This window comes from Streptomyces sp. NPDC001985 (genome assembly GCF_040296845.1).
Classification (GTDB): domain Bacteria; phylum Actinomycetota; class Actinomycetes; order Streptomycetales; family Streptomycetaceae; genus Streptomyces.
In genome coordinates, this window is record NZ_JBEOYB010000011.1 from 1 (window position 1) to 114,734 (window position 114,734).

Genomic DNA, 114,734 nt, shown 5'->3' on the forward strand with positions numbered 1-114,734 from the left:
TCTTTCGGATCGGGCCGGATCGGTGAGCGGGGTCCGGTGCCGTGGATCGCGAGGCGGAGGAGGGAGCCCACGCGGAGCGTCGGCGACCGACGGCAACGCGGCGCGGCGCGGTGCCGGGGCTCGCGAGCCCGGCACGATCCGAAAGAGACGACCTAGCCTCGGGGCCATGAGCGCTCAGCACACCGATGCCCACCCCCTGTTCGCCGAGGCCCTGCGCGAGCGGGGCCTCGATGTCCCGGTCCGCCGCTTCCCGGATGCCACCCGCACCGCCGCCGAGGCAGCCGCCGCCGTCGGCTGCGATGTCAGCGAGATCGTGAAATCGCTGATCTTCGAGGCCGACGGCGACCCGGTCCTGGTCCTGCTGGACGGCTCCTCACGGGTCGATCCGGAGCGGGTGCGGAAGGAGCTGGGCGCCGCGTCCGTCACCCGGGCCGACGCGGCGCTCGTGCGGCGGACGACCGGGTACGCGATCGGTGGCGTACCGCCCTTCGGGCATCTCACCCCGACCCGGGTGCTGGCCGACCGGGCGCTGCTGGAGCACCCGGTGGTGTGGGCGGCGGCCGGAACCCCGCACACGGTCTTCCCGCTCGACCCCGGGACCCTGATCGCGCAGGCCGGGGGCACGCTGGCCGATGTGCGGGAGCGCCCGGCGGGGTGACGGCCGGCCGGGAACCCGGGATCACCGGGTGATCGGACAGGCGTACAACCATTCGCGCGACTCCCTTGTCTCCAGGGGTGGGCCCTTCGGGCTCACCGACCACACGGCCCTCCGGGGACACACGCGCCCCGGAGGGCCGCCTCTCTCTCATTTCGGGGAATTACATGCGCTTTCGTGTTTCCGCCGCCGTGGTGACCGGTGCCGTCGCCCTCACCGGACTGGCCGCCCCGGCCGTGCACGCCGACGAGAAGCCCGGCTCGGGTCCGGCCGCCTTCGCGGTGCCGGCCTCGGGCGACGAGTCCTACGGCAACACGAAGATCTCGAACATCGTGCTCAACGGCGGCAAGTCGATGGTGCTGGGCACCTCCGCCAAGAAGAAGTTCACGGTCACGTTCACCGCCGGCGACAACTCCGGCATCGTGGAGGCGCACACGGCCATCTGGCGCGGCAGCGACTTCGCGGAGCCCACCGACTTCGTCGACTCCGACCAGCAGGGCGTCTCCTGCGGCACGGGCACCACGGTCACCTGCGAGCTGAGCATCACCCTCGACCCGAGGAAGCAGTCCAACGCCAAGGCCGGGGCCTGGAAGTTCGCGGTGGGCGCGGTCGCCAAGGACGGCAACTACCTCATCAAGCCCAAGGTCAAGTCGGTCAACCTCCAGCGCGCGGCCAAGCTCACGGTCAACGCCGCGCCGGAGCCGGTGAAGAAGGGCAAGACCCTGACCGTCACCGGCGCCCTGACCCGCGCCAACTGGGACACCGACCGGTACGCCGGCTACACCGGCCAGGCCGTGAAGCTCCAGTTCAAGAAGAAGGGCGCCGCGTCCTACACCACCGTCAAGACGGTGAAGACGGACAAGAAGGGCCATCTCAAGACCACGGTGAAGGCCGGTTCCGACGGGACCTACCGCTACAGCTTCGCCGGCAACTCCACCACCCAGGGCATCAGCTCCACCGGCGACTTCGTCGACGTCCGCTGATCCCGGTCCGGCGTCCTCGGGCGCCGGACCCCCGTGATCCCCCGGCGCCCCCGGACCGTCCCCGGACGGTCCGGGGGCGCCGCGCCGAGGCGGCCCCCGGCCCCGGGGCCGTTACTCCGACTCGCCCAGGATGGCGCGGAACGCCGTGTTCACCGCGAGCACCCCGCCGTCCACCCGCAGCGTCGTCCCGGTGATCCAGGCGGCGTCGCGCGAGGCCAGGAAGGCGACCGCGGCGGCGATGTCCTCCGGCTCGCCGACCCGGCCGAGCGGATAGACCCTCCGGCCGACCTCCTCCAGGGCCTCTTCCTGACCGGCCCAGGCCCGGGTGCGGATGGTGCCGGGGTTGATCTGGTTGACCCGTACGCCACGCGGTCCCACATCGCCCGCGAGGGTGCGGGTGAAGGAGGCCAGGCCCGCCTTGGCGGCGCTGTAGGAGTGGCCGTCGAAGTCCATCTCGGCGTTCACGGAGCCGATGTTGACGATCGCGCCCCGGCCCGAGGACTCCAGATGCGGCATCGCGGCCCGGACACAGCGGAAGGCGCCGGTCAGCACGATGTCCAGATCCCGCTGCCAGGTGTCGTCCGGCTGGTCCTCGATGCGGGGGGTGTCCGTGGCACAGTGGAAGGCGTTGTTGACCAGGACGTCCAGGGAGCCGAAGCGTTCGACGGCGGCGGCGACCGCCGCCTCCACCTGGGCGCGGTCGGCCACATCGCAGCCGATGGCCCCGGCGCCGGGGATGCCGGCCGCGGTCTTCGCCGCCGCCTCCGCGTCCAGATCGCTGACCAGGACCCGCGCCCCCTCGGCGGCGAGCCGGCGCGCGGTGGCCGCGCCGATCCCCCGGGCCGCTCCCGTGATCAGTACCCCGTATCCCTCGAAACGTTTCAGCGAATCTGTCATAGGGCCGAACGTACCGCGCGGATCAGCGCCTGGGCACGCGGATCTGCGGTAACTCCTTTCCGCAGGCCATTGGTTACATAGCCGAGGGCGACACCCGACTCGGGGTCGGCGAAACCGAGGGAGCCGCCCCGGCCGGGGTGGCCGAAGGAGCCGGGGCCCAGCAGCGGGGCGGCGGCGCCGTGCAGCATGAAGCCGAGGCCGAGGCGGGTGGGCACGACCAGGACGCGGTCCGGGCCCGCCGACTCCTCGGTGCGGGCGAGGGTGAGGGTGGCGGGCGCGAAGAGCCGCCGGCCGCCGTCGACCTCGCCGATGGTGGCCGCGTAGAAGCGGGCGAGGGCGCGGGCGGTGGAGATCCCGCCGGACGCGGGGAGTTCGGCGGCGCGGTGGGCGGGGTCGTTCTCGTCGGGCAGCGGGTCGATCGCGCCGAAGGCGCGCCGGGTGAGGGAGCCGGGGTCGCGGTAGGCGTCGGAGACCGACCGCTTGGGGCGCAGGGTGAGCCCCGGGGCCGAGGGCGGCTCCTCCACCGGGCCGAGCCGGCCGACGCGGTGGGCCTCGTCGGCCGGCAGCCCGATCCAGAAGTCGAGGCCGAGCGGGCGGGCGATCTCCTCCGCCACCCAGCGGCCGATGGTCCGCCCGGTGACCCTGCGGACCAGCTCGGAGAGCAGCCAGCTGTAGGTCTGCGCGTGGTAGCCGTGGTCGGTACCGGGCTCCCAGGCGGGCCGCTGGGCGGCGATCGCGGCCGGTCCGCTGACCGTGTCGATGGCCTCGGCGGGGGTGAGCGGGCGGTCCAGCACCGGCAGCCCCGCGCGGTGCGCGAGGACCTGGCGCACCAGGACGCGCTCCTTGCCGGCGGCCTTGAACTCCGGCCAGTACGTGCCCACCGGGGCGTCCAGATCGATCTGGCCGCGCTGGTGGAGCAGGAGGACGACCGCGGCGGCGACCCCCTTGGTGACCGAGCGCACGACCTGCGCGGTGTCCACGGCCCAGGGTTCCGCCCCGTCCACATCCCGTGTCCCGGCCCAGAGATCGGCCACCTTGGCGCCGTCCCGGTAGACGGCGACGGCCGCCCCGCGTTCGCCGCGCTCCTCGAAGTTGCGTACGAAGGCGTCCCGTACCGCCTCGAAGCCTTCCGCCACCGTGCCCCGGACGTCCACTGTGTCCACTCTCCCGCTCCCTCGGTCTCCCCCATGGTGCAACGGCTCCCGCCGGCGGTTGCTTCCGGGGCGGCGCGGGGGCCGTACGGGCCGGCGCGGCGCGGCCGGGCCCGTGCGCGGCGCGGTGCTGTCCCGTGCGCGGCGCGGCCGGGCCTGTGCCCCCCGCCGCGGTGCGGGCTATCACGGCACCCGGGCGCCCTTCTCGGGCGGACGGGCCATTAATGTGCCGCCATGACGCGTCGATCCCCGCACTCCTCCGTGACCGTGAGCGGCCGTTCCGGCGCTGTCTGGCTGGAGCGGGGGTCCCTGGTGCTGGACCAGGACGGGGTGCGAAGGCGCATACCCCTGGAGGCCGTCGAGGAGGTCCGCGCCCGGGAGGGACGGGGGCGGGGGGTGTCGGTGCGGCTGACCGCGCCCGAGGGGGTGCGGGGCACCGTCTACGAGGTGGCCGGGCGCACCGCGCGGGAGGTGACCGCGTTCCTCTCCACGGTGAACTCCGCGCTGCCGCAAAGGGACCGGTCCGCGCCCCGGACCGACGGGGCGGAGCTGGTGGAGACGGTGGCCCGGGCGGCGCCCCGGCGCGGATGGCGGCTGTCCCGCCACGAGCGGCTGGCCGGGGGCGGGTTGGTCCTGGCGGCCGTGCTGGTGGCCGGCGCCTATCTGGCGGGCCTGGTGGTCCTGATCAGGGAGGGGACGCTGCTCTCGGTGGTGCTGTACCTCGTGGGGGTCAAGCCGCTCATCGCGGGAGTCGTTCTCGTCGTGAGCACGGCCGTCACGCTCACGGTCCGCTCGGTTCTGCGGATGCGGGGCGTCCCGGTGGTGGCGACCAGCGACCGGGACCCCGGGAAACGGGGTGTCTTCCACTTCACCGACATCGAGGGCCGCCGCCGGTCCGCCGAGGTGGACCAGGCCGCGCGGCGGATCAGCACCTCCCCCGCGCAGGTGCGGCTGCTCTACGACCCCCGCAAGCCCGAGCGCACCGCGGCGGTGCTGCCGGCGCGCACCTGGGTGCTGCGGACGCTGGGGTTCGTGTTCCTGGTGGTGCCCCTGCTGGCCCTGGGGCTGTTCATGGTGCCGTTCCAGGTCGTCGCTGTGCTCTTCCCGTGACGAGTGCTCTTGCCGTGACGGGTGCCGTTCCGGTGGGGGGCGCTCTTCCCGTGGCCGGGCGCACGGCGCGGCATAGTGCGCGGACCCTCGGGCAGACGCAGAGGAATGGGGTCCTCACCCAGAGGCACCCCTTCGACGCATGGGGTCGATCCTCTGGGCAAAATATGCGACATTAGAGGGCAAATAAGACGAATGTGAGGAGCGTTCGATGTCCGCGGCCGTCGAAGATCTTGCATGGGGCCGGATAGTCAGCGACGCTCCCCAGCCCGAGCGTCCGGTGAGAGTCACCCTCAGCTACGAACCCGCCGACGATCCACGGGCCGTCCGCTTCTCCTTCCCCAGCGGGTTCACCTTTCCCGGCGAGTCCGGCGGGACCGTCCTCCCCCACGACTGGACCTTCCCCCGCGAGGTCCTGGAGACGGGTCTGCGCGCCCCCGCCCACAGCGGGAACGTGGAGGTCTGGCCGTGCGGCCGGGTACAGGCGGTGGTGGAGTTCCACACGGCGGACGGGGTGTCGGTGGTGCAGTTCGACACCAGTGCGCTCAACCGCTTTCTGCGGCACACCTACGCGGCGGCCGGGGCCGAGGCCCCCACGGCCTGAGCCCCCTCCCCTTCCCCTCCCCCTCCCCCTTCCGCTCGCGTCGCGTCGGCGAACGGCCGGTGGCCGCACCCCCTCGTGAGGGGGTGCGGCCACCGGGAACCGCTTCCGCGGCCCTTCCGCACGGACTCAGACGCGGGCCAGCTCGCGCTCGCCGTCCGGGTCCTCGGGCGCGTGGGCCAGCTGCTTCTGCAACTGCTCGCCCTCCACGTCCACATTGGGCAGCGCCCGGTCCAGCCAGCCCGGCAGCCACCAGGCCTTGTGGCCCAGCAGCGCCAGGACCGCCGGCACGATCGCCATCCGGACCACGAAGGCGTCGAAGATCACCGCGATGGCCAGACCGAAGCCGATCATCATGACCATCTGCTCACCGGAGCCGATGAAGCCGGCGAAGACACCGACCATGATCACCGCGGCGGCGGTGACCACACGGGCCCCGTGCTTGAAGCCGGTCACGATCGCCTCGGCGGGACGCTCGCCGTGGACATACGCCTCGCGCATCCGGGTGACGAGGAAGACCTCGTAGTCCATGGCGAGACCGAAGACCACACCGACCATGAAGATCGGCATCATCGACATGATCGGGCCGGGCTGGTCCACCCCGAAGAGGTCCGCGAGCCAGCCCCACTGGAAGACCGCGACGACCGCGCCCAGCGCCGCCAGGACGGAGAGCAGGAACCCGAGCGCCGCCTTCAGCGGCACCAGGATCGAGCGGAAGACCAGCACCAGCAGGAGGAAGGCGAGACCGACGACCAGGGCCAGATACGGCACGAGCGCGTCGTTCATCTTCTGCGAGAAGTCGATGTTCAGCGCGGTGGTGCCGGTGACCAGCACCTTGGCGCCGGTGTCGGACTCGATGTCCTTGCCGGAGTCCCGGATGTCATGGACCAGGTCCTCGGTGGCCACCGAGGAAGGACGGTCCTCGGGGATCACGGTGATGATGCTGGTGTCGCCCGCCTCGTTCAGCGGGGAGGGCACGACCGCGGCCACGCCGTCCAGCTTGGAGATCCGCTCGGTGACCTCGTCCACCGCGTTCTTCGGGTTCCCGCTCTCCATGACATCGGCCACCACGGTCAGCGGGCCGTTGAAGCCGGGACCGAAGCCCTCGGAGAGCAGGTCGTACGCCTTGCGCTGGCTGGACGCGGGCGACGAGGAGCCCTCGTCCGGCAGACCCAGCTGGAGCGAGCCGACCGGAACGGCCGCGACACCGAGGCCGACGACACCGATGAGCAGCACCGCGACCGGACGGCGCAGGATGAAGCGGGCCCAGCGGGTGCCCATGTTGGCCTTGGCCGGCTGCTGCGCCGTGTGCCCGCCCGCGCCCGCGTTCGCGGCCTTGCGTGCCTTGCGGTCCTTGCGGCCCAGCACCTTGTCACCCGCGAAGCCCAGCAGCGCCGGGATGAGGGTGAGGGCGATGATGACGGCGATCACGACCGTGCCCGCCGCCGCGTAGCCCATCTTGCTCAGGATCGGGATGTTCACCACGGCCAGGCCGACCAGGGCGATGACCACGGTCAGACCGGCGAAGACGACCGCGGAGCCCGCGGTGCCGGTCGCCCGGCCCGCCGCTTCCTCGCGGCTGTGCCCCTCGGCCAGCTCCGCGCGGTAGCGGGAGACGATGAAGAGCGCGTAGTCGATACCGACCGCCAGGCCGATCATCATCGCCAGCGTGCCGGTGGTGGTGCCCAGGTCGAAGACATTGGCGAGCGCGGTGATCGAGGAGATGCCGATGCCGACGCCGATGATGGCGGTGAGCAGGGGCAGCCCGGCCGCGATCAGCGAGCCGAAGGTGATGGCCAGGACCACGGCCGCGATGGCGATACCGATCATCTCGGTGGACGCCTGGTGCTCCGGGGCCATGGCGGCGTCACCGCCGATCTCCACGGTCAGCCCCGTGTCCCGCGCCTGCTCGCCGGTCTTCTCCAGCGCCTCGCGGGTCTCGTCGGTCAACTCCATCATGTTGACCTTGTAGCTGACCGAGATGTAGACGGTCTCGCGGTCCTTGGAGACGGCCTTGGCGCCGTACGGGTCGACGACCGAGGCGACCTGGTCGGAGCCGGCCTCCAGATCGGCGACGGCCTTGCCGACCTCGGCCTTGTTCTCGGCGTCGGTCATCTTCGCGCCGTCGGGGGCCTTGAAGACGATCCTGGCGGTGGCGCCGTCGGCGCTGCCGCCCGGGAACCGCTCTTCGAGGACGTCGAAGGCCTGCTGGGACTCGGTGCCCGGCAGGGCGAAGCCCGGGTCCTTGGCTTTGGCGGCGGTCGACGCGCCGACACCGGCGAGCACCAGCAGCGCCACCCATATCAGGGCGACGAGCCGGCGGCGCCGGAAGGCGGACCGGCCCATTTTGTAGAGGAACGTGGCCACGAGGGCGTACTCCCGTTAGTGAGACGAGTAAGGGCATGGGGAGTCGGCCCGACGGACGAGAGCGGCGCGCGTCAGGTGCGGGTGGTGCGGGTGGTGCGTGAGCGGGTGCGGGGAGGGGACTCGTGGCTCCTGGGGAGAGCCGGGGTGTGCGGGGGTCCGTGGGCCGGGCTCCGCGCGGGGGCGGGCTCCGGGAGGGGTCAGGCTCCGCGATCCGCTGGGGACGGGGCGGTGCCTTCGGGGCCCGAGGGCGGCCGGGCGCCGTCGCCGGAGGGGCGACAGAAGGGACAGCCGCCCGCCGGGCGGCCGGGCATCCAGGTCGGCATCACGCCTCCAGCGCCGGAAGCACGACGGAGTCGACATACCGGGTGAGGAACTCCCGGTCCGGGGGCAGATCGTCGATCACCCCGCGGGCGAAGAACACACCGAGCAGCATATGGGGCAGAAAGTCCATCGCGGGGTTGTCCTCGCGGATCTCGCCCCGCTCGACCGCCCGCTCCAGCACGGTCCCCAGCTCGCCCCTGTCGGGCTGGATCACCTGCTCGCGCAGGGCCCGGTGGAGATCGGGATGGGTGTGGATGGCCTGGTACAGACCGCGCATCAGCGCGGTGTCCTGCTTCATCTGCGCGTCGTCGGCCCGGTCCACCAGCGCGTGGAAATCACCGCGCAGCGTGCCGGTGTCGATGTCCTCCTCGCACTCCGGCGCCGTGTGCCGCAGGGCGATGGCCACCAGCTCGGGCTTGCTGTGCCACTGCCGGTAGAGGGTGGCCTTGCTGGACCGGGTACGGGTCGCGATGGCGTCCATCGTCAGGGCGTCGTACCCCACTTCGCGCAGCAGATCGAGGACGGCGCCGAACAACTCGCTCTCCCGCTCCGGCGTCAGCCGACTGCGTGTCATCACGGACCTCCCCTCACCGGCCGAACGAAACGGTTTCGTACACCTGTCCGTCAATTTACCCCAGAGGCCGAGCGAAACGAAAACGTTTCGCTTGTGGCCTCGGTCACGCGGCGGGGAGGAGAGGAGAGGGGACGGTCCCGGAGCGGGGGCTCTGCGGTTGCCGGGCCCGCCGAGCGCGGAAAGCATTGAGGAGTGAGCGACGACAGCGCGGCGTACCTCCGCTTCCCGCATCTCCACGGCGATCTGCTGTGCTTCGCCGCCGAGGACGACCTGTGGGTCGCGCCCCTGGTCCCGGAGGGCCACCGCCCCGGCCGGGCCTGGCGGATCACCGTGGACCGGACCCGGGTGGGGCACCCGCGCTTCTCCCCCGACGGCCGCCACATCGCGTACACGAACTGGCGCAGCCTCGACCCCGAGATCCATCTCGTCCCCGTGGCCGGGGGGCCCGCCGTCCGGCTCAGCCACTGGGGCTCGACCGACACCCGGGTCTGCGGCTGGGCCCCCGACGGCCATGTGCTCGCCGTCTCCTCGCACGGCCAGCCCTTCCCGTACTTCTCCTGGGCCTACAGCGTCCCCACCGACGGCTCCCCCGGCGGCCGGCTCCCCTGGGGGCCGGTGGCGGACATCGCCGTCGCCGACGACGCGTCCGGCGAGCGGCGCACCCTGCTGCTCACCGGGAAGCCGCCGCACGAGCCCGCCTCCTGGAAGCGGTACCGGGGCGGGGCGACGGGGCGGCTCTGGCTGCACGGGCGGCGGCTGCTCTCCGGCATCGGCGGGCATCTGGACTGTCCGATGTTCGTCGGCGGCCGGATCGCCTTCCTCTCCGACCACGAGGGCATCGGCAATCTCTACTCGTGCCTTCCGGACGGCACCGGTCTGCGGCGTCACACCGACCATGACGCCTTCTACGCCCGCCATGCCTCCACGGACGGGCAGCGCGTCGTGTACCAGTGCGCCGGCGAGCTGTGGATGGTCCGCGATCTCGGCGACGCGGACGCGGTGCCGCGCCGGCTGGAGGTCCGCCTCGGCGGGCCGCGCGCCGGACGGCGGCCCTACCAGGTCCCGGCCGCCAGCCATGTGGACGCGGTCTCCGTGGACACCACCGGCCGGGCCAGCGCCGTGTCCGTACGGGGCAGTCTGTACTGGCTCACCCACCGCGACGGCCCGGCGCGCACCATCGCCGACACCCCGGGGGTACGGGTACGGCTGCCGGTCATGCTCGGCGGCGGCGGGCAGGTGGCGTATGTGACGGACGCGGAGGGCGAGGACGCCGTCGAGATCGGCTACCTCCCCCGGGCCAGCGGGGACCGGGAGCCCCGGCGGCCGGCGCCCGCCGGGCGGCTGGGGCGGGTGCAGGAACTGGTCTCCGACCCGGCGGGGGAGCTGCTGGCGGTCGCCTCGCACGACGGGCGGCTGCTGCTGGTCGACGCGGGCGAGGACGGCACCGGCGGGGTCACGGAGCTGGTGCGCTCGCTCAACGGCCCGGTGCGCGATCTGGCCTTCTCCCCCGACGGCTCCTGGCTGGCCTGGTCGCACCCCGGCGTCGGCCGCTCCCTGCGGCAGATCAGGCTGGCCCGTATCCAGGACCGCACGGTCGTCGAGGTCACCAACGGCCGCTTCGAGGACGAGAACCCGGTCTTCACCGGCGACGGCCGCTATCTCGCCTTTCTCTCCTGGCGCGGCTTCGACCCGGTGTACGACGTGCACACCGGGGACCTGTCCTTCCCGCTGGGTTGCCGCCCCTACCTCGTACCGCTGTCGTCCGCGACCCCGTCCCCCTTCGCCTTCTCGCCGGACGGGAGGCCGGCGGCGGGCGGGCTCGATCCGCTGGACGAGGGCGGGGTCTCACCCGAGGAGGGGCCGGGGCCGGTACCGGTGACGGTGGAGACCGAGGGCCTGGAGAGCCGGGTGACGCCGTTCCCGGTGGCGGCGTCCAAGTACTCCTCGATGCACCCCGTCAGCGGCGGCGGTCTGGTCTGGCTGCGCTGGCCGATCTCGGGCGCGCTCGGCGAGACCTTCGCCAACCCGGCGGACACCTCGGGACGGCCCACCCTGGAGTACTTCGACATCTCCAAGGCGGCCCGCACCGAACTCGTCGCCCATCTGGACTGGTTCGCGGTGAGCGGTGACGGTACGCGGCTGGTGGTCGTCGACGAGGACGAGCTGAGCGCGGTCCCCGCGACCGAGCCGGCCGACGCCGACTCCACGGTCCTGCTGGATCTGCGGCGCATCCTGCACGAGGTCGACCCCGCGTCCGAGTGGCGGCAGGCGTTCGACGAGGCGGGGCGGCTGGTCCGGGCGTACTTCTGGGACCCGGGGCTCAGCGGGATCGACTGGGAGGCGGTGCTCGGCCAGTACCGGCCGCTGGTGGAGCGGGTCGCGTCGCCGGACGAGTTCGCGGATCTGCTCCGGGAGGTCCTCGGCGAACTGGGGACCTCGCACGCCTATGTGGTCCCGGCGCGCCGCAACGAGGGGCCGCCGCACTACCAGCGGCCGATGGGGCTGCTGGGCGCGAATCTGGTGTGCCGGGACGGGGAGTGGCTGGTCCAGCGGATTCTGCCGGGCGACTCCTCCGACTCCAAGGCCCGCTCCCCGCTCGCGGGCACGGGCATCCGCGAGGGCGCGGTGATCACTCATGTGGACGGCCGCCCGGTGGACCCGGTGGCCGGCCCCTTCCCCATGCTCTCGGCGGCCGGCGGGACGACGGTCGAGCTGACCTTCCGGCCCGCCGGGGGCGGCCCCGGGTCCCGGCGGGTGGCGGTGGTGCCGCTGGTGGACGAACGGCCCCTGCGCTACCAGGACTGGGTGGCCAAACGGCGGGCGGTGGTGCGGGAGCTGAGCGGCGGGAAGTGCGGATACCTCCATATCCCGGACATGGGCGGGTCGGGCTGGGCGCAGTTCAACCGCGATCTGCGGCTGGAGGTCGACCGCCCGGCGCTGATCGTGGACGTCCGGGGGAACGCGGGCGGTCACATCAGCGAGCTGGTGGTGGAGAAGCTGACCCGCAGAATCCTGGGGTGGGATCTGACCCGGGACGCCCAGCCGGTGTCGTACGCCTCGAACGCGCCGCGCGGGCCGGTGGTGGCGCTGGCGGACGAGGCGACCTCGTCGGACGGGGACATGATCACGGCGGCGTTCAAGCTGCTGGGGCTGGGGCCGGTGGTGGGGAGCAGGACATGGGGTGGGGTGGTGGGGATGACGGGGCGGCACCGGCTGGGGGACGGGACGGTGATCACGGTGCCGATGAACGCGGCGTGGTTCGACGCCTACGGCTGGTCGGTGGAGAACTACGGGGTCGAGCCGGATCTGACCGCGCTGCGGACTCCGCTGGACTGGGCGGAGGGGCGGCACGCGGGGCTGGACGACGCGGTCCGCCTGGCGCTGAACCTCCTGGCGGAATCCCCGGCGGCGGTCCCCCCCACGTACGCCCACACCCCCACCCGCCGCCGCCCCCCTCTCCCTCCTCGCTGCCCCCCGCCTCCGACACCCGCCGGCGATTGAGGCGCACCGCCTCAGCCCCGCTGGGGGCACCTCCCAGAGGCAGCTCTGGGAGAGATTGAGGAGCGGGGGTTCGGGGGCCGGCCCCCGACCGTGGCCCGCGGGATGCGGGGCCCTGTGGACCAGGGTCCGTCCTCAAACGCCGGACCGGCTGACCTACCCGGCCCCGCTGGGGGCACCCCCGATCAGCGGGGCCGGCGCGCAGCCGTATCCGCAGCACCCCCCAGCCCCACCAACCCCCTCCCCACTTCCCCCGCCCTCACCCCCACTCTCCTCATCTCCCGCTCCCCCACCACCCCGATCACTCCGGGCAGCCCCCCTCGCACCCACCGCACCCCTCTCACCCACCCCTGCGCGTACACATGCGCCGAGCGCCGCTCGATCCCCGCCACGATCCGGTCCACCGCCGGCCCCAGCGGATACGTCCGGTTCGCCGGCCAGGGCAGCCGGCGCCGCAGCTCCCGCATCACCGCGTCCTCGTCGGCGCCGCGCACCATGTCCGTGTCCGTCCAGGACAGATACGCGACCCCGACACCGACCCCCCGGTGCCGCACCTCCGTGCGCAGGCTGTGCGCGAAGGCCTCGGCCCCCGACTTGGAGGCGCAGTACGCGGTCATCATCGGCGCGGGCGCGAGCGCCGCCAGGGAGGCGATCTGGAGGAAGTACCCCCGGCTCTCGGTCAGCAGCGGCAGAAACACCCGCCCGGTGACCGCGCTGCCGATCAGATTGACCTCGATCACCCGCCGCCAGGCCGCCGGATCGGAGCCGGCGAACGGACCCCCCGCCGCCACCCCCGCGTTCGCCACCGCGATGTCCGCCTTGCCGAAGCGCTCCTTGACCTCCGCCGCGACCCGCTCCATCGCCTCGTGGTCGGTCACATCGGCGTACCACCAGTGGCTCTCGGTGTGCAGCCGGCCCGAGACCTCCCTCAGCTCGTCGGGTTCGAGACCGACCAGCGCCACCCGGGCGCCGCGCGCGGAGAGCTTGCGGGCGAGCAGCGCGCCCACTCCCCGGGCGGCCCCGGTGACCACGGCGACCTGTCCGTCCAGACTCACCCTGCTCATGCGATCCGCTCCTCGACCGGTGCCGCCTCCGCCCGTGTCCGTGGCGCCGCGCGGAGGATGTCGTACTCCGCGAGGTCCACCTCCCGGGTCAGCCGCCGGAACTCCCCGGTGGTTCCGGGCCAGACGGTGGTGTTGCGCCCACTGGCGTCCAGATACCAGCTGTCGCAGCCGCCGGTGTTCCACACCGTCCGGGTCATCCGCGCCTGTACGCGCCGGTTCCACGCTCCCACGGCGCCGGGGCGGGCCGCGAGCGCGGTGCGGCGGCCGAGGACGCTGAGCTGCCGCAGATAGTCGGCCATGTAGTTCAGCTGGGACTCGATCATCAGGATCATGGAGGAGTTCCCGAGCCCGGTATTGGGACCGATGATCGTCATCCAGTTGGGGAAGCCCTCGGCGGTCGCCCCGCGCAGCGACCGCATCCCGTCCTTCCACGCCTCGGCGAGGGTGGTCCCGCCGACGCCGACGACCCGGTCCGCGATGGGCATGTCGGTGACCCGGAACCCGGTGCCGAAGACGATGGCGTCGGCCTCGGCGGTGGTCCCGTCCGAGGCGATCAGGGTCGAGCCGCGCACCTGGGCGAGCCCGGAGGTCACCACGTCCACATTGGGCCGGACGATGGCCGGGTAGTAGTCGCTGGAGAGCAGTATCCGCTTGCAGCCGATGCGGTACGAGGGGGTGAGCGCGGCCCGCAGCACCGGGTCCTTGACCCACTTGGCGAGGTTCGCCCTGGCCAGCGCCTCCACCGGACCGAGCCGGCCCGGCTGCTTGGTGAAGGCGGAGACCTGGAGCTCCCGGATGCCCCAGAGCGCGCCCCGGCGCAGGGACTGGGTGAACGGCAGCTGCCGGTGCAGCCAGCGCTCCGCGCCGGTGATCGGCCGGTCCAGCTTGGGCAGCACCCAGGGCGGCGTCCGCTGGAAGAGGGTCAGCCGCCCCACCTCGGGCTGGATCGCGGGCACGATCTGGACCGCCGACGCCCCGGTCCCGATCATGGCGACGCGCTTGCCGCGCAGCTCGTAGCCGTGGTCCCAGCGGGCGGAGTGGAAGACCTTGCCGGGGAAGGTGTCGAGCCCGGGGACCTCGGGGACCCTGGGGTCGGAGAGCGGCCCGGTCGCGGAGACCACCACATCGGCGGTGAAGCCGCCCCGGCTGGTCTCGATGACCCAGCGCAGTTCCTCGCCGTCCCAGGTCATCATCTCCACCTCGTGGCCGAGGCGCAGATGGGGGCGGAGCCGGTGGACATCGGTGACATGTTCCAGATAGGCGCGTATGTGGCCCTGGCCCGAGAAGGTGCGGGGCCAGTCGGGATTGGGGGCGAAGGAGAAGGAGTAGAGGTGGGAGGGGACATCGCAGGCGCAGCCCGGATAGCTGTTGTCGCGCCAGGTGCCGCCGACCGAGTCGGCGCGCTCCAGGACCACGAAATCGGTGATCCCCTCGCGGCGCAGCCGCACGGCCGCGCCGATCCCGCCGAATCCCGAGCCGATGACCGCGACCCGCACGTGCTGTTGGTGCTCCTGATTCCGGCTCATGCCGCCTCCCAGTGAACGCCCTGACCTTGCCAGCAATCACTGGCACAATGGGGAGCGTAGGGCAGCGGCATACCGAGCGGTAGGGCTAGGACGCGCCAAGTTACCGGCCGTACAACTAGGCTTCCTCCCGTGGCAGACGTGGCGGACGGACGCGAGTACCGCAGGGAGGAACTGGCCCGCGAGGCCGGTATCACGGTGCGCACCCTGCGCTTCTACCGCGAGCGGGGGCTGCTGCCGCCGCCCCGCCGGGAGGGCAGGATCGCCTGGTACGACGGCCACCACCTCGCCCGGCTGCGGACCATCGCCGCGCTCCTGGAGCGCGGGCACACCCTCAACGGCATCGCCGATCTGGCGACCGCGTTCGAGAGCGGCCGGGACGTGGGCGAGGTGCTCGGCCTCGGCGAGCCCGGCGAGGAGCCGCCGGTGACGCTCACCCCCGAGGAGCTGGCCGACCGCTTCGCGGGCGAGACCACCCCGGAGAACCTGGCGACCGCGCTGGAGCTGGGATATCTCGCGACGGACGGCGACCGGATCGTGCACATCAGCCGCCGGCTGCTCGATGTCTCCTCGGCGCTGGTACGGGAGGGGGTGCCCCTCTCGGCGGTGCTGGACGCCGGCCGCGAGGTGCGCGCTCACGCGGACGCGCTCGCCGAGCTGTTCACGGACCTGGTGCGGAAGCACGCCCCGGAGACGGGGGAGGCCCGGCTGCGCCCGCTGGCGAGGAGCGTGATCGACGCGGAGCTGTCGATGGCGCTGGACCGGCGCCTGCGACAGGCGCCGGACGCCGCCGGATGACCCCGGCCGCCGGGGCTACTCGAACACCACCGTCACGGGCGCGTGGTCGCTCCACCGCTCCTCGTGGGCGGCGGCCCGCTCCACGAACGCCTTGACGGCCCGCTCGGCCAGCCCGCGCGTCACCATCTGGTAGTCGATGCGCCAGCCCGAGTCGTTGTCGAAGGCGCGCCCCCGGTAGGACCACCAGCTGTAGGGGCCCTCCTGCTCGGGGTGGAGCGCGCGCACCACGTCCACGTACTCCGCCTCGTCCAGGACGCGCGAGAGCCAGGCGCGCTCCTCGGGCAGGAAACCGGCGTTCCTGCGGTTGGCGCGCCAGTTCTTGAGGTCCGCCTCCCGGTGGGCGATGTTCCAGTCGCCGCAGACCACGACCTCACGCCCGGTCTCGGCGGACCGGGCGCGCAGCTCGCGCAGATACGGCAGGAAGGCGTCCATGAACCGGTACTTCTCGTCCTGCCGCTCGGTCCCCACCTCGCCGGAGGGCAGATAGAGGCTCGCGACGGTGATCCCCGGCAGATCGGCCTCGATGTACCGCCCGCTCCCGTCGAACTCGGCCGACCCGAATCCGGTGCGCACCTCGTCCGGCTCGCGCCGTGTGTAGAGCGAGACGCCCGCGCGCCCCTTCGCCTGCGCCGGGGCGTGCGCCGTGAACCACCCATCGGGCCGCCGCACCGCCTCCGGGAGCTGCCCGGGCTCGGCCCGCACCTCCTGGAGGCAGACCACATCGGCGTCGGTCCCGGCCAGCCACTCCACAAAGCCCTTCTTCGCGGCGGCGCGGAGACCATTCACATTCACGGAAGTCACGGTGAGCATCCCGGAACGATACCCAGGACCACCACGAACACCCACATCTCGCACCGTCGTACGATCGCCCATATGGATGTACGACCCACCCCGTTCGACCACCCCGACGCGGTCAAGCTCAGCGACCAGGTACAGCTCGAATACATCGAGCGGTACGGCGACGGAGAGGGCGACGAGACCCCTCTCGCCCCGGCGATGTTCGCCCCGCCGAGTGGCCTTTATCTCATCGCCTACGACGCCGACGACCGCCCGGTGGCGACCGGCGGCTGGCGGGCGATGGAGGAGGACGGCGAGGGCTATGAGAACGGCGACGCCGAGCTCAAGCGCATGTACGTGATCCCCGAGGCCCGCGGCCTCGGCCTCGCCCGCCGTCTCCTCACCACCCTGGAACAGAACGCCCGCACCGCCGGCCGCACCCGCATGGTCCTGGAGACGGGCGACCAGCAGCCGGAGGCGATAGCCCTCTACACCTCGACGGGCTATGTGCCCGCGCCCCGGAAGTTCGGCCACTACCGGGAGTACGACAGCAGCCGCTGCTTCTTCAAGCCGCTGGCATGAGACACGGGGTGACCCGCCGGCGCGGCGGGTCACCCCTCGACAGCCTCGTGGACCCGGGAACGCGAAAACAGGAAATCCCGCTCAACTCGGTGAGTTGAGCGGGATTTCCTGATCCGCCGACGAGATGAACCTTGCCAAGGACGTCGCCGCTTTCCGGGCTGCTGGGGGCCATCTGGTGATTGGCGCTGACGATCATGGTGTCCCAACAGGCAAAATGACCGTGCAGCTGGCGAAGCTCTTCGACGAGGCGACCCTGCGTCCGAAGATGCCGAAGTACCTGCCTGAACCGTGGCGGGTCACGACGGCGGTACACACGGTGAACGGCCACTTGTTGGTCCTGGTCTGCGTTCATCCGCATCCTGACGGCCTCGCAGTCGTCAAGCGAGACGCCTTCCACCTGGATGAACGCGGCAAGCAGCGCTGGGTCATGCGGAAGGGCGACGTCTTCATACGCCGCGGGACCTCCAGCGAGCGATGGCTCCATGCGGATGTGCAGGCGACGCTGAAGCGCCGGGATGACCGTATCCGTGAGGAGGCCCGCCAGGAGTTCGCCCGCTGCGCGGCGGCGATGGAGCAGGCTCGTGTCGGAGGGCAGTTGGCGAGTGGCCCGGCGCTAGCTTCCTCCTGGCGGGTGGACGCTGTCGCGTTCGAATCCACGGTGATCGAACTCATGCGGCGGGGGGATGGCCTTCCGCTGAAGTTGTTCTTCCGGCGGGTCGCGGGGGAGGCCCGCAGTCTCATCAGCCCGGCCGGGCCGACCGATGACCCGGAACTCCTTCTCGACCGTCTGGCTCAGATAGCCGGCATCGCTCTTGCCCTGGAAGACGATCAGGCTTTCGGCGACAGCGTGGCGGCCTTGCCGGCGATCGACCGCTTGACGCTCAACGCGCAGGGGGACCGGCGCTCGGAGCTGGGCGTCGGGGCTGTGCGTCTGCGGTGGAGCATCATTGCCCGCGTGGGAGTACTCCTGGGCCGATGCAGACTTGAGCTGATCGTCTCCCGGTTGGCGTGGCCTCAGTCCCACCAGAACTTCCAGGCGTGGTTGTCGACGATTTGTTCGGCGCATGAGGCGAGGGTGTGGGGTCGGGAGCTTTGCCAGATGTTGTCCGGGCAGAACGCGAAGTGTTCGACGGTGACGAGGAGGGCGTCCAGCGGCTGCTCGTCGGGATCGGATCCCGTCTGGGGGTCCAGCCAAGGTGAGCCCGCAAGGGGCAGTGAGACGATCTTGAAGGCGTGAGCCCGCGTTCCGGGCCTACCACCGAGGGCTTGGCCCTGTCCGTCGCCGACGTCGGCGAACGCAGCATCTGGCACGAGGCGCCCCCGTTCTTCTCGGCCGACTGCGGGCCGCCCGCCCGGCGGCCCTCCGCTTCGCCGGGCCCCGCCCGCACCCCGGGCGGCAGCGGCGCGAGGTCCTGGGACACCCTTCCGTCCCGGCTGTGATTCACGTCACGGCCGGCGGCTCGGTGCAGCACCCGTCCCCGTTCCGCCGTCATGGGGGCAGTGATCGGGACGGGACGAGGAGAGGAGGTCGGCGGGTGAGGTTTCGCAGGAGCGGTCCGGGCATCGGATTCACGGAGTTCGTCGCACAGCGGTCGGGAGCGTTGTTCCGCACCGCGTATGCGCTGACCGGTGACGTGCACGTGGCCGAGGATCTGGTGCAGGAGACGCTGGAGCGGGCGTGCCGACAGTGGCGGAAGGTCGCGGTGGCGGACTCGCCGGAGGCGTACGTGCGCAAAGTGCTGGTCAACCTGGCCAACGACCGCTGGCGGCGGCTGTCGCGCCGGGGCGAGCGCCCCGGGCTGTCGGGGGTGCCCGAGACGGCCGACCCCCGGGACCGGTTCGGGCAGGTGGATCTGCGCGCGGAACTGATCGAGGCACTGCTCGGGCTGCCGATGGGCATGCGCAGCGTGGTGGTCCTGTACTACCTGCACGATCTGGACGCCCGGCAGGTCGCCGACGTCCTGGACATCTCTTCGAGTGCGGTGAGGTCCCAGCTCGCCCGCGGCCTGGCCAAGCTGCGCGATTCCGTATCGGGCGCCCAGGCGCCGCACACGCCGTCGGCCGCTTTCGGAGGTACGAAGTGAGGAACACGTCGTCCGGACCGGCCCCGTTCGAGCCGGGCCTCGAAGCCGAGCTGCGTGCCGCGGTGGCCTCCTTCGCCGACGGGCCGACGGCGCCGGTCGTCGACGCGGCCGCGATCGAGCGAGCCGTCAGCCGCAGCCGCCCCCGCCGGGCGCTCCTCGGCCTCGCCGCGGCGTGCTGCGTGCTGGCGTGCGCCACGGTGGGGTTCTTCGCGCTGAAGCCCGTGCCGCCCGCGCCCGGCGCCTCCCCGTCCCTGTCCCCACCGGCGAACGGGGCGTGCACCCCGCTCGCCACCGGCACCCCCAAGAGCGGAAGCGCCGATGCGACTCCGGCACAGGAGCAGGAGCAGACCGCGGGAGCGGGCATCGCGCTGCCGGACCTGGCCGGCATGCCGGTCGAACAGGCCGGAAGCCTGCTGCGCGGACTCGGACTGAGCTGCACGATCATGCGGCACACGGACTGGAACGCTCCCGCCGGGCAGGTGATCAGCAGTCAGCCCCGGGGCGGCGCAGAACCGGTGGCACCGGGTTCGTCCGTCCTCCTGCTGGTCTCGACGGGCAAACCCGGCGGAACCTGAGCGACCGGGCCCTTCGGCCCGCGCACCGGCCGAGTGACCCAGGGGCCGGTGCCGGGCAGTCCGTCGACTCCCCGTCCCGGCCGCGCCCCCACAGCCCGCGCCTGGCCGGGCATCCCCGAGCAACCGCCGGCAACGGCCCGGGAAGGCATCGCGGCCGGCCGCCGCCTCTACCGAGGGCTGGACCGGATCACCACCGCCCTGGACCCGGCACGCTGCGACCGGCGCAGCCGCCTGCCTCAGGCGGACGCCGACGCTCACACCGCAGTCCGGAAGACCGAGGGCGGACGCGCGGCTGCGGACCGGCTCCAACGTCTGGCAAACGACCTCGTCCTGGTAACCGTGCGACTGGCGAGGGAGCGCGGCTACCTGCGGGCCTGGCGCGGTGACGTCGGCGTCGACGCGACGGCGGTCCCGGTCATGGCCGAACCGGACAGCGAGTACACCGGAACCGCCTCGGTGGAGATCACCGCGGGCTGGCACTTCAGCGGCGGATCCGACAAAGGCGTCTTCGGATACAGCGCCACCCTCCTGGCCGCCACCCTCCTGGCCGCCGCCCACACCCGACCGCCCAGGCCGGCGGGGAAAACCCAAGGGCTGGTGGAGTACCCGCGACTGTGTCTCGGACTCGTACTGGACACCCCCACCGTCCGCACCGGGCCCAACGCGATCACCCTGCTGCGGCACCTCGCCGAACTCGGGCTGCCAACCGGCACCTGCGCGGCCGACCGCGCCTGCACCGGATGCGCACCGCACAACTTCCAGATCCCCGCCCGCCGGCTCGGCTACCGCCTCGCCCTGGACTACAAGGCCGAGGACCGCGGAGTCCAGGGAAGCCGGCAGGGAGCCGTACTCGTCGATGGATCCCTCGCCTGCCCGCACATCCCCGCAGCCCTGGCCAGCGCGACCCACCGCGCGGACGACAAAACCGTACGCCTGCGCGGTGAAGAACTCGCCGAAGCCATCACCAAGCGCGAGCCGTACTTCCTCAAGCTCAAACAGAACGCCGACACTCGCGGCACGATTCGCCCGCAGTGCCCGGCGGCCGGCCCCTCCCCGTCGGTGAACTGCCCACGACGGGACCGCCTCCGCCCCCAGGGCCCGCGCACCTCCGGCCCGCCTCAGGCTGTGATCAAGCCGGCCGACACGCGCTCTCGCGCCAGCCACCCCGCCGCCCGGCCCACGGTCCAGTTGCCCGAGAACGAGTGGCTGGCCCCGAAGGCGAAGGAGGAGCTGCCTCCCGTTTGTGGCGCTTCGTCGATCAGCGTCCCGGCCGATGCCGGCGGCGATCTGAAGACCGCCAAGTTCCGGCAGGACAGCCGCTGCCTGAGCTCCGTATGGGACCGCACCTGCAAACCGAACCGCCCCCACGCCCAGCATGCCGCCGACCACCACCCCGAACAGCCATCGAACGAGCACCGGAAACGACAAAATCCCGCCCGATCTCAATGATCGGACGGGATTTTGTTACCGCTCCTGAGCTGACTCAAGAACGGCCTTGCGGTGGACCTGTGGGGATTTGAACCCCAGACCCCCTCGATGCGAACGAGGTGCGCTACCAGACTGCGCCACAGGCCCTTGCAACGAGTGAAACTCTAGCATCCCCACCGGGGTGCTCGGAAATCCGTTCCTTCGCTGGTCACAGGGACCACGGCGGAGGGGCGGGGAGCGCCGCCGGTGTCATTCGTTGGCGGCGCGGGGGCGGCGGTCGTCGCCCTCCGCGTACTGGTCGAAGAGCGGGGTGCGGCCCCGGTCGCGGGTGGTGCGCTTCGGGGGCGGGGTGCGGCGGGAGCGGTCGGGCTCGGCGGGCGGGGCCGCGTGAGCGGGCGGGGCGGGCTGGTCCCCGGCGGAGGCCGTCGAGGAGCGGGCGGAGCTCCAGGTCTCGGGGTCGCTCAGGTCCACACCGCTGGTCGCGCGGGGGGCGACGGGCGCGGTGACATAGGTCGGCAGCGGCACCGGGACCGGCTCCCAGCTCGCGCCCGAGACGGGACCCCGGTCGCGCTGCTGGTCCACCCACTCGGCGTGGTCGGTCTGCTCGACCAGCGCGCGGCGGTCGGCCGCCTGCGGGGAGAGCCGCACCGGCTCCGGCTCGGGGCCGGGCTCGGGCTCCCCGTCCGCCTCGGCGGGGCCGGCCGACGGGGGCTGGTGGCGCCGGGGGCGGTTCTCGCGCAGCCGCTGGGCCGCGACCTCCGCGCGGCGGCGGTCCATGACCACCACGAACCGGCGCCGTTCCTGGGCGCGCAGATGCACGATGTAGGCGCTGAGGAGCACGGCGGGGAGCGCCGGTGCCCAGAGGAAGCCGAGGCCGCCGACCGCGGCCACGATCGAGCCGAGGGTGAACGCCAGGAAGAGCAGCGTGGTGGTGCGCCGGCGGCGGGCCAGGACCTTGCCCCGGCGGGCGCGCTCGGTGGCCGCGCTGCTGGGGCGCGGACGCTGACGGCCCGCCCGGGACGGCCGGTCCGGCTGCTGCTGGGCGGGTCTCGGCTGCGCCGCCCGCTCCGGCGCCGCCGCCTGGCCGTCGAGCCGGACATCGGTCCGGGGCGCGGCGAAGGCCCGGACGTCCACGGTACTCAGGCGGTCCGTGACGGCGTCCGGGTCCACGTCGGGACCGGGCTGCTCCGCGGTGCGTTCCCGCAGCTCCTTGGCGTACCGGCGCTCCATCGCCCCGCGTCCGGACAGCAGCCGGATGGCGGTGGAGAAGCGTTCCGTCGGACGAGCCTCGTTCAACTCGTCCTGCCTGCGGAGCCACATCGGCACCAGGTAGGCGGCCCAGGCCCCGACGATGACTGCGTAGATGAGGCCGCTGCTGCTCACGGTCACACCGTAGAGGGATTCCCACAACGGGATACGCCAATTGGCCCGGTGTGTCGCGTGATCCCGCTAATATCACTGACTTTTTTTATGGCTGTTCCGATCAAACGACGGTCCATATCGATCACCTTCGAATATCTATTCGATTTTCCGGCGGCGGGGTGAGGTTCCCTGGACCCGCCCCGCCCGCTGCCAGCGGCGGAGCAGCCCCTCGGGGACTTCCTCGGCGGTGAGGGCGAAGACCAGATGGTCCCGCCACGCTCCGTCGATGTGCAGATAGCGGGGGCGCATGCCCTCCTCGCGGAAGCCGAGCTTCTCCACCACCCGGCGGCTCGGGCCGTTCTCCGGGCGGATGCAGACCTCCATGCGGTGGAGCCCGACCGACTCGAAGCAGTGGTCCACCGCGAGGGCGACGGCCGTGGGCATCACACCCCGGCCCGCGACCTCGCGATCCACCCAGTAGCCCACATGGCCCGAGCACATCGAGCCCCAGGTGATGCCCGCCACGGTCAACTGACCCACCAGCCGGCCCCGGTACTCGATGACGAAGGGCAGCATCCGGCCCGCGTTGGCCTCGGCCCGAAGATGGCGGACCATCTGGCGGTAGGTGGGGCGCTGGGCGAGGGGGGTGCCGGGCGCGGGCGGCGGGATCGTCGCCTCCCAGGGGCGGAGCCAGTCGCGGTTGCGCTGGTTCACCTCGCGCCAGGCCCGCTGGTCGCGCGGCTTTATCGGGCGCAGGACGATGTCCCCGTCCCTCAGCACCACCGGCCAGGGCGCGTTCAGCTCGGGCTCCCGGGAGTGCCCGGACCCGGCGTGCCCGGAACCGGGGGCGCCGGCGCCGGGTGGTCGCCGCCGTGGATCTGGTCCACCGCGTGCGACAGCAGCGGCTCCAGGACGGCGAGACCGTCCCGGACCCCGCCCGTCGAGCCGGGGAGGTTGACGATCAGGGTGCGGCCGGCGATTCCGGCCAGCCCCCGGGAGAGCGCCGCCGCCGGCACCTTGGCCAGGCCGTGCGCGCGGATCGCCTCGGGGATGCCGGGGATCTCCCGGTCGAGGACGGCCGCCGTCGCCTCCGGGGTGCGGTCGGTGGGCGAGAGACCGGTGCCGCCGGTGGTGAGGATCACGTCGTGCCCGGCGTCCACCCCGGCGCGCAGGGCCTGTTCGACGGGTGCGCCGTCGGGAACGACCCAGGGCCCCTCGACGGCGAAGCCGAGCGCGGCCAGCCCCCGGGCCAGGATCGGTCCGCCCCGGTCCTCGTAGACCCCGGCCGCCGCCCGGTTGGAGGCGGTGATCACCAGCGCGCGTCGGCCGGCGGCGGGCACGGCGCCGGGCTCCGGGGGGATACCGGGCGCGGGGGTGGCGCCGGAGGCCGGAGGGGAGCCGGGCGCGGGGGTGGCGCCGAAGGCCGGATCGGAGCCGGGCCCGGGGGTGGCGCCGGGGGACGGGGTGGTCATGAGCGGCTCCAGGCGCCCGACGTGCCGCCGGTCTTCTCCTCGACCCGGACCTCGGTGATCACCGCTGCCCTGTCGACCGCCTTCACCATGTCGACGACCGTGAGCGCCGCCACCGACACCGCGGTGAGCGCCTCCATCTCCACTCCCGTGCGGTCGGTGGTCCGCACCGTCGCCGCGATCTCCACCGCGTCGTCGGCGACGGAGAGATCGACCGTGACCCCGGAGACCGCCAGCGGATGGCAGAGCGGGATCAGTTCGGGTGTCCGTTTGGCGCCCATGATGCCGGCGATCCTGGCGGTGGCGAGCGCGTCCCCCTTGGGGACTCCCTCGCCCCGCAGCAGCTCCACCACCCGGGGGGAGACCAGCACCCGGCCGGTGGCGCGGGCCGTGCGCGCGGTGATGTCCTTCGCCGAGACATCGACCATGCGGGCGGCCCCCGCATCGTCGATATGCGTCAGCCTGCCGTCGCTGTTCATGTCGCTCTCGCCGCTCCCGGTCCAGGCCCTCGGGGCCGTAGGGGCCCGTGTGGGCAGACACGGTACCTCCCCGGCGACCGGGTCATCCGATGAGGACCACTTCGACCTCCGCGCCCGGCTCGACCGAGGTGTCCGGCTCCGCCACCACGATCAGGCAGTCCGCGTGGGCGAGGGCGGCGACCAGGTGGGAGCCCGCACCGCCCACGGGGGTGACGGTGCCCGAGCCGGGGTCGTACGTACCGCGCAGGAACTGCCGCCGTCCGAGGAGGGAGGCGAGCGGCTGATCCGCCTTCAGAACCGCCCGGACGGAGGGGCGGTGGATGTCCTCCAGACCCATGAGGGTGCGGATCGCGGGCCGTACGAACAGCTCGAAGGAGACATACGACGAGACCGGGTTGCCCGGGAGGGCGAGCAGCGGGGTGTGGTCGGGGCCGATGGTGCCGAAGCCCTGGGGTTTGCCGGGCTGCATGGCCACGGTGCGGAAGTCGATCCCGCTGCCGGGGTTCTCCTCGTCGCCGACGGGCGAGAGCGCCTCCTTGACGACGTCATAGGCGCCGACGCTCACCCCGCCCGTGGTGACCAGCAGATCGGCGCGGATCAGCTGGTCCTCGATGGTGGCGCGCAGGGTGTCGGCGTCGTCGGTGACGGCGCCGACCCGGTAGGCGAGGGCGCCGGCGTCCCGGGCGGCGGCGGCGAGGGCATAGCTGTTGGAGTCGTAGATCTGGCCCTCGGTGAGGCCCTCGCCGGGCTGGACCAGTTCGCTGCCGGTGGAGAGGACCACCACCCGGGGCCGGGGCCTGACCCGGACACTGCCGCGGCCGATCGCGGCGAGCAGCCCGATCTGCGGCGGGCCGAGCACCGTCCCCCGGGCCAGCGCCAGATCACCGGCCTTCACATCGCTGCCGCGCGAGCGGATGTGCGCGCCCTCGGCGGCGGGCCGGTGGACCCGGACCTCCCCGCGCGCGCCCTCGGGGTCCCGGCCCGCGGGGCGCATCGCGGTGGCCGCTCCGCCACCCGTGCCGCCGTCGGTCCACTCGACCGGGACGACGGCCTCCGCGCCGGGCGGCAGCGGGGCGCCGGTCATGATCCGGGCGGCCGTGCCGGGGCCGACGGTGAGTGACCCGCCGCCGCCGGCCGCCACATCGCCGATCACGGTGAGGACGGCGGGAAACTCCTCGCTCGCCCCCTGGACATCGGCGGCGCGGACCGCGTATCCGTCCATGGAGCTGTTGTCGAACGGCGGGAGGGCGACCGGGACGGTGACGTCCTCCACCAGGACACAGCCCTGGGCGTCCATGAGCTGGAGCTCGATCGGGTCGAGCGGGCGGATCGCCGCGAGGATGTCCTCCAGGTGGTCGTCCACCGACCAGCTCGTGCTGCTCACCGCGTCACATCTCCCGGGTCACATAGGTGTGGAGCCAGCTCCGGAACTCGGGGCCGAGATCCTCACGTTCGCACGCGAGCCGGACAATGGCCCGCAGATAGTCGCCGCGGTCGCCGGTGTCGTAACGGCGGCCGGTGAAGACGACGCCGTGGACCGGGCCGCCGATCGACTCGTCCCCGGCGAGCTTCTCCAGGGCGTCGGTGAGCTGGATCTCATTGCCCCGGCCGGGCTCGGTCTCCCGCAGTATCGCGAAGACGGCCGGGTCCAGGACATAGCGGCCGATGATGGCGAGGTTGCTCGGCGCGTCCGCCGCGTCGGGCTTCTCCACCAGCCGGGTCACGCGCACCACATCGGACTCGCCGGTGGGCGCGACGGCGGCGCAGCCGTAGAGATGGATCTGCGCGGGGTCGACCTCCATCAGGGCGATGACGCTGCCGCCCTCCCGCTCCTGGATCTCGACCATCCGCGCGAGCAGCGGATCGCGCGGGTCGATCAGGTCGTCGCCGAGGAGGACGGCGAAGGGCTGGTCCCCGACGTGCGGAGCGGCGCACAGCACGGCGTGGCCGAGGCCGCGCGGGTCGCCCTGGCGCACATAGTGCATGGTGGCGAGGTCGCTGGACTCCTGGACCTTCTTGAGGCGCTCCTCGTCGCCCTTGCGGGTCAGCGCCTCCTCCAGTTCGTAGTTGCGGTCGAAGTGGTCCTCGAGAGGGCGCTTGTTGCGGCCGGTGACCATGAGCACATCGGAGAGGCCGGCCGCCACGGCCTCCTCCACCACGTACTGAATCGCGGGCTTGTCGACGACCGGCAGCATCTCCTTGGGAGTGGCTTTGGTGGCAGGCAGGAAGCGCGTGCCGAGGCCGGCGGCGGGGATGACCGCCTTGCTGATCCTGGTGTTCGACTGATTCATGTTCAGCACAATATCCGGTGGACCGGCACCCGGAACGAGCCTGTGGAAAACCCTCCGGCGAACCCCGGTGACCCGGATATCCACAGACCGCAGGCCCTCGACCCGACAGTGAGCCAGGACATGACCGAGAAAAGGGCAATTCGCCGCGAATTGCTGGACGCCCGCCGACTGCTCCCGCCCGAGGAGGTCCGCGCGTCCGGGGCGGCCCTGGCGCGCCGCGCGCTGCTCCTTCCGGAGCTGTCCGGCGCGGCCACCGTCGCCGCGTATGTCTCCGTGGGGCGCGAGCCGGGCACCCGTGAGCTGCTCGACGCGCTGCGCGAGCGGGGCGTGCGCGTCCTGCTGCCGGTGCTGATGGACGACGACGACCTGGACTGGGGCGAGTACCGGGGCGCGGACCGGCTGGTGGCCGCCGGGCGCGGGCTGCTGGAGCCGGACGGTCCGCGCCTCGGCCCCGAGGGGGTGCTGACCGCCGGCACCGTTCTGCTGCCCGGGCTGGCCGTGGACGGCCGGGGCATGCGGCTCGGCCGGGGCGGCGGTTCCTACGACCGGGTGCTCGCCCGGCTCGCGGCGGCGGGCGCGCACCCGGCGCTGGTGGTGCTGCTGTACGCGAACGAGGTGGTCGCGCGGGTCCCGGAGGAGCCGCACGACCACCCCGTACAGGCTGTGGTCACCCCCGAGGGGGTGCGGAGGTTTACGGCTTCAGCGTGAGGGTGTCGACGGTGTTCGTCTCCACCGCCTTCTCGCTGAAGGACCAGTCCAGCAGCTCACCGCCGGCCCACTTGTCCGTCTGGTCGGTGTAGTGCGCGCTGTAGGCGTGGCCGGAGGCGCCGGAGAGGTTGATCCAGTCCGACTTGTCCCAGTCGCCGACATTGACGACCATCCGCATCGAGGGCACCCAGACGACGTCGTAGCCGGCCGCCGCGTTCCAGCCGGTGGCGTTGACGGTGGCCTCGCCGCCGCCCAGGTTCCACGGGCCGCGGTTGAGCAGGTGCTGGAGGAGGCCGGGGCCCTCCGTGCCGAGCGTCTGGTTCTTCAGCGTGAGCTGGTGCAGCCTGCCCCAGCTCCAGCTGTCGATGTCCTTGCCGAGTTCGGCGGTCAGCTCCCAGCGGGCGTCCTTCATGGCCCGGGCGAACAGCTCGTCCCGGGTGTCGGTCGCCTTGCCCGAACGGTTCTCGGGCGAGCGCCACCAGGGGTTCTTCTCGTCCTTGACCATGTTGCGGACCACCTCGAACCAGCGGTCTCCGCCGTCCGGCTGCGCGGAGTCGGCGTCGCGCTCACCGCACTCGATCACCCGCTCGTTGAGCTGGTCGTCGGGGACGGTGCTCTCGGCCGGGCGGACGCTCAGGCACTCGCCCTCCACCCGCAGCTCCTTGGGCAGCTTGTTGCCGAAGGAGAGCTTGAGGACATTGCGCCAGACCGCGTTGAAGTAGGCGGCGGCGGCCGAGTCCGGCTCCTGGGTGTAGTCCCAGGTCTCCAGCAGCTTCTGCGCCTCACGGACATGCGGGTCGTCGATGTCGATCTTCAGCAGATAGGGGGTGAGGAGCTTGGCGATCTCGCTCGCGTTGTCCATCTGCATGGTCCGCATGTCCTCGGTGGAGATCTTCCCCCCGCCCTTGATCTTCGACTCGATGAGGTTGTTGATGCGCTGGCTGCGCGCGCCGTAGCCGTAGTCCTCGGTGAGCAGGTACGGGTACGTGTCGGCGTCGACGACGGCCTGGTTGGCGGTGACGATGTAGCCGCGCTCCGGGTTCAGCTCGTACGGCATCTCGTCGAAGGGGACGTACCCCTTCCACCGGTACTTCGGGTCCCAGCCCGGCGCGGGCGCCGAGCCGTCGCCCGCGGCGCGCCGGGGGATCTTGCCGGGTGCCTGGTAGCCGATGTTGTTCTCGCTGTCCGCGTAGATCAGGTTCTGCGAGGGGACCTCGAAGTTCCTGGCCGCCGCGCGGAAGGAGTCGAAGTCGTTCGCCCGGTTCAGCTGGAAGATGGCGTCCATGGACTTGCCGGGCTGGAGCGCGGTCCACTGGAGGGCGACGGCGTATCCGGTGGCGCGGTCGGGCGCCGCGTTGGAGACCGGGGCCTTCTGGCCGACCTGCTCCAGTTCGGAGTCGCGGTCGGAGACCAGCGGGCCGTGCTCGGTGGCGCGGACCGTGATCGTCTTGGGCTTGCCGCCCGCGACCTCGATGACCTCCTTGCGGGTGGTCAGCTCCTTCTGCTCGTCGCCCACCTGGTAGGTGCTGCCGGTGAGCTTCTCCAGGTAGAGATCGGTCACATCGGCACCCAGGTTGGTGAGGCCCCAGGCGATGTCCTGGTTGTGGCCGATGACCACGCCGGGCATTCCGGAGAAGGTGAAGCCGGCCGTCTGGTACTGGCAGGAGGCGGAGACCTTCCGGCAGTGCAGACCCATCTGGTACCAGAGGGACGGAAGCTGCGGGGCCAGGTGCGGGTCGTTGGCCAGCAGCGGCTTGCCCGTGGTGGTGTACTCGCCGGAGACGACCCAGGAGTTCGAGCCGATGCCGTTGCCGTTCGGCCCGAGCAGCGCGGGGATGGTGTCGAGGGTCTCGGAGAGCGCGGAGAGCTGGGTGGTCAGGCCCTGGGTGGCGTCGGCGGGAGTGCCGCCGGGGTCGGTGGTGCCGGTGGAGGCGCCGGTGTTTCCGCCCGTGCCCTGGGTGCTCTGGGTGCCCTGACTGCCCGGGGTCCCCTGGGCGCTCTGGGTGCCCGGGGTCCCCTGCGTACCCACGGAGCCCGAAGGCTCGGCCTCGGGGTCGAACTTCCCGGTGACCGGGTCGATCCCGCCCCGATCCATAATCGGCTTGTTCCGGTCGTACGGATAGGCCGGATACAGCTCCTTGATCTGCTTCTCGTTCAGCCTGCTCGTCAGCAGCGAGCGGTCGATCTCGTCCTGCATATTGCCGCGCAGGTCCCACGCCATGGCCTTGAGCCAGGCGACCGAGTCGACCGGGGTCCACGGCTCGGGCCGGTAGTCGTTGGTGAAGGCGAGCGCCGCGTACTCGACGGACAGCTCTTCGGCGCCCTTGCCCTCCATATAGGCGTTGACCCCGGCCGCGTACGCCTTGAGGTAGTTCTTCGTCTCCGGCGTGAGCTTCTCGTCGTATTCCTTCTGCGCGACTCCGCGCCAGTCCAGCGTGCGCAGGAAGGCGTCGGTCTCGACCTGGTCCTCACCGAACATCTCGGAGAGCCGGCCGGACGTCATGTGCCGGCGTACGTCCATTTCCCAGAAGCGGTCCTGGGCATGGACGAAGCCCTGGGCGCGGAAAAGGTCCTCATCGGTGTCGGCGTAGATCTGCGGAATGCCGAAGTCGTCGCGCTTGACCTCGACCTCGCCGCGGAGGCCAGGGATCTCTATCGTGCCGGTGGTCTGCGGGAAGGAGGCGCGCACGGTACTGACACCCCAGTACCCGCCGTATCCGATGCCGCCGAGCAGCGCCAGCACCAACAGAATCACGAGCAGGCGGGCGCGTCGCCCCTTCTTCTTCTTGGGGGAAGAGGCGGTTGTGTTGGAGGGCATCGCTGTCCTTCGAGGCGCAGGCTGATCCAGGAGTGCTGGGAGCAACCATAGGCGCAGCACCCCGCCGCCCCTGACGCGGTATCCGAAAGCCGTCCCCCCGGCCGTGGCGGAGCCGCGCTGTTCACGGGGACGGCGGCGGGGCGTCCGCGAGGAGGATGATCCCCGTATCCGGCGTCAAGAAAACGTTAAAGATTAGGTAAGGTAACGAAGTGTCGCCGCCCGGATCAGCGATCCGGCACGTAGAGGCGCCAGGGGAAGGATCGGCCACTGACTGTCCAGCAGCTCAACGAACTCCTGCTCATCTGCTCGCTCGTGCTGCTCATCGCCGTGGCGGCGGTACGCATCTCCTCGCGCAGCGGACTCCCCAGCCTCCTGCTCTATCTCGGCATCGGAGTCGCCATAGGGCAGGACGGCATCTTCGACGTCCGGTTCAACGACGCCGAACTGACGCAGGTGATCGGCTATGCCGCGCTCGTGGTGATCCTCGCCGAGGGCGGGCTGGGAACCAAGTGGCAGGAGGTGAAACCCGCGCTGCCCGCTGCCGTCGCGCTCTCGACCGCCGGTGTGGCCGTGAGCGTGGGGATCACCGCCACGGCGGCGCACTATCTGGTCGGCCTGGAGTGGCGGCAGGCGCTGATCATCGGCGCGGTGGTGTCCTCGACGGACGCCGCGGCCGTCTTCTCCGTCCTGCGCAAGGTGCCGCTGCCGTCCCGGGTGACGGGTGTGCTGGAGGCGGAGTCGGGCTTCAACGACGCCCCTGTGGTGATCCTGGTGGTGGCCTTCTCGGCCGCCGGTCCGGTGGACCAGTGGTACCTCCTGGTCGGCGAGATCGCGCTGGAGCTGGCGATCGGCGCGGCGATCGGGCTGGCCGCGGGGTTCGTCGGGGCCTTCGGGCTGCGGCATGTGGCGCTGCCGGCGTCGGGTCTGTACCCGATCGCCGTGATGGCCATCGCGGTGGTGGCGTACGCCGCCGGGGCCATGGCCCACGGCAGCGGATTCCTCGCGGTCTACCTCGCCTCGATGGTCCTCGGGAACTCGAAACTGCCGCACGCCCCCGCCAACCAGGGGTTCGCCGAGGGGCTCGGCTGGCTGGCGCAGATCGGGATGTTCGTCCTGCTGGGGCTGCTGGTGACCCCGCACGAGCTGGTGGACGACTTCTGGCCCGCGGTGATCGTGGGTCTGGTGCTGACGGTGGTGGCCCGGCCGGTGTCGGTCTTCCTCAGCCTGCTGCCGTTCCGGATTCCGCGGCGGGAGCAGATCCTGATGTCGTGGGCGGGGCTGCGCGGGGCCGTGCCCATCATTCTGGCCACCATCCCCATGGTGGGCGGGGTGGAGGGCAGCGCCCGGATCTTCAACATCGTCTTCGTGCTGGTCGTGGTCTACACGCTGATCCAGGGGCCGACGCTGCCCTGGCTGGCCAGAGCCCTGAAGATCGGGCCGGCCGCGCCGTCGGACCTCGGGGTGGAGTCGGCTCCGCTGGAGCGGCTGCGGGGGCATCTGCTGTCCGTGGCGATCCCGGCGGAGTCCAGGATGCACGGGGTGGAGGTGGCGGAGCTGCGGCTTCCGCCCGGGGCGGCGGTGACGCTGGTCGTACGGGACGAGCGGAGCTTCGTCCCGATGCCGTCCACCGTGCTCCACCGCGGCGACGAACTCCTCGTGGTGGCCACCGACCCGGTCCGCGACGCCGCGGAGAGACGGCTGCGCGCGGTGGGCCAGGGCGGGAAACTGGCGGGCTGGCTGGGCACGGGGTAGAGCCCGCGCACCCTGGCGGGCGCCTCCCGGGAGGCGCCCGCCAAGGACCGCCCTGCCCGGCTTCAGCGAAAGCCCGGACAAACCCAGCGCCTCCGGCGCTTGAGCAACGGCGGCCCGGGGGCAGGCCCCCGACCAGGACCGGCGCCGTGCGGGCACCCTGCGGCACAGGGACCGCGACGGACGGGCCGCGAAGCGCGAGGCCCGGGAGCTGTACCATGGAGCCGCACTTGATCGAACCACCTCTGCCTGACGCAGAGCTGGCGCGACCGTATGGCGGCCGACGCGTCCCCCCGGACCCGGTACCCGGTATCTACCGCAGTCCCGCGCGCAAGAGGACAGCTCTCGGTCGCCCCCGCCCCGGGGGACACCACCAGGCGGCAGAAAGGCCGGACCGTGGAGTCCACGGTCACCAAAGACCCCCGCCCGGGGTACGGGCAACTGCTCCGCACCCCCGGCGCCTGGACCTTCCTGCTCCCGGGCTTCGCCGCCCGGCAGCCCTTCGCGATGCTCACCATCGGCATCGTCCTGCTGGTCCAGCACACCACCGGCTCGTACGGCAGCGCCGGCGCCGTCGCCGCCGCCACCGGCGTGTCGATGGCCCTCTTCGCCCCGCAGAGCGGCAAACTCGCCGACCGCTTCGGCCAGCGCGCCGTCCTCCTCCCGGGCGTCCTGATCCACACCGCCTCCGTGTCGGCCCTCACCGTGCTGGCCCTCGCGGACGCCCCGCTGTGGGCACTGTTCGTCGCGGCCGTGCCCACGGGAGCGTCCGTACCGCAGGTCGGCCCCATGGTCCGGGCCCGCTGGGCCGCCAAGCTCGACGGCTCCCCGCTGATGCAGACGGCGGCGGCCTTCGAGTCGGTCACCGACGAGTTCACCTTCGTGGTCGGCCCGGTCCTCGCCACCGCGCTCTGCACCGGCGTCCACCCGGCGGCCGGCCTCATCGCCGAGGCCGCGCTCACCCTCACCGGCGGTCTGCTGTTCGCCGCGCAGAAGCGCACCCAGCCGCCGGTGCGCCGGGACTCGGCCCACGGCTCCGCCCCGCGCGTCTCGGCCCTCTCCATCCCGGGCGTACGGGTCCTGGTGGTGACCTTCCTCGGCATCGGCTCGGTCTTCGGGGGCATGCAGGTCTCGCTGACCGCCTTCAGCGAGGAGATCGGCAATCCGGGTGTCAACGGACTGCTGTACGGGATCTTCGCGGCGGGCAACATGCTCGCCGGTATCGCCTGCGGCGCGATCGTCTGGAAGCGCGGCCCCCTCCGGCGGGTGATCATCGGCTACGCGGGTCTGACCCTGGCCGCCTCCGCGCTCTGGGCGGTGGACTCGGTCGCCCTGCTCGCCGCGCTCGGCCTGCTGGTCGGCCTCTGCATCGCCCCCGCCCTGATCGGCGGGTACACCCTGGTGGAGTCGCTGGTACCGGCATCGGCCCGGACCGAGGCCTTCACCTGGCTGACGGGCGCGGTCGCCCTGGGCCAGGCGACGGCCGTGACGATCTCCGGTCAGCTCGCCGACGCGAACGGCGCGAGCGCCGGTTTCGTGGTGCCGCTGGCGGGAACCGCGCTCGCACTGGTCACTCTGGTCACACTCCGGGCACGGCTGACGCCCCAGGGCGACACCACGGGCGCCGCGGGGCTCATCGCGGCCCGTGGGGCGAGTGGGATGGATCACCGCGCGCGGGTGACGGTGGACTGACGCAGCGGAATACGTCACTATGGACCGTCGTTAGCACTCATTGAGTGAGAGTGCCAGGAGGAAGACACAGTGCCGACCTACCAGTATCAGTGCACCGAATGCGGCGAGGGCCTCGAGGCGGTGCAGAAGTTCACCGATGACGCTCTGACCGTGTGCCCGAATTGCGAGGGACGCCTGAAGAAGGTGTTCTCCGCTGTCGGCATTGTCTTCAAGGGCTCCGGCTTCTACCGCAACGACAGCAGGGGCTCGTCGTCGAGCAGCACGCCTGCCGCGTCGTCGTCCACGTCGAAGACGTCCGACGCGAAGCCCGCTTCGTCCTCGGCCTCTTCCTCGTCGTCCTCCTCGTCGACGTCTTCTTCGTCGTCGTCGGGTTCCACGAGCTCCAGCGGCAGCTCGGCGGCCTGACGCCCCACCGTTCTCACCCGGGACCCCGCCGTTTCCACGGCGGGGTCCTCGGCGTTCCGGCCCGTCGATAGTGTGCTCGGCATGGCTAACGCGAACGCAGAAATCGGTGTGATCGGCGGCTCGGGCTTCTACTCCTTCGTGGAGGATGTGACCGAGGTCGAGGTCGACACCCCCTACGGCAGGCCCAGTGACTCGCTCTTCCTGGGCGAGGTGGCCGGCCGGAAGGTCGCCTTCCTCCCCCGGCACGGCCGGGACCACCGGATTCCGCCGCACCGCATCAACTACCGCGCCAACCTGTGGGCCCTTCGCTCCGTGGGCGTGCGGCAGGTGCTAGGACCGTGCGCGGTGGGCGGTCTGCGGGCGGAGTACGGACCCGGGACGCTGCTCGTGCCCGATCAGCTGGTGGACCGTACGAAGTCACGGGCCCAGAGCTACTTCGACGGCGAGGCGCGGGCGGACGGGGTGGTCCCGAATGTCGTGCACACCGCCTTCGCCGACCCGTACTGCCCGGCCGGCCGCGCCGTGGCGCTGAAGGCCGCCCGGGGCCGCGCCTGGGAGGCGGTGGACGGCGGGACGCTGGTGGTCATAGAGGGGCCGAGGTTCTCCACCCGGGCGGAGTCGCGCTGGCACGCGGCGGCGGGCTGGTCGGTGGTGGGGATGACGGGCCACCCGGAGGCGGTGCTCGCCCGTGAGCTGGCCCTCTGCTACACCTCCCTCACGCTGGTGACGGATCTGGACGCGGGGACCGAGACGGGCGACGGGGTCTCGCACTCCGAGGTGATGCGGGTCTTCGGGGAGAACGTGGGGCGGCTGCGGGAGGTGCTCTTCGACGCGGTGGGGGCGCTGCCCGCGACCGGTGAGCGGGACTGCCTGTGCCTGAACGCCCACGACGGCTGGGACCTGGGGCTGGAACTCCCCTGATCCGAACCCGGGCCGAACCCGGGCCGAACCCGGGCTGAACCCGAGTCGGGACCGAGGCCGTGGCGGGCCCTCCCTCACCTCTCCGGGTGAGGGAGTTGTCCACAGACCGGGGGCCGTCCACAGGCCCCGGCGGGATCGGAGCGGGGAGCGGATCGTGAGGGGTGCGAGGCCGGTGCGGACACCGGCCGGGCCGACTCCTCGACGACAGGCGGTGGCGCTGATGACCCCTCCCCCTCCCTCTTCACCTTTTCCTTCTCACTCTCCCTCCCCTTCTTCCGCTTCTTCCGCTTCTTCCGCGCACGGGGCGGGCACGGAGCCGTGGGTGCCGCAGTTCCCCCCGGTCCGGGTGCGCGGTGGCGCGCACCGGCTGCGGCGGGCGGTGCGCCGCAGGCGGCGGGCCGTGGCTGCCGGGGTGGCGCTGACGGCGGCGGCGCTGGCCGCATCGGCCCCCCGGGGCGCGGACAGCGGCCCAGGCGGATCGGACGACGGGGCGGGGGCGCGCGGCAGGGGCGGCGGGGCGTCCGCCACGACCGGGGAGCGCGCCGCCCGGCCCGCTCCCGCCCTGGTGTCGGCCCCGGTGCGGATCGCCGACGCGGCGACGGTCCGGCTGCTGCGTCCGGGAGACCGGGTGGATGTGATCGCCGTGCCGGCCCCGGCCGCGGGCCGCCACGAGGTGCCCGGCGCCCGGGTGGTGGCCAGGGGTGTCCGGGTGGCGGAGGTGCCGGGGGCCGCCGGTCCCCCCGAGGGCGGCGCGCTGGTGGTTCTCTCCGTCCCGCGCGCGCTCGCCGCCGAACTGCTCGCGGCGAGCGCGGTGGCCGGCCTCGCGGTGGCGCTGTGCTGAGCGCGCCGGGCGGACCGGGCAGGGGGCCGCTCGGCGCGGCCCCCGCTCGTACTGACGTGCCGACCCGTCACCTGCGCGCACGCGTGAAGTGGACAGTGCGACCCGGCCTTGCCGTAGGTTGCGGAGGGTTTCACTCCGTCCCCTGTTCATGCGAAGAAAGGCTCAGTGGTGAGCGAGAAGAAGGTCAGCGTTCTGGAGGGCTTCAAGGCCTTCCTGATGCGCGGCAATGTGATCGACCTGGCGGTGGCCGTCGTCATCGGCGCGGCCTTCACCCAAGTGGTGAACTCCGTGGTGAAGGGCGTCATCAACCCGCTGGTCGGGGCCTTCGGCACCAAGGATCTCGACGCCTACAGCTCCTGCCTCAAGGGCACCTGCAAGGTGGTGAACGGCGAGGTCGACGGGATCAAGATCCTGTGGGGTTCGGTCCTGGGCGCCATTCTGACCTTCCTGATCACCGCCGCGGTCGTCTACTTCCTGATGGTCCTGCCCATGTCGAAGTACCTGGCGCGGAAGGCGGCCAGGGAGGCGGCGAAGGAGGGGACCAAGGAGATCGTGGAGCTGTCCGAGCTGGAGGTCCTCAAGGAGATCCGCGACGCGCTGGTGGCGCAGTCGCGCGGTGGCTCCGGCACGGGCTCCGCGCCCGGCTCGGGTCCCGGCTCCGGTCCGGGGACGGGCTTCGGCTCCGGCCCCGGCGCGGGGCCCGACCGGCTGTAGCGGCACCGCCGGGCGGACCGTCCGCCCGCGCACGGCGGACGGAGGGGGCGCGGCCGGTCCCGGCTCAGATGTGGTGGGGCGGCTTCTCGTCGAGGAAGCGCGCCAGGTCGGCGGCGCCACCGCCGCTCGGGGAGGGCCGCTCACCCCACCCCCGGTCCGTGTCGTCCGAGGACTGCTGGTCCAGCGGATCGTCGAAGACGATCCTCGGCTCGGGGGCGTCCGGCCGGGGGCGCTTCGCGTCTCGCGGTCCGGGGGCGGGGGCGGGGCTCATGTCTCCAGGGTACGGCGGAGGCGGCGCCCGGGGGCCCGTCCGGACGGGGGGTCACCTGGTGGGCCCGCGTCCCGTCGCCCGGGGGCGGGACCTCTGCTGTCCTGGACGCATGACGCCCTCAGGCACCTCCGGGAACAACGGCACCGGCGGGACCGGCGGCTCGCGCTCCGTGCCCGACCCGGAGACCCCCGACCCGGAGACCCCCGGCCCGGGGACCCCCGGCCCGGAGGGCGACGCGTACGAGCCGCTGCGGCACATGACCCCCCGGCGCCGGGACGAGCCGCACCGCGCGGCCACCCCGCTGGAGCTGTTCTTCGATCTCTGCTTCGTCGTCGCCGTCGCCCAGTCGGGCGCCCAGCTGGTCCACGCGCTGGCCGAGGGTCACCCGGGCACCGGGTTCATCGGCTACTGCTTCGTCTTCTTCGGCGTGTGGTGGGCCTGGATGAACTTCACCTGGTTCGCCTCGGCCTACGACTGCGACGACGTCCCCTACCGGATCGCCACCCTGGTGCAGATCGCGGGAGTCCTCGTCTACGCCGCCGGGGTGCCGCGCGCCTTCGGCGCCAACGACTGGACGATCGCGGTCATCGGCTATCTGATCATGCGGCTGGCGCTGACCACCCAGTGGCTGCGGGCGGCGGCGGCGGAGCGCGGCCCGGCCCGGAGGGCGGCCCTGACGTATGCGACCGGCATCGCGCTCTGCCAGGCGGCCTGGGTGGTGCTGCTCCTCGCCCCGCAGGGTTCCCGGCACTGGCTGTTCCCGATCGTGGTCGTGGGCGAGCTGCTGGTGCCCCCGCTGGCCGAGCGGCACCGGGAGACGCCGTGGCACGCGCGGCACATCGCGGAGCGGTACGGGCTCTTCACCCTGATCGTGCTGGGCGAGACGATGGCCGGCAGCACGGTGGCCGTGCAGTCGGCGCTGGACGAGCACGAGGCGGTCGGCGAGCTGCTGCCCATCGCCGCCGGAGGGCTTCTGATCATCTTCTCCGCGTGGTGGATCTACTTCGCGGTGCCGGCGCACGAGCGGCTGATCTCCAACCGGCAGGCACTCCCCTGGGGGTACGGCCATGTGCTGATCTTCGGTTCGGCCGCCGCGATCGGCGCGGGCATCGAGGTGGCGGTCGAGCACGGGGTGGGTGTGGCGCCGGTCTCCTCCTTCGCGGCGGCCTCCGCCGTCACCGTGCCCACGGCGGTGTTTCTGCTGATGGTCTGGCTGCTGCACGCGCGGCACTTCAAGCACGGCGTGGTGCGGCAGCTGCCCCTGCCGGTGGCGTCCGCGGCGATCCTGGGCTGCTCCTTCGCGGGTGGTCTCGCGGTGCTCGCGGCCGGGCTGGTCGCGGCGGCGACGGTCGCGGTCGGTGTCGCGCTGAGCCACCGCTCGCGTCCGGCCGTACCCGTCCGGCGGGTCCCGTGATACGCAGTGCGCATGAGCGACACAGGGACGGGTGGCGGAGCGGACACGGCGCGCGCCCCCGGCAGCGGGCGGGCGGGGCCGGCGGACGGCCCGAGGGACGGGCTGACGGATGTGGCCGGGCTGCGGGTCGGCCACGCGCGGGTGCCGGGCGCGGGAGCGCTGAGCGGGACCACCGTCGTCCTGACGCCGGAGGGCGGGGCGATCGCCGCCGTGGATGTGCGGGGCGGGGGCCCGGGGACGCGGGAGACCGATGCGCTCGATCCGCGCAATCTGGTCCAGCGGATCGATGCCGTCGTGCTGACCGGCGGCAGCGCGTACGGCCTGGACGCGGCGGGCGGGGTGATGGCCTGGCTGGAGGAGCGGGGCCGGGGTGTCCCGGTCGGCGGGCCGGGGCGGGTGGTGCCCGTGGTTCCGGCCGCCTGCGTCTTCGACCTGGGGCGCGGCGGGGACTGGCGGGCCCGGCCCGACGCCTCCACCGGACGGGCCGCGATCGAGGACGCGGCCCGCCGGCCGTCCGGCGCACCGGTGGAGACCGGTTCCGTCGGAGCGGGCACGGGCGCGGTCGCCGGCGGGCTCAAGGGCGGGGTGGGCACGGCGAGCACGGTCCTGGCGGACTCGGGCGCCACGGTGGCGGCCCTGGTCGTGGTCAACGCGGTGGGCTCGGTGATGAATCCGCGCACGGGCGGCCTGTACGGGACGGACGCCGGGGAAGGGGTGCCCCCGCCCGCGCCCGGGGTGCACCGGGAGGCGCTGCGGCGGCTGGAGCGGGCGCGGTCGGCGAGCGGGCCGCCGCCCCTGAACACCACCCTCGCCGTGGTCGCGACCGACGCCCGTCTCACCCGTGCGCAGGCGCAGAAGCTCGCGGGGACGGCGCACGACGGCATCGCGCGCGCCGTGCGGCCGGTGCACCTTCTCAACGACGGTGACACGGTCTTCGCGCTCGCCACCGACGGAGTGGAACTGGCCGCCGGGAATCCTCTCGCGCTCAACGAAGTGCTGGCCGCGGGCGCGGATGTGGTCAGCCGGGCGATTGTGCGGGCGGTGCTGACGGCCACCGGTACGAGCGGACCCGGCGGGGTCTTTCCCTCGTATCGGGAGCTGTACGACATCAACTGATGCACGCGCTATGCCCGTTGAGGCGATCCGGGGAACTTCACAAAGACTTGCTTCGTTTTTCGCAACGACTGGACGAGGTGTCAGACCGAGGGGCTACTTTTAGCAATCAACGAGTTACTTGTGGCGACGGCCTGGAGACCCACCTTGAACGATCCGTATGAGACAACCGAGACACACCTCGAACGACTCCTGGGTCGGGCGCTGAACTCCTTCGATCTGCCCGATGCCACGGTCGAGCGGCTGGAGTCGGCGCTGGCTCACGCGAGTTCGCTGCACTCCTCGCACCACAGCGGCTCGCTGGACCGCGCGACCTACCGGCACGCGTATCTGCTGAGCGACGGCAGCTCGCTCGTGCTCTGGGAGCTGGTTCACAGCAGTGGCGCCGACCATCCCGAGCAGCACGAGCTGTACACGGAGGAGTCGGAGGTGCGGCTGGCGGCGTCCCGGCTGCCCGCGGGCTTCCCCGGGTTCGCCGACTCGGGCGAGCCGGGGAGCGGTGCGCTGTCGGCGTTCCGCACCGCCGGGTTCACCGACGGGCCGGAGCTCTCCGATCCCGCCGACCGCGACCCGGCCGACCGCGACCCGGCGGATCGCGGGCGCACCGGCCCGATCGGGCTGGAGGCGGATCTCGACGCCGACTTCGCGCTGCTCGCCGGGCTGATGTCCGCACCCCCGGCGGCGCTCCCCCGGATGTATGTCCCGGACAATTCGGCGGACCACGCCCGGCGCGTCCTCCGCCGCGCGGAGAACGCGGACCGGCCGGGCGAGAAGACGGCGAGGATGCTGCGCTCCGCGTTCGCGCACCACATCACCCAGGTCTCCGCCCGGCAGTGCCGGGTGGCGGGCAAGGACGCGGGCTTCACCCTCTACGAGCACGCGTTCCTCCTGCTCGACGGAGTCGAGACCAGTCTGTGGGAGGTGGAGCACACCGCCACCCCGGACGGCCGCCACATGTGCGAGGTCTACGGCGCCGAGCACACCGCGCGCGAAGCGATGGAGCTGCGCGCACGGGTGCGATGACATCGATGCCGGAGCCGTCCCTTCCGGGGTGAGCCCGTTTCCGCGACCGGTCAGTGCGCCAGCACCGGCTCCCGTTCGCGGCCCTCTCCCGGTCCGTCGGGCTCGGTGCCCTCAGGGCGGTGCTCCGGGTGCGCCGGCAGCGCGAACATCAGCAGGAAGATCCCCAGCAGTATCCCCGAGACCCACCACATGGAGTTCTGGAACGCGCCTCCGAACGCCTCGGCGAGCGCTTCCCGCGCGGCCCCGTCCCCGGCCGCCGTACCGGCCCCGGCCTCGCCGCCCGCTCCCGAGTGCTCGGAGAAGCCGTCGCCCACCGAGCCGTTCATGGCGCCGAAGAAGACCACGGACACCAGCCCGAGACCGAGCGCGTTGCCCGTCTGTCCCACCGTGTTGATCAGCCCGGACGCCGAACCGGCGTGCCGGCGCGGCACCTCGGCGAGCACCGCGTTGGTCAGCGGCGCCACGATCAGCCCCATGCCGAGCCCCATCAGCACCAGCGGCCCCATCATCTGCCAGGGCTCGATCCCGCTGCCGTAGTGCTCGGCCTGCCAGCTGTAGAGCAGTATTCCCGCGGCCATCGTGGCCACGCCCGCCTGGAGCACCTTCCGGCCGAAGCGCGGCACCAGCTTCTGCACCGACACCCCGGCCGCCAGGGACACGGCGATCGAGAACGGCACACCCGTCAGCCCGGCCCGCAGGGCGCTCCAGCCCAGGCCGATCTGCATATAAAGCGTCCAGACCAGGAAGAACACCCCGAGGACCACACCGAAGGTGAGCTGGACGGCGATACCGGCGGCGAAGCTCTTGATCCGGAACAGCGACAGTTCGACCAGCGGGGAGCCGTCCTTGCGTGTCTTGTACCGCTCGTAGACCACGAAGAGGGCGAACACCAGCGGGCTGGCCGCCATGCACAGATGCCCCCAGAGCGGCCAGCCCAGCTCACGGCCCCGGGTCAGCGGGTAGATCAGCATCAGCAGTGCCGTGACGACCAGGGCGACCCCGGGCAGATCGAGCTTGAGCGCCTTCGGGGCACGGGACTCCACGATGTAGATCCGGCCGAGGATCAGCGCGGCCACCCCCACCGGAAGGTTGATCAGGAAGATCGGCCGCCAGGCGAGACCGAAGAGGTCCCACTCCGTCAGCAGCGCCCCGAGCAGCGGACCGGAGACCGCGCCCAGGCCGACGACCGCGCCGAAGAGCCCGAAGACCTTGCCGCGCTCGTGCGGCGGGAACGTGGTGTGGACGATCGCCAGCACCTGCGGCACCATCAGCGCGGCCATCGCGCCCTGGAGGAGCCTGGCGGCGACGAGCACCTCGGCGCTCATGGCGAGTCCGCAGAGCGCGGAGGCCGCGGTGAAGCCGGCGACGCCGATGAGGAAGATCCGCCGGCGGCCGTGGATGTCGCCGAGCCGGCCGCCCGTGATCAGCCCGGCGGCGAAGGCCAGCGCATACCCCGCGGTGATCCACTGGATGGAGCTGAAGGAGGCACCGAGGTCCTGCTCGATGCTGGGGATCGCGATGTTCACGATGGTGACGTCGACCAGGTCCATGAAGGCGGCGGTCATGATGATCGCGAGGGCGATCCATCGTCGCCGGTCCGATGGCGTGTCCGGCACAGCTGTTCCGGGCACGGCCGGCTGTTGGCTCTGTGGGCTCATGAGAGCGACCCTAGGACTCGTTTAGGCCGGAAGCGGTCCTCATTCGCGGGCATCCTGGTGGTTATGACGGACACTCCGGCACGGCTGCTGAATCTGCTCTCCCTTCTCCAGACCCCGCGTGAGTGGCCCGGCAGTGAACTGGCCCAGCGCCTGGAGGTGAGCAAACGGACCATCCGCCGCGATATCGACCGGCTGCGCGATCTGGGCTATCCGGTCGAGGCGACCCGGGGCGCGGTCGGCGGGTACCGGCTCGTCGCGGGGGCGGCGATGCCCCCGCTGCTGCTGGACGACGAGGAGGCCGTCGCGATAGCCGTCGGGCTCCGGGCGGGGGCGGGCCATGCGATCGAGGGCGTCGAGGAGGCGTCGGTGCGGGCGCTGGCCAAGCTCGAACAGGTGTTGCCGTCCCGGCTGCGGTACCGGGTGAACGCCCTCCAGGCCGCCACGATCCCGCTGACCCAGGGCGACGGCGCGACGATCGACCCCCGCACCCTGACGGCCATCGCGGGCGCGGCGAGCGGGGAGGAGCAACTGCGCTTCGACTACCGGTCGGCCGACGGCACCCCGACCAAGCGGCTGGTGGAGCCGTACCGGCTGATCTCCACGGGCTACCGGTGGTATCTGGTGGCGTACGACACGGTACGGGAGGACTGGCGGACCTTCCGGGTGGACCGGGTCTCGGAACCGCTGGCGACGGGTGCCCGGTTCACCCCCAGGGAACTGCCGGCGGCGGGTGCGGAGGCGCTGCTGAGCCATGGCGTCGCACCGCCCGAGAAGTACGAGGCCGAGGTGGGGTTCGACGCCCCGGCGGCGCTCGTGAGGGCTCGGCTGCCGGAGTCGTTCGGGATGCCGGAGGCGACGGGTGAGGCGTCCTGTCTGCTGCGGCTGCGCTCGTCGTACTCGACGGAGTGGCTGGTGTTCCGGCTGGCCCTGGTGGGCTGCGACTTCACCGTGCACGGCCCGCCCGAGCTGGCGGCCCGGGCCCGGGCCCTGGGCGCCCGGCTGACCCGTGCCGCGACGACGCCGGCCGGCGCGGCGCGGGAGCCGGCCCGCACCGCGGGGAACGGCCAGGCGGCGGGGGACGGGACCACCGCGGCCGGGTGAGGTGAGCACCCGCCCCCGGACAGGAAAGGACCCCGAGGCCGGGGGGAAGGCCTCGGGGTCCGGCTCTGGGTGGGACGGTCGTCGGGGAGCCCGCGCGCGGCCGGGCCCGGATCGGGCACGACGGCTCAGGCCGCCGCGTCGAAGCCCGTGTCCCTGGCCATCCGCTTCAGCTCCAGCAGAGCGTGCTTCTCTATCTGCCGGATGCGCTCCCGCGTCAGCCCGTGCTCCTTGCCGACCTCGGTCAGCGTCCGCTCGCGGCCGTCCACGATGCCGTACCGCATGCGGATGATCGAGGCGGTGCGCTGGTCGAGCTGGCCGATCAGATCCTCCAGACCCTCGCTGCGCAGCAGGGTGAGCACCGACTGCTCGGGCGAGACCGCGGAGGTGTCCTCCAGCAGATCGCCGAACTGTGTCTCGCCGGCGTCGTCCACCGGCATGTTGAGGCTGACCGGGTCGCGCGCCCAGTCCAGCACGTCGGTGACCCGCGCGGGCGTGGAGGCCAGCTCCTCCGCGATCTCGGCCGGCTCGGGCTCCCGGCCCTTCTCGCGGTTGAACTCGCGCTGCACCCGGCGGATTCGGCCCAGCTCCTCCACCAGGTGGACGGGGAGCCGGATGGTGCGCGACTGGTCGGCTATGGAACGGGTGATGGCCTGGCGAATCCACCAGGTCGCGTAGGTGGAGAACTTGAAGCCCTTGGCGTAGTCGAACTTCTCGACCGCGCGGACCAGGCCCGCGTTCCCCTCCTGGATCAGGTCGAGCAGGGGGAGGCCGCTGCGCGGATAGCGCCGGGCCACCGCCACGACCAGCCGGAGGTTCGACCGGATGAAGACGTCCTTCGCCCGCTCGCCCTCGGCCACCAGGGCCTCCAGCTCCTCGCGCGAGGCGCCGCCCGCTTCACTCTCGATCTCCTTGCCGAGGATCTGCCGGGCATAGACACCCGCCTCGATGGTCTGGGACAGCTCGACCTCCTTGGCGGCGTCGAGCAGCGGCGTGCGCGCGATCTCGTCGAGGTACATGCCGACCAGGTCGCGGTCGGCGATCTCCCCGCCCACTGCGCGAACGCTGCTGGCCCGGCCGGTGGTCCTCGTGGTCTCGGACTGGCGACGGGCGACGGCACGGGTTGCCATGCGAGCTCCCTTGCTGAGTAGGTCGCGACACCCTTCCGGGTGCCCTGCATCCGATGGAAACAACGACTGGAATCCGGACAGAATTCCCAAGCCCCACTTCGATTTTTACGATCTTGCAGTACCCTGTCCGACCATCAGGGGAGGACGCATGCCTAAGGAACCGGTAGAGGTGCAGGTCAGAGCGGGCGCGGAGGCCGATCTGCCGGAGCTGACAGCGCTCTACAACCACTACATACGTGAGACGCCCATCACCTTCGACACCACTGTCTTCTCCCCGGAACAACGCCGCCCATGGCTCCGTTCCCACCCTGAAGACGGCCCGCACCGTCTTCTGGTTGCTCGGGATGTCCGATATGCCGAAAACCGGCCGGGAAGCGCCCCCGGGGACACCGAGGCGGACCGCCAAGGGCACCGCCCGGGGCGCGACCCGGCGGACGATCCGGCGGACGACCCGGCGGACGACCCGGCGGACCGCCAAGAGCAGCACGCCCCGGCGGACCGCCCGGAAAGCAGGCCCTGGGGCGGCCTCCTCGGCTACGCGACCAGCAGCCCCCTGCGCCCCAAGGCCGCCTACGACACCTCCGTCGAGGTCAGCGTCTACTGCGCCCCCGAGGCGGCGGGGCTGGGCGTCGGCACCCTGCTCTACAAGTCCCTCTTCGAGGCGCTGGAGGGCGAGGACCTGCACCGCGCGTACGCCGGGATCACCCAGCCCAACGAGGCGTCGACCCGGCTGCACACCCGGTTCGGCTTCCGCCCGGTCGGGACGTACCGCGAGGTGGGACGGAAGTTCGGCCGCTACTGGGACATCACCTGGTACGAGAAGGAGCTGGGACCTCAGGTGTAGGACTCCAGCCCGTTACGGAGCCTCACGGACCGCGCCTACGGTCGGGCCATGGAGACCACCGGCACCTTCCCCGCAGCGCCCGCCCCCACCGGCACCCCGGCACGGCACGCCCCCGGAGCCCCGGCCCAGGACACCACCGGAACCCCGGCCCAGGACACCACCGGAGCCCCGGCCCAGGACACCAGCGGAACCCTGGACGAGGCGCTGGAGCGCATCCACACCTCCGGTCCCGAGTTCTACGGCTTCCTGAGCAATCACGCCCCGATGGCCGTGGAGGCGCTCGTGCGCCACGGCCAGGCGGCGGGCGTGCACCGCTGGTTCGACCGCTACAGCGAGCGGCTGGAGGAGATGCCGCGCGGCGGCAACCCGGTGACCCCGGAGAACTGGCGCGAGGCGCTGGGCGACCCGGGCCGGGTGGCCGACTGGATCGTCCACTTCGAGCGGGAGACCACCGAGCGCCCCTGGCGGGAGGTGCTGACCGAGTGGTGGCCCCGGCTGCTGCCGGGCATCGCGGGCAGCGCGACCCATCCCGCGATCCGGGTGGGCCACGCCGTGCGCACCCTGCTGAGCGGCGAGGAGACCGCCCCCCGGGTCGGTGAGCTGGCGCAGGCCCTCGGGTACTGGACCGCCCGGCATCTGCCGCTGCCGGAGGTGCGGACGCTCGGCGCCCCGCCCGGCGCCGCGGCCGCGCTGGACGCGGTCCCCGCCGTCCCCGACCAGTCCGGCGGGATCGGGGACCGGTTCGCCCAGCTGACCGCCCTCCCCGGCTGGCCGCTGGGCGTCACCGGCCCGGAGGACGCCCGTGACCGGCTGCGGGAGCTGGTGGCCGCCTCCACCCGGCGCTACGCCGCCCATGGCCACGCCGACCCGGTGATGCTGGTGCACGCGGCGACCGCGCCCAACGCCGTACTGCGGACCCTGCCCGCGCTCCCCCGCGAGCTGTGGCTGCCCAGCCTCGGCGCCGCCTGGGCCGCGAGCGCGGGGGTCACCGCCGCGTACAGCACGGCCGATCCGCGTCCGTACACCCTGACCGACGCGACGGCGGAGGAGGTGTTCGAGCGGGCGGCGGCGCACGGCGACGACCACACCATCAAGTTCGCGGACACCGCGCTCGATGTCGGCGACAGCCTGGCGCTGACCGCGGCCGTGGGCGCCATCGAGTGGAATCCGCCGCTGCTGACCTGAGCCTCCCCGCCCCCGCGCGGACGGCGCTCAGCCGAACTGCACCGAGCGCTTCGCCAGCCCCATCCAGAAGCCGTCGATCACGCTCCGCCCGCTCTCCGGCTCACCCTCGGCGGCCCCCATCGTGACGAAGAGAGGTGCGAAGTGCTCGGTGCGCGGATGGGCCAGTCGTCCGGCGGGGGACTTGTGCTCGAAGTCCAGCAGCGCGTCCACGTCTCCCGCCGCCAGCGCCCGCTGCCCCCAGTCGTCGAACTCGGCCGACCAGCCGGGGACGCCGGAGTGCCGCAGCGCCGCCAGGTTGTGGGTGAAGAAGCCGCTGCCGACGATGAGGACGCCCTCGTCGCGCAGCGGGGCCAGCCGCCGCCCGATCTCCAGCAGTTTCCCCGGATCGAGGGTGGGCAGGGAGATCTGGAGTACCGGAATGTCAGCCTCCGGGAACATCTCCACCAGCGGTACGTACGCGCCGTGGTCGAGGCCTCGGTCGGGGATGTCCTGGACGGGCCGGCCGGGGCCGCGCAGCATCGCCCGCACGTCCTCGGCGAGCCTCGGGGCGCCCGGGGCCGCGTACCGCACGGTGTAGTAGTGCTCCGGGAAGCCCCAGAAGTCGTACACCAGCGGCACCGTCACGGTCGCGCCGAGCGCCAGCGGGGCCTCCTCCCAGTGGGCGGAGACCATCAGGATCGCCGTGGGGCGCGGCAGTCCGGCCGACCAGGCGGCGAGCTGACCCGGCCAGAGGGGGTCGTCGGCGAGGGGCGGAGCACCATGGGAGAGGTAGAGGGCGGGCATCCGCCCGGCGGGGGTGGCGGTCATGGCGATGGCTCCGATCTTTGCTTGAAACTTCAAGCTGTGCCCTCAGCCTACGACCATGTAGTTCAACTTTCAAGAAGTGGTCGTAGAGTGGAGGGCATGACCGTGGAAGAGATGACGACGGCAGCGACGGCGGCGTCCCCCGGCGCGGACGGGCTCCCGCAGCGCTGGCTCACCGACGACGAACAGCGCGTCTGGCGCGCGTATCTCCACGCCACCACCCTCTTCGACGACCATCTCGACCGCCAGTTGCAGCGTGACGCCGGCATGCCGCACGTCTACTACGGGCTGCTGGTGCAGCTCTCCCAGGCCCCGCAGCGCCGCAAGCGGATGACCGAGCTGGCCATCGACGCCAAGATCACCCGCTCCCGGCTCTCGCACGCCGTGGCCCGGCTGGAGCGGAGCGGCTGGGTGCGGCGCGAGGAGTGCTCGTCCGACAAGCGCGGTCAGAACGCCGTCCTGACGGACGAGGGCTTCGAGGTGCTGAGGCGGGCCGCTCCGGGCCATGTGGAGGCGGTGCGGCAGGCGATGTTCGACCGGCTGTCGCCGGAGCAGGTGGGGCAGCTCGGCGAGATCATGCGGATCGTGGCGGAGGGGCTCCAGCCGCAGGACTCCGGCGCCGACCTGCCCTGGCTGCGGTAGCGGCGGCGGCCCCGGCGCGCGGTGGGGCCGCGCCGGAACGCCGCGGTGCGCGGTGGGGCCGCGCCGGAGCGCCGCGGCGCGTGGTGAGGCGCTCCTCTCGGGCGACCACGGCGCCCGGTGGGGCCTGGTGGCACAAGCGGAAGGGCGCCGCCCGGATCGGTGAGCGATCCGGGCGGGGCCCTTCCGTGTCGGTGACGGGGTGTCCGTCCCGGCCCCGCGACGTCAGTGCGCGATGACCGGCACCCTGACCTCGTCCTCGGCGCCGTCACCCGAACCGGACGGCGCGCCCATGTTGGGGCGGCCACTGGTGATGAGGGCGAAAGCGATCGCCGCCGAGACCACCAGGATGCCGACCGCCCACCAGATGGCGGAGGTGAAGCCGTGCACCATCCCCTGCATCTCCAGCAGCCGGGGGTCGGTCGCGCCGGCGGCCCGCGCGCTGACGTACGAGGTGGTGGCCGAGGCCGCGATCGTGTTCAGCAGCGCCGTGCCGACCGCGCCGCCGACCTGCTGCGAGGTGTTGACCATCGCGGAGGCGACACCGGAGTCGGCCGGGTCCACCCCGTAGGTGGCCAGGGACATCGCCGGCATGAACGCCGTACCCATGCCGAGGCCGAGCAGCAGCTGCGCGGGCATGATCAGACCGGCGTACGAGCTGTTCAGGTCGAGCTGGGTCAGCAGCAGCATGCCGGTCGCCGCGAGCAGGAAGCCGGGCGCCATCAGCAGCCGGGGCGGGACGCGGGTCATCAGCCGGGTGCCGATCTGGGTGGAACCCACGATCATGCCCACGACCATCGGCATGAAGGCGAAGCCGGTCTTCACCGGCGAGTACCCGCGGACGACCTGGAGGTAGAACGTCAGGAAGAGGAAGAGCCCGAACATCGCGATGACGGCGAGGCCCAGCGAGAGATAGACACCGCCCCGGTTGCGCTCGGTGAGGACGCGCAGCGGCAGCAGCGGGGCCTTGACCTTCGCCTCGGTGACGACGAACGCGGCCAGCAGCACCACGGAGGCGACGAACATGCCCACCGTCAGACCGTCCGACCAGCCCGAGTGCTCGGCGCGGGTGAAGCCGTAGACCAGCGCCACCAGACCGAGGGTGGAGAGGACGACACCGGGGATGTCGAGCGGGGACCGGTTGCGCGCACCCGCCGGCTCGCGGATCACCACGTACGCGCCGACGGCGGCGGCGATCGCGAACGGGATGTTGACGTAGAAGGTCCAGCGCCAGTTCAGGTACTCGGTGAGGAAGCCGCCCAGGAGCAGTCCGACCGCGCCGCCGCCACCGGCGATGGCGCCGTAGATGCCGAACGCCTTGGCGCGCTCCTTGGCGTCGGTGAACATCACCGCGAGCAGGGAGAGCGCGGCGGGCGCGAGCAGTGCGCCGAAGGCGCCCTGGAGCCCTCGGGCGCCGAGCATCATGGCCTCGGTGGTGGCGGCGCCGCCGAGCGCGGAGGCCACGGCGAAGCCGATCAGACCGACGATGAAGGTGCGCCGGCGCCCCCAGATGTCGGCGATCCGGCCACCGAAGAGCAGCAGTCCGCCGAAGGCGAGGGCGTAGGCCGTGATGACCCACTGCCGGTTGCCGTCGGATATGCCCAGATCCTGCTGGGCGGTGGGCAGCGCGATGTTCACGATGGTCGCGTCGAGCACCACCATCAGCTGGGCCAGCGCGATGAAGATCAGGGCCTTCCAGCGCCGGGGGTCCATGGTGCCGGCGGTATCAGGAAGAGAGGTATTGGCTGTTTTTGGCATGGGTCAGGCCACCTAGGGGTGCGGAAACGGTCAAAAGATTGCTGAAGCTGTCGGGGTGCCACGGAGGCCGCGCGCCGGGAGGCGAGTGCCGGGGAGGCGGGTGTCAGGGGGCGGGGCCGGGAGGCTGCGCCGGGGGCGGGATGGCGCGGTGGTCCGAACTCCGCGCCGGGGGGCCGTGTCGCACCGCGCCCGGCGGTGCTCCGGTACCGACCCGCCGGTACGGAGCGCGTACGCCGTGGGTGCGCCGCCCGTGCGTCGTCAGTCGGTCATGGGAGCTCGCAGATCCTCGATGGTCGCCGCCCTGCCGGGGAGTTCGGAGCGCGCGGGGGCCTCCAGACCGTCCAGGAAGAGCTGGAGATGGCGGTGCACGAACCTGGCCATGTCCAGGCACTCGGTGCCCGGAAGCGGCCGGGAGAGCTGGGAGAGCGCGACCATCAGATCGCCGAGGGCGACATCGGTACGCATCCGGCCTGCGGCCTGCGCCCGCTCGATCAGCTCCACCATCGCCCGCTCCAGCCGCTCACGTCCGGCGTCGAGTTCGGGAGGGCCGCTGTCGAACGCGCCGGAGAGCAGAGGGCAGAGGGCCCCGATGCGCTCCTCGGCGGCGCCATGGACGAAGCGGCGCACCGCGTCGAAGGAGTCGGGCTCCTCGCCCATCGCCTCCTCGGCGAGCCGGGCGGTGCGGGACAGGACGGAGAGCACGACCTCGTGGATCAGCGCGGTGCGGTCGGCGAAGTGCCGGTAGAGGGTGGCGTTGCCGATGCCGGCGCGGCGGGCGATGTCGTCCAGGGGGACGCCGGGCCCGAACTCGACGAACATCTCACGGGCCGCGCCCACGATCCGCTCGCGGTTGCGGAGGGCGTCGGCGCGGGGGCGGGGGACGTGGCGGGCCACGGCGTCGCACGCCCGGTGCGGCCCGGTGGGGGGCGCGCCGGCGCGCTTGCGCGCCCCGCTGTCGTAGGTGCGCGCCCCGCTGTCGCGGGCGGGCGTTCCGCTGTCGTGGGCGTCCGCCGCGCCGTCGCGCGTGCCCGCACCGACCCTGCCCGCCCCGGCTGCGCCCGTACCGATCATGTCCGTACCGGCCGTGCCCGTGCCCGCTGTGTCCGTCCCGGCGGGGCCCATGGGCGCCACCCCCTCTCGCTCTGCGTCGGCGTCTGATGAACATCACCCAAACGGGGAACTGCTCCCCGTTTAGCGGCGACACGAGTGCAAACGGGGAAGGGCTCCCCGGTTATTTCTCACCCTGCTGTGACTCGTGTCACCCGCCCGTCCGTAAGGGAAGCCCTCGCGGAGGGAGGGCCTCCGGCCCCGGATCGCCGGTCCGGGGCCCCTCGAACGGCTCACCCCGCGCGCGCTCCACCCCCACCCGTCACAGGCTGATCTGACAGAGCGCAGCCAGGGACCGGCCTGCTGCCGGGGACCCGAAGGCGGCTGTATGCGGTACCCACGCCACCGGATACGCCGGCCGCACGGGATACGCCGGACGGACCGGACGGACCGGATAGACCAGACGGGCCGGACGGGCCGCATAGCCGGGACGGGCGACCGGGTCCGCCGGGGCCGCCGTATCGGCTGTGTCGCCGTCCTCACGGCGCTCTCCCTCGCCGGCCTGACCAAGGCCGGCGCGGAACTCTCCGCCCCCACCAAGGCATCGGCCGGACCGGTCGCCGCCGAGGCGACGGGGCTCGGCCCCTGCCGCATCCCCGCCGCCCTGGGCGTCCAGATGTCGGAGGGCATACCCACCCCGGCCGGCTACTCCCGCTCCACCGGCGAGGTCCGCGCCCTCAATCTGATGATCGACTTCTCGGACGCGGAGGGCGAGGGGAAGGCGCTGGACCGGCTGGCGGAGTTCTTCCCGCAGACCACGGAGTGGTTCAGAACCAGTTCGTACGGCCGGCTCAGCTATCGGCCGCACGCGCCGGTCACCGACTGGCTGAGGATGCCCCTGCCCTTCGAGGCGTACGGAATAGAGCGCGGCTCTCCCTATGAGCCCGGCTACCGCAAACTCGTCGAGGACCTGGTCACGGTCGCCGACCCGCAGGTGGACTTCGCCGCGTACGACCTGGTCAACGTGCTCGTCACCCCCAACGCCGGACCGTCGGCGCTGGACACCGTGCTCTCGGTGACCTTCTCCGGCAACCCCGAGGCGCCGACCGCCGACGGGGTGCCGCTCGCCAACACGTCCTTCGTCTACAGCCGCCAGGACGACGGTTCGGGGTCGTACGCCGAGACCGGCTTCCGGGTGCTGCCCCATGAGAACGGCCATGTCTTCGGGCTGCCCGACCTCTACACCGCCGAGGGCGGCGGCACGGTCGGCCACTGGGACATCATGTCCGAGGACTGGGGGGCCAACAACGACCTGCTGGGCTGGCACAAGTGGAAGCTGGGCTGGCTGGACCCGGGCCAGATCAGCTGCGCACCGGCCCCCGGCAGCGCCGAGTACACCCTGACCCCGCTCGCCACCGCCGGCGGGGCGAAGATGACGGTCGTTCCGGTGAGCGAGGACTCCGGTTACGCGATCGAGGTGCGGACCCGGGCGGGGAACGACGAGGCCATCTGCCGGCCGGGCGTGCTGATCTACCGCGTCCAGGGCGATGTGGACACCGGGCAGGGACCGGTCACTGTCGCCGACAGCAAGAAGGACAGCGGCGGCTGCACCCGGCGGCCGAATGTCCACGCGGAGCTGTCGGACGCGCCGTACCGGCCGGGGCAGACCTTCACGGACAGGAAGAGCGGAATCGCGATCACGGTGGTGCGGAAGGAGGGGGAGGGGTACCGGGTGCGGGTGACCCGCTCCTGAGGCGCGGGGAGGCCGCCGGCGACCCGTCGCCAGGTGCCCCCGCGCCAGGTACCCCGCGCCCGGGTCCGGGGTCCGGGGGCCGGGGTCCGGGGTCCGGGGGGGTCCGAGGCCCGGGGTCCGGGGTCCATGCACACGCTGCGGGGCGCACCCGCACCCGCGCCCGCGCCTCGCAGGGGGCACCGGGCCAGTACGCACGGCACGTGCGGCACCACCGGGGCTCAGCCCTCCCCGGCGATCCCCCTCCTCAGCTCCCGCTTGAGGATCTTCCCCGTCGGACTGCGGGGCACATCGCCCAGCACGACCAGCGAGGGCACCTTGAAGGCGGCGAGCCGCCCGGCCGCGTACGCCCGCAGCGCGTCGGCACCCACCCCGGCGCCCGGCCGCAGCCGCACCACGGCGGCGACCTCCTCACCGAGGAGGGGGTGGGGCACCCCGAGCACGGCGGCGTCCTCGACCTCCGGGTGGTCGTGGAGCACGGACTCGACCTCGGCGCAGTGGACGTTCTCACCCCCGCGGATGACCACGTCCTTGATCCGGTCCACGATGCCGACCCGCCCGTCCCGCAGGACCGCGAGGTCACCGGTGCGGAACCAGCCGTCCCGGAAGGCCTCGGCGGTGGCCCGCTCGTCGCGCCAGTACCCGCGTACGAGCGACTGGCCGCGCAGCCACAGCTCACCGGTCTCCCCCTCGGGCAGCTCCCGGCCGTCCGCCCCGGCGATCCGCACCTCCACGGCCGGCGCGGGCCGCCCCACACTGCCCGGGTCCGCCCGGTAGGCGTCCCCGGAACTGGCCAGGACCCCGCCACTGGTCTCGGTGAGGCCGTACCCGTTGCGGGGGTCGATCCGCCGGCCGTGGCGCGCGGTCAGCCGCCCGACGAGCGCGGCGGGCGCGGCGGCCCCGCCGGTGCTGAGGTGCCCGAGCGTCCCGAGGCCGTCGCCCCGGCGCTCGGCGGCGTCCAGCAGCTGGAGCGCGGTGGTGGGCACTCCGGAGTAATGGGTGACGCGGTGCTCCCCGATGAGCGCGAGGGCGTGATCGGCGTCCCACTTCCGCATCAGGACGAGGGTGCCGCCGGCGGCCATCGCCGAGTAGAGCGTGGTGAACGCGGCGACGTGGAAGAAGGGGAACGTCATCAGCACCACGGGCGCGGGCCCCTGCCCCGGCAGCTCCCCGCGCGCGAGGGCGGCGACGGCCGCGTGGAACCGGGGGTGCTGCGCGGCCCCCGCCTGCGCGAGCTGGGTGGCGACGGCGCCCTTGGGGCGCCCGGTGGTCCCGGACGTGTAGATGATCGTGGCGTCGTCCTCGGGCCGCACATCGACGGCGGGCGGCGCGCCGTGGGGGTCGGGTGCGCCGAAGTCGTCGTACCGCTCCACCCCGGCGCCGCCCGGGTGCCCCGCGCCGTGGAAGAGCACCACCCGCGCCCCGGTCCGCCCGCGCCACCGGTCGACCCGGGGCAGCCGTTCGCCGTCGACGAGGAGCACCCCGGGGGTGCAGTCGTCGAGGGCGTGCGTCAGCTCCTCCTCGGTCCACCAGGCGTTGAGCGGCACGGCGACCAGCCCGGCCAACTGGACTCCCCAGAAGGCGATCTGCCACTCGGGGTGGTTGCGCATCGCGATCGCGGCCCGGTCGCCGGGGCGCAGCCCGTACTCCTCGTCGAGGCGCCGCGCGAGGGCGCAGGCGGCGGCGAAGAACTCCCGGTAGGTGTAGCGGGCGCTCTCTCCGACGAGGAACATCCGGTCACCGAGCCCCCAGGCAGCCTCGACGAATTCCTTGAGCGTCCGGGGCCCCCGCACATACTCCAGCCCGCCGCTCTCCCCCCGCACGACCTCGAACGGCCCGCCGACCCCATCGAGCCCACTCCCCCCACGCCGTCCCTGCACCACCCGCACCCCTTCCCTCACACCCTGCCCATCCCGGCCCACCCAGGCTACGGACACCCCCGGGGCCCGGTCCCCCTTCCGCCGCCCCGGCCCATGATCAACCCCTTCGGCCGGGGAGCGGCGACCCGCTACACTGTCGGGCAGCGCCTTCGTAGCTCAGGGGATAGAGCACCGCTCTCCTAAAGCGGGTGTCGCAGGTTCGAATCCTGCCGGGGGCACCAGGCAAAAGGCCCCGGACCGATCATGGTCCGGGGCCTTTGACATCAAGGCCTCTGATCACTCCCGGACGGGACGCCGCCTGAACAGCCGGTCCATGTGGCTCATGGCTTCCCGCTGGGTGTCCTGCACGACGTGCGTGTATACGTGGCCCTGTTCCTGCCGCTTCTCCCCCCGCGCGATCCCGCGCGTCCGCCTGCCGCATCCGTGTCGGCGCAGCGGAGCCATGCACTTGGCGGGCATGGGGACGCGCGCCCTCCAAGTCCACGTCCGTCCAGGGCAGACCGGTGATCTCACCACGTCGGACCCCCAGGGTGATGGCGGGGACGAAGGCGGCGTAGAGCGGGTCCTTCCGGGCCGCGGCGAGGAAGTCGAGTGTCCAGAGGGTCAGCTCCCGCGCCCTGGGGCGAGGCGGCTCCACGAGACTGGGCCACGTTGCGGGTGACAAGTTCTTCCCGGCAGGCCGCGGTGAGCACCGTTCGAAGAACCCGGTGTAATTCCTTTGCCGTCGCCGCGGCCGTCTTGTTCTCCAGACGGACGAGGAAGCGCCGCACATCGGCGACGCTCAACGATTCCGGACGCTTGGTGCCGATCATCGGTATCAGGTAGAGACGGACATGAGCCTCGTACTTGTCGTACGTACTGAGCTTCCGCCGCGGCTTGATGACCTTGTCCAGCCAGTACGGCAGCCACAAGAAACCCAGGCACGACCAGGCGGGGGAAGTGCATCGAGTACTACGTCCGCATCGTGCGCAGCCTGCCGGTCTTCGAGGAACGGGCGGCCTGGGAACTGCTGTCCCGGGCCGCCACGCTCGGCGCCAAGGTGGCGTGCCCCGGAACGCCTGCCGGAGCACGCTGTTCGCTCCGGATGGTGCGGACCCCGACACGGCCCTCCGCCGCAGATATCTGGAGCTGGTCAGCAGAGACCTCGACGAAGTGGAGCTGTTCCGACGAACATCCGAGCAGCTGACCGCACCACGCGTACGGCTCTCGGTCACGTACATCGCCTGCGGGCCACAGGAGATGACGGTAAGCGCCGGCGCACTGCCCGGTCCCTGCCACTGCTCAGGCCGGATATGAGCTTTCGGGGAAGAAGCCGGACACGAGAACTCCGGTATCGGTGTCGAGGCCGCGCTGAGCGATTCCTCTCGAGTTCTGCTGCAGGGCGGGCGGAGTCCGGCCGCTGTGGCGGAAGACGATCATCATGGCGGTGGGTCATGCCAACACGCCAATGCGAGGAGCTGCTCGGCGGCGTTCTCGACCGCACCTAGGAGGAGCCCCGCCACGGGCGGGCCCTGCGACTGCTGGCGGCAGAGTGCCAGAAAACGCTTCCCTCTGTCTCGGACCGGCTCGCGAGCCGTCTGGACGGGGTCGTGGCCAAGCTGCTGCCGGCCAGACCGCAGACTGATCCGCCCGTGCTGGCGGGGTGGGGCCCGGACTGCTGCGTTGGCTACCGCGGACCCTGAACCGGCTTGCCGAACGGGCGGCAGCACAGACGGTACGAACCGTGGCACTGATCGGGGGCGAGGGGTCCTTGCGCGTGCTGGCGGGTTACGCAGGAGACGAGAAAGCTGTTGTCGCGGAACTCATCAGAGCATGGGATTACTTCGACGCAGACATCCACGTCAGTGACATTCTGTCCCGATTTCCATAGTCGGGACGCATAATCTCACTCAGCCATTCCGGGCAGCACGCGGCAGCCGGTTGCACACTCTGACAGACCTTCACATAGCTTTCAGAGTAAAGAATCTTGATTTTCTCGCGGAGCTACCTCCTCTGAAACAGCTGTGGGTGAGTAATCCGCTGGAGGTTGGCGATCCATCCGTCCTCCGAAATCATCCAGGGCTGCGCCGACTCACACTGTTCACCAACGACCCAACAAGGGAAGCGTCGACTATCGGTGAGCTCAAAGAGCTCGACTGGCTGAAACCATCCCACTTCGACGGCTTGGACCCGAACACCTTGCGCCTGCTTCCCAAGCTCAGGTTCACCCAGTTCACCGACCCCAGCCATGACGCCGACCTGAGTCCACTGACCCGAATTACCCATCTGATCTGATACGTGTCCAGCTTCCCGGGAATCACCAGGGCCCGCCTCCAGGATTTCAGAATCTGGCCAGACATGACCCGACTTGAGTACCCGATGCTCCATCGGCACGACGTGAACACCGGACTCACGAGCCTTCACAGCGCACCTCCGTCATTGACGCACCCAAGAATTTACACTCGCGCTATCCCTTCCGACGAGAACACCTTCGCGCGATTCAAGAACCTCAAATCTCTGCATCTTTCCAATGGCCACACCTCAGACGGTGCACAAATAACCTCCCCGAACATTCCGGGCGTAAGCACCTACTTGAATGACAAATAGGCCAAATCGTGCTGATCCTGGCAGCGGGCCGCTGTACGGTCAGGCCGCCAGGCCGCAGCCCCCCTCCCCCAACCGCTGAGCGCACCCCGGCGGTGCGCCCACCGTTGAGCCACCAGAGAGCATTGATCTTGAGGAAGATAACTCAGTAGAGTACCTATTTATGGACTTCACTGTTATAGCAAACGCGCTGGAAGTGAACGACGGCATCACGCGCGTATCGATGCGCTTCATCAAGGGGTACGCGGCGCCAAGTCGGGCACGACTCAGTCTGGAGCTCTGCGAGGAAATCGCGGCCGCCCTCGACCGGCAGGGGATGGTCACCCTCCCCAGACGGCTGCCAACCTCGGAGAACGAGTCGGTGTTCGTCATCAGGAAAGATTCCCCGCTTGGACAGGCGATCCGCATAGCCGCAATTGTCGCAGCATTGGACAAGCTGGACACAAGTCCAATCGCCGGGATGCGGGACAAATTTCCTGATGCCAGGAAATACCTCACATGAGAGGCGACAACATTCAGCCAACTCCGCCTCAGTAGACATATTCGTCAGACTGTCTACTTATCAATCGTCTAGCCTGAGTCGACGTGCCGCGAGAGTCTCGCGACATGCGGGCCCGAGGTTGCGCCAGAGGCTCTCCGGCGAGAGATGCGGCACACCAGAGGGCGGCACATGAGAATTAGTGACAGAGAAGGGAGTGCACCACCGTTCCCCAGCTCGGACGACAATCCCCAGGGTCTCCCATCCAGACGGATTGCATATGCAAATCAACCTGGTGGGGGCGCCGACCCCTCAGGTTCCACAACTCGCGAAGACTCCCCCGTCAGCCTCTACTACCTGGACGACTCGGGCGATTCCAGGATGGCGGTCGCCGGGTGGCTACGGGTCGACGTACGCGCGTGGCGCGACGCCGAGAGGATGTGGAAGGCACTCCGTGGCGAATTGCACGCGGACCCCGACCTGAACATCCAGGCCGACGACACGCTGCACGCGGTGAATCTCGCTGGCGGGCGGGGCCGGCCGCTGCACACGATCCCCGGGCGTGGGCCGACAGATGCGGAGAAGACCAGGTTCCGGAATGTAATCCAGCGCGGACTCAGGACTGTTGCGGCGATGCCGGGGGTCACCGCCGGTGCCGCCTACCGCGCCGGCGCGACCCGTGAGGAGCTGTACACGGCTCTCGTCATGGAACTGAACCGCCGCCACAGGACTGTCGACAGCTTCGCAATGCTCTGTGTCGACGGCAATGGCACAGAACACACCCTGCGGGAGGCACACCGCCGATTGCCGCACAGCGATCGGCACATCATCGAGGACCCCTTCTTCGCTCCGGCCCGCGGGAAACACCTGCTCCAGGCAGCGGACTTCGTCGCCTACACCGCTTTCCAGTCTGTGGTCGGACACACCAGAAGAGATTTCATGAAGGGCTGGTTCGCCGAGCTGCTCCCGGCGGCCGAAGGCCCGATCGCTCTGTGACGAGCGCCCAGAGAGGCCGGGCCCCGGCGACATGACCGAGGGCCCGGCGGCGGACCTGGCACCCCGGACACCCGGGCCAGGACCGCGCGCCCAGCTTCCCACACGAACCCGCCCTTGACGGAGGCACAATGCCCCAGCCCTTTCCCCAATCCATGACAGTGCCCTGGCGATCCGAGAAGATCCTGATCTCCAACGTCGAGCGCAGTCTGCCCGCCCCGTCCACCGAGGCCGACCGCTCCAAGGTCGTGACAGCGGGTCTGGCCAACCCGATCACCTCTCTGCCCGACGGTGCCTGGCAGGCCGTGGCACGTGCCACGACCACACCGGCCAGCCTGGCCCGACAGCTCAGCCCGACCGCGGAGGATCCGGTCGGGCTCCTCATGGAGGAGAACGTCGAGGGCGCGACCCTTCGGTCGGCCGTCACCCGAGTATGGCTGAGCGAGCTGTTCCCGGGCATCCAGCCCCGCACCGGGATGGAGGTGATGGAAGTCCCGGATCCACACGTGATGGGGACAGCCGAGAACGGACGACCTCGCGCGGTGGTCCAATATCGGTACAAGGACCTGGAACACCTTCGGAACCACGTCTGGCAGACGTTCAACAGCACCCTCGCGCTCAACAACTACACCACGTCCATCCTGGCCCGAAAGGTGACCCGCAACCTCATCGTCCACCCTGTCGAGTTCACCTTCGAGGACGACACAGAGCCGTTCCACGCCCTCACGGTGCGGGACGGGATCACTCGGCTGGCGAGCGCCTGGAGCGTCCTGGCCGGCCCGGACAGCGGGGCCGCAGAGACGGCCAGTCTCGCGATGGACGCCCTCTTCGGCAAGGGCAGGACGTCCCCCTCTGAAGGCCTGCCGCAGCGGCTCGCGGAGAGCCGTGAGAGCTGGCGCAAGTCTCTGGCTGAGGAATTCGCCAGAGAGACATCAGGCCCGGAACCGGGTATGCGGGCGATCCAGATTGCCCAGACCTATGTCGTGCCCGCCCAGATCGCCGTCGGGGCCGAAGCCCACCTCGGCCACCTGCTCGCGCCAGAGGACGTCTTCGACGATGCGATGCGCTCGATCCTTGCCTCGGTGCATGTGGAGTTCATGCAGTGGGAAACCGCAGCTCAGAATGTCGAGGTGATCACCCGCGCCCTCAAGCGGGTGATCCACCAAGGTGACGCCATGGTGGACCAGGAGAGTCTCCAGGCCATCTACGGCCTGGCCGTGGGCCGGATCAGTCCCGAAGACTTTCCCCAGGAGTTCGGCGATGACAAAATTCCCGGCAACGCCCTGTGGCGCGGTGTCTATCTGGTCCACGCGCTGACCCGGCCCGAACTGCTTGAGCAGCTCAAGGACCAGGCGAAGGCGATCAAGGGTGGCAAGCGCATGGGCCACAAAGGGTTCGCCGAACTGCTCGGTCCCATCATCGACCTCCCCTGGCGCAGTCACAAGAAGGCCGTTTCTGCCCAGGCGCGTAATGCCTGGCGCAATGGTGGTGTTCTCACCTCGGAGGTCACCAAGGAGTGGGAGCCGATCGCGACAGATGACTTCAGCACCCTGATCGCGCCCGCTCTGGCCGGCGACACCCACGCTCGTTGCACACTCGCCGTGGCGGGCGGGATCGCGCTCATCGCCGACAAGCAGCTGACGCGCAACGTCGGTTCCGCACTCATGGCCTCCAAGGACAAGGGCGGTGTCCCCTTCCGCGCCGACGTGAGCCAGATCATTGAGGATCTGGCTCAGCACGACAACGTCCCGGGGCTGTGGACCCTCGCGCTGGCAGCCAATCGATTCCGGGCTGATCAGCTTCCCCAGAACGCGGTGACCCTCCGCCAGTTCATCAAGAGGGAGCACGAGGAGGACGAGGCGATCGCCTACGTTCACTTCAAGGTCGATCTCAGCGAGCCGGACAAGATCGCCCGCAATGAGGCCGGCCTGCCGGTGCCCCTGGCCCAGTGGGACGTGGTCTGGACCTCCGACGAGAAACGTGCACAGGAGGCCTACAAGGCACACCATGCCCGGCGCGCTCCCTGGCCGGTCTCCGCCACTCCTTCTCAAGACCAGGACCAGGCGGAGAGCGGCAGCGAATCTCCTAACAGTGAGGTGTCCCCCCTCCCGTCACCCGGCGCCGAGCAGTCGCCCGCTGAGGATTTGCGGCCGGCGGCTCAGCGCGCGGTGGAGCATCGCCGCATTCTGCGCCAGGGACTGGCGACGGCCCGCGACTCGCTGGATCAACTGCTGGAACTCGACTCCCAGTCGGGTAGCTGGCCACCTCTGATCGAGGTCGGGGAACTGGACAGCCTGCGTGAGGCACTGCTGAATCTGCAGACCGATGTGCAGAACCTTCGCCGGGGCATCCATGGCGACGAGACTGATGCGGCCGGCTCAGAGGATTCCGGGCACGATCCAACCGACGGCCCCAACCTGCATGAAGAAGGCTAGAAATACCTCCGACGAGCCCGCACCTTGGCCCTGCTCCTGCTGGAGTGGGGCCTTTGTCGTTCCTGGCGCGGAGTGGCCCCGGAAGGTCCTGAGGGACGCCCGACGAGTGCCCTGGAGAGTATCTATACACACCATGTATACCCACTATGTATAGTCATCCCCATGTCCATAGGTCACACTCTGCTCGGACTCCTGGAGTCCGGCCCCCGCCACGGCTATGACCTCAAGCGGGCCTTCGATGAGAAGTTCGGCCACGACCGGCCCCTCCACTACGGGCAGATCTACTCGACCATGTCCCGGCTGCTGCGGGACGGCCTCGTCGAGGTCGACGGGGTGGAGGCGGGGAACGGGCCCGAGCGGAAGCGGTACGCGATCACTCAGGCCGGGATCACCGATGTCGGGCGGTGGCTCGCGCAGCCGGAGAAGCCCGAGCCGTATCTCCAGTCGACGCTCTACACCAAGGTCGTCCTCGCGCTGCTCACCGGGCGGAGTGCCGCCGGACTGCTGGACACCCAGCGGGCCGAGCATCTGCGGATGATGCGCATCCTCACCGACCGCAAGCGCGGCGGGGACCTCGCCGATCAGCTCATCTGTGACCACGCCCTGTTCCACATGGAAGCCGATCTGCGCTGGCTGGAGCTGACAGCCGCGCGTCTGGACCGGCTCGCTAAGGAGGTCGGCGCGTGAGCGCGTACCCCGGTTCCCTTCTCTCCGCGCACGATCTGCGCAAGGCCTTCGGGCCCACTCCCGCACTCGACGGCGCCTCCCTCGATGTGCGGGCCGGGGAGGTCGTCGCCATCATGGGGCCCTCCGGGTCCGGGAAGTCCACGCTGCTGCACTGTCTGGCCGGGATCATCCGGCCGGACTCGGGGTCGATCACCTACGGCGGGCGGGAGATGGCGTCGATGCCGGACGCCGAGCGCAGCGCCCTGCGGCGCACGGAGTTCGGGTTCGTCTTCCAGTTCGGGCAGCTCGTGCCCGAACTGAGCTGTACGGAGAATGTCGCGCTGCCGCTGCGGCTCGCCGGGACCAAGCGGAAGGCCGCGCACGCGGCGGCCCGGGAGTGGCTGGAGCGGCTGGAGGTCGCCGATGTCGGCGGCAAGCGGCCGGGAGAGGTCTCCGGCGGGCAGGGGCAGCGGGTCGCCGTCGCCCGGGCGCTGGTCACCTCGCCCCGGGTGCTCTTCGCCGACGAGCCGACCGGGGCGCTCGACTCCCTCAACGGGGAACGGGTGATGCGGCTGCTCACCGACGCCTCGCGGGAGAGCGGCACCGCGGTCGTCCTGGTGACGCACGAGGCCCGGGTGGCCGCCTACTCCGACCGCGAGGTCGTCGTGCGCGACGGCACGGTGCGGGACATGGCGGGGGCGGTATGAGCTCCCGGACAGCACCCCCGCGCGCCGAGGCCCGAAGCGGCGCCACCACCCCGGCCCGCACGCGCCCGCCCCGGCCCGGCCTCCGCGGCTGGGCACGGGACCTGGTCCTCGGACTCCGGTTCGCCGTCACCGGCGGCCGGCGCGGCTGGGTCCGCACCGCCTTCACCGGCCTCGGAGTCGGACTGGGGGTCGCCCTGCTGCTCGTCGCCGCGGCCGTTCCCCACGTCCTGGCGAGCCGCGACTCCCGCGAGGAGGCCCGCACGGTCGACACCCAGGGGGACACCCGGCGGTCCGATGAATCGTTCCGCTATGCCCTCACCCTGACCGAGTACCACGACGAGAGCGTCACCGGCATCGTCTTCCGGCCCGACGGCGACGGGCCGACCGCGGTGCCCCCCGGGGTGGACGAGCTGCCGGGGCCCGGCGAGATGGCCGCCTCCCCCGCCCTCGCCGAGCTGCTCGCCTCCCCCCGGGGCGAGCTGCTGAAGGAACGATTCCCCTATCGGATCACCGCCACCATCGAGGACTCGGGACTGCTGGGTCCGGGCGAGCTGAGGTACTACGCGGGCAGCGCACAGCTCACCGACGAGCAGGCCACCGGCCGCGCGAGCGACTTCGGCCGCCCCATGTTCAGCGAACCGCTCAACGGGGTGCTGCTGCTGATCGTCCTGATCGGCTGTGTGGCGCTGCTGCTGCCGGTGGGGGTCTTCATCGCCACCGCCGCCCGCTTCGGCGGCGAGCAGCGCGACCGCCGGCTCGCCGCGCTGCGGCTGGTCGGTGCCGACCGGGCGATGACCAACCGGGTCGCGGCCGGCGAGTCCCTCTGCGGCGCCCTGCTGGGGCTGCTCGTCGGGGTGGGGCTGTTCGCGCTCCTGCGGCAGTTCGCGAGCGGGGTGACGATCCTGGACGTCACCGCGTTCTCCTCCGACATCTCGCCGAACCCGCTGCTCGTGGCCGTGATCGCCACCGCCGTTCCCCTGTCGGCGGTGGTCGTGACCCTCTTCTCCATGCGCGGGGTCTCGGTCGAGCCGCTCGGGGTGGTACGGAACGCCGCGCCGCGCGTCCGCAAGCTCTGGTGGCGGCTGCTCGCCCCGGTCGTCGGTCTTCTGCTGCTGCTGGCGCAGGCGGGCCAGATCACCATGGGCAGCATCGCCATCGACACCTTCCAGATCGCCGCGGGCGCGGTGCTGGTGCTCGGCGGAATCACCTCGCTGCTGCCCTGGCTGGTGGAGGCGGTCGTCAACCGGCTGGACGGCGGCCCGGTCTCCTGGCAGCTGGCGATCCGCCGGCTCCAGCTGAGCAGTGGTGTGGCGGCCCGCGCGATCAGCGGCATCGTGGTCGCCGCGGCCGGTGCCATCGCGCTCCAGATGCTCTTCAGCTCCGTGCAGAGCGATTTCACCCAGACCACCGGAATGGACACCGAGCGGGCCCAGCTGGAGGCCCGGGCGGATGTGCGCGACGGTGCCGAGGGCCGCGCCCGGATGGCGGAGTACGCCGAGGCCGAGGGGGTCACCCGGGTGATCAGCCTGACCGAGTCGCACCTCGACCGGCCGGGCCCCGGGCTCAAGGACGAGCCCTCCCCCGTCTTCACCGGGCTCACCGTGGGGGACTGCTCCTCCCTGCGGGAGCTGGCGAAGCTGTCGGCCTGCGAGGACGGCGATGTCTTCCTCGTCCGCAAGGGCGGTTACCAGGGGTACCCCTACCAGCCGAAGCCGGGCGAGCGGGTCGCGCTCCCCGCGAGGGGCGACGACCAGCGGGAGCTGTGGCGCGTCCCCGCCTCCGCCATCCCGGTGGACAGCGTGTTCAACCCGATGGGCGAGCGGACGGGCGGAGTGCTGGCCACCCCGGGCGCCATCGACGAGTCCAGGCTCGCCAATCCGCTGGCCAGGGCGATGATCCGGCTGGACCCGGACGTACCGAACGCGGCCGAGCACGCCCGTAACGCGGTGGCGGCGCTCGATCCGCTGACGGACGTCCGCGCGCTCCACGGGACCGAGACGGACAGCCAGTTCGCCGACATCCGCACCGGGCTGATGGTGGGGGTGACCGCGACCATGACGCTGATCGCGGTGTCGCTGCTGGTCTCCACACTGGAGCAGCTCCGTGACCGGAAGCGGCTGCTGGCGGTGCTGGTCGCCTTCGGTACGCGCCGTTCCACCCTGAGCTGGTCGGTGCTCTGGCAGACGGCGGTACCGATCGCGCTGGGGCTCGCGCTCGCGGTCGCCGGCGGGATCGCGCTGGGCCGGGTGCTGCTGCTGATGGTGGGCGAGCCGGTGGCCGACTGGTGGGTGTTCCTGCCGATCGTCGGGGTGGGGGCGGCCCTGATCGGGCTGATCACCCTGCTGAGCATGCCGGCGCTCTGGCGGCTGATGCGCCCGGACGGGCTGCGGTCGGAGTAGCCCCGCCCGCGCCCGCCCGCTCCGTCCCCCGGGGGCCCGGAGAACGGGCGTGGAGGGCGGTGGCAGTACGCCGAAGGGCCCGGCGGTCCGGAGATTTCCGGGCCGCCGGGCCCTCGGGCCGCCGGACGGACGCCCTTCGGACGGAGGCCCGTCGGGTGGAGGCGGGTCGGGTGGAGGCGCGCCGGGTCGAGGCCTCAGGCCGGAAGCCCCTCGGCCGTCGAACAGAGGCCCGTCGCCGCCGGACGGAGGCCGCCGGAAGACCCTGGGCCGTCTCCTTCGGATCTTGCCGGGGCTCGCGAGCCCCGGCACCGGACCACCGCGCACACCGACCCGGCCCGATCCGAAAGAGACGACCTAGGGCCGCAGCTCCTCGGGACAGGGGGTGCCGCGCGAGAAGTCGTACGGGGCCGAGAGCCGGTAGACACCCGCCCGGGGCGCGACCAGCTCCGTCCACTCGCCGCCCTCCGCGTCCTCCTCCGTCTTGTTCAGACAGCCGTTGAGGTTCGCGAAGGACTTCGGCTCGCCGTCCGGCCGCTGCTTGGACTCCTCGGTCTCCTCCGGGCCCCGCACCTTGTCGCCGTTCTCGTCGACCAGGCCCAGCCAGGGCGAGTAGGGCACCCGGAGCAGCACCCGGCCCGGCTTCTCCACCTTGATCCGCACCTCGTTCTGGCTCGCCTCCTCCACCGCGCCCGGCCGCTCGGCGAGCGGCGTCGGGTTCTTCACGGCGTAGAGCTGCCAGTTCGGGTCGGCCCAGATCCGGTCCAGATAGGGCAGCCCGGTCTTGATCAGCTCCGCCTCCTCCCTGGCCCCGACGTCGGGGGAGCCGTTCGGCAGGACGAGGTAGTGGACGGCCCAGCGGTCCAGCCAGGCCCGGTAGTCCGCCGCGCTGAGCGGGTTCTCCTTGTCGTAGAAGATCGGGTTGCGCTCCATGTCGGCCTGGCGGAGCCAGCCGCGTGCCAGATGGAAGTGCGGAGCGAGCGCGGACGCCTCCCGGTGGCTGCTCGCGGGGACGACCTCGACCCGGCCGCGCTCGGCCCCGACGTCCTGGAGCTTGTCGACCAGCGGGGCCAGCTCGAACGTCCAGGAGGCGGTCGGGGCGGTACGGACGACGTCGTCCACGGCCTTGTAGCCGATCCAGACGTTCAGCCCGGCGAAGGCGACGATCAGCGCGATCCACTTCCGGGAGCGCGCGGCGGTGTACGGCAGGGCCGCCAGCAGCGCCACACCCGCGAAGAGCATCGGCATCCGGGACACATTCGAGCCGATCTGGGAGTCGATCGCCCAGGTCAGCAGGGTGCCGAACGAGTAGACGGCGGCGGCGACCCGGACGGTGCGCCACTCCTTCGGTACGAGGAGGAAGACCGCGGCCCCGAAGACGAAGGGCAGCGAGGTGGAGGCCAGCGACATCGGCTGCGTACCCGAGAAGGGGAAGAGCCAGGACGAGAGCGCCACGACCGCGACCGGGGGCAGACCGATCACATACGCACCGGGCCGGCGCCCGTTGAGGAAGAGCGCGGCGGCCACCACACCGAGGAAGAGCCCGGCGACCGGGCTGGCGGCGGTGGCGAGCGCCGCGAGCGGGATGGCGACGGCGGCCTTCGCCCAGCGCTTGTACCGCCAGCGGTGGGGCCAGCAGAAGACGGTGGCGACCGCGCCGACCGCGAACATCATGCCGAGGCCGAAGGTCACACGGCCCGAGAGCGCGTTGCAGAGAAAGGCGAAGACCCCGGCGAGCGAGCAGGCCAGCGGATTGCGCACGGCGCGCAGCCGGACCAGGATCAGCGCGGTCAGCACGGCCGAGAGCGTGCCGGCGGCCATCATGGTCGGCCGGACGCCTATCACCGACATCAGATACGGCGAGACCACGCTGTAGGAGACCGGGTGCGTCCCTCCGTACCAGGCGAGGTTGTACGCCGAGTCGGGGTGGCGGCCGACGAACTCGGTCCAGGCGTCCTGGGCCGCGATGTCACCACCGCTGTGGGCGACGAAGAGAAACCAGAGCAGATGCACGAACGCGGCGACCACGGCCGTGACCAGCACGGGGCGGCGGCTCAGCCGGTCCCAGGCGTCGGCGAGGACTTCCCTCGTCCGGTTCCGGTCCTCGTCCTGCTCCCGGTCCTGGTCGGGGACCTGGTCGCGGTCCCGTTCCGGTGGCCCTGTGCCGGTGCTGTGGCCGTCCGTCCGGACCGGCTCAGCGGTACTCACTGCGACTCTCCCCGTCTCCCCGTCCGTGTGCTGTTGTCACGATCTCGCGGTGCTGGTGTGTATGTCCGTCCCTGGGGACCTCTTGCCCTCTGCGGTGCGCCGCCCGGGGCGGCGGCGGGCGGTGGCGGTGCTCTCCGTAGGACGCCGCCCCGGCGCGGACAGTTGCTCCGGGACGCTAACACGAGGGCGTCCCCCGGCCGGGGGACGCCCTGGTGATACGGATGGCCCGGCCGGGTGCGGACACCCGGCCGGGGAGACCGGTGCGCCGGTGCGGCCCGGTGCGGGGCGCGCGGCGGTGGGCGGCGGGAGACGGCAGGGGCGGGGATCAGCCCACCCGGGTCAGCTTCTCCATGAAGCCGGGCTCCGCCATGTCCCGCTGGAGCGCGACCGGCACGGACGCCTTCCCCGCGCCGGAGCCGATCGAGACCGTGCCGACCCGGTCGCCGGCCGCGCCGGTGCCGGGCACCGGCCGGTCACCGCTGCCGAGAGTGATCTCGACCCGGTGGCCGTTCCAGCCGACCGCCTTCAGGTCCTCGGTGGCGATCACCGGGACCTGACCGCCGAGGCCGTCGTCGACCCGGCCGACGACATCGCCCTTCCGGATCACCGTGGCGGAGCCGGCGGCCTCCTGCGCCGCCTCGATCACCCGGATGCTGCTGCTGACCGCGAGCTTCTGCTTGGCCTTCAGATCCTCGGCGTCCTGGATTCCCATGGTGATACCGACGATGCGGTGGATCTTCCCGTCGACCCGGGCATTGGCCGACCAGAGCAGATTGCCGCCCGCCGGGGTGGACGAACCGGTCTTGATGCCGCCGACACCGTCCTTGAGCAGGGCCAGGCCATTGCTGTTGTAGATCGTCTTGCCGAGCGTCTTGATCTCCACCTGGGGCTGGTTGACGATATCCGCGAAGACGTCGTTCTCCATCGCCGCCTGGGCCAGCTTCAGCTGGTCCAGCGGGGTCGAGGTGGTGGACTCCTTCAATCCGCTCGGGTCGGTGTAGACGGTGTCCTTCATCCCGAGGTCCCTGGCGGCGTCATTCATCTTCTGGACGAATGCCTTCTCGGAGCCGGACTCCCAGCGGGCGAGCAGCCGGGCCACATTGTTGGCGGAGGCGACCATGAGCATTTCCAGCATCTCGCGCTGGGTGTACTCCTGGCCCTCCTCCACCGGCTCGACCGACTCGATGTTGAGGCCCTTCTCGTACTCCTCGTCCGCCCGGCGGTCGATGGTGATCCCCGGGCCCACCTGCTTGCCGGTGATGGGGCGCTCCTTGAGGATCACATAGGCGGTCATCGCCTTGGTGACGCTCGCGATGGGCGCGGGCTTCTGCGCGCCGTACGTCGCCATGGTCCCGACGCCCTCGATCGCCACCGCGCCCTGGCCCTCGCCGGGCAGCGGGAGGGCGAGCCTGCCGCCCTTGAAGGTGTAGGCGGGGTCGGCGGTGAGCGTCAGCACCGGCTCCGGGAGCGGGCGCAGCACCTGTGCGACCGCGAAGACCACGAGCAGCAGCAGGACGAGCGGCGTCCAGATCTTGACCCGGCGCAGCGCGGTGCGCACCGGGGTGTCCGGGGTGTTCGTGAGCTGGGCGAGCAGATCGAGCGGCGGCTGCTGCGGCGGCAGCGGCTGCTGGCTGGTCCGCTCGTCCCCGGTGAAGCCCGCGGGAGCGTCGGCCGGCGCGCGCTCCGCCGCCGGGGCGGTGGCCTCGGGGGCCTCCGCCGTCGCGGTGGCGGCCTTGGCCGCCGTGGTGCCCGCTGTGTCGTTCCTGCTCCAGGACGGGGTCCGTACGTCGTCGTCCCGGCGCAGCGGTACGAAGGTGCTGGGCCGCTCGGCCGGGGAGGCGGCGGGCGCGGGGTTGGTCTCGCGGCGGGGGGGCGGGGGGATCTTGAGCGCGGTGGTGGGGCTGTCGTCGGCGGGGGCGGGCCGCCGGAGGGCGCCGAAGACGGCGGTGGGGTGGTCCTCGGCGGGGGCGTCCTCGCCGCCGGCGGAGGTCTTGGCCGCCGCGGGCGGCCCGGATGCCTTGGGGGCCCCGGGCGCCTCGGGTTCCTCGGGTTCCTCCGAAGCCTTGAGCTTCCCGGGCTTCCCGGAAGCCCCGGGTGCCTCGGGCTCCTCCGAAGCCTTGGACGCCTCCGGCTTCCCGGGCTTCCCGGGAGCCCCGGGTGTCCTGGTCTCCCCGGCTGCCCCGGAGACCCCGGAGCCGTCCGGGTCGTCCCCGCTCTCGCCCTTGGCGCCCTCCTCGGCGCCACCCGCGTCCGCGTCCTCGTTCGCGACCGGGACCGGGACCGGGACCGGGGCAGGGACCGGGGCAGGGCCGGAGGTCTCGTCCGCCTCGCCGGGGTCCGCCTCGTCACCGGCCCCCGGCTTCCCGGCTTCCTCCCTCGGCTCGGACTCCGGCTCCGAATCGGGCTCGGGCTCCGACTCGGGCTCCGGGGGCTCCGGCCTCACCTCCGGCAGCAGTGCCGTTTCCTCTGCCGCCGTCTCCGGCAGCGCGGCCGTCTCCCCGGCCGGGTCCGAGGCGCCCGGCTCCCCGTCCGACCCGCCCTTCTCGGCGTCCTCGTCGTCCTCGGCGTCCTCGGCGGACGCCACCCACGCGGCCACGGCCGACCTCAGCCGCTTGTCGTTCGCGGCCGAGCCGGTCTCGGTGCCGGGCTCGCCGCCCCGGTCCGGGGCCGCCCCCGTATCCGTATCCGCTTCCGGCTCCGGCTCCGCCTTCACCGACTCGGTGTCCGGCTTCGCCTCCGGCTCCCTGTCCGTGTCCGTGTCCGGCTTCGCCTCCGTGCGGCCGACAACCGCCGTCGGCCGGTCCCCACCCGATGACCCCGCCCGGTCGAGCGGGGCCGGGCGCGGATCGCGCTCGCCCTGAGCCGTCTCCCCCGACGACTTCCGCTGCTCCGACCTGTCGGGGGACTCGCCCGCCACCGTGCCTCCTCCATGAGTCATGCGCCGCTGCCATACGAGCGCACTCCGGGACGCCGGATATCGGCGGCCCGTGTTGTCCGAACCATCTATCAGTGTCCTGTGTGAGAGCACGGCCCCCGCGTATAGACGAGAACGACATACCTAACGGTTCCCATACAAACCACACAGGCACTCTCGACAGACCAATGTGAGAGGGGTCACCCTGTCATTCATCCACGCGGGGAGGCATGGATGGGCAGGAGCCGCAGAACTATTCCGGAGGAGCTTCTGCTGCTCGCTCTGGACCCGGCCACGGGTACCACAGCGCAGCCGCAGTCGCTCGACCTCGGCCTGGCCGGAGCCCAGCTAGTGGAGCTGGCTCTGGCAGGACGGATAGCCCCAGACGGGGATCGTATCGCCGTGGTGATGCCACGGCCGACCGGAGATCCGACATTGGACTCCGCACTGGAACTGCTGCGCAGACGCGGCAGTCCGGTCCGGGCCGTCCACTGGATCGGCGGGCCCCGGCTGGGGTTGCGCCAGATCTATCTCGCGCATCTGGAGCGGTGCGGCATGGTGCATGCCGTGGCGGGCCAGATGTGCGGAGTGCTGCCGACGACGCGCTACCAGGCGACGGAGACGGCGATCAGCCGGGACATCAGAGCCCGGCTGGACAGCGCGATCCGCACCGGCGTCCCGCCGGACCCGCGGACCGCGGCGCTCGCCGCGCTGGCCCACGCGGTCGGACTCGGCAAGCATCTGTATCCGGGCAATGAGGGTCGCTCCTCACGGTCCCGGCTGCGGGATCTCATCAGACACGACCCCATGGGCGGACTCGTGGCGCATGCCGTGATGGACGTCCAGAACGGTGTGGCCGCGCAGCCGCGCCGCAATCCCTCCGCAGCGACCGGCAGCCGTCAGGCGGCCGTGCCGATGCAACCGCGCCGCGGCAGCATGGACCGCGTCGCCGCGCACTGAGACAGCGCAGAAAAGCACCGACCAGCACCGACCAGCACCACCCGACGGCACCGGACACCGGCACCGAACAGCACGAGCCGTGCGGGCGGGACCGCCACACCGGCACGCGGGAACCACCGGCACATGACGCGCGGGGCAGCCATCCGACTGCCCCGCGCGTTCCCGTGCGTTCCCCCGCGCGTTCCCGTGCGCGGGCCCCGCGCACGAGCACACGTACGACCGTCCACGACCACGTGCGACCCCGCGTGGCGGAACACCCTCGCGTCCGTCCCGTGAACGCGTCCCGTGTGGCGATTTTGCAGCGCGCATGTGCCATCTGGTGGCAGTCTGCTGAGCAGTAGATACGCTGAGCTACGCATTCGGAGGTGCAGTTTCCGTGGCGTCCAATGTCAATCCCACCGTCAGGCGACGCCGATTGGGCCTGGAGCTGCGCAGGCTCCGCGAGCTCAAGGGCATGACGGCCGAAGAGGTGGCGGAGCGCCTTCTGGTGTCCCAGTCGAAGATCAGCCGGCTGGAGAACGGGCGGCGTTCCATCAGCCAGCGCGATGTGCGCGATCTCTGCGGGGTGTACGAGGTCGACGACCACCGTATCGTCGACTCGCTGATGCAAATGGCCAAGGACTCCCGCCAGCAGGGCTGGTGGCACGCGTTCGGCGACATTCCGTACAGCGTCTACATCGGTCTGGAGACCGACGCGGCGAGTCTGCGGGTGTACGAGCCCCAGGTGGTGCCCGGTCTTCTCCAGACCCGGCCCTACGCCGAGGCGCTGATCTCGGGGGCGCTCCCGGAGAGCGGCGCCGCCGACATCGACAAGCGGGTCGGGGTGCGGATGCGCCGCCAGGACCGGGTCAAGGCGGCCGAGCAGCCGCTGCGGCTCTGGGCGGTGATCGACGAGGCCGCGCTGCACCGGGTCGTCGGCGGGAAGCAGTTGATGCGGGAGCAGCTGGAGTATCTGATCGAGCTGTCGCAGCTTCCGCATGTCACGGTGCAGGTGCTGCCGTTCGACATGGGAGCGCACCCGGGAATCAACGGGCAGTACGCGATTCTGGAGTTCCCCGACGCGACGGATTCCAGTGTCGTCTACATCGAGGGCGTCACCAGTGATCTCTATCTGGAGAAGGCCAACGATGTGCACAAGTACAGCGTGATGTACGAGCATCTGCGCGCCCAGGCGCTGAATGTGGAACAGACCCGGGTCTTCATCGAGAACATCGCGAAGCGGTACACCAAGCCCTGAGAGGTCCTTCAGGGCGGCCATGCGGGACGGCAAGGTACACCCCCGTCACCGCGCAAGGGAAGAGACAGTGGAATATGCCATCCGACCGAGTGAACGGGCGCCTCGCGGGTCGGCTGTGGCGAGTAGCGTCCCTGGCACCAACAAAAACGTTGGCGCAATCACATCACTCGCTGAAAGCGGAGCAGAAATGGCAATCATTCAGGGAGCCACGGAGACCTGGACGAAATCCTCGTACTCCGGGGGCAACGGTGCTTGCGTCGAGGTCAAGTCCCCCGTCGCCGAATCGATCTCGGTGCGGGACTCCAAGGTTCCGGGCGGCCCGGCCATCACCTTCGTCCCCGGCTCGTGGAACACGTTCGTGGCCACGACCGGGCGGGGCGCTTTCGACCTCGGCTGAGCCCCGCTCGGCAGCGCGCAACCGGCGCAGCACCACCTGACAGAGCCCTCTCGACTGGTCCGCCGTCCCGGCCGAGGGGGCTCCGCCGTGTCCGGGCGCCCGAAGCGGGGCGGCGGCTCACCGCAGTTGGTCGACATAGCGGTCGGTGCCCGGGACGGTCGGGATGAAGGGCGCCATCAGTTCCACCCGCCCCAGCCCCGCATCCGCGACCTCCGCGCCGAGCCCGGTGAAGAACGGGTCCCAGATCCGCGCGGGGTCCTCCTCCAGGAACCAGAGCAGCGTCAGCCGGGTGCCGACGCCCTCCACCTGTCGCACATGGGCCATCCGGTCCTCCGGCAGCGGGGTGGGCGCGAAGACGGTCACCAGGGGCGCGGCCGAGCCCCGGAGCCGCCGGGGCAGATGCCCCTCCCGCAGCCAGGCGAGAAGCTCCGCCCGCCGGCGCGGCCCGTCCGTGTCGACGACCTGGAGGACCAGACCCGCGTACGGATGGTCCAGCGCGTGCATGTCGCGCGGGCCGGCCGCTCCGTCGCGGTAGACGGTGGCCGCGTGGTCGTGGAAGGCGGTGAGGACATGGGTACGGGCGTGGTGGACGCGGCCGTCCCGGTTGAGCCGCCTGTTGATGGCGACGGTCCAGCGCATGTGGTCGCCGTACCGGCCCTCGGTGATCCAGTAGACGGAGAGATAGCAGCCGGCGGTGACCGGGTCCGCGACGGCGGAGTGCCCGGGGTAGCGCAGACTCCGGAGTTCGCGGGTGGCGACCCAGCGCCGTCCGGCCTGTATCCAGGGCATGGCCATGGCGCCCGCGTAGAAGTGGTCGTCCTCGTACCAGCGGTTGTACGCGTGCTCGTGGCCGGGGTGCGGCTCGACCAGGGTGATCAGGGCGTGGCCGGGGCCCGCCCCGTACGGTCCGACGGCCGCCAGCTCCCCGTAGGCGTCCCGGGCGTTCTCGCTCATGTCCCGCCGCTCCCTTCCCTCTTCTCCCTCTTCCCCTCCCGGATGGACAGACCTACTCTGACGGACCGTCAGATCAAGTGCCAGGGCCGGGGAGGCATCCGGATGCTGTTGCGGGGCAGAACCGTCGTCGTGTCGGGCGTCGGAGCGGGGCTGGGGCGCCGGATCGCCGGGGCCGTCCTCCGGGACGGGGGCCGGGCGGTGCTCGGGGCGCGCACGGAGCGCCATCTCGCCGCCACCGCGGGGGAGCTGGACCCCGGCGGGGAGCGGACCGCCCACCGGGCGACCGACATCACCGACGAGGCGCAGTGCGAGGCGCTCGCCCACCTGGCCGTCGAGCGGTTCGGGCGGATCGACGCGGTGATCCATGTCGCGGCCCGGGACACCTGCTTCGGCGGTCTCGCGGACGCCGACTTCGCTGTCTGGCGGGAGGTGGTGGAGGTGAATCTGCTGGGGACGCTGCGGATGACCCGGGCCTGTCTGCCGGCGCTGCGGGAGCGCGGGGGCGCGGTCGTCATCATCGGTACGCAGTCGGCGGTGGCGGCGCCCTCACATGTGCGGCAGACCGCCTACGCGGCCTCCAAGGGGGCGCTCACCTCGGCGATGCTCTCCCTGGCCCGGGAGCTGGGCCCGGACCGCATCCGGGTGAACACGGTGGTGCCCGGGTGGATGTGGGGGCCGCCGGTCCAGGCGTACGTCCGGGCCTCGGCCCGCGCCGAGGGGGTGCCGGAGAGCGAGGTGCTCGGCCGGCTGACCGGGCGGATGGCCCTTCCCGATCTCGCGTCGGACGGGGATGTGGCGGAGGCCGCCGTCTTTCTCGCGTCCGACCGGGCGCGCGCGATCACCGGGCAGTCGCTGCTCGTCAACGCGGGGGAGCGCTGAGAAGGCGGAAGGGAAGCGCGCCGGAGGCGCGCCGGAAGCACAGCGGAAGCCCACCGGAATCCCCTTGTCACTCGGCTTGCCTCTCGGCTTGTCACTCAGCGCCTATCCGGGCTGTTCCCTCGACGCGCGTTCACGATGAAGGTTTGATGGAGGTGCACCCTCTCCCTGAAGTCGGGGTGTCATAATCAGGGTTCAGTTCGAACGCGAGTTGTCCTGGGGACCGACCGGCCGGACGCGGACCGGAACACGGGCCGAGAACCAGACTGGACTGTTTCGTTCGTCGACAAGTCCGGGGAGCGGCGATGGCACTGCAGGAACGCGGGATGCGGACACGGCGTCTGATCCTGGAGGCGGCGGCCGATGTCTTCGCCGAGAACGGGTACGAGGGTGCCAGTACCACCGCGATACTCGCGAAGACCGGACTGACCAGGGGCGCTCTCTACCATCACTTCCCCTCGAAGGAAGCCATCGCCGACGCGCTGGTGGCGACCCAGGCGGAGGCCATGGTGGCGCCCGAGCGCACCATCAGGCTCCAGTCCATCATCGATCTGACCCTGTCCTATGCGCGGGAACTGCAGGACGATCCACTGCTCCAGGCGAGCGTCCGGCTGACGGTGGAGCAGACATCCTTCTCGGAGGGAAAGAAACTCGCGTACCAGCAGTCCGCCGATGTGGTCCGGAATATTGTGCGTGACGCGGAATCCCGGGGCGAATTGATTCCGGGCGCCGACCCGGAGGACACCTCCCAGCTCATTATCGCCGCATTCACCGGGGTCCATCTCATGTCGCAGCTGAACACCGAGCGCAAGGACCTGATGCACCGGGTGTCGGTGATGTGGCGATGTCTGTTGCCCGGGATCGCCACACCCGGGCTGCTGACGCGTCTGACGACGCGGCTGGAGCCCTGCGGCGAGCCGGGCCTCTCGGACTGACGGACCCTCACTCTCTGCGGTCCGCACCCCCGTCTCCTCTCCTGCTGCGCTCCTCTGCACTCCTCTCGCTCCGGGCTCTTGACACCCCGGGCGCCCCGCTGGGCCTCTTCAGGCTCAGGGAACATACAGGTTTGCCTGTATGTTCCAAGGACATTCGAACGCGGTAAGCCCTTCCTGTGGCCCGCCAAGCGGTATTTATGCCACAAACCAGGACATGGAACCTCCCTTATCTCCTCGCGATCGGCGATCCGTCGCGTTGACAAGCAGAATTGCCTGTTTGTAATCTCTCGGGCTAACGGTTCAGGCGCGTTCAACGTGCGTGCCAGTCGCTCCAGTTGGGGGTAGTGCCCGGCCAGCTGACTGGCCGCCACCCCTCCTTCCGCACGGCGCAGTCATCTCCACGGCGCTCCGGTTCCCCGACCGGGCCGCTCCGTGTTGTCCCACGCAGAACGAAGAGGGTATTGCGAATGCCGCTGGCACTTGTCGCACTCACACTGAGTGCATTCGGGATCGGCACCACCGAGTTCGTCATCATGGGCCTGTTATCCGACGTATCCGACGACCTCGGTGTGTCGGTATCCAGCGCGGGATATCTCATCTCCGGATATGCGCTGGGCGTCGTCATCGGCGGCCCCCTGCTGGTGGCCGGAGGTATCCGGCTGCCGAGGAAGGCCTTTCTCCTCGGCCTGATGGCCATCTTCATCGCGGGCAATCTGGTGTCCGCGCTCTCCCCCGGCTACGAGAGCCTCATGGCCGGCCGCATCGTGACCGCGACCTGCCACGGCTCCTTCCTCGGGCTCGCCTCCGTGGTCGCCGCCGATCTGGTGGAGTCCTCGAAGAAGGCGCGCGCCGTCTCCATGGTGTTCGCCGGCGGCGCCATCGCCAATGTCGTGGGTGCGCCGCTCGGCACCTGGGTGGGGCAGAGCCTCGGCTGGCGCTCCACCTTCTGGATGCTCGTCGGGATCGGCGTCGTCGGCTTCGTGGGCATCATGGCGCTGCTCCCCCAGCAGCCCGGAGTGAAGGACGCCACCCTGCGCCGGGAGATCGGCGTCTTCCGGCGGCCCCAGGTGCTCCTGGGGCTGGCGATGACCGCCTTCAGCCTCGGCGCGCTCTTCACCTCCTTCACCTATGTGGCGCCCATGCTCACCGAGGTGACCGGGTACTCCTCCAAGGCCATCGCCCCCCTGCTCGTCCTCTTCGGCGTGGGTCTGGTGGCGGGCAACACCATCGGCGGCCGGTACGCGGACAAGGCGCTGATGCGCACGCTCACCGTGGCGCTCCTGGTGCTGACCCTCGCGATCGGGGCCTTCGCCCTGACCGCGCACTCCAAGCCCGCGGCGGCGGTCACCCTGGTGCTGATCGGGGCGGCCGGCTTCGCCACCGTCCCCGGTCTGATGACCCGGGTCATCAGCAAGGCGGAGGGGGCACCCACCCTCGCCGCGGTGGTCACCGTCTCCGCGTCGAACGTCGGCATCGCGGTGGGCGCCTATCTCGGCGGAGTCGTCATCGACGCGGACTTCGGCTACACCTCGCACAACTGGGTCGGCGCGGCGCTCGCGGCGCTCGCCCTGGCCCTCACCCTGGTCTCCAGCGCGCTGGAGAAGAAGCACGACCGGCGGGACGCCGCGGCGGCGGCCGGCCCGGCGCCCGCGGGGGGCATGGCTCCGGCCGCCACCCCGCAGCAGTAGACCCGCCGCGCCGGCGGCCCGCCGCCGGGCGGGCCCCGTCCCCGGCCGGCGCCCATCCCGACCATGTTCCGCACTGCTGTCAAGCATTCTCACCCTGAGGACGGACCAAAGGAGCAGAATATGACCGCAAGTCCCACGACGGAAAAGCAGCAGCCGGCGTTCTCCCGTTTCAGCGAACGGCTGGAACTGATGAAGAGCAAGGGGCTGTACCGGAGTTACTTCCCCACCGCGCACATGTCCACCAGTCCGGGCCAGACCCTGCACCACGGCCAGGAGATCGAAGTCTGGTGCACCAACGACTATCTGGGTCTGAGCCAGCATCCGGACCTGATACGGACCCAGATGGAGTCCACCGCACTGCACGGCACCAGCATGGGCGGGTCCCGGAACATCGCCGGGACCAGCACCACCCACGCCGAACTGGAGAGACGGCTGGCCCGCTGGCACGGCAAGGAGCGGGCGCTCGTCTTCTCCAGCGGCTATGTGGCGAACTTCGAGTCGCTGAGCGTGCTGCTCTCCGAGATCCCCGGCATCATCGCCCTCTCCGACGAGAACAACCACCGCTCCCTCATCGAGGGCATCCGCCGGGCCAAGTGCGAGAAGTACATCTTCCCGCACAACGATCTGGCGGCCCTGGAGGCCCGGCTCGCGGCCTGCGACCCGGACCAGCCGAAGCTGATCGTGTTCGAGTCCGTCTACTCCATGGACGCGGACATCTCCCCCGTCTCGGCGATCTGCGATCTGGCGGAGAAGTACAACGCCTTCACCTATCTGGACGAGACCCATGCCATCGGGGCGATGGGGCCGACCGGGGCCGGGCTCTGCGAGGCGATCGGGGAGAGCCGGCCGACCTTTGTGCAGGGGGTCTTCGGCAAGGCGCTCGGCACGGTCGGCGGGTATGTCGCGGGGCCCGACACCGCCATGGACTTCATCCGCTCGCACGCGCCCGGCTTCATCTTCACCACCTCGCTGCCGCAGGCGTGCATGGACGCCACGCTCAAGGGCCTCGATCTGGTGCAGGCCGACGACGGGCTGCGCCGGCGGCTCACCGAGAGATCGCTGCGGATGAAGGCGGAGTTACGGGCGGTGGACATCCCCTTCCTCGACTCCGTGCACCACATCATCCCGGTGATGGTCCCCGGCAGCGAGCGGACCCTCAGGGTCACCAATCTGCTGCTGGAGAAGCACCGCATCTACGTCCAGCCCATCAACTTCCCCTCCGTTCCGCTCGGCACCGAGCGGCTGCGGGTCACGGTCCCGCCGTACCGGACCGACGAGCAGATCGAAGGATTCGCTTCCGCACTGCGGGACTGCCTCGACAACGCCTGACACGTAAAGGAGTTCATTGTGAAGATCACCGAGATCACTCCCTTCATCGGCGCGGAGATAACGGGCATCAGCTACACGGACCTCGCCGTGCGGGAGGTCCTGGATGCCTTTGTGAACGCGGTCAACCAGCGGGAACTCGTCGTGATCCGCGGCTTCGGCATAACCCCCCAGCAGCAGGTCGATCTCGCGAGACGGCTGGGGAAGCCGGTGCCGTTCGTGATCCAGAAGTACCGGCACCCGGACGTTCCCGAGATCATGATCTCCTCGAACGAGCGAAGAGACGACAAGCCCATCGGTGTCGCCCGGGTCGGGAACTTCTGGCACCAGGACTCGTCCTTCGTCGCCGACCCGGCGGAGTACACGATGCTCCACGGGGTCAATGTCCCCAGCACCACCGGCCACACCCTGTTCGCCAGCGCGGTGGACGTCTACAACCGGCTGCCCGACGAGTGGAAGGCCCGGATCGCGGGGCGCAACGGCGTGCACACCGTCGCCAAGCGGCTGCGCATCCGCGACGAGCACGTGGGGCTCTCCGCGGCCGAGTTCCGGGCGTGGATCGACATCGAGCACCCCCGGGTGGAGCACCCGCTCGTCGCCAAGGACGGCTTCACTCAGCGCGAGTACCTGTACGGGGCCCCGGAGTACATGGACTCGGTCGTCGGGTTCGACGCCAACGAGAACCAGGCCTTCTTCGAGGTGGTGGACGGCCTGATCCAGGACGAGGCGCATGTGTACACCCACCGCTGGACGCAGAACGACCTCATCGTCTGGAAGACCCAGACCACTCTGCACGCGGCCACGGATGTCGCCGCCGGTGTCCCCCGGACGGTGCACCGCGTCAGCATCGCCCAGGGCTGACCGTGGCGGGCATAGCCGACATAGACATCGTCTTCCCCGACGCGCGGGTGAGCATGACCGAGGCGTCCCGCACCTCCGGGGTCGCGCTCGGGGACATCCTGGAGATCACCCACAGCGAGTCCTTTCCCGCCCTCGGCGACCGGGAGACCTCCTGGGAACTGGCGGTACGGGCGGGACGGCGCCTGCTGCGGCGCTCCGCGCTGGAGCCGGGTGACATCCAGCAGGTGATCTACGCGGGCTCCGGGGAGTGGGACACCCCGTTCTGGTCCCCCGCGGCCAAGGTGGCCCATGAACTCGGCATCGGCGATGCCCACTGCTTCGAGATCGCCAACTTCTGCAACGCGGGCATGACCGCGATCAGGGCCGGCGTCGACGAGATCCTGCTGGGGCGCGTCGACCATGTGCTGGTGCTCATGGGCGACCGCCTCAGCAGGATGGTCGACTACGGCGACCCGGACGCGAAGGCGCTCTTCAACTTCGGGGACTCGGTGGCGGCGGTGCTGCTCTCCGGGAACAGTCCCGCGTTCTCCGTGCTGCACTCCCGGATGCGCACCGACCCCTCCTGGTCCGACTACTACCGGGGCGAACGGCGTCCCGACCGGGTCGTCATCCAGCGGGAGAAGCACCGCCCGGGACTGGCCCAGACCTATGTGGATCAGTTCACCTCGCTCATCGATGAGACCCTGACCTTCCTCGGCCGAAAAGTCGAGGACATCGATCACTTCCTGATCAATCAGGGGGACAAGTCGATGCATGAGCGGCTGCTGACAGCGGTCGGCATCCCGCCGGAGCGGAGCGTCTTCAACTACCACCGCCTCGGCCACATGGGCAGCGCCGACACCATGATCGCGCTGCGTGGCCTGATGGACGAGAACCGGCTGCGCCGCGGCGAGCTGATTCTGCTCGCCACCAGCGGCATGGGATTCAGCTGGGGCATCACCGCCCTGGAGTGTCGCATCGGCACAGGCCCCGGGCCGGCCCCCGCGTAGCACCGGCCCCCGGGCGGACCCGCGCTCCCCCGCGCCTCCCCGCGCTCCGCCGCGACCGCCCGCTGCCCCGAGCACCCCCTCCCACCCCCGTACACCGCCTCCGCCCAGCCCTGCCCGGCCCCGTGCCGGACGCCGGGCCGGGCGGGAGAGAAGGAGCGTCATGAAGCACGACCCTTACGGCACCGGCGTCCTCAACAAGGACATCCCCGAGGAGCGGGAGCGGCTCAGCCTGCTCCAGCAGGCCCTGGACCCGGTGAGCACCGACGCGCTGGCGGCGCTGCCGGCCGGCCCGGCGCCGCGCTGCCTGGACCTGGCGGCGGGCGCGGGCTCCGTCTCGTACTGGCTGGCCGACCGCTTCCCCCAGGGCACGGTCACCGCCGCCGACATCGACCCGCGCTATCTCGACGAGGCGTACGCGCCCAACCTCCGGGTGCGCTCCTTCGACATGCGGGAGGACGATTTCGCGCCGGGGTCGTTCGATGTCATCCACGCCCGGTCCGTGCTCAAGCACATACCGGAGCGGGACGAGGTGCTGAAGCGCATGTTCCAGTGGCTCGCGCCCGGCGGCCGGCTGGTGGTGGTCGACGGCTACTGGTTCCCCTCCGACGAGACCGCGCACCCGGAGTGGGCGCGGCCCATGGACGCCATCGTGCGGCAGATGAACTCGCAGGGCGGTGACATGCGGTGGACGCGGAAGCTGCCCGGCACCATCGCCCGGCTCGGCTTCACGGACATCGGCGTCCGGCTCGCCCCCTCCCTCGGCGGCTGGGAGGGCTGGGGCCCGCAGGCCCACCGCTGGATACGTCCCACGATCCGGCAGACCGCGCCGACCCTGGTGGAGAAGGGCTTTCTCTCCGAGGAGGAGGTGGAGCGCTATCTCGGGCTCCCGGAGGGGCCCGACTTCGCCGAGTGGTTCGGGGTGATCGCCGCGGTCACGGGCCGCCGTCCGTGACGCGTGTCGCCACCGGTATCCGGCCGCTCGGGCCCGCGGAGCTGCCGGCCTGTCTGCGGCTGGCGGAGAGCCACGGCTGGCCCGCGGAGATCCGGGCCTGGGAGTTCCTGTTCGCGACCGGGGCCGTCCACGGGACCGAGGGGGAGCGCCCCGGTGAACTCGCCGGCGTGGTCGCCTCGGTGCGCTACGGCACGGCCGTCACCACCGTCGGCGGCATGCTGGTGGCCGAGCGGTACGGCCGCCAGGGGCTCGGGTCCCGGCTGATGCGGCACGCGGTGGACCGCGCACCGGCGGACACCGTCTGGCTGACGGCCACCGCCCCGGGCCGCCCGCTCTACGAGCGGCTGGGCTTCCGGCCCGTGGGCACGCTGGTCCGCTTCTCGGGGCGGCCGGGTCCGGTGGACCGGGCGGGCGACGGCTCCCGCCCGGCGGTCCCCGCGGACCTGCCGGCCATCATCGCCCTGGACACCGAGGTCTTCGGCGCGGACCGGTCGCCGCTGCTCACCCTGCTCGCCTCCGTGGCGACCGGGGCCCGGGTGGCCGAAGGCCCCCGGGGCCTCACCGGATACGCGATGACCTGGAGCGGGGTCGGCTTCACCGTCGTCGGACCGCTGATCGCCGAGAGCACGGAGACGGCGGTGGGGCTGCTCGACGGGCTCACCGATCCCGCGGCCGGGGGCGGCGGTCCGCTCCGGATCGACATCGGCCGGGAGCGGGCCGGACTGCGGGAGTGGGCCCTCGCCCGGGGTCTGCGCGAGGGCGGTACGACCGCGGTGATGATCCGGGGCGGGCCCCTGCCCGGCGACCGGTCCCGTCTGTTCACCCCGGTCACCGGGGCGCTCGGCTGAACCTCCGCCCGAACCCCTGGGCCCCTCCCTTCCTCCGCGGGGTCCGGGGGTCTCCGGCGCCGGTGCGGCGGAGTGCCGGTGTGCCGGAGCGGCAAGTGCCGTTACCCCGGTGCGCGCTGCTGTGACGCCTGACGAAGTGCCCGCTCATCGTGGGTCCGGCGGCCCGGGCGCGACAACGACTCCACAGGTCAAGAACAGGCAAATTAGTTCGGCTTGCTGATTGCCGTTCATATACCTGACCGGAGGCCCTCTTGACCGGCCCCCGGAAACGGGAGTTCAATCGCCCAAGTCCCCAGTCCGCGCACGGGGGACCCGCTGAACGGACGCACTGACGGAGTGCACTGCCGGTCGTTCATCAGGCGGACCCCAGGAGGGGGCACATGAACAGTCTCGACTGGACCGTGCTCATCGGCTACTTCGGTGTGATGATCGCGATCGGAGTCTGGTCGCACAGACGCGTGGAGAGCGTCAGCGACTTCTTCACGGCGGGCGGCCGGATGCCCTGGTGGCTGTCGGGCATCTCGCACCACATGTCCGGCTACAGCGCGGTGATGTTCACCGGGTACGCGGGCATCGCCTACACCTACGGCGTCACCTCCTTCGTGACCTGGTCGCTGCCGATCGCGATCGGGATCTTCATCGGGGCGAAGCTCTTCGCGCCCCGGCTCAACCGGCTGCGGTCGAAACTGCGGGTCGCGTCGCCGCTGGAGTATCTGAAGACCCGCTACGACCTCAAGACCCAGCAGGCGCTCGCCTGGTCCGGCGTACTGCTGAAGATCGTGGACGTGGGCGCCAAGTGGGCCGCCATCGCCACCCTGCTCTCCGTCTTCACCGGGATCTCGCTCAACGAGGGCATTCTGATCACCGGCGTCATCACCGGTGTGTACTGCACCATCGGCGGGCTGTGGGCCGACGCCCTCACCGAACTCGGGCAGTTCATCATCCAGCTCTTCGCCGGGCTCGCGATGCTCTTCGCGGTGATGAGCGAGCTGAACGGCTTCTCCACCCTGTGGACGATCTGGGACGAACCCGAACTCCAGGGCCACGCCGAGCCCACCGCCGGCCCCTACACCGTGACCTTCCTGCTCGCCTTCCTCTTCATCAAGACCTTCGAGTACAACGGCGGCATGTGGAACCAGGCCCAGCGCTACATGGCGACCGCCAACGCCCGTGAGGCGACCCGCTCGGCCCGGCTGTCGGCGGTGCTCTGGTTCGTCTGGCCGCTGGTGCTCTTCTTCCCCATGTGGTGCGCGCCGCTGCTGGTGGACGCCAGGAAGCCGGACGCCTCCGACAGCTACGCCCTGATGACCGAACAGCTCCTGCCGCACGGGCTGCTGGGCCTGGTCATCGTCGGTTTCTTCTCCCACACCATGGCCATGTGCTCCTCCGACGCCAACGCCATCGCCGCCGTCTTCACCCGGGACATCGCCCCCGTCCTCTCCCGGAAGGCCCGGAGCTGGAGCGAACGCGCCGGACTGATCGCGGCCCGCTGGTCGACCATCGCCTTCCTCGCGCTGTCCATGGCCATCGCCACCCAGGTCAACTCCCCCACCTTCAAGGACATCATCACCGTCGTCATCAAATGGGTGGCGGGGCTGATGGGCCCGATCGCCATCCCGTTCATGCTGGGTCTGCTCCGCGCCTTCCGCCGCTCGGGACCGACGGCCGCGCTCACCAGCTGGGCGGCCGGGCTGATCGCCTTCTTCCTGCTGAACTACGAGATCAACGGCACCGCCAGGACCGATGTGGCGCTCCAGTACCAGGTCTCCGTGCCGCTGGCGATCTCGCTGGTGCTGTACGTGGTGATCGGCCTGATCCGCCCCGAGGACACCCCGGAGCGGGACGCGGTGATCGCCCGTATCAACACCGACGACGACGGCGGTGCCGGGGCGGGCGCGGTGCCCCGGCAGGGGCGGCGGGGGCCGGTGGACGCGAGGAAGCCGGTGCGGACGAAGGTGGTGCGGCGCAAGGGGAAGTGAGCCCCGCGCTCAGATCCGGCGCTTCCCCTCGGCGAGTTCGACGGTGATGTGGGACGGGACCTCGGGGGTCCTCTCCCGCCTGGGCTCCGGGACGACGAGGGTGCGCAGGCGGGGGAAGGCGCGGAGCCACTCGGCGTCGCCGAAGAAGCCGTTCCGGAGCCAGAGGTGGGTCAGCCGCTCCGGGTCGAGGTGCTCCACCAGGTCGCCGGGGCGGTACACCCCGACGACCTGGACCCTGGCCCGGCCGCCCAGGGCGCGCAGGGCCCTGAGATGGCCGGGGTTGTGGGCGGCGAAGTAGAGGTCCGTCTCGTCGACATGGGCCAGCACCTCGTCCGCGTACCGCTGGGTGTCGAAGTGGTACCAGGCCCAGGAGAGCTGGCGGCGGACCCGGAGGGCGGGGTGGGAGCGGTAGCGGGCGAGGACGGGGAGCGCCGCGTCGGTGCCGACCCGGGACGCCGTGACCACCACCCGGTAGGCCTGCTTCTCGTCCAGCCCGTCGGGCCCCGGGAGCAGACCGAGGGCCATGGGGCCGCCGGTATCGGCCAGGAAGTGCGCCTCCGCCAGGCTCGCCGGGGGGACGAGCGGCTCGACCCGGTCCAGGACCGCGCGCCGGGTGCCCGGGGCGATCTCGGTGGCGTGCTCCAGACAGGTCGCCGCCAGGAGGGCACGGCGGATCGTCCCCCCGAAGGTGGTGGCGTCACGGCTCCCCCCGTGGACCCCGGCGTCGGGGACGCGCGTGGTGATCCCCTCGATCAGCCCCCGCAGAATCCGCTCCCGCTCCGCCGGGCGGCCGAGCGCGACCGCCATCCGGACCACGTCCTCCCACTGGTCGCGGGTGGCGTTCCTCAGCAGCAGCGGAAAGTCGCCCTCCTCCACCAGGGCCTTGGCGCCCAGATAGTCCATGAAGGTCCGGTGGACGAAGTCGACCCGGCCGTGCGCCGGTTCACGGAGCAGCCCGGAACGCACCAGCAGATGGCGCAGGACCCGCTCGGGCGGGGCGCCGACATGGGGCATGTACTCCAGGGCCCGGCCGACCTGGGTGAGGGCGTCGGAGCGCTCCATCTCCACGCTGTCGTTGCGGATCATCCAGTGGGCGAGCTTCTGGAGCAGCAGGATCTGGGTCTCCGACGAGAGCCTCAGGCCCTCGTCGTAGGCCACTCCCCGCTCCGCGTCGCGGCGTTCGAGGAGCATCCGCAGGGCCGCGTCGTAGAGGTCCTTGCGGCCGTGGGGAAGGAAGCCGTGGCGCTCCCGGTGGAGGGCGCAGAGCAGCCCGCACATCAGCGGGTTGACCGCGAGGCGGCCGAGGGCGGTGCTGGCGCGGATCGCGTCGAGCAGGGCGGTGGCCAGGGCGGGGTCCGTGTCGGCGGCGCGGTGCCAGCGGCGGATGAAGTGGGTCGTGTCGTCGTGGGACATGGGGTGGAGGGTCAGCTCGGTGAAGCCCTCGCGGGAGAGCCAGTTCTGTGCCACGGCCGAGGGGCGCGAGGTCACCACCCACTGGTTGCCGGGGAAGTCTCCCATCAGCTCCCACAGCCAGGAGCGGACCGTGTCCCGGTCGCGCGGGGAGACCTCGTCGATGCCGTCGATCAGCAGCAGCCCCCGGCCGGCGCCGAGCACCCGGTCCGCCCAGCCGCCGGGCTGGGACCCGGCGACGGAGCTGCGGACGGCGGACAGGAACTCCCCCGGGGTGGGCGGCAGGCCGTCCCGCATCACCCGGCGGAGCGGGAGGACGAAGGGGACCCGGCCGATGAGATGGGCCAGATCCCCGCCCAGCTCGCCGAGGTCCTGGCGGGCGGTCGCCACCGCGAGCCACTGGACCAGGGTGGTCTTGCCGGAGCCCGCCTCGCCGCGCAGCAGCACCCGCCCCTGACCTGCGAGGGCGCGCTCGGCGGAGAGCGGGACGAACAGCGACTCGCCCTCCTGGGCGGTCCGCAGGGAGATGTAGGCGGTGTCGAGCCGCCACTCCCCGCGCTGGTCGAGATCGAGGCCGTAGATCGTCAGCTCGCCGTGCTTGCGGGTGATGTGCTCGCAGTACCGCCGCTCGAAGCGGGTGTCCTCGGCGAGGCGGGAGCCGAGACGCTCCATCAGGAGGTCGGTGCGGGCGGCCAGCGCGTCGAGCGTGCGGGTCTGTTCCACCAGGGTGCGGGCGACGAAGCCGGAGCGCTGGGTGAAGAAGTTCAGGATGTGGAGGCAGGCGGTGGTCAGCAGGGGCTGGTAGTGGGCGTCGGCGGCGGCCGAGAGGCCGGCCGGGCGGGTCAGTGCCGCCGCGAGCCGCTCCGGACCGAGGCGTACCGCCTGGAGGTCGTCCATGTCGAGGTCGCCCAGGCTGTGGAGGGCGAGAGCGAGGGCGTCGGCCAGCTCGGCGCGGACCTCGTCGGTGGGGGCCTCATGGGGGCCGTACGACTGGACCGCGCGGGCGGTCAGCTCCGTGGCGAGCGCGCGCAGCTCCTTCGCGCCGAGGGTGCGCCGCTCGCCCCGGAAGGAGATCAGGCCCGCTATCCGCACCGGCTCCTCGACCAGCGCCGCCCCGGGGGGTGTCGGGACGAAGAGCCTGCGGATCAGGGGGGCGACCGCCGTGGACGCGAGGCGGGCGGCGAGAGCGGCGGTGGCATCCATGGACGCGATGCTAGACGAGCGCCGGGGAGGCCGTACGGGCCTGTGGACAGCGGTGGTTGAGGCCCGTGGTCAGCCCGTCAGCCCCGGGGGTAGCGGGCGAGCCAGCCGGGGGCGGCGGCGGTGGGGCTGTGCAGAGCCGGGCCCTGGGTCATCTCCATCGCGAAGTCGTCGGCCAGCTCCAGCAGGGTGGGGCGGCCCTCCAGCTCGGAGAGCCAGGCGGGCGGCAGCGCGGTCTCGCCGTGCAGCGCGCCCAGCAGGGTGCCGGTGACGGCGCCGGTGATGTGCGAGGGGCCGTCGTGGTTGACCGCGAGACGCAGGCCGTGCCGGATGTCCTCGCCGACGAGCGCGCAGTAGACGGCGGCGGCGAGCGCGCCGTCGGAGTGTCCGTCCCCGCCGGCGAGCGCGGCGACCCGTTCGGCGCCGGGCACACCGTCGCGCACGGCACCGAGTGCGGCCTCCAGGCCGTCCGTGACCGGCTGGTGCCCGGGGCGGGAGCCCACCAGCTCCAGGGCGCGGCGCACCCCTGCCTCCAGGGTCTCGCCCCGGGCCAGTCCGTGCACGATGACGGCGAGCGCGCCGGCCGAGAGACCGGCGGCCGGGTGGCCGTGGGTCTGGGCCGCGCACTCCAGGGCGAGCTGGCAGACCAGTCGCGGCTCCCAGCCGACGAGCAGCCCGAACGGCGCGGACCTGGCGAGGGCGCCGCTGTCGCGGGCGGTGGGGTTCTTGGGGGACTCCAGGGTGCCCATCGTCTCGTCGCCGAGACCGAGCAGGCAGGCCCGGGGCGGGTCGCGGCGGGTGTAGAGCCACTCCTCGCAGGCGAGCCACCCGTTGTCCTTGCGGCGCTCGTCCGGGCCCCAGTCGCGCTGGGTCGCGGCCCAGCGCAGATAGGCGCGGTGGACATCGGTCGGCGGGTGCCAGGCGCCGGTGTCGCGGCGGACCTGGGCGCGGATCAGGCCGTCGACGGTGAACAGGGTGAGCTGGGTGGCGGCGGTGACGGCGCCTCTGCGGCCGTGCGCCGGCCGGAGGTCGGTGATGCCGTCGGGGCCGTGGGCCGCGAGTATCCCCTCCAGGGTGAGGGCGGCGGCACCCGCTCCGAGCGCGTCACCGATGGCCCCGCCGAGCAGTGCGCCGCGCACCCGGGCCCGGAAGTCCTGCTGCTCGGCACGACCCCAGACGGCTGTGGCTGCTGCGCTCACCGCGCGCCCCTCCCTGGACGTGGTACCTGGTGCGAACCCCTGCCGGGGCAGCACTGTAATCGAACGGGGGGAGCCCGGCGCGGGGGTCAGCGCACGACGAAGATCGTGCTGCCCTCCACCGCGAAGTCCCAGATGGCTCTGCCGTCGTCGGTGCGGACCCGGATCGCGCCGATCTGCTTGCCGGGGACAGGCTTCGGGGAGGAGCCGTCGACGGCGGCGGAGAAGGCGATGTTGACGCCGTCGGCGGAGGCGGCGAAGAAGACGGCGTTCTCGATGGAGACGCCGTCGGTGCCGGTGGCCGTGGGCTCCCGGTGGGTGACCTGGTGGCTGCCGACGGCGGGCTCCACAGTGCCCGGCCAGACGGTGAAGGTGGCGAGGGCCTCGCCCATGCGGTCGACGAGCCAGACCCGGTCCTTGCCCAGGGAGTACACCAGCCGCTGGCCCCGGCCCGAGTCCTCGGGGACGGGAGGGGGCTTGGGCGCGGTCCTGGGTGTGCCGGCGGGGGCCGAGGCGGAGGCGGAGGGGGAGGCCGCGGGCTTGCGGGTGGCGGCGTTCTGCGGGTCGGACTGGCCGGCCTGGACCGCGAGGAGGAGGACGCCCACGAGGGCGGCGGAGGTGAGGCCTGTGACCAAGGCGCCGGCGGATATCTGACGGGCCATCGGGCGGGTGTCTCCTCGGGGCGCTTGCGGGCCCCTGGTGGGGGCGATGACGGCGAGCAGCTTATCGGCTCATGTGGGAGGGGGTGGGGGGCTGGGGGGTGCGGGGCCCTGCGGTGCGGGGACCTGTGCCCCAGGGTCCGCCCTCAGTCGCCGGGCGGGCTGGGTTTGCCCGGGCCGCCTGCCGGGCGGGGTCCGTCCGCGAACTCCCCAGAGCTGCCTCCGGGAGGTGCCCCCAGACGGGCTGCATCTTGCACGGTGCGGGCGCCCGTGGCGCACGGTCCATCCTCAATCGCCGGACGGGCTGGGAGTGCCTGGACGGGCTGGGATTGCTCGGGGCACCCGGGGCGCGAGGTCCGTCCGCGAACTCCCCAGAGCTGCCTCCGGGAGGTGCCCCCAGACGGGCTGAGGTTGCTCAGCATCACCTGAGAGCAGAGGCACGACATCCAGCCCCGCTGAGGGCCGAGGCACGAAACCCAGCCCCTCCGGCGATTGAGGAGCGGGGGTTCGGGGGCTGGCCCCCGACCGTGGCCCGCGGGATGCGGGCACCTGTCGCACAGGGTCCGTCCTCAATCGCCGGACGGGCTGGGGGTGCCTGGACAGGCTGGGAGTGCCTGGAAGAGCTGGGATTGCTCGGGCCGCCCGGGGCGCGGGGGCCGTTCCCAGGTGGCGGGCGGGGTGGCAATGTTCGGGGTGCCCGGGGGGTGGTCAGGTGGGGAGGCGGTGGTGGGGCCAGGTGTAGGCGGGGTCGAGGGACAGGGCCCGGGCGAAGTGCGGGGCCGCCTCCGAGACCCGCCCCAGATCCTGAAGCACCGCCCCGTGCTCCGCCGCGATCCACGCCGCGTCCGGCCTCAGCTCCCCCGCCCGCTCCAGCTCCCCCAGCGCCTCCCCCAGCCTCCCCAGCGCATGCAGCACCTGCGCCCTCCCTCCGACCGTCAGCCCGTCCCCCGGAGCCAGCTCGTCCGCCCGGTCGTAGTCCCGCAGCGCCTCCTCGTACCGCCGCAGCCGCTCATGGGTGCGGGCCCGCCCGAGGTGGGCGTACGCGTACTCCGGCGCGTGGTCGATCGCCGCGCCGTAGTCCGCGAGCGCCTCCTCGTACCGCCCGGCGAGCTGGTGCGCGTGCCCCCGCTGGGCGAGCGCCCACTCGCGGGAGCGGGCCAGCTCCACCACCCGGTCGAGGTCGGCCAGCTCGGCCGCCGCGTCCCCCGTCTCCCGGTGGATCTCCGCGCGCCGGACCAGCGCCCAGAGGTACCCGGGCCGGATCTCCAGGGCCCGCCCCAGATCCGCCAGCGCCTCCCCGGTCCGGCCGAGACCGTGCTTGGCCATGGCCCGGCTGCCGAACGCCCACGCGTACCCCGGGTCCAGCTCGATGGCGCGGTCGTACCGCGCCACCGCCTCCTCCGAGCGGCCGATCCGGCGCAGGATCTCGCCGTGCTCACCGACGATCCAGGCGTTGCCCGGGTCGGTCTCCAGGGCCCGGCCGATATCGGCGAGGGCCCCCTCCGCGTCCCCGGCCGCCCGCCGCACCTGGGCCCGCCGCACCAGCGCCCAGATGTGCCGGGGCCTGATCTCCAGTGAGCGGTCCAGGTCCGCGAGCGCCTCCGCGCCGCGCCCGAGCGCGTGTTTGGCCTGCGCCCGGCTGGACAGCGACCAGCAGTCCGCCGGGTCGATCTCCAGCGCCCGGTCGAACGCGGCGAGCGCCTCCTCGTACCGCCCCAGCAGCCGCTGGGTCTCCCCCAGCCCGCCGTGCGCCCGCCCGTTCCCCTCGTCGAGCGCGATCGCGGCGCGGTAGTCGCGCAGCGCGCCGTCGGCGTCGCCGAGCAGCCGGTGGGCGCGGGCGCGCACGGTCAGCGCGGCGGCCCGGTCGGGGATGCCCGGCTCGTCCCGGCCGAGGATGATCCCGAGCAGGTCGATCCCGCCGCGCCGCTCGTCCTCCAGCGCGGTCCGGCACTCCCGGGCCAGGGCTCCGAGGGCGTCGTTCCCGGTGTCCTCGCCCGCGTCGGCGAGGGTCCGGGCCCACTGCCGGGCGGGCACCAACCCGGCGTCGCAGGCGTCGATCCCGTCGCGGAGCACGGCGGGCAGGGCGGTGCGCGGCCGGGCGCAGAGCCGGTGGTACAGCTCTTCGACGCGGAGTGCGCGCCAGCCGTCCTGGGCCCAGCGCTCGGCCGGCGGCAGCCCTTCCCCCGCCTCCCCGGCCCATGCGGCGAAGGCGTCCGCGAGCCGGGTGTGCCCCGCGCTCCAGCGTTCGGGGGAGCTGTTGCGGGTCAGCCGCAGCATGGGACGGCGGACGACGTCGTGGTACTGGGCGCGCCCGCCCCGGTCGCCGACGAACGGCAGGGTCCGCAGCCAGCCGAAGAGTTCCCGGGTCTCGTCGGTGCGGGCCGCCGCGCGGAAGATGTCCTCGTTGAGCCGGCGCGGCAGCGCTCCGTCGAGGGCGGCCGAGCGGCGCAGCGGGTCGCTCTCCCATTTGAGGAAGCGTTCGACGGCGGTGGCGCTGGGGTCGGTGACGCCGCCGGTGCGGCCGGCGTTCTCGGCGAGGGTGGAGACGAGGACCGGGAGCCGTCCGGAGAGCCGGAGCACATCGCGTACCACCTCCTCGTCCACGACGTCTTTCGCCGCGAGGAGGGTGCGGGCCTCGGACTCGGTGAAGGGGGCGAGCGGCAGTTCGGTGACGAGGTCGGCGCAGTCGGCCCAGACATGGGGGTCGACGGGGCGCTGGCCCGACGTGGTGATCACGGTCTGAGCGGGAAGCAGCCCCAGACGATCGGTTGTGGTCAGATCCCGTAACCAGGGGTCGAGAAACGGTCCGGTCCGTTCATAGGTGTCGAAGAAGAGAACGATCCAGGGGGCCTCGGAGGCCACCCGCTCCAGTTCGGCGGTGAGGACGGGGGTGAGGACCCGCACCGGGTCGAGCACCAGGGTCACGTCCTCCTGCCGCCCGAGGTGCCGGCTGAGCGCCGCGCGGACCCCGTCGGCCCCGGCCGCGACCCGGGCGGGGTCGACCGCTCCGGCGAGCGCGCCGATGCCGGGGACCAGACCGAGCCCGATCAGCCCGGCCTGGGCGGCGACCATCGACCCGGTGGTGGGCGCGGGAACGGCCCCGGGAGCACCCCCGCCCCCGGCCGCGTCCACGGCGGCGGCAGCGGCCGACTCCGCCTCGTACCGCCGCTGCCGGTAGGTGTCCAGCATCCGCTCCAGCGCCTTGAGCCGGACCCCCTGCCCGGCGAACTGCGCGCAGATCGTCTCCAGCGCCTCGGGCACGCTGTTGACCGACTCGTCCAGGGTCGCGGTGAGCGCCCGCCGCTCACGGGCGGTGTGCGCGAGCCGGCGGACCAGCGACGACTTGCCGACGCCCGCGTTGCCGTGGATGTGGAAGAGGAAGCGGTGGGCGGGGTCGTCGGGCGCCGTCGCGAGGTTGTCCTGAAAAAGGGCCAGTTCCGCCCGGCGGCCGACGAACCCGTCGAGTCTGCGCTGCCTCAGCAGCTCCTGCATGGACCCCATGGAGGTCATTGTGACGGCCGCGCCCGGCGCCCGCGCAACCCCGGACCCGCCCCGCGCACCGGCACCCGCGCACCAGCACCCGCGCACCAGCACCCGGGGGCGACCCCCGCCCTGCCCCGCCCCGCCCCGTTACTCCGTCACCAGCGGCAGCAGCTCCGGCAGATGCCCGTCCGACCCGTGCGCCGCGCGCATCCGCTCCTCGGGCACCTCCCCGTACAGCGTCGTCCGCGCCCGCGCCGGGCGGCCCGCCAGCTCGGCGATGGCCGTCAGATCCTTGATCGAGCGGTACGAGCCGTAGCGCGAGCCCGCCATCCGGGAGATCGTCTCCTCCATCAGCGTGCCGCCGACATCGTTGGCACCGGAGCGCAGCATCTCCGCCGCGCCCTCGGCCCCCAGCTTCACCCAGCTCGTCTGGATATTGGTGATGTGGGGGTGGAGCAGCAGCCGGGCCATCGCCGTGACCGCGCGGTTCTCCCGGTCGGTGGGGCCGGGGCGGGCGATCCCCGCGAGGTACACGGGTGCGTTGGTGTGGATGAACGGCAGGGTCACGAACTCCGTGAACCCGCCCGTCTCCCGCTGGATGCGGGCCAGCGTCCGCAGATGGCCGAGCCAGTGCCGGGGCTGGTCCACATGCCCGTACATCATGGTGGAGGAGGAACGGATGCCGAGCCGGTGCGCGGTGGTGATGACCTCGATCCAGTCGGCGGCGGGCAGCTTGCCCTTGGTGAGGACCCAGCGGACCTCGTCGTCGAGGATCTCGGCGGCGGTGCCGGGCATCGAGTCGAGGCCGGCCTCCCGGGCCTCCGTCAGCCACTCCTTGATGGACATCCCGGTCCGGGAGGCGCCGTTGACGACCTCCATCGGCGAGAAGGCGTGCACATGCATGTCCGGGACGCGCTTCTTCACCGCGCGCGCGATGTCGAAGTACGCCGTGCCGGGCAGATCGGGGTGGATGCCGCCCTGCATGCAGACCTCGACCGCGCCGACGTCCCACGCCTGGGCGGCCCGGTCGGCGACCTGGTCCAGGGAGAGGGTGAAGGCGTCGGCGTCCGTGCGGCGCTGGGCGAAGGCGCAGAAACGGCAGCCGGTGTAGCAGACATTGGTGAAGTTGATGTTGCGGGTGACGATGTACGTCACCTCGTCGCCGACGATCGACCTGCGCAGCTCGTCCGCGATCCGGGTCAGGGCGTCCAGCGCGGGGCCGTCGGCGTGGAGAAGGGCGAGGGCCTCGTCGTCGGTGAGGCGGGTGGGGTCGTCGGCGGCCTGCTTCAGCGCCTGCCGGACATCGGTGTCGATCCGCTGCGGCACCATCCCGGGCGCCGCGGCCTCGCGCAGCGCCTCCCAGTCCCCGTACACCGCGTCGAAGTCGTCACGGCGGTCGTGGGTGCGGCCCTCGGTGTCGATGGTCCGGTGCAGATCGGTGCGCCCGGTGGAGGTGAAGCCCTCGTCCGGCTCCTGCCACGGCAGGCCGACGGGCGTGGCGCCGGAGACCGCGAGCCCCGTCACGGGATCGGCGAGCGCCCGCACATGGGGCATGAGCCGGGGGTCCATCCAGGGCTCCCCGCGCCGGACGAACTCCGGGTAGACGCAGAGCCGCTCGGCCAGCGTGAACCCGGAGCCGGCCGAGTGCTCCGCCAGCTCGTCGATCCGGGGCCAGGGGCGCTCGGGGTTCACATGGTCGGGGGTGAGCGGGGAGACACCGCCCCAGTCGTCGATCCCGGCGCCGATGAGCCGTCCGTACTCCGCGTCCACCAGGTTCGGCGGGGCCTGGAGGCAGGCGGACGGGCCCATGATGTGCCGGGCCACGGCGACGGTCGCCACCAGGTCGTCCAGCTCCGCGTCGGGCATGCCGCGCATCGCGGTGTCCGGCTTGGCGCGGAAGTTCTGGAGGATCAGCTCCTGGATGCCGTGGTACGCGCGGGAGACGCGGCGCAGCGCGAAGAGCGACTCCGCCCGCTCCTCATGGGTCTCGCCGATCCCGATCAGCAGCCCGCTGGTGAACGGCACGGAGCTGCGCCCCGCGTCCTCCAGCACCCGCAGCCGGACGGCGGGGTCCTTGTCGGGGGAGCCGTAGTGGGGGCCGCCGGGCTCGCTCCACAGCCGGGTGGCGGTGGTCTCCAGCATCATCCCCATGGAGGGGGCGACGGGCTTGAGCCGCTGGAAGTCGGTCCAGGACATCACGCCGGGATTGAGATGGGGCAGCAGCCCGGTCTCCTCCAGGATGCGGATCGACATCGCGCGGACGTACGCGATGGTGTCGTCGTACCCCTCGGCCTCCAGCCACTCGCGCGCCTCGGGCCAGCGGTCCTCGGGCTTGTCGCCGAGGGTGATGAGGGCTTCCTTGCAGCCCATCCCGGCGCCGCGCCGGGCGATGGCCAGGACCTCGTCCGGAGACATGAACATGCCGTGGCCCGCGCGGCGGAGCTTGCCGGGGACGGTGGCGAAGGTGCAGTAGTGGCACTTGTCGCGGCAGAGGCGGGTGAGGGGGATGAAGACGCTCTTCGAGTAGGTGATGACGCCGGGGCGGCCGGCGGCCTCCAGGCCCGCGTCACGCACCCGCGCGGCGGAGGCACAGAGGTCGTCCAGATCACTTCCGCGCGCCTGGAGCAGCACTGCGGCCTCGGTGACATCGAGGGCGACCCCGTCCCTGGCTCGCTTGAGGGCGCGGCGCATGGCGTTCTCGGTGGGGCGGGCGGTCTTGTGATCCGTCATGAATCGAGCATACGAGCTGCATCCGACAGCCCACCGGCCCGTACCCGGTAACAGGAGTCAACCTCCGGTACGCCTCGGCCGGTGTGCCGCTCCCGGGGAACCGCCGTGCCACGATGACGGGTATGACGAACCACGGGGGCGGGGAAAAGGAACCGGAGCGGGAGCCGGGGGCCGCTCGGCGGTCGCGGCTGAGGGATCTCGACGGTGCGCGGCAGCCGGCGGGGGCGGGTGCTCCGGAGGCGCCCGAGCCGGCCGGAGCCGGTGTGCCGGAGGCGGCGGCTCCGGGTGAGGAGGAGGACCCGGTGGCCCGGCGGCGGCGCGAGTTCGCCGTCCTGCTGGGCGAGTTCCGGCGTACGGCGGTACTGGTCCCGTTCGATCCGTACGGCAGCCCGTGGACGGCCGACCAGGGCGGGGTCCGCTGGATCTGCGCCTTCTCGGACGAGGGCGCGCTCGCCCGGTTCGCGGCCCTCCGGGGCGAGGGCGGCCGGGAGTGGACGTACCGGACGATCCTGGGCGCGCGTCTGCTCGACGCGATGGTCCCGGCGCTGGCCGTGCCCGCCGGGGTGGCACTGGACGCGGGCAGCGGCGAGGGCATGCTGTTCCCGCCGGTGGCGGGGATCGTGCCCGACGCGGCGGCCGTCGATCCGGAGGGAGTGGAGGAAGCGGGATGAGCGGCGACAACGGGGACCTGGTCGCGCCGCCGGAGGCGCTGGCGCTGATCGCGAAGGGCATCAACGCGGCCCACCAGGAGCTGAAGGACCTCGGCATGATCGGCGAGGCCACGGCGGGCCGGGGCTTCGCGGACCTGGCCCTGTCCGGCCTGGACATGGGCCACGAGGGCCTGGCCGATCAGTTCAGGACATTCTGCGACCGATGGGAGTTCGGCGTCCGCAACCTGATGCAGAAGGGCAACGGCTTCGCCCAGGGCATCGGCCTCTCGACGGGCGCCTACGCCGAGCAGGAGCGGTACGTCAAGGACACGATGAAGATCGGCGTCAACTCGCTGAACGGAAACCCACACCTGAGCGAGGACGAGGTCAAGCGGAAGAGCTGGGCCGATATCGCCGCCCAGTCGCCCACCGACAATCCGGACTACAGCCCGGAGTCCTTCGAGCGGGCCCACGAGGAGGTGAAGCAGACCTGGAAGGACACGGCTTACGACGTCCAGGACAGCGCGCACGACTCGCTGGAGAGCTCGGGGGTGATCGGCCCCGAGGCGCGGGAGGCGGTGGACGAGCGGATGCGGGAGGGGCTCGATCCTTCGGAGGCGGCGGTGAGGCGGGCGCGTGAGGGATAGATCACCGAGGGGCGTGCGGGACGCGGGAGGTCATGCCGTGGAATCGGCAATTCCAGCTCTGGCGGCACTCGGTGGGCCACGCGGTGCTGCTGCTGCGGCGGAGCCACGACCCGGACCGGTACGGGACACGTATCGATGTCCTGTTCCCCGCCGTCGCGCTCATGCGGCTCCGGCCCTCGTACGCATCGCTCCGGATCGATGCCGCCACGGCGAGGGAGCACGACGCCCTGCTCGGGGGCCCGGCCCCGGACATCGCGCAGGGGGCGCTCCGCATCACCTTTCAGCGGATGGCCAGGCGAAAGCCGGCTGTCCGTCGGGCCTCCCTCGCCGCGGCGGACCTCACCGGTTGAGGGAGACGTCAGCCCAGACCGTTTTGCCCACCACGCGGTCCTTCGTGCCCCAGGAGGACGCCAGGGCCTCCACCAGGAAGAGGCCCCGGCCCGACTCCGCGTCCGGGGACGGGTCTCGCGGGACCGGCGCGCGTTCGGCGCGGGCGTCCGAGACCTCGATGCGGAGGGTGTCCGGGGTCAGGGTCAGACGGAGTTCGAACTCGCGGCCCGGGAGACGGGCGTGGGTCACCGCGTTCGCCGTCAGTTCGGCCACGATGTGGGCCGCCGCGTCCGAGGGGTCCGTACCGCAGGGGACGCCCCAGCCGTCCAGCGCGTGGACGGCCAACAGGCGCGCCAGTTGGGCGCACTTGCGCGTGGCGGGGAAGCGCTGGGTGAATTCAACCGTGCGGGTGGGGGTTCGGGGATTCATGTCACAGAGCTTGGCCCCGTACCCATACTGCTGAACAGCAGTGATGTCACGACGCTGGGTATCGGTACGGGTGCCTCCGGTGTGCTGTACGGGCCCTCGGCCGTGCCCGTACAGGCACGCACACAAAGGCGGTACGGACATGTCAGACGCAGCGCGCGAGCGGCGGCCCGAACTCCCCATCGAGCTGGACGGGACGGCCTTTCTCTTCAACACCCTCCGGCAGCAGGTGAAGATTCTCCGCACGGCGACCGGGATGAGTCAGAAGGACCTCGGGAAAGCGCTCAGCTTCAGCGAGGACCTCGTCTCCTCCATCGAGCGCGGGGTACGGCCCACCCAGCCCGACTTCCTCAACCGCGCGGACGACGCCCTCAACGCCGGCGGGCTGCTCAAGGCCGCCGTCGACGACGTCGAGAAGGCGCTCGCGCAGGCGCGGAAGCGGCATCCGGACTGGTTTCGGGACTTCGCTGACGCGGAGGCGCAGGCTCTTGCTCTGCATGACTACAGCGTTCAGGCCATTCCTGGGTTGCTGCAGACGGAGGAGTACGCCCGTACAGTCTTCAAGCACTGGCGGCCCCTGCTCAGCGACGAGACCATGGAGAAGAGGGTGGCCGACCGTATGGCCCGGCAGGTGATCCTGGACAAGTGGCCCGCTCCCACCTTCAGCTTCCTGATGGAAGAGGCCTTGCTGCGGCGGCCCATTGGAGGTGACGCTGTCCATAAGAAGCAGCTCCGGAAGGTGCTGGATGCCGGGCAGATGCGGAATGTGGAGATTCAGGTGATGCCCAACGACTGCGATGGTCACCCCTCTCTGGGGGGTGCGTTCAGTCTTCTGACTCCCAAAGGGAGGCGGCAAGTCGCCTATATCGAAGCCCAGGGTTATCCCAAGCTCATCACCGACCAGGAAGAGGTGCGCATCTTCAGCGAGCGTTATGGGATTATGCGATCACGGGCCCTTCGGACCGATGAATCCCTGTCCCTTATTGAGAAGTTGCTGGGAGCACCATGAACAGCGAGCACCTCCACTGGGTCAAGAGCAGCTACAGCGGTGGATCAGGCGGCGCCTGCCTGGAAGTCGCTCTCACCTGGGAGAAGTCCAGCTACAGCGACGGCTCTGGCGGCAACTGCGTCGAGGTCGCCGCCTGCCCCGCCCTCGTCCACGTGCGCGACTCCAAGCAGCCGGACGACGGGCGGCTCGACCTCCCCGTCCCCGTCTGGGACGCCTTCCTCTCCTACGCACGCGCGCATCCGATCGGCTAGCCGTCCCGTACAACCCTTGATCGCCATCGCGGGTCTCCTCTGTGCTCACCCAGACAGCAGGAGATCCGCATGCTCATGCGCAAGAACCTTCGCCTCGTCCTCGCGGCGGCCACCGCCGTCTCCCTCACCGGCGGGCTGCTCAGTCTCACCGCAGGGACCGCAGCCGCCGCGCCCGCCAAGTACGCCGACGACTTCAACGGCGACGGCTACCGCGACTACGTGTCCCACGGCAGTGGAGCCGGAGTGGTCATCACCTACGGGACCGCCACCGGGCCCGGCACCAAGACCAAGCGGATCGACCAGAGCAACCCCGGCATACCGGGCACACTGACCGGCAACGACGGCTTCGGGGGCTCCTCGGCCGCCGCCGACTTCAACAGCGACGGGTACGCCGACCTCGCCGTCGCCGACATGTCCGAGACAGTGGGGAAGCGCAAGCGGCAGGGCATGGTGGTCATGCTCTGGGGGTCCAAGTCCGGGCTCGGGTCCAAGGCGACCACACTCGCGCAGAAGTCGCCCACCTCCGAGTGGCTGTTCGGCCGGCACCTCGCCGTCGGGGACTTCGACGGCAACGGGAAGCCCGATCTGGCCGTCGCCGACTGGTTCACCGTGCACATCTACCGGGGCGGCTTCTCCTCCAAGGACGGCGGCACCCGGACGGTCACCCGGCACGACCCGAAGCACGGCGCCCTGCGCGAGATCACCGGGCTGGCCGCCGGGAAGGTGACCAAGGACAAGGCGAGCGATCTGTACGTCCTCGGAGCGGGGTATGTGAACGACCGGCAGACCTCGGGCACCTGGTTCCTGCGCGGTGGCTCCACCGTCACCGCGCCGAGGAAGCCCACCACGTACAACTCCTCCAGCCCCGACTGGTCCCCCGTGGGGGTCGTCGCGGACTTCGACAAGAACGGTTACGGCGATCTCGCGGTGACGGAGTCGGGGTACAAGAAGCACGCCGGTTCCGTGCTGGTCATGCGCGGCGGGGCGGACGGGGCCGGGTCCTCGTACCGGCTCACGCAGGACAGCGCCGGGGTGGCGACGTCGCTGAAGGCCGGGGACGAGTTCGGCTTCGACATGTCCGTCGGCGACACCAACCGGGACGGGTATCCGGACCTGGCGGTCGGCGTGCTGGAGGACATCGGGCGCGATCAGTCGGCGGGTGGGGTGCATGTGCTGCGCGGCGGGAAGAAGGGGGTGAGCGGTGGCGGGTCGCAGTGGTTCACGAAGGAGACGGCGGGGCTGCCGAGCAAGCCGTTCGGATCGTTCGGCGGGGAGACGAGGTTGCGGGACGCCGACCGGGATGGTGATGCCGATCTGTTCATCTCCGACAACTCCGGGCGGAGTTTTGTGCTGAAGGGAGGGGGGGCGGGGGTGAGCACGAAGTCCAGCTCGGTGGTGGGGCTGCGGGCGAACTTCCCGCAGTAGAGGGATTTTCGGTTGGGGCTCGGTGGGTGCGGGGTCCTGTGGCACAGGGTCCGTCCTCAAACGCCGGACGGGCTGAAATTGCTCGGGTTGCCCGCGCGCCAGGGTCCGTCCTCAAACGCCGGACGGGCTGGGTGGTGCAGCCGGACGGGCTCGGTGGTGACCGGACAAGCTGGGTGGTGGCCGGGCAGGCCAGGGGCTCGGCCGGGCGGGGCCGAGGGCGCGGGCAGGCAGGGCCGAGGGCTCGGGCGGGCAGGCCAGGGGCTCGGGCGGGCGGGGCGGGAGTTATCGGCGCAGGTCCGAGAGGAACTCCCTCACCAGCGGGCCCATCTCCTCCCCCAGGTCCTCCGCCGTCAGCAGCTCCTCCGACATCGCTCGCGGGGACAGCCGGCCCCCGGGGAGGGTCCGGGCGACCTCCGCCGCCAGGGCCGACGGGTGGCGGGCGTCCATGCCCGGGACGATCAGGGCCGGGGCGGTGATCGCCGCGAGGTCGGCGACCTCGCGGAACGCCCGGTCCTCGCCCAGCGCGCAGAACGCCGCCACGCTCGCCCGGTCCGCGCGCGGGATCGCCTCGCGGACGAGGTTGCCGATCAGCGGGGCGAGCGTCGGGAGGACCGGGGCCCAGGCGGCCTCCAGGCCCTCCGTCCGGACGCGGGCGGCGAACCGGCGGAAGAAGAGGCGTTCGGCCTCCTTCGCCTCGTCGTCCTCGATGTCCTCCACGCTGATCACGACGACCGCGCGGACCCTCCCGGGGTGCTCCAGCGCCGTGCGGAGCGCGATGGTGCCGCCCAGGCCCGTGCCAACGAGAACGGCGCGCTCCTCGCCCAGGTGGTCCAGGAGGGCGGTCACATCGTCCGCGTACCGCGACCAGGTGTGCCGGGCCGGGTCGGCGCAGACGGAGGCGCCCCAGCCCCGGATGTCGGGGAGCACCACCCTGTGGCCGTCCCCGATGCGCCCGGCCAGCGGGAGCAGGCTGCGGTGGTCGGGGCCGCCGCCGTGGAGCAGGACCACCGGTGACGGGCCGGTGCCGGCGCCGGCGCCGGTGGTCGCGGCGTACAGGGGACAGCCGTCACTTCCCCGGTACGTCAACGGGGTCGACTGGGTCATCCGTACTCCTCGGTTCGGTGGTGTCGACGGGGGGTGCGGCGGCGGGCTCCGGGCCGCGACGGCCGCGCAGGGAAGTGAACAGTACGGGGACGAACGCCACGGCCATGAACCCCGCCCCGGTCCACATCGCCGCCCGCACCCCCGCCAGCTCGCCGATCACCCCGGCCAGCGCCGAGCCCAGCGCCATCGCGCCCATCAGCATGAAGCGGAAGGTGGCGTTCATTCGGCCGAGCAGGGCGTCGGGGGTGCGGCGCTGGCGCAGGGTCACGGCGAGGACGTTGTCCACCCCGATCTTGAAGATCGCCAGCGTCCAGCCGGCCGCCGCGAACCAGAGCCAGCCGCCCCGGTCCACCAGCGGGACGACCAGGGCGGCCGGGGCCAGGGCGAGCCCGACCACACCGATCGTCCGGCTGTAGTCCCCGCCGAGGCGGCGGGCGATGGGGCGGGCGGCGTGGGCGCCGAGGAAGATGCCGACGCCGCCGGCGGCGTAGAAAAGGCCCAGGACGCCCGGGGAGAGGCCGAGTTCACGGGTGAAGAGGACCGGGAGGAGGGTGTTGGCGAGCTGGATGCCGAGGTTGGAGAGCGAGCCCGCCAGGCAGAGGGCGCGCAGTTGGGGATCGGCGAGGACATGGCGTATGCCCTCCCGTATCTGGGCGGCCAGGCGCGGCGGTCTCTCCCGGGCCGGGGGGCGGGGGGTGTCGCGGACACGGGTCAGACGGAGGGCCGCCGCGAGGTGGAGGAGGCTGACGACGCCCGTCGACAGGGGGGCGGCGAGCAGTTGGACGACGGCGCCGCCGGCTCCCCGGCCCGCGACCTGGCCGGCCGCCTGGAGGCTGACCAGGGCGGCGTTGGCCCCCACCAGGCTCTCCCGGCCCACCATCGCCGGGATCGCGCTCTGGGCGGCGACATCGACGAAGACGGTGCCGCAGCCGTGCAGCAGGACGACGGCGTACAACTGCCAGAGGGTGAGCGCGTCCAGCCACCACGCGACCGGTATGGAGAGACAGAGCGCCGACCGCGCCAGCTCACCCGTGATCATGATGCGGCGGTGGTTCATCCGGTCGATCCAGGCCCCGGCGGGAAGCCCGATGAGCAGGAACGACACGGTCATCAGGGTGACGAGTACGCCGACCTCACCGGGGCCCGCGTCCAGGGTGGTGACGGCGATCAGGGGGGTGGCCACGTAACCGACGTTCATCGCGAGGTTGGCGAGGACCACGGCGGAGAAGAGCGCGCGGAAGTCGGGGACCCGCCAGGGGCTTGGTGAGGTCATGCTCCTCACCCTGCCGGGGGTCCCATTTGGCTTCCAATGATTTAGTGTCGACTGAATGGTGCGAGTGGGGCGTGCTCAAGGCGGCACTGTCGAGATCGAATTCACGGCCGAGGACATGGCGCGGACGCGGTTCGCGATCTCCCCGCTGTGGGAGGTCGCGGCGAGTGTGCGCGTCCTCAAGGACGGCGATCCGCAGGGGATGCACCGCCCGTGGGTGGACCGGGTCCGCCCGCTGCTCGAATCGGCGAAGCTGGATCTGACCCCGCTGTGGCGGCTGGTGAGCGTGCCGACGGGGTGCGTCCCGTCCTTCCTCGTGCCACCGCCGACGACCCCGCAGCCCTCGCTGGCCGTGGAGCTGACGGCGCTCCGGTCCACCCCGGCGGAGCTGCTGCGGACCTCCTCCCCCGGGCTCCAGGAGATCGCCGCCGAGCTGCGGGCGGACCCGGGGCGGGAGCTGGGGCGGCTCGCGGAGGTGATCGCCGCGTACTGGGAGGTCGCCATCGCGCCGTACTGGCCCCGGATGCTGGCCCTGTTCGAGGGGGACATCCTGCACCGGGCGATCCACTTCGCGGACGGCGGGGCACGGCGGCTCTTCGACGACTTCGGGCCACAGCTCACCTGGGACTCCGGCACGCTCCAGCTGGTGCGCCGCACGAGCTGCGGCACCCAGCGGCTCGGCGGGCGGGGGCTGCTGCTGGTGCCCTCCGCCTTCGCCTGGCCGCAGATCGTCTCCAACCTCGGGCGGACCGCCTGGCAGCCGACCCTGCGCTACCCGCCGCGCGGGATCGGCACGCTCTGGAGACAGAGCCCGCACCCGTGCTCGGACGCGCTGGCGGGGGTGCTGGGGCGGACCCGGGCGCGGCTGCTGGCGGAGCTGACCTCCCCCGCCTCGACCACCGAACTGGCGCGGCGGATCGCGCTGTCGGCGGGGGGTGTCTCGCAGCATCTGACGGCGCTGCGGGCGGCGGGGCTGGTGAGCGCGCACCGCACCGGGCGGATGGTGCTGTACGCGCGGACGAGTGTGGGGGAATCGCTGGTCAGCGGGGGATGACCGTCCTCAGAGGTACTGGGCGTACGCGTCGAGGGCGCGCAGGATCTCCGGCTCACCGGCCGGCGGGAGACCGAGGACGACCTCCTCCACGCCGAGGCCCGCGAAGTGGGCGAGCTTGCCGGGGGCGGGGTCGACGCCGTACGGGACCACCTGGAGGTCCAGGGGGTCGCGGCCGGCCTCCTGCCAGGCGGTACGGAGCAGGGGGAGCGACTCCGCGAGGCCCGAGCCGCCGATGGGGAGCCAGCCGTCGCCGTGCGCGGCGATCTCCGCGAAGAGCCTGGGGCCCGCCGCGCCGCCGTAGAGGACACGGGGAGCGCCGCCGGCGGGTTTGGGGTGGGCGTGGGAGGCGCGGACCGATGCGTGCTTCCCCTCGTACGCCGTGGGTTCGTCCGCCCACAGGGCACGCATCAGGGCCAGCCTGTCGCGCACGGCGGCCCGGCGCGTGGACCACTCGACGCCGTGGTCCTCGGCCTCCTCGCGGTTCCAGCCGTACCCCACGCCGAGGGTGAACCGGCCGCCGGAGAGATGGTCCAGGGAGGCGATCTGCTTGGCCAGATCGATCGGGTCGTGCTGGGCGACGAGGGTGATGCCGGTGCCGAGGGCGAGCCGGGTGGTGACGGCGGCGGCCTGGGCGAGGGCGACGAGGGGATCGAGGGTGCGGGTGTACTCCGGGGGGAGTTCGCCGCCGCCCGGGTAGGGGGAGGTGCGCTCCGCCGGGATGTGGGTGTGCTCGGGGAGGTAGAGACCGGCGAACCCCCGTTCCTCCAGGGCGCGGGCGAGCCGCACGGGGGTGATGGTCCGGTCCGTCAGAAAGAGCGTGGTCGAGATGCGCATCGAGTCCCTCTCGTCGGTGGTGCCCGTGTCCGCGGTGGTGCCCGGTGCCGGGCCGCCGGTGGTGTCCAGGTGTTCGACCGGTCGGCGCCTTGCGCCCGGGTGCACGCGTCGGTACCAGGGTGACAGTGCACCACTTCCGCGCGGTGGAGAGTGTGAGGGGTCGTCGCTATGAGCCACGGGCAGGGACAGGGACGCGGGGGCCAGGGGTCCGCCGGCCGCGAGGTGGGGAGGCGCGGGCTCCTGATGAGCGGGGCGGTCTCCGCCTTTACGTTGGGAGGTGTGAGCTTCGCGGAGGCCGCGCCCGGAGACAGGGACGGGGAGCGGACCAGAGTCGTCCGGGGGGTGCTGCCGCCCGGCGCGCCGGACTATGTCTACCTCCCGGTGGAGGTGGGGCGGGGGGTGCGGGAGCTGGCCGTCTCGTACACCTATGAACGGCCCGTGACCCCGGCCGGGACACCGGGGAACGCCCTCGACATCGGCGTCTTCGACCAGCGGGGGACCGCGCTCGGCGGGGAGGGGTTCCGGGGGTGGTCGGGCGGGGCGCGCGCCTCGTTCTTCATCCGCGCCGACGACGCGACCCCCGGGTATGTGGCGGGGCCGGTGCGGGCCGGGACCTGGCATGTCGTCCTCGGGCCGTACACGGTGGCGCCGCGGGGGCTGCCGTACGAGGTGAGCGTCACGCTGCGGTACGGGGAGGCGGGCCGGACGCCCGAACGGGTGTATCCGCCGGAGCGGGCACGGGGGCGGGGGCGGGGGTGGTACCGGGGCGACTGCCATCTGCACTCCTGGTACTCGGACGGGCGGCGCACCCCGGGGGAGATCGCGGCCCTGGCGCGGGCCGCCGGGCTCGACTTCATCCACACCTCCGAGCACAACACCCATGCCGGGCAGCCGTTCTGGGCCGAGCACGCCGGGGACGATCTGCTGATCCTCACCGGGGAGGAGGTCACCACGCGCAACGGGCACGTGCTGGCGCTGGGGACCGACCCGGGGACCTTCATCGACTGGCGGTACCGGGCGCGGGAGAACCGCTTCGGGCGGTTCGCCCGGGAGATCCGGCGGGCGGGAGGGCTGGTGGTGCCCGCGCATCCGTACGCGAGCTGCATCGGGTGCAACTGGAAGTTCGGGATGGGCGAGGCGGATGTGGTGGAGGTGTGGAACGGGGCGTTCACCGCCGACGACGAGGTGTCCGTGCAGGCGTGGGACGCGGAGCTGGCGCGGGGGCGCTGGGTGCCGGCGATGGGGAACAGCGACGCCCACCGGGACCCCGATCCGGTCGGCCGGCCGCAGACGGTGGTCCTGGCGGAGGACCTGACGCGGGCGGCGATCCTGGAGGGGCTGCGGAAGGGCCACAGCTATGTCGCCGAGTCGTCGGCGGTGGAGCTGGATTTCTCGGTGGTGGACGGGAGGGGGCGCCGCGCGGGCATCGGCGAGCGCCTGCGGGTGGAGGCGGACGCGGAGGTGGGGGTGCGGCTGGGAGTGGAGGGGGTGGGGGCGGGGTGTGTGGTGAGGCTGGTGACGGAGCAGGGGGTGGTGGTCTCCGCCGGGGCGGGGGTGGTGGAGTGGGAGACGCGGGCGGGGTACGCCGGGTATGTGAGGGCGGAGGTTCGGCGGGGCGGGGCTCTGGTGGCCCTGACGAACCCGGTATTCCTGGGCCCCCCGCCCCACGGGTAGCCCGAACAACCCCGCCCGGTCCGGCGCGTGAGCCCTCCCGCCGCACGGGAAACCCGAGCAAACCCGGCCGGTCCGGGGGCACCTCCCGGAGGCAGCTCCGGGGGAGGTTGAGGACGGGCCCCGGACGACGGGACCCCGCACCTGCGGGCCACGGTCGGGGCCGGCCCCCGAACCCCCGCTCCTCAAACGCCGGAGGGGCTGGATTTTGTGCCTCGGCCCAGACGTCGGAGGGGCAGAGGGGTGGGGCTCAGACACCGGGGCCCGACAGCCGCGGCCAGGACGGAGGGCTGAGATGGGGCGTCTGGCAACAGAGACCCGTGCGCGGAACGAAGCAGCGATCCGGGCGGCGATGGACCGGCAGCTGAGCACAGACATCGGTACGCGATGGTGCACGAAGAAGTCGTGGGCGACTGGGGACGTTCGGGGTCCTGGCGAGATTTCCGTGAAGCCGGGATGTGCCCCCGTGTGCCGGTAGCACTCCGTCACGGGTAGCGGGACCCTCGGCGGATGTGATGACTTCGGTTGCCGTCTGGAGCAAGCCGCCGTGGGCCGCGAGAGCCCGGAGGGGGGCTGCCACGGCGTCCGGGCCCAGGGTGGCCAAGGCCCACAGGGCGCTGAGGCGGCGGCCGGAGGACCAGATGCCGGTGGTCGGCGGCCGGAACGAGGCCACGGCGATGTTCTGAACCATAAACGGGGCGGGGTCGAGATAGGTCATGCCACCGGTCCCGCACAGATACGCGCGGGCGCCGGTCGCCGCGGAAAGGTCCGCGAGCCGGACGGAGCGGCCCGGCCGGGCCGGCAGACGGCTGCTGGTGAGGAGCCGGCCCTCCCAGCCCAACAGGTCCAGCAGGACGCGGGTGGAGGTCTCGGCAACCGTCGCGGTCCTGCTGGTGTCGAAGGCATCCAGCACCGGACCCAGGGCTTCGGCGAGGGCGGGCCAGTGAGGGCTGGCCCCATAGTGCTGCCGCAGCATCCCCTCGGTCCTGCGGCGGGCCAGGTGCGGGTCGTCGATCACGGCGTCGCGGATGAGGGTGGGCCGTCCGCTCGGCAGACGGGTGGGGATGGTGAGCCACCGCTGACCGGCGGGGTCGTCGAGGTGCGCAAGGCGGGCTCGGTGCTGGTAGTCGCGGCGGGTGAACTGCACGTCGTCCAGGACGATCCAGTAGTCCGCCGCGAACAGCTTGGCCGGCGTGGTCAGCCGGGGCAGGAAATTCGGCTGGTGGATGGCGCACAACCCGCCCGGCTCGGTCAGGTCAGGGGTTGATGAGGCGGCTGGTGAAGCCGTCGCGGATGAGGGACTCGTACGCTGCATGCACGTCCTCCGGGACCTCCTGCTCGATGGCGAATCCGAGCTTTGGATACTCGATGACCCGCTGGAGGTCGCCGACGAGCATGTCCAAGACGAGTTTCTCGTCGCCGATGGACTTCAGATAGTCGTCAAACTCCAGCGGCTCCGACGCGCAGAGGATCTCGACGTCGGGCCACAGCTTGCGGGCGGTCGCGAATGACCGCCTTTCCATATAGGGCTTGGAGACCAGCAGCACCGACGCCGGGGTGATGCCTGCGGCGACGAGGACCTCACGCGAGAGGGTGATGTTCTGCCCGGTGTTGCCCGCGTTCGGTTCCAGCAGGATCGCCTCGGCAGGGACGCCGAGGTCGATGGCGTGGTCGCGGAAGTGGACTGCCTCCCCGCGCGGGAAGACCTTGGCGGTGGTGGGACTGTTGCCGCCGGTGAACACCAGGGTCGGGAAGAGCCCGGAGCGGTGCAGCTCGGCGGAGTGGGTCGCGACGCCGAGGTCGTGGCTGCCCAGCCCGATCGCCACATCGACGGGCCGCAGCTCGTGCTGCATCTGGTGGTAGTTCCAGATCAGCTTGGCCTGGCGCCACTGGTCCTCGGTGGTGCCCCGCTGGTCGTTGCTCACGCGTTTCTCCCTGGTCACCGTTGCCGGGGGCCGATCGGTCCCTCGCTCATGGCCTTGATGCCCTCGATACTGCGCAGTTGGTGCACAAGTCCGTACTGCGCGGCCACCTTGGTGGCCTGGTCGAGGACGAGGAGTCCATCATCCCGGGTCGCCGCATCGGAGAGCAGGATGTGGCCATGAGCGGTGTCCAGTCGCACACGTTGCATCGGTGAGTCGGTCGTCCCGCTGCTGCGGGCGATGTCGATGAAGTGCAGGGCCTGGCTCAGGTCGCCGGCGCCGCGTCGGGCGAGGGCGAGTTTCTGGTGGGCCACCGACCAGTCATCCGGTTCGGTGAGGTCCTCGAAGTCGCGGGTCGCCGCCCGCATGACACGGGTCGCATAGTCGTGTTGGCCGTCCTTGCTCAGCGCGGTCCCCACCCACAGCCTCGCGCGGGCCCGGTCGCGGCGGGAGAGCCGGTCATCGACCGTGAGGGTCTCGTAGTCGCGGGCGGCGATCTCCAGCTTCCCGGACATCTCGGTGATGACGGCGAGGGACAGGTCGAGCTGGGCGACGCGGCGGGGGATGTCGAGCTGGGTGAAGACCGCGCGGGCGCCGGCATAGGAGTGCTGGGCGGACAGTGGGCCCAGGACAACGCCCTGGTCGCGCTTCAGGTCGCCGAGCAGGGTGGTGGAGCGGGCGAAGAGATACAGGCCCTTCTCGTCCAGCTCGTGGGCCTTGAATCGGCTCAGCCACCGGGTGAGGAGGCTGTCGGCGAAGGCGAAGTTCTGCCGGGACAGGGCGACCACGACGCGGTCGAGGTCGTCGGCCCAGCACTCGTACTCCCAGGCCCGGGGGCCGGAGGCGGTGACGCGGCGTCGGCCGGCGTTCTGCACTGGGTTGGTCATCTCGGACAGGAGCGTTTCGAACCGCAGGTGGACAGCGGCGTCCGCGCGGCCGAGGGCGGTGTCGAGGATGGCCTGGGTGTCGGGTCTGGGCTCGGTTTCGGCGAGCTTGCTCTCCCACTTGGACACGGTCGCGACTGCCAGGCCGAGCTGCTGGGCGAAGGCCCGCACGCTCAGTCGCAGGGCGAGCCGCAGGGCCTTGGCCTCCAGGCCGGTCCAGTGGTGCACGGTCGCCACGCGTCGCTCCTTTCCACCGGTCATCGAAGCAGATGTGTGCAGTTGGCGGGACGGAAGTGGAACGGAAGTGGAACGGCCGGTAATTGGCCGCGAGTTGGCCGGACGCCACGATCAGAGCGTCATCACGTGTCGAGCCTTTTGGACGGTCCTGAGCATGGAACCCCTCACGGAGCATCGCCCGGTCAGCGGTCCGGTCGTTTACGGCTTCCTGCGGCTGGTGCGGGTCTCCCAAGCGCGGCAGGACGCGCTGGTCGCCTCGCTCGCCGAGTACTGCCGCAGCCACGAACTGCAGTTGTCCGGCGTCTTCACCGACCGCGACGCGTCCGCCGGGCCCGCCTCAGCGGCGTTCACCGGGCTGCTGGACGTGCTCGCGCTGCCGGACGTCTACGGCGTCATCGCCCCGGCCATGTCGCAGCTGGGACCGAAGGCCATAGCCGCTGAACGCGGGCGGCGGATCGAGGCGGTCGGCTCGCGGCTGCTGCTGATCCGCAAGCCCCGCACGGCCCACCACCCCATCTCCCGCAGCGTTTCCGTCCGCCGCCGTCACCCCGGCACCGCCCGCGTCCTGGATGCCGAGTCATGAGGACCACCGTGATGACCAAGACAACCCAGCAGTTCTTCGACGCGCGGCCCGAGTCGGTCGGCCATGCACGGTCCTTCACCTCTGAGGCCCTGGCCGACTGGGGTCTGCCGGACCGCGCCGAGGACGTCCGGCTCTGCGTCTCCGAACTCGCCACCAACGCCTTGGTCCACGGGACTGCCCCCGGACACGGCTTCCTGGTCAAGCTCGACGCCGACGAGGATGTCGTACGCCTGGAGGTGCACGACAGCCGCCGCCGGCACCCGGAAGCCCGGCAGGCCGCCGGCACGGACACCTCCGGACGCGGGCTAATCCTGGTGAACGCGCTCGCCGACGGCTGGGGAGTCGAGGACCGCACTCCGTTGGGGAAGATCGTCTGGTCCTGCTTCAAGGTCACGGGAGGTACGACAGCATGAGCGTCCTGCTCACCCCGCCCGGTCCTGAGCTGCGGCTGCTGGTGTCCCTCGCAGCCTGGAGCTGGCCCGGCACCCGCCCGGACGGCCGCGAGATCGCGCACATCCTGATCACCCACACCCCGGCCCTGACCGGCTCGGGCCCCGCTGAGACGGCCGAGGCCCGGATGCGGCGGCTGCCCACCCGCCGGTCCTGGACTTCCTCGTTGGCCAGTCCGTGGTCTTCTCCACCGAGGCCGTCATGCGCGGACGCGGCGACATCCTCCACGGCCGACCTGCCCTGGTGATCGGCTTCGGCAAGCTCGGCAGCTCGATCGCCCGTCTCCTCCACGCCAAGGGCGTCCAGGTCACCGTCTTCGGCATCGATCCCATCCGCCGCACCCAGGCCCTCTCCCAAGGCTTCACCGTCGCCCGCGACCGCGAAGCGGCCCGGCCGCCCCTGCGCCTGCGCCTGCGCCTGCGACCCCCGACGCGCGCGGGGGTTGCGATGTGCTGCGGAACTCGATGAGCATGCGCGCCTCTTCCTCGCCCACCAGCGCTGACCGGTCGGGGCTGGGCTCGGGGAACCGGGGGAGCCCCGACCCACTCGACACCCGTCGAGACCGTCATTCCCGCCCGTCCGGCGCGTGAGGACGGACCCCGAGCCACAGGACCCGCATCCTGCGGGCCGCGGTCGGGGCCGGCCCCCGAACCCCCGCTCCTCAATCTCCCCCGGAGCTGCCTCTGGGAGGTTGAGGACGGGCCCCGGGCGGCAGGCGGTCCGTGGGGAAGAGGTGCGGCGCGGCGCGGTGCCGGGGCTCGCGAGCCCGGCACGATCCGGAAGAGACGGCCTACGTCGGGGGAGTCAGGGACGGGGTTGCCGAGGTCAGAGTCCTGCCCTGGAAGAAAGCGGGGCTGCGGGAGTGCATCAGGGTCATCAGAAGAACCCCCAGCAACAGCAGCCCCACACCGATCACGAAGACCGATCCGACCCCGAAGACCGCCGACCCACTGCCGTACTCCGGGTCCCACATGTCGTACAGGGTCTTCGCGAAGACCGCCGCCAGCAGAGTGCCGCCCAGCAGGGGGAAGAGGCCCTTGAAGAGGAGGTCCCGGGGCGAGCGGGAGAGTTCGCGGCGGAAGTACCAGGCGCAGGCGAAGGCCGTGAGCGAGTAGTAGAAGCAGATCATCAGGCCGAGCGCGTACACCGTGTCGATCAGGACGTTCTCACTGACCAGCGTCATCACGGTGTAGAACGCGCCGGTCGCCGCGCCGGCCACCACCGTGGCCCGCCCCGGGGTCCTGAACCGCGGGTGCACCCGGGCGCAGGACGGCGGGAGGGCCTCGTACGACGACATCGCCAGCACCGTGCGGGCCACCGGGATGAAGGTGGTCTGGAGGCTCGCGGCGGCCGACGCGAGGACCGCCACGAAGAGCAGCACCCCGAGCCCCGGGCCCATGATCGGGCCGGCCAGGGCGGCGAAGACATTCCCCGAGGTGTCGGGGTTGGCCAGCCCCAGCCCCTTCTCGCCGGAGCCGACCGCCATCTGCGCGGCCACCCCGGTCGCGAGATAGGCCCCCACCAGGACCACCATCGCGATGAGCGCGGCCCGCCCGGGTGTCCGGTCGCTGCCGGTGGTCTCCTCGTTCGCGGTGAGGCAGGCGTCCCAGCCCCAGTACATGAAGATCGACAGCGACAGGCCCGCGGTGAAGGCCGCGAAGGACTGGACCGCGAACGGGTTGAGCCACTCCATGGAGAAGGAGAGCGAGGTCCCGAAGGAGTCCGCCTTCCCGAGGGCCATGGCGACGAAGAGCCCGAGCACCAGGAGCTGGAGGCCCACCAGGGCGTACTGCACGCCCTTGGTCGCCGTCATCCCCCGGTAGCTGATCGCGGTGGCCGCGGCGATCAGCACCAGCACGGTGGTGATGTGCACGGCCTTGTTGCCGTCCAGGGCGGCGATGGCGTCGCTGCCCGTGATCTCCCCGGCGAGGAGCCAGAAGAAGGAGGTCGCCACCCCGGCGAGGTTGGAGAGCACGATGATGGTCGCGATCACCAGCCCCCAGCCGCACATCCAGCCGACCCTCGGTCCGAACGCCTTCACCGTCCAGGTGAAGGAGGTCCCGCAGTCCGGCATGACCCGGTTCAGCTCGCGGTAGGCGAACGCGACCAGCAGCATCGGCAGAAAGCCCGCCAGGAAGACCGCCGGCATCTGGAGCCCGACCTCGCCCGCCGTGGAGCCGAGGGTGGAGGTGAGGCAGTAGACGGGCGCGACGGTGGAGATCCCGATGACCGAGCTGCCCAGCAGGCCGACGGAATTTCCGCCGAGGCCCTTGCCGCGGACACCCCCGGCCCCGCCCGGGGCGGCCCCCGCGCTGTCTCCGGCCCCGGGCCGCGCGTCCAACTGAGTCATGAACAGGACGTTAAGGGCTGCGGTTTCCACAGCGGGAAGGGAGCCGCCCGGAGGGCATCCCTTTGATTCAGGGGCTGTTACTGAAGAGCACCTGGGGTTGAAAGGACAAGTGGGGAAATCAGCGGCACCCTGGAAGGAAAGACGGGCTTTCAATGGGGTGCGATAACCGCAGCCAGGCCCGTTATGCCCCTTTTGAAATTTTCCCGCGTCCCACGCCCCGGCCGCCCCTGGACCGGTCATGAGAAAGTGGAAGCGGCGATCACTGGGGGGTGTGCCGGAATGTTGTCCGTCGTGACCAGCGATTCCGTACCCGCGCGGGAGCGCACCGACTGGTACCAGGAGATCATCGCCCGGGAGATCGCCCCCACCCGGCTCATGGTGGCGGACTCCCACGCCTTCCGCGCCCACGCCGCCGTCCTCGACCTGGGACGCACCCGGGTGAGCAGCTTCTCGTACACCGCGCTGCGGTCCTGGCGCACCCCCCAGCTGATCCGGCGCAGCGACCCCGAGCGGTACTCGCTGGCGTTCATGACCCAGAGCGCCATGTGGATATCCCAGTGCCGCAACCTCGCCGAACTGGGCGCGGGGGACGCCGTCCTCTGGGACTCCTCGCACCCCTTCGACGCCGGAACCGGAACCGTGGACGACAGGGGCACCGGGCTGGTGCGGGCGGTCATCGTCCAGGTGCCCCGGGACGCGGTCCCGCTGCCCTCCGACCGGATCGACGAGCTGCTGGCCCGGCGGCTGGACGGGCGCAGCGGCATGGGGGCGATCCTCGGGAGCTTCCTCTCGGCCCTGGAGAGCCACGCCGACGGCTGCGAGCCGCGGCAGCGCGACCAGCTGGCCGTGACGACGCTCGATCTGACCACGGCGTTCCTCGCCCAGCAGCTCGACTCCTACGGCGACCTCCCCGCCGAGACCCGGGCCCGGGTCCTGCTGGAGCGGATCAACGCCTTCATCGACCAGAACCTGGGCGACACCGCGCTCACCCCCCGGGCCGTCGCCGCCCGCCACCACATCTCCCTGCGCTCGCTCTATCTGCTCTTCCAGCAGGCCCAGGGCGAGAGCGTGGCGGCCTCCATCCGGCGCCGCCGGCTGGAGCGGTGCCGGGGCGACCTCGCCCGGCCCGAGCTGTCCGGCCGGCCCATCCACGCGGTCGCCCTCCGCTGGGGCTTCTCCAGCGCCGCCGGCTTCAGCCGGGCCTTCCGGGAGGCGTACGGCAGCAGTCCCCGGGAGTTCCGCCGCCGCGCGGCGGCGGACCGCCTCTCCCACACTCCCGCACCGGAAGCATGGCCCTTGCACGGATCGTCAAGGAAGCGTGCAGGCTGAGCCGTGTCGCCCTGTGACCGGCCGCCTACGCTCGGGAGCCCCGCCACAGGGACCGGTGACAGAAGGGAAGCCGCCCCCCATGCCCACCCCCGTGCTCTTCTCGCGTGCAGGACGGCCGGAACGCGACAGACCCCGGTCCTGGGACCCCGGCTGACGGACCGCGCCCGCCCGCCCGCTCACCCCGGCCAGACCACCGACTGGATCTCGCTGTACGCGTGCAGGGCGTACGAACCGACGTCCCGCCCGACCCCGCTCCGCTTGAACCCGCCGAACGGCGCCTCCATGTTGCGCGCGACCGTGTTCACCCCCACCCCGCCCGTCCGCAGCTCCCCGGCGACCCGGAAGGCACGGGCGACATCCCCGGACCAGACATAGTCGATCAGGCCGTAGTCGCTGTCGTTGGCCAGCGCGATGCCCTCCTCCTCCGTACCGAAGGGGACGACCACCACCACCGGACCGAAGATCTCCTCCCGGACGATCCGCATCCCGGGGGCGCACTCCGCGAAGAGCGCCGGAGCGGCGTAGAAGCCCTTTCCGGAGCCGCCTCCCCGCGCGCCGGTGCCCCCTCCCCGGACGTCGGGGCGCTCGCCGCCCGTGACCAGGCGGGCACCCTCGCGGCGGCCCAGTGCGAGATAGGACTCCACCCGGTCGCGGTGGGCTGCCGAGATCAGCGGGCCGACCACCGTGCCCCGCTCGGCCGGATCGCCGACCGGCAGCCGGCGGGCGTGGGCGGCCAGCCGCTCCACCAGCCGGTCGTACACCCCGCGCTGGGCGATCACCCGGGTCGGGGCCGTGCAGATCTGGCCGCTGTAGAAGGAGAACGTGGTGCCGATGCCCCGGATCGCCGCGTCCAGGTCCGCGTCGTCGAAGACCAGCGCCGCGCCCTTGCCGCCCAGCTCCATCAGCTGGCGCTTCATGCCGCGCCCGCAGACCTCGGCGATCCGGCGGCCGACCGCCGTGGAGCCGGTGAAGCTGACCATGTCGACGTCCGGGGAGTCGACGGCGGCCTCGCCCACGGCGGGGGACGACCCCGTCACCACATTGACGACCCCGGGCGGAACGCCCGCCTCCGCCAGCGCCTCGGCCATCCGGTAGACGGAGAGCGGGTCCTGCGGGGCGGGCTTCACCACCACCGTGTTGCCCATCGCGAGCGCGGGTGCCACCTTCCCCGCCGGGTTGGCCCAGGGGTTGTTGTAGGAGGTGACACAGGTGACCACCCCCACCGGGCGGCGCACCGCGAGCGCCCCGACGACACCGGCGGGGCCCATCGGGCCCGCCGCGTTGATCTGCGGCGGCAGCGGCTGCTCCACGGACTCCAGCGCCCCCCGCGCGTACCGCCGGAAACGGGCCGCGCCGATCCCGACCTGGAGGGCGCGGGCGGTGGCGGTGGTCGCGCCGGACTCGGCACGGGCGAGGGCGGTGTACGGCTCCGTGTTCCGCTCGATGACCCCGGCGGCGGCGTCCAGGATGCGGGCGCGCTCCTCCGGGCGGGTGCGGGACCAGGGCCCGAGGGCCTCACGGGCCGCGCGCGCCGCCTCGTGCACCTGGGCGCGGCTCGCCTCGGGCGCGAGGCCCACGACCTCCTCGGAGGCCGGGTCGACCACCTCGTAGTGCCCCGCGTCGGGCTCGGCCCACTCGCCGCCGATGAAGAGCCGCTGTGGCGCGCTCATCGCGTGGAGACCGTCTCGGTGTCGCGGCCGGAGCGCAGCACCCGGCCGGGGATCGCGCCGGTGACCTTGTCGTCGCGGATGGTCTCCACGCCGTTGACCCGCACCGACACGACGCCGATCGCCCTCGCGTCCAGGCGGGGGCCGCCGCCGGGCAGATCGTGGACGAGGGTGGCCGGGCCGGCGTCGATCCGCTCGGGGTCGAGGAGGACGAGGTCGGCGTGGAAGCCCTCCTCGACACGGCCGCGCTCGCGGAGCCCGAGGAGGCGCGCGGGGTCGTCGGTGAGCATCCTCACCGCCGCCGGGAGCGGGACCAGCTTCCGGCCGCGCAGACAGTCGCCGAGGAAGCGGGTGGTGTAGGGGGCGCCGCACATCCGGTCCAGATGGGCGCCCGCGTCGGAGCCGCCGAGGAGTACGTCCTCGTGCTCCCAGGTGCGGCGGCGCAGCTCCCAGGAGGCCGGGTCGTTGTCGGTGGGCATGGGCCACAGCACGGTGCGCAGCCCGTCGTTGGCGCAGATCTCCACCAGGCAGTG

Annotated in this window: 97 protein-coding genes, 2 tRNA genes and 2 pseudogenes (1 of these 101 running past the window's edge); 59 read left to right on the forward strand and 42 right to left on the reverse strand. The window is 71.8% G+C overall.

Annotation, left to right across the window (positions count from 1 at the left end; all coding sequences use genetic code 11):
- Positions 1–166: 166 nt before the first annotated feature.
- A complete protein-coding gene (locus tag ABT122_RS07015; protein WP_351546561.1) occupies positions 167–658 on the forward strand; it encodes a YbaK/EbsC family protein in 492 nt (163 codons plus the stop codon).
- A gap of 164 nt (positions 659–822) precedes the next feature.
- Complete coding sequence (locus tag ABT122_RS07020; RefSeq protein ID WP_351546564.1) at positions 823–1,638, forward strand: hypothetical protein; 816 nt, start codon at positions 823–825, stop codon at positions 1,636–1,638.
- A 111-nt stretch (positions 1,639–1,749) separates the two neighbouring features.
- Here the strand turns inward: ABT122_RS07020 and ABT122_RS07025 are convergent, their stop codons facing one another.
- Positions 1,750–2,535: an SDR family NAD(P)-dependent oxidoreductase gene (locus ABT122_RS07025; protein ID WP_351546567.1), complete on the reverse strand. Its 786-nt coding sequence runs from the start codon at positions 2,533–2,535 to the stop codon at positions 1,750–1,752.
- Positions 2,532–3,689, reverse strand: coding sequence for a serine hydrolase domain-containing protein (locus ABT122_RS07030; protein WP_351546826.1), 1,158 nt, complete (start codon positions 3,687–3,689; stop codon positions 2,532–2,534). The genes ABT122_RS07025 and ABT122_RS07030 overlap by 4 nt, the downstream gene beginning before the upstream one ends.
- 231 nt (positions 3,690–3,920) lie before the next feature.
- On the opposite strand from ABT122_RS07030, the gene ABT122_RS07035 reads away from it, so the two are divergent.
- Positions 3,921–4,796, forward strand: coding sequence for a DUF3592 domain-containing protein (locus ABT122_RS07035; protein WP_351546570.1), 876 nt, complete (start codon positions 3,921–3,923; stop codon positions 4,794–4,796).
- A 208-nt stretch (positions 4,797–5,004) separates the two neighbouring features.
- Positions 5,005–5,397, forward strand: coding sequence for an SsgA family sporulation/cell division regulator (locus tag ABT122_RS07040; RefSeq protein WP_351546573.1), 393 nt, complete (start codon positions 5,005–5,007; stop codon positions 5,395–5,397).
- A gap of 126 nt (positions 5,398–5,523) precedes the next feature.
- Here the strand turns inward: ABT122_RS07040 and ABT122_RS07045 are convergent, their stop codons facing one another.
- Complete coding sequence (locus ABT122_RS07045) at positions 5,524–7,761, reverse strand: MMPL family transporter (protein WP_351546576.1); 2,238 nt, start codon at positions 7,759–7,761, stop codon at positions 5,524–5,526.
- Between the two features lie 322 nt (positions 7,762–8,083).
- Positions 8,084–8,656, reverse strand: a complete 573-nt coding sequence (locus ABT122_RS07050) for a TetR/AcrR family transcriptional regulator (protein ID WP_351546579.1) — start codon at positions 8,654–8,656, stop codon at positions 8,084–8,086.
- A gap of 192 nt (positions 8,657–8,848) precedes the next feature.
- Between ABT122_RS07050 and ABT122_RS07055 the strand changes: the two genes are divergently transcribed.
- Positions 8,849–12,157 carry a S41 family peptidase gene (locus ABT122_RS07055; protein ID WP_351546582.1) on the forward strand — a complete coding sequence of 1,103 codons (3,309 nt, stop codon included), beginning with the start codon at positions 8,849–8,851 and terminating at the stop codon, positions 12,155–12,157.
- A gap of 182 nt (positions 12,158–12,339) precedes the next feature.
- Here ABT122_RS07055 and ABT122_RS07060 read toward each other — a convergent pair whose 3' ends face one another.
- On the reverse strand, positions 12,340–13,218 hold the full coding sequence (locus ABT122_RS07060; protein WP_351546584.1) for an SDR family oxidoreductase: 879 nt from the start codon (positions 13,216–13,218) through the stop codon (positions 12,340–12,342).
- Positions 13,215–14,744: a flavin-containing monooxygenase gene (locus tag ABT122_RS07065; protein WP_351546587.1), complete on the reverse strand. Its 1,530-nt coding sequence runs from the start codon at positions 14,742–14,744 to the stop codon at positions 13,215–13,217. Before ABT122_RS07065 ends, ABT122_RS07060 begins: the two co-directional genes overlap by 4 nt.
- A gap of 138 nt (positions 14,745–14,882) precedes the next feature.
- On the opposite strand from ABT122_RS07065, the gene ABT122_RS07070 reads away from it, so the two are divergent.
- On the forward strand, positions 14,883–15,539 hold the full coding sequence (locus tag ABT122_RS07070; RefSeq protein ID WP_451068641.1) for a MerR family transcriptional regulator: 657 nt from the start codon (positions 14,883–14,885) through the stop codon (positions 15,537–15,539).
- Between the two features lie 15 nt (positions 15,540–15,554).
- On the opposite strand, the gene ABT122_RS07075 is transcribed toward ABT122_RS07070, so the two are convergent.
- On the reverse strand, positions 15,555–16,349 hold the full coding sequence (locus ABT122_RS07075) for an exodeoxyribonuclease III (protein WP_351546593.1): 795 nt from the start codon (positions 16,347–16,349) through the stop codon (positions 15,555–15,557).
- A 63-nt stretch (positions 16,350–16,412) separates the two neighbouring features.
- Between ABT122_RS07075 and ABT122_RS07080 the strand changes: the two genes are divergently transcribed.
- Positions 16,413–16,898 (forward strand): GNAT family N-acetyltransferase, encoded by a 486-nt coding sequence (locus ABT122_RS07080; RefSeq protein ID WP_351546595.1) that lies wholly within the window; start codon positions 16,413–16,415, stop codon positions 16,896–16,898.
- A gap of 1,014 nt (positions 16,899–17,912) precedes the next feature.
- Here ABT122_RS07080 and ABT122_RS07085 read toward each other — a convergent pair.
- The gene (locus tag ABT122_RS07085; RefSeq protein WP_351546597.1) at positions 17,913–18,209 is read right to left on the reverse strand and encodes a DUF4253 domain-containing protein; all 297 of its coding nucleotides are present in this window, start codon (positions 18,207–18,209) and stop codon (positions 17,913–17,915) included.
- Between ABT122_RS07085 and ABT122_RS07090 the strand changes: the two genes are divergently transcribed.
- From ABT122_RS07090 to ABT122_RS07105, 4 genes are all read left to right on the forward strand, one after another.
- Positions 18,165–18,338: a hypothetical protein gene (locus ABT122_RS07090; RefSeq protein WP_351546853.1), complete on the forward strand. Its 174-nt coding sequence runs from the start codon at positions 18,165–18,167 to the stop codon at positions 18,336–18,338. The genes ABT122_RS07085 and ABT122_RS07090 overlap by 45 nt on opposite strands.
- A gap of 122 nt (positions 18,339–18,460) precedes the next feature.
- Positions 18,461–18,982 (forward strand): SigE family RNA polymerase sigma factor, encoded by a 522-nt coding sequence (locus ABT122_RS07095; protein ID WP_073785247.1) that lies wholly within the window; start codon positions 18,461–18,463, stop codon positions 18,980–18,982.
- Positions 18,979–19,557 (forward strand): PASTA domain-containing protein, encoded by a 579-nt coding sequence (locus ABT122_RS07100; RefSeq protein WP_351546600.1) that lies wholly within the window; start codon positions 18,979–18,981, stop codon positions 19,555–19,557. Before ABT122_RS07095 ends, ABT122_RS07100 begins: the two co-directional genes overlap by 4 nt.
- 339 nt (positions 19,558–19,896) lie before the next feature.
- Positions 19,897–21,006 carry a hypothetical protein gene (locus ABT122_RS07105; protein WP_351546603.1) on the forward strand — a complete coding sequence of 370 codons (1,110 nt, stop codon included), beginning with the start codon at positions 19,897–19,899 and terminating at the stop codon, positions 21,004–21,006.
- A gap of 52 nt (positions 21,007–21,058) precedes the next feature.
- Here ABT122_RS07105 and ABT122_RS07110 read toward each other — a convergent pair.
- The 7 genes from ABT122_RS07110 to galU form a co-directional block, all read right to left on the reverse strand.
- Positions 21,059–21,132 (reverse strand) — tRNA-Ala (locus tag ABT122_RS07110).
- Positions 21,133–21,234: 102 nt separating this feature from the next.
- Positions 21,235–22,368 (reverse strand): divisome protein SepX/GlpR, encoded by a 1,134-nt coding sequence (sepX, locus tag ABT122_RS07115; protein ID WP_351546606.1) that lies wholly within the window; start codon positions 22,366–22,368, stop codon positions 21,235–21,237.
- 135 nt (positions 22,369–22,503) lie between these two features.
- Positions 22,504–23,130 carry a GNAT family N-acetyltransferase gene (locus ABT122_RS07120; RefSeq protein ID WP_351546609.1) on the reverse strand — a complete coding sequence of 209 codons (627 nt, stop codon included), beginning with the start codon at positions 23,128–23,130 and terminating at the stop codon, positions 22,504–22,506.
- A gap of 14 nt (positions 23,131–23,144) precedes the next feature.
- On the reverse strand, positions 23,145–23,819 hold the full coding sequence (locus ABT122_RS07125; protein ID WP_351546611.1) for a MogA/MoaB family molybdenum cofactor biosynthesis protein: 675 nt from the start codon (positions 23,817–23,819) through the stop codon (positions 23,145–23,147).
- On the reverse strand, positions 23,816–24,295 hold the full coding sequence (gene moaC, locus ABT122_RS07130) for a cyclic pyranopterin monophosphate synthase MoaC (RefSeq protein WP_351546614.1): 480 nt from the start codon (positions 24,293–24,295) through the stop codon (positions 23,816–23,818). Before moaC ends, ABT122_RS07125 begins: the two co-directional genes overlap by 4 nt.
- A gap of 82 nt (positions 24,296–24,377) precedes the next feature.
- Positions 24,378–25,679, reverse strand: coding sequence for a molybdotransferase-like divisome protein Glp (glp, locus tag ABT122_RS07135; protein ID WP_351546616.1), 1,302 nt, complete (start codon positions 25,677–25,679; stop codon positions 24,378–24,380).
- A gap of 4 nt (positions 25,680–25,683) precedes the next feature.
- Positions 25,684–26,586: a UTP--glucose-1-phosphate uridylyltransferase GalU gene (gene galU, locus ABT122_RS07140; protein WP_351546618.1), complete on the reverse strand. Its 903-nt coding sequence runs from the start codon at positions 26,584–26,586 to the stop codon at positions 25,684–25,686.
- A gap of 120 nt (positions 26,587–26,706) precedes the next feature.
- Here galU and ABT122_RS07145 point away from each other — a divergent pair, with 120 nt between their 5' ends.
- A complete protein-coding gene (locus tag ABT122_RS07145) occupies positions 26,707–27,294 on the forward strand; it encodes a 5-formyltetrahydrofolate cyclo-ligase (RefSeq protein WP_351546621.1) in 588 nt (195 codons plus the stop codon).
- Here the strand turns inward: ABT122_RS07145 and ABT122_RS07150 are convergent.
- Positions 27,278–30,112 (reverse strand): penicillin acylase family protein, encoded by a 2,835-nt coding sequence (locus tag ABT122_RS07150; protein ID WP_351546623.1) that lies wholly within the window; start codon positions 30,110–30,112, stop codon positions 27,278–27,280. The genes ABT122_RS07145 and ABT122_RS07150 overlap by 17 nt on opposite strands.
- A 312-nt stretch (positions 30,113–30,424) precedes the next feature.
- Between ABT122_RS07150 and ABT122_RS07155 the strand changes: the two genes are divergently transcribed.
- From ABT122_RS07155 to mscL, 6 genes are all read left to right on the forward strand, one after another.
- On the forward strand, positions 30,425–31,864 hold the full coding sequence (locus ABT122_RS07155; protein WP_351546626.1) for a potassium/proton antiporter: 1,440 nt from the start codon (positions 30,425–30,427) through the stop codon (positions 31,862–31,864).
- 393 nt (positions 31,865–32,257) lie between these two features.
- Entirely contained in the window at positions 32,258–33,553 is a 1,296-nt protein-coding gene (locus tag ABT122_RS07160) for an MFS transporter (protein WP_351546629.1), read from the forward strand.
- Positions 33,554–33,622: 69 nt separating this feature from the next.
- On the forward strand, positions 33,623–33,958 hold the full coding sequence (locus tag ABT122_RS07165; RefSeq protein WP_351546632.1) for an FmdB family zinc ribbon protein: 336 nt from the start codon (positions 33,623–33,625) through the stop codon (positions 33,956–33,958).
- Between the two features lie 81 nt (positions 33,959–34,039).
- A complete protein-coding gene (locus ABT122_RS07170) occupies positions 34,040–34,879 on the forward strand; it encodes an S-methyl-5'-thioadenosine phosphorylase (protein WP_351546635.1) in 840 nt (279 codons plus the stop codon).
- 322 nt (positions 34,880–35,201) lie between these two features.
- Positions 35,202–35,720 carry a hypothetical protein gene (locus ABT122_RS07175; protein WP_351546638.1) on the forward strand — a complete coding sequence of 173 codons (519 nt, stop codon included), beginning with the start codon at positions 35,202–35,204 and terminating at the stop codon, positions 35,718–35,720.
- Between the two features lie 168 nt (positions 35,721–35,888).
- The gene (mscL, locus tag ABT122_RS07180; RefSeq protein WP_351546641.1) at positions 35,889–36,434 is read left to right on the forward strand and encodes a large conductance mechanosensitive channel protein MscL; all 546 of its coding nucleotides are present in this window, start codon (positions 35,889–35,891) and stop codon (positions 36,432–36,434) included.
- 64 nt (positions 36,435–36,498) lie between these two features.
- On the opposite strand, the gene ABT122_RS07185 is transcribed toward mscL, so the two are convergent.
- Positions 36,499–36,705, reverse strand: coding sequence for a hypothetical protein (locus tag ABT122_RS07185; protein ID WP_351546644.1), 207 nt, complete (start codon positions 36,703–36,705; stop codon positions 36,499–36,501).
- Between the two features lie 256 nt (positions 36,706–36,961).
- Here ABT122_RS07185 and ABT122_RS07190 point away from each other — a divergent pair, with 256 nt between their 5' ends.
- The 3 genes from ABT122_RS07190 (at position 36,962) to ABT122_RS07200 (ending at position 40,255) form a co-directional block, all read left to right on the forward strand.
- A complete protein-coding gene (locus tag ABT122_RS07190) occupies positions 36,962–38,119 on the forward strand; it encodes a low temperature requirement protein A (protein WP_351546830.1) in 1,158 nt (385 codons plus the stop codon).
- 12 nt (positions 38,120–38,131) lie between these two features.
- A complete protein-coding gene (locus ABT122_RS07195) occupies positions 38,132–39,235 on the forward strand; it encodes a P1 family peptidase (protein ID WP_351546647.1) in 1,104 nt (367 codons plus the stop codon).
- A gap of 144 nt (positions 39,236–39,379) precedes the next feature.
- Positions 39,380–40,255, forward strand: coding sequence for a DUF6227 family protein (locus tag ABT122_RS07200; RefSeq protein WP_351546650.1), 876 nt, complete (start codon positions 39,380–39,382; stop codon positions 40,253–40,255).
- Positions 40,256–40,305: 50 nt separating this feature from the next.
- Here the strand turns inward: ABT122_RS07200 and ABT122_RS07205 are convergent, their stop codons facing one another.
- A complete protein-coding gene (locus tag ABT122_RS07205; RefSeq protein WP_351546653.1) occupies positions 40,306–41,913 on the reverse strand; it encodes an MFS transporter in 1,608 nt (535 codons plus the stop codon).
- 63 nt (positions 41,914–41,976) lie between these two features.
- Between ABT122_RS07205 and ABT122_RS07210 the strand changes: the two genes are divergently transcribed.
- The gene (locus ABT122_RS07210) at positions 41,977–43,014 is read left to right on the forward strand and encodes a helix-turn-helix transcriptional regulator (protein ID WP_351546656.1); all 1,038 of its coding nucleotides are present in this window, start codon (positions 41,977–41,979) and stop codon (positions 43,012–43,014) included.
- Between the two features lie 125 nt (positions 43,015–43,139).
- Here the strand turns inward: ABT122_RS07210 and ABT122_RS07215 are convergent, their stop codons facing one another.
- A complete protein-coding gene (locus ABT122_RS07215) occupies positions 43,140–44,141 on the reverse strand; it encodes a sigma-70 family RNA polymerase sigma factor (protein ID WP_351546659.1) in 1,002 nt (333 codons plus the stop codon).
- A 148-nt stretch (positions 44,142–44,289) separates the two neighbouring features.
- Between ABT122_RS07215 and ABT122_RS07220 the strand changes: the two genes are divergently transcribed.
- Complete coding sequence (locus ABT122_RS07220; protein WP_351546662.1) at positions 44,290–44,985, forward strand: GNAT family N-acetyltransferase; 696 nt, start codon at positions 44,290–44,292, stop codon at positions 44,983–44,985.
- A gap of 48 nt (positions 44,986–45,033) precedes the next feature.
- The gene (locus ABT122_RS07225; protein ID WP_351546665.1) at positions 45,034–46,170 is read left to right on the forward strand and encodes a questin oxidase family protein; all 1,137 of its coding nucleotides are present in this window, start codon (positions 45,034–45,036) and stop codon (positions 46,168–46,170) included.
- 27 nt (positions 46,171–46,197) lie between these two features.
- Here ABT122_RS07225 and ABT122_RS07230 read toward each other — a convergent pair whose 3' ends face one another.
- Positions 46,198–46,977, reverse strand: a complete 780-nt coding sequence (locus tag ABT122_RS07230; protein ID WP_351546833.1) for a dioxygenase family protein — start codon at positions 46,975–46,977, stop codon at positions 46,198–46,200.
- A 102-nt stretch (positions 46,978–47,079) separates the two neighbouring features.
- On the opposite strand from ABT122_RS07230, the gene ABT122_RS07235 reads away from it, so the two are divergent.
- Positions 47,080–47,616 carry a MarR family winged helix-turn-helix transcriptional regulator gene (locus ABT122_RS07235; RefSeq protein WP_451068643.1) on the forward strand — a complete coding sequence of 179 codons (537 nt, stop codon included), beginning with the start codon at positions 47,080–47,082 and terminating at the stop codon, positions 47,614–47,616.
- A gap of 222 nt (positions 47,617–47,838) precedes the next feature.
- On the opposite strand, the gene ABT122_RS07240 is transcribed toward ABT122_RS07235, so the two are convergent.
- Together ABT122_RS07240 and ABT122_RS07245 are read right to left on the reverse strand one after the other, a co-directional pair.
- Entirely contained in the window at positions 47,839–49,371 is a 1,533-nt protein-coding gene (locus ABT122_RS07240) for an MFS transporter (protein ID WP_351546668.1), read from the reverse strand.
- Between the two features lie 258 nt (positions 49,372–49,629).
- On the reverse strand, positions 49,630–50,265 hold the full coding sequence (locus tag ABT122_RS07245) for a TetR/AcrR family transcriptional regulator (protein WP_351546839.1): 636 nt from the start codon (positions 50,263–50,265) through the stop codon (positions 49,630–49,632).
- 541 nt (positions 50,266–50,806) lie between these two features.
- Here ABT122_RS07245 and ABT122_RS07250 point away from each other — a divergent pair.
- Complete coding sequence (locus ABT122_RS07250) at positions 50,807–52,171, forward strand: M6 family metalloprotease domain-containing protein (protein WP_351546671.1); 1,365 nt, start codon at positions 50,807–50,809, stop codon at positions 52,169–52,171.
- 218 nt (positions 52,172–52,389) lie between these two features.
- Here ABT122_RS07250 and ABT122_RS07255 read toward each other — a convergent pair whose 3' ends face one another.
- Positions 52,390–53,901: a class I adenylate-forming enzyme family protein gene (locus ABT122_RS07255; protein WP_451068644.1), complete on the reverse strand. Its 1,512-nt coding sequence runs from the start codon at positions 53,899–53,901 to the stop codon at positions 52,390–52,392.
- Between the two features lie 292 nt (positions 53,902–54,193).
- Between ABT122_RS07255 and ABT122_RS07260 the strand changes: the two genes are divergently transcribed.
- Positions 54,194–54,269: transfer RNA gene (locus ABT122_RS07260), tRNA-Arg, on the forward strand.
- A gap of 55 nt (positions 54,270–54,324) precedes the next feature.
- Here the strand turns inward: ABT122_RS07260 and ABT122_RS07265 are convergent.
- A pseudogene (locus tag ABT122_RS07265) lies at positions 54,325–54,956 on the reverse strand (site-specific integrase); the annotation flags it as partial.
- Between the two features lie 35 nt (positions 54,957–54,991).
- Here ABT122_RS07265 and ABT122_RS33595 point away from each other — a divergent pair.
- From ABT122_RS33595 to ABT122_RS07300, 8 genes are all read left to right on the forward strand, one after another.
- Positions 54,992–55,234, forward strand: a complete 243-nt coding sequence (locus ABT122_RS33595; protein ID WP_502976110.1) for a hypothetical protein — start codon at positions 54,992–54,994, stop codon at positions 55,232–55,234.
- A gap of 821 nt (positions 55,235–56,055) precedes the next feature.
- Entirely contained in the window at positions 56,056–56,322 is a 267-nt protein-coding gene (locus ABT122_RS07270; RefSeq protein WP_351546677.1) for a hypothetical protein, read from the forward strand.
- A 472-nt stretch (positions 56,323–56,794) separates the two neighbouring features.
- Positions 56,795–57,133 carry a hypothetical protein gene (locus ABT122_RS07275; protein ID WP_351546680.1) on the forward strand — a complete coding sequence of 113 codons (339 nt, stop codon included), beginning with the start codon at positions 56,795–56,797 and terminating at the stop codon, positions 57,131–57,133.
- A gap of 168 nt (positions 57,134–57,301) precedes the next feature.
- Positions 57,302–58,105, forward strand: a complete 804-nt coding sequence (locus ABT122_RS07280; RefSeq protein WP_351546683.1) for a DUF3800 domain-containing protein — start codon at positions 57,302–57,304, stop codon at positions 58,103–58,105.
- Between the two features lie 152 nt (positions 58,106–58,257).
- A complete protein-coding gene (locus tag ABT122_RS07285; RefSeq protein ID WP_351546686.1) occupies positions 58,258–60,537 on the forward strand; it encodes a hypothetical protein in 2,280 nt (759 codons plus the stop codon).
- A 162-nt stretch (positions 60,538–60,699) separates the two neighbouring features.
- A complete protein-coding gene (locus ABT122_RS07290; protein WP_351546689.1) occupies positions 60,700–61,224 on the forward strand; it encodes a PadR family transcriptional regulator in 525 nt (174 codons plus the stop codon).
- Complete coding sequence (locus ABT122_RS07295) at positions 61,221–61,910, forward strand: ABC transporter ATP-binding protein (RefSeq protein ID WP_351546692.1); 690 nt, start codon at positions 61,221–61,223, stop codon at positions 61,908–61,910. The genes ABT122_RS07290 and ABT122_RS07295 overlap by 4 nt, the downstream gene beginning before the upstream one ends.
- Positions 61,907–64,309: an ABC transporter permease gene (locus ABT122_RS07300; protein ID WP_351546695.1), complete on the forward strand. Its 2,403-nt coding sequence runs from the start codon at positions 61,907–61,909 to the stop codon at positions 64,307–64,309. The genes ABT122_RS07295 and ABT122_RS07300 overlap by 4 nt, the downstream gene beginning before the upstream one ends.
- 354 nt (positions 64,310–64,663) lie before the next feature.
- Here the strand turns inward: ABT122_RS07300 and ABT122_RS07305 are convergent, their stop codons facing one another.
- On the reverse strand, positions 64,664–66,514 hold the full coding sequence (locus ABT122_RS07305) for a DUF8823 domain-containing protein (RefSeq protein WP_351546698.1): 1,851 nt from the start codon (positions 66,512–66,514) through the stop codon (positions 64,664–64,666).
- Between the two features lie 325 nt (positions 66,515–66,839).
- Positions 66,840–69,452, reverse strand: a complete 2,613-nt coding sequence (locus tag ABT122_RS07310; protein ID WP_351546701.1) for a D-alanyl-D-alanine carboxypeptidase — start codon at positions 69,450–69,452, stop codon at positions 66,840–66,842.
- Positions 69,453–69,662: 210 nt separating this feature from the next.
- On the opposite strand from ABT122_RS07310, the gene ABT122_RS07315 reads away from it, so the two are divergent.
- The 3 genes from ABT122_RS07315 (at position 69,663) to ABT122_RS07325 (ending at position 72,022) form a co-directional block, all read left to right on the forward strand.
- Positions 69,663–70,388 carry a GOLPH3/VPS74 family protein gene (locus tag ABT122_RS07315; RefSeq protein ID WP_351546704.1) on the forward strand — a complete coding sequence of 242 codons (726 nt, stop codon included), beginning with the start codon at positions 69,663–69,665 and terminating at the stop codon, positions 70,386–70,388.
- A gap of 376 nt (positions 70,389–70,764) precedes the next feature.
- Complete coding sequence (locus ABT122_RS07320) at positions 70,765–71,625, forward strand: helix-turn-helix domain-containing protein (RefSeq protein ID WP_351546707.1); 861 nt, start codon at positions 70,765–70,767, stop codon at positions 71,623–71,625.
- A gap of 187 nt (positions 71,626–71,812) precedes the next feature.
- Positions 71,813–72,022 carry a DUF397 domain-containing protein gene (locus tag ABT122_RS07325; protein WP_351546710.1) on the forward strand — a complete coding sequence of 70 codons (210 nt, stop codon included), beginning with the start codon at positions 71,813–71,815 and terminating at the stop codon, positions 72,020–72,022.
- Between the two features lie 117 nt (positions 72,023–72,139).
- Here the strand turns inward: ABT122_RS07325 and ABT122_RS07330 are convergent, their stop codons facing one another.
- Positions 72,140–72,976, reverse strand: coding sequence for a hypothetical protein (locus tag ABT122_RS07330; protein ID WP_351546713.1), 837 nt, complete (start codon positions 72,974–72,976; stop codon positions 72,140–72,142).
- Positions 72,977–73,078: 102 nt separating this feature from the next.
- Between ABT122_RS07330 and ABT122_RS07335 the strand changes: the two genes are divergently transcribed.
- The 9 genes from ABT122_RS07335 (at position 73,079) to ABT122_RS07375 (ending at position 83,430) form a co-directional block, all read left to right on the forward strand.
- Positions 73,079–73,855, forward strand: a complete 777-nt coding sequence (locus tag ABT122_RS07335) for an SDR family oxidoreductase (protein WP_351546842.1) — start codon at positions 73,079–73,081, stop codon at positions 73,853–73,855.
- 302 nt (positions 73,856–74,157) lie between these two features.
- Positions 74,158–74,787 carry a ScbR family autoregulator-binding transcription factor gene (locus ABT122_RS07340; RefSeq protein ID WP_351546716.1) on the forward strand — a complete coding sequence of 210 codons (630 nt, stop codon included), beginning with the start codon at positions 74,158–74,160 and terminating at the stop codon, positions 74,785–74,787.
- Positions 74,788–75,254: 467 nt separating this feature from the next.
- Entirely contained in the window at positions 75,255–76,475 is a 1,221-nt protein-coding gene (locus tag ABT122_RS07345; RefSeq protein WP_351546719.1) for an MFS transporter, read from the forward strand.
- Positions 76,476–76,595: 120 nt separating this feature from the next.
- The gene (hemA, locus tag ABT122_RS07350; RefSeq protein ID WP_351546721.1) at positions 76,596–77,804 is read left to right on the forward strand and encodes a 5-aminolevulinate synthase; all 1,209 of its coding nucleotides are present in this window, start codon (positions 76,596–76,598) and stop codon (positions 77,802–77,804) included.
- Positions 77,805–77,822: 18 nt separating this feature from the next.
- Positions 77,823–78,662, forward strand: coding sequence for a TauD/TfdA dioxygenase family protein (locus tag ABT122_RS07355; protein ID WP_351546724.1), 840 nt, complete (start codon positions 77,823–77,825; stop codon positions 78,660–78,662).
- A 2-nt stretch (positions 78,663–78,664) separates the two neighbouring features.
- Entirely contained in the window at positions 78,665–79,651 is a 987-nt protein-coding gene (locus ABT122_RS07360) for a 3-oxoacyl-ACP synthase III family protein (protein ID WP_351546727.1), read from the forward strand.
- Positions 79,652–79,811: 160 nt separating this feature from the next.
- A complete protein-coding gene (locus tag ABT122_RS07365; protein ID WP_351546730.1) occupies positions 79,812–80,603 on the forward strand; it encodes a methyltransferase in 792 nt (263 codons plus the stop codon).
- A complete protein-coding gene (locus ABT122_RS07370; protein ID WP_351546732.1) occupies positions 80,600–81,451 on the forward strand; it encodes a GNAT family N-acetyltransferase in 852 nt (283 codons plus the stop codon). The genes ABT122_RS07365 and ABT122_RS07370 overlap by 4 nt, the downstream gene beginning before the upstream one ends.
- A gap of 380 nt (positions 81,452–81,831) precedes the next feature.
- Positions 81,832–83,430: a sodium:solute symporter family protein gene (locus tag ABT122_RS07375; protein ID WP_351546735.1), complete on the forward strand. Its 1,599-nt coding sequence runs from the start codon at positions 81,832–81,834 to the stop codon at positions 83,428–83,430.
- Between the two features lie 9 nt (positions 83,431–83,439).
- On the opposite strand, the gene ABT122_RS07380 is transcribed toward ABT122_RS07375, so the two are convergent.
- From ABT122_RS07380 to ABT122_RS07400, 5 genes are all read right to left on the reverse strand, one after another.
- Entirely contained in the window at positions 83,440–86,043 is a 2,604-nt protein-coding gene (locus tag ABT122_RS07380) for an NACHT domain-containing protein (protein WP_351546738.1), read from the reverse strand.
- A 77-nt stretch (positions 86,044–86,120) separates the two neighbouring features.
- Positions 86,121–87,239 (reverse strand): ADP-ribosylglycohydrolase family protein, encoded by a 1,119-nt coding sequence (locus ABT122_RS07385; RefSeq protein WP_351546741.1) that lies wholly within the window; start codon positions 87,237–87,239, stop codon positions 86,121–86,123.
- Between the two features lie 86 nt (positions 87,240–87,325).
- Positions 87,326–87,898 carry a hypothetical protein gene (locus ABT122_RS07390; RefSeq protein WP_351546744.1) on the reverse strand — a complete coding sequence of 191 codons (573 nt, stop codon included), beginning with the start codon at positions 87,896–87,898 and terminating at the stop codon, positions 87,326–87,328.
- A 705-nt stretch (positions 87,899–88,603) separates the two neighbouring features.
- Entirely contained in the window at positions 88,604–91,396 is a 2,793-nt protein-coding gene (locus tag ABT122_RS07395) for a tetratricopeptide repeat protein (protein ID WP_351546747.1), read from the reverse strand.
- 129 nt (positions 91,397–91,525) lie between these two features.
- A complete protein-coding gene (locus ABT122_RS07400; protein WP_351546750.1) occupies positions 91,526–94,108 on the reverse strand; it encodes a bifunctional FO biosynthesis protein CofGH in 2,583 nt (860 codons plus the stop codon).
- A 122-nt stretch (positions 94,109–94,230) separates the two neighbouring features.
- On the opposite strand from ABT122_RS07400, the gene ABT122_RS07405 reads away from it, so the two are divergent.
- The 3 genes from ABT122_RS07405 to ABT122_RS07415 are packed head-to-tail and all read left to right on the forward strand — an operon-like array spanning position 94,231 to position 95,755.
- Positions 94,231–94,779 carry an SseB family protein gene (locus tag ABT122_RS07405; protein WP_351546753.1) on the forward strand — a complete coding sequence of 183 codons (549 nt, stop codon included), beginning with the start codon at positions 94,231–94,233 and terminating at the stop codon, positions 94,777–94,779.
- A complete protein-coding gene (locus ABT122_RS07410) occupies positions 94,776–95,405 on the forward strand; it encodes a hypothetical protein (protein WP_351546756.1) in 630 nt (209 codons plus the stop codon). Before ABT122_RS07405 ends, ABT122_RS07410 begins: the two co-directional genes overlap by 4 nt.
- Positions 95,406–95,437: 32 nt before the next feature.
- A complete protein-coding gene (locus ABT122_RS07415; RefSeq protein ID WP_351546759.1) occupies positions 95,438–95,755 on the forward strand; it encodes a hypothetical protein in 318 nt (105 codons plus the stop codon).
- On the opposite strand, the gene ABT122_RS07420 is transcribed toward ABT122_RS07415, so the two are convergent.
- Complete coding sequence (locus ABT122_RS07420) at positions 95,745–96,164, reverse strand: ATP-binding protein (protein ID WP_351546762.1); 420 nt, start codon at positions 96,162–96,164, stop codon at positions 95,745–95,747. The two genes, ABT122_RS07415 and ABT122_RS07420, sit on opposite strands and share 11 nt — an antisense overlap.
- Before the next feature lie 139 nt (positions 96,165–96,303).
- Here ABT122_RS07420 and ABT122_RS07425 point away from each other — a divergent pair, with 139 nt between their 5' ends.
- The 3 genes from ABT122_RS07425 (at position 96,304) to ABT122_RS07435 (ending at position 98,846) form a co-directional block, all read left to right on the forward strand.
- Positions 96,304–97,170, forward strand: coding sequence for a helix-turn-helix domain-containing protein (locus ABT122_RS07425; protein WP_351546765.1), 867 nt, complete (start codon positions 96,304–96,306; stop codon positions 97,168–97,170).
- On the forward strand, positions 97,167–97,421 hold the full coding sequence (locus ABT122_RS07430; RefSeq protein ID WP_351546767.1) for a DUF397 domain-containing protein: 255 nt from the start codon (positions 97,167–97,169) through the stop codon (positions 97,419–97,421). The genes ABT122_RS07425 and ABT122_RS07430 overlap by 4 nt, the downstream gene beginning before the upstream one ends.
- A gap of 69 nt (positions 97,422–97,490) precedes the next feature.
- Positions 97,491–98,846, forward strand: a complete 1,356-nt coding sequence (locus tag ABT122_RS07435; protein WP_351546769.1) for an FG-GAP and VCBS repeat-containing protein — start codon at positions 97,491–97,493, stop codon at positions 98,844–98,846.
- 282 nt (positions 98,847–99,128) lie between these two features.
- Here ABT122_RS07435 and ABT122_RS07440 read toward each other — a convergent pair whose 3' ends face one another.
- Together ABT122_RS07440 and ABT122_RS07445 are read right to left on the reverse strand one after the other, a co-directional pair.
- On the reverse strand, positions 99,129–99,950 hold the full coding sequence (locus ABT122_RS07440) for an alpha/beta fold hydrolase (protein WP_351546771.1): 822 nt from the start codon (positions 99,948–99,950) through the stop codon (positions 99,129–99,131).
- Positions 99,913–101,223 (reverse strand): MFS transporter, encoded by a 1,311-nt coding sequence (locus tag ABT122_RS07445; protein WP_351546774.1) that lies wholly within the window; start codon positions 101,221–101,223, stop codon positions 99,913–99,915. The genes ABT122_RS07440 and ABT122_RS07445 overlap by 38 nt, the downstream gene beginning before the upstream one ends.
- A 55-nt stretch (positions 101,224–101,278) precedes the next feature.
- Here ABT122_RS07445 and ABT122_RS07450 point away from each other — a divergent pair, with 55 nt between their 5' ends.
- Entirely contained in the window at positions 101,279–102,274 is a 996-nt protein-coding gene (locus ABT122_RS07450; protein WP_351546777.1) for a helix-turn-helix domain-containing protein, read from the forward strand.
- A 6-nt stretch (positions 102,275–102,280) separates the two neighbouring features.
- Here the strand turns inward: ABT122_RS07450 and ABT122_RS07455 are convergent, their stop codons facing one another.
- Positions 102,281–103,108 carry a TIGR03619 family F420-dependent LLM class oxidoreductase gene (locus ABT122_RS07455; protein ID WP_351546845.1) on the reverse strand — a complete coding sequence of 276 codons (828 nt, stop codon included), beginning with the start codon at positions 103,106–103,108 and terminating at the stop codon, positions 102,281–102,283.
- Between the two features lie 168 nt (positions 103,109–103,276).
- Here ABT122_RS07455 and ABT122_RS07460 point away from each other — a divergent pair, with 168 nt between their 5' ends.
- Entirely contained in the window at positions 103,277–104,782 is a 1,506-nt protein-coding gene (locus ABT122_RS07460; protein ID WP_351546779.1) for a CehA/McbA family metallohydrolase, read from the forward strand.
- A 247-nt stretch (positions 104,783–105,029) separates the two neighbouring features.
- Here the strand turns inward: ABT122_RS07460 and ABT122_RS07465 are convergent, their stop codons facing one another.
- From ABT122_RS07465 to ABT122_RS07475, 3 genes are read right to left on the reverse strand one after another with little or no spacing between them, the layout of a single operon-like run.
- The gene (locus tag ABT122_RS07465; RefSeq protein ID WP_351546782.1) at positions 105,030–106,094 is read right to left on the reverse strand and encodes a WbqC family protein; all 1,065 of its coding nucleotides are present in this window, start codon (positions 106,092–106,094) and stop codon (positions 105,030–105,032) included.
- On the reverse strand, positions 106,036–106,704 hold the full coding sequence (locus tag ABT122_RS07470) for a YdcF family protein (RefSeq protein ID WP_351546785.1): 669 nt from the start codon (positions 106,702–106,704) through the stop codon (positions 106,036–106,038). Before ABT122_RS07470 ends, ABT122_RS07465 begins: the two co-directional genes overlap by 59 nt.
- Before the next feature lie 14 nt (positions 106,705–106,718).
- Positions 106,719–107,822: a helix-turn-helix domain-containing protein gene (locus ABT122_RS07475; RefSeq protein WP_351546788.1), complete on the reverse strand. Its 1,104-nt coding sequence runs from the start codon at positions 107,820–107,822 to the stop codon at positions 106,719–106,721.
- A gap of 154 nt (positions 107,823–107,976) precedes the next feature.
- Between ABT122_RS07475 and ABT122_RS07480 the strand changes: the two genes are divergently transcribed.
- The 3 genes and pseudogenes from ABT122_RS07480 to ABT122_RS07490 form a co-directional block, all read left to right on the forward strand.
- Positions 107,977–108,405, forward strand: coding sequence for a hypothetical protein (locus ABT122_RS07480; protein WP_351546791.1), 429 nt, complete (start codon positions 107,977–107,979; stop codon positions 108,403–108,405).
- An 11-nt stretch (positions 108,406–108,416) separates the two neighbouring features.
- Positions 108,417–108,818, forward strand: coding sequence for an ATP-binding protein (locus ABT122_RS07485; protein ID WP_351546794.1), 402 nt, complete (start codon positions 108,417–108,419; stop codon positions 108,816–108,818).
- 193 nt (positions 108,819–109,011) lie between these two features.
- Positions 109,012–109,245, forward strand: a pseudogene (locus ABT122_RS07490) (Rossmann-fold NAD(P)-binding domain-containing protein); the annotation flags it as partial.
- A 400-nt stretch (positions 109,246–109,645) separates the two neighbouring features.
- On the opposite strand, the gene ABT122_RS07495 reads toward ABT122_RS07490, so the two are convergent.
- On the reverse strand, positions 109,646–111,205 hold the full coding sequence (locus tag ABT122_RS07495) for an APC family permease (protein ID WP_351546797.1): 1,560 nt from the start codon (positions 111,203–111,205) through the stop codon (positions 109,646–109,648).
- Positions 111,206–111,496: 291 nt separating this feature from the next.
- Here ABT122_RS07495 and ABT122_RS07500 point away from each other — a divergent pair, with 291 nt between their 5' ends.
- Entirely contained in the window at positions 111,497–112,534 is a 1,038-nt protein-coding gene (locus ABT122_RS07500) for an AraC-like ligand-binding domain-containing protein (protein WP_351546800.1), read from the forward strand.
- Between the two features lie 176 nt (positions 112,535–112,710).
- Here the strand turns inward: ABT122_RS07500 and ABT122_RS07505 are convergent, their stop codons facing one another.
- Positions 112,711–114,204, reverse strand: a complete 1,494-nt coding sequence (locus ABT122_RS07505) for an aldehyde dehydrogenase family protein (protein ID WP_351546803.1) — start codon at positions 114,202–114,204, stop codon at positions 112,711–112,713.
- Positions 114,201–114,734, reverse strand: partial view of an N-acyl-D-amino-acid deacylase family protein gene (locus tag ABT122_RS07510; RefSeq protein WP_351546806.1) — the 3' portion only. It continues 1,209 nt past the right edge of the window; only the last 534 of its 1,743 coding nucleotides appear in the window; its start codon lies off the right edge, out of view; it ends in the stop codon at positions 114,201–114,203. The genes ABT122_RS07505 and ABT122_RS07510 overlap by 4 nt, the downstream gene beginning before the upstream one ends.

Excerpts from the sequence above, each read along its gene's own strand:
- ABT122_RS07015 (WP_351546561.1), top strand. The coding sequence starts at position 167 with ATGAGCGCTCAGCACACCGATGCCCACCCCCTGTTCGCCGAGGCCCTG.
- ABT122_RS07020 (WP_351546564.1), top strand. The coding sequence starts at position 823 with ATGCGCTTTCGTGTTTCCGCCGCCGTGGTGACCGGTGCCGTCGCCCTC.
- ABT122_RS07025 (WP_351546567.1), bottom strand. The coding sequence starts at position 2,535 with ATGACAGATTCGCTGAAACGTTTCGAGGGATACGGGGTACTGATCACG.
- ABT122_RS07035 (WP_351546570.1), top strand. The coding sequence starts at position 3,921 with ATGACGCGTCGATCCCCGCACTCCTCCGTGACCGTGAGCGGCCGTTCC.
- ABT122_RS07040 (WP_351546573.1), top strand. The coding sequence starts at position 5,005 with ATGTCCGCGGCCGTCGAAGATCTTGCATGGGGCCGGATAGTCAGCGAC.
- ABT122_RS07050 (WP_351546579.1), bottom strand. The coding sequence starts at position 8,656 with ATGACACGCAGTCGGCTGACGCCGGAGCGGGAGAGCGAGTTGTTCGGC.
- ABT122_RS07060 (WP_351546584.1), bottom strand. The coding sequence starts at position 13,218 with ATGAGCAGGGTGAGTCTGGACGGACAGGTCGCCGTGGTCACCGGGGCC.
- ABT122_RS07065 (WP_351546587.1), bottom strand. The coding sequence starts at position 14,744 with ATGAGCCGGAATCAGGAGCACCAACAGCACGTGCGGGTCGCGGTCATC.
- ABT122_RS07075 (WP_351546593.1), bottom strand. The coding sequence starts at position 16,349 with ATGCTCACCGTGACTTCCGTGAATGTGAATGGTCTCCGCGCCGCCGCG.
- ABT122_RS07080 (WP_351546595.1), top strand. The coding sequence starts at position 16,413 with ATGGATGTACGACCCACCCCGTTCGACCACCCCGACGCGGTCAAGCTC.
- ABT122_RS07125 (WP_351546611.1), bottom strand. The coding sequence starts at position 23,819 with ATGACCACCCCGTCCCCCGGCGCCACCCCCGGGCCCGGCTCCGATCCG.
- moaC (WP_351546614.1), bottom strand. The coding sequence starts at position 24,295 with ATGAACAGCGACGGCAGGCTGACGCATATCGACGATGCGGGGGCCGCC.
- galU (WP_351546618.1), bottom strand. The coding sequence starts at position 26,586 with ATGAATCAGTCGAACACCAGGATCAGCAAGGCGGTCATCCCCGCCGCC.
- ABT122_RS07145 (WP_351546621.1), top strand. The coding sequence starts at position 26,707 with ATGACCGAGAAAAGGGCAATTCGCCGCGAATTGCTGGACGCCCGCCGA.
- ABT122_RS07150 (WP_351546623.1), bottom strand. The coding sequence starts at position 30,112 with ATGCCCTCCAACACAACCGCCTCTTCCCCCAAGAAGAAGAAGGGGCGA.
- ABT122_RS07170 (WP_351546635.1), top strand. The coding sequence starts at position 34,040 with ATGGCTAACGCGAACGCAGAAATCGGTGTGATCGGCGGCTCGGGCTTC.
- ABT122_RS07185 (WP_351546644.1), bottom strand. The coding sequence starts at position 36,705 with ATGAGCCCCGCCCCCGCCCCCGGACCGCGAGACGCGAAGCGCCCCCGG.
- ABT122_RS07190 (WP_351546830.1), top strand. The coding sequence starts at position 36,962 with ATGACCCCCCGGCGCCGGGACGAGCCGCACCGCGCGGCCACCCCGCTG.
- ABT122_RS07195 (WP_351546647.1), top strand. The coding sequence starts at position 38,132 with ATGAGCGACACAGGGACGGGTGGCGGAGCGGACACGGCGCGCGCCCCC.
- ABT122_RS07205 (WP_351546653.1), bottom strand. The coding sequence starts at position 41,913 with ATGAGCCCACAGAGCCAACAGCCGGCCGTGCCCGGAACAGCTGTGCCG.
- ABT122_RS07210 (WP_351546656.1), top strand. The coding sequence starts at position 41,977 with ATGACGGACACTCCGGCACGGCTGCTGAATCTGCTCTCCCTTCTCCAG.
- ABT122_RS07215 (WP_351546659.1), bottom strand. The coding sequence starts at position 44,141 with ATGGCAACCCGTGCCGTCGCCCGTCGCCAGTCCGAGACCACGAGGACC.
- ABT122_RS07220 (WP_351546662.1), top strand. The coding sequence starts at position 44,290 with ATGCCTAAGGAACCGGTAGAGGTGCAGGTCAGAGCGGGCGCGGAGGCC.
- ABT122_RS07225 (WP_351546665.1), top strand. The coding sequence starts at position 45,034 with ATGGAGACCACCGGCACCTTCCCCGCAGCGCCCGCCCCCACCGGCACC.
- ABT122_RS07230 (WP_351546833.1), bottom strand. The coding sequence starts at position 46,977 with ATGACCGCCACCCCCGCCGGGCGGATGCCCGCCCTCTACCTCTCCCAT.
- ABT122_RS07240 (WP_351546668.1), bottom strand. The coding sequence starts at position 49,371 with ATGCCAAAAACAGCCAATACCTCTCTTCCTGATACCGCCGGCACCATG.
- ABT122_RS07250 (WP_351546671.1), top strand. The coding sequence starts at position 50,807 with ATGCGGTACCCACGCCACCGGATACGCCGGCCGCACGGGATACGCCGG.
- ABT122_RS07255 (WP_451068644.1), bottom strand. The coding sequence starts at position 53,901 with ATGTTCCTCGTCGGAGAGAGCGCCCGCTACACCTACCGGGAGTTCTTC.
- ABT122_RS07275 (WP_351546680.1), top strand. The coding sequence starts at position 56,795 with ATGGACTTCACTGTTATAGCAAACGCGCTGGAAGTGAACGACGGCATC.
- ABT122_RS07280 (WP_351546683.1), top strand. The coding sequence starts at position 57,302 with ATGAGAATTAGTGACAGAGAAGGGAGTGCACCACCGTTCCCCAGCTCG.
- ABT122_RS07285 (WP_351546686.1), top strand. The coding sequence starts at position 58,258 with ATGACAGTGCCCTGGCGATCCGAGAAGATCCTGATCTCCAACGTCGAG.
- ABT122_RS07290 (WP_351546689.1), top strand. The coding sequence starts at position 60,700 with ATGTCCATAGGTCACACTCTGCTCGGACTCCTGGAGTCCGGCCCCCGC.
- ABT122_RS07300 (WP_351546695.1), top strand. The coding sequence starts at position 61,907 with ATGAGCTCCCGGACAGCACCCCCGCGCGCCGAGGCCCGAAGCGGCGCC.
- ABT122_RS07310 (WP_351546701.1), bottom strand. The coding sequence starts at position 69,452 with ATGACTCATGGAGGAGGCACGGTGGCGGGCGAGTCCCCCGACAGGTCG.
- ABT122_RS07315 (WP_351546704.1), top strand. The coding sequence starts at position 69,663 with ATGGGCAGGAGCCGCAGAACTATTCCGGAGGAGCTTCTGCTGCTCGCT.
- ABT122_RS07325 (WP_351546710.1), top strand. The coding sequence starts at position 71,813 with ATGGCAATCATTCAGGGAGCCACGGAGACCTGGACGAAATCCTCGTAC.
- ABT122_RS07330 (WP_351546713.1), bottom strand. The coding sequence starts at position 72,976 with ATGAGCGAGAACGCCCGGGACGCCTACGGGGAGCTGGCGGCCGTCGGA.
- ABT122_RS07335 (WP_351546842.1), top strand. The coding sequence starts at position 73,079 with ATGCTGTTGCGGGGCAGAACCGTCGTCGTGTCGGGCGTCGGAGCGGGG.
- ABT122_RS07340 (WP_351546716.1), top strand. The coding sequence starts at position 74,158 with ATGGCACTGCAGGAACGCGGGATGCGGACACGGCGTCTGATCCTGGAG.
- ABT122_RS07345 (WP_351546719.1), top strand. The coding sequence starts at position 75,255 with ATGCCGCTGGCACTTGTCGCACTCACACTGAGTGCATTCGGGATCGGC.
- hemA (WP_351546721.1), top strand. The coding sequence starts at position 76,596 with ATGACCGCAAGTCCCACGACGGAAAAGCAGCAGCCGGCGTTCTCCCGT.
- ABT122_RS07365 (WP_351546730.1), top strand. The coding sequence starts at position 79,812 with ATGAAGCACGACCCTTACGGCACCGGCGTCCTCAACAAGGACATCCCC.
- ABT122_RS07375 (WP_351546735.1), top strand. The coding sequence starts at position 81,832 with ATGAACAGTCTCGACTGGACCGTGCTCATCGGCTACTTCGGTGTGATG.
- ABT122_RS07380 (WP_351546738.1), bottom strand. The coding sequence starts at position 86,043 with ATGGATGCCACCGCCGCTCTCGCCGCCCGCCTCGCGTCCACGGCGGTC.
- ABT122_RS07390 (WP_351546744.1), bottom strand. The coding sequence starts at position 87,898 with ATGGCCCGTCAGATATCCGCCGGCGCCTTGGTCACAGGCCTCACCTCC.
- ABT122_RS07395 (WP_351546747.1), bottom strand. The coding sequence starts at position 91,396 with ATGGGGTCCATGCAGGAGCTGCTGAGGCAGCGCAGACTCGACGGGTTC.
- ABT122_RS07400 (WP_351546750.1), bottom strand. The coding sequence starts at position 94,108 with ATGACGGATCACAAGACCGCCCGCCCCACCGAGAACGCCATGCGCCGC.
- ABT122_RS07405 (WP_351546753.1), top strand. The coding sequence starts at position 94,231 with ATGACGAACCACGGGGGCGGGGAAAAGGAACCGGAGCGGGAGCCGGGG.
- ABT122_RS07410 (WP_351546756.1), top strand. The coding sequence starts at position 94,776 with ATGAGCGGCGACAACGGGGACCTGGTCGCGCCGCCGGAGGCGCTGGCG.
- ABT122_RS07415 (WP_351546759.1), top strand. The coding sequence starts at position 95,438 with ATGCCGTGGAATCGGCAATTCCAGCTCTGGCGGCACTCGGTGGGCCAC.
- ABT122_RS07420 (WP_351546762.1), bottom strand. The coding sequence starts at position 96,164 with ATGAATCCCCGAACCCCCACCCGCACGGTTGAATTCACCCAGCGCTTC.
- ABT122_RS07425 (WP_351546765.1), top strand. The coding sequence starts at position 96,304 with ATGTCAGACGCAGCGCGCGAGCGGCGGCCCGAACTCCCCATCGAGCTG.
- ABT122_RS07430 (WP_351546767.1), top strand. The coding sequence starts at position 97,167 with ATGAACAGCGAGCACCTCCACTGGGTCAAGAGCAGCTACAGCGGTGGA.
- ABT122_RS07435 (WP_351546769.1), top strand. The coding sequence starts at position 97,491 with ATGCTCATGCGCAAGAACCTTCGCCTCGTCCTCGCGGCGGCCACCGCC.
- ABT122_RS07440 (WP_351546771.1), bottom strand. The coding sequence starts at position 99,950 with ATGACCCAGTCGACCCCGTTGACGTACCGGGGAAGTGACGGCTGTCCC.
- ABT122_RS07445 (WP_351546774.1), bottom strand. The coding sequence starts at position 101,223 with ATGACCTCACCAAGCCCCTGGCGGGTCCCCGACTTCCGCGCGCTCTTC.
- ABT122_RS07450 (WP_351546777.1), top strand. The coding sequence starts at position 101,279 with ATGGTGCGAGTGGGGCGTGCTCAAGGCGGCACTGTCGAGATCGAATTC.
- ABT122_RS07455 (WP_351546845.1), bottom strand. The coding sequence starts at position 103,108 with ATGCGCATCTCGACCACGCTCTTTCTGACGGACCGGACCATCACCCCC.
- ABT122_RS07460 (WP_351546779.1), top strand. The coding sequence starts at position 103,277 with ATGAGCCACGGGCAGGGACAGGGACGCGGGGGCCAGGGGTCCGCCGGC.
- ABT122_RS07465 (WP_351546782.1), bottom strand. The coding sequence starts at position 106,094 with ATGCAGCGTACGAGTCCCTCATCCGCGACGGCTTCACCAGCCGCCTCA.
- ABT122_RS07480 (WP_351546791.1), top strand. The coding sequence starts at position 107,977 with ATGGAACCCCTCACGGAGCATCGCCCGGTCAGCGGTCCGGTCGTTTAC.
- ABT122_RS07485 (WP_351546794.1), top strand. The coding sequence starts at position 108,417 with ATGACCAAGACAACCCAGCAGTTCTTCGACGCGCGGCCCGAGTCGGTC.
- ABT122_RS07495 (WP_351546797.1), bottom strand. The coding sequence starts at position 111,205 with ATGACTCAGTTGGACGCGCGGCCCGGGGCCGGAGACAGCGCGGGGGCC.
- ABT122_RS07505 (WP_351546803.1), bottom strand. The coding sequence starts at position 114,204 with ATGAGCGCGCCACAGCGGCTCTTCATCGGCGGCGAGTGGGCCGAGCCC.